The organism is Simplicispira sp. GW247-4R2A (assembly GCF_059424465.1).
This window is the reverse complement of record NZ_JBWKZM010000006.1, coordinates 57672-157868: the sequence shown is the minus strand read 5'-3', so window position 1 is coordinate 157868 and position 100197 is coordinate 57672. Positions and strand designations below refer to the sequence as shown.

Genomic DNA, 100197 nt, shown 5'->3' with positions numbered 1-100197 from the left:
GTTGTCAGGTTCAGGCCAAGGTCCGCTTGCTTCATGCCTCAGATTTTCTCAGCTCATCGGCTCGCCGAGCACATCGGGAGCCGATTTATGCAGACTTTCCCTAGATCCGGAGATCGAAAAGACTAGCGAGCAGTCTGCCCGAAGTAGGCTCCGTTATGGTCACGCCAAGCCGGAGGAATATGGCGGTATTGAACAGTCACGTAACGTCAGGCGATGGGGAAACAAAGACCCTCGCTTCATTCTCGATGACGCTGGCACATTACTCCAAGTTCTCTTTGCTGAACAGGCCAATACTGCTGTGAGGGCGTATAACGCTGCCGCAGACGGCTGTCCGATTGAGAAAGGCGATACGTTCTTGCGCAAGTTGAAGGCGATATTCCATCGAGTACTGCCAACTCGGCGTCTAGAAGTCACGGCAGACAATATTTCCGTCTCTCTCGTTGGGGATGACAAAATATGCGAGCCGTACAGCATTACGCAGATGAGTGATGGTGAAAAGGCAGTCTTTTACCTGATCGGTCAGACGTTGGTCGCCGAATCGAACTCGGTGTTCATCATGGATGAGCCAGAAATTCATGTCCATCGGTCCATCCTTGGTCGGCTATGGGATGAATTAGAAGCTACGCGCCCCGACTGCGCATTTCTCCTTATCACGCATGACCTTGAATTTGCGGCTTCACGAGCCGGGAAGAAATATGTAGTGCGGAACTATGTTCCTGCCAACGGTTGGATAATCGAGGATGTTCCCGAGGCTGAAGGTTTTAGTGAAGAACTTATCACGCTGATCCTTGGCAGCCGCAAGCCGGTCCTTTTCGTCGAAGGCGGTCAAGATAGCCTCGATCTCGCTTTCTACCGCGCCTGCTATCCGGGTTGGACAGTCGTACCTCGCGGCGGATGCGAAGGAGTTATTCACTCGGTTGTGACGATGCGGCACAACGCTGCATTTACCCGGGTCCAATGCGCTGGTTTGGTCGACGCAGACGGCCACAATGAAGATGACCGTGCGACTCTCGGTGATAAGGGTATCCAAATTCTTCCAGTGTCAGAGATCGAAAACCTCCTTTTGCTGCCCAGAGTGTCGCGTGCAATCCTTGAAATGAATGATCTTGATGGAAGTGAGCTAGAAGGAAAACTCGACACGCTGAAGACTGCAATCCTCGCGGATGCGTCGGATGAGAAAAATGTGAACGAGGTCGTCCTGAGCTATTGCCGTCGGCGTATTGACAGAATGTTGAAGCAGATAGATTTTTCGAAGGAGAAATCCGTCGCAGAGCTTGCCGCCGGTTACACTGCGCGAACCAATGAATTAGACGTCACTGCGATTGCCGCCGAGATAAAAGCGAAGATTGATGCCGCCGTTGCCTCAGGTGATCTGGCCGCCCTGCTGACGGTTTATGATCGCAAGAAACCGCTCTTGGCGCTGGCATCCTCCCATTTACGGAACTGGAAAATCGAGGTTTTTAGCGCCTGGGTTACGCGCGCTGTCCAGAGTACGCGGGATGACCGGCTTCGCCAAGCCATTCATGGCGTCCTTCCTGAACTGACGACTTGATGGTCAACAGGGTTTTCGTCCGGATACCTATGTCTGCTTTGGGTCGAAAGCAGTACTACGCCCCATCGGTGTCAAGCAGCTTGACGCCGCCTCGGCCGCTACAACCCCAAACCGCAATTCCCGAGGATTGGCGTTATAACTGCGCACCTCGCGCCCTCCATGGGCGGTCTGCAAGCCATTCCATCCCGCCTGCAAAACTCCCAATTTGATAGCTGCTCGCGCTTATCCCTAAAGCGCTAGAGCCACTTTTGACCAAAATTCCCATGTCTTTCTCTGCTTTCCTGCGCACGCGCTGGGCCGCGCTGCGGCCGGTGTGGGCGCGTGTGCTGCAGCGGCCTGAAAAGCTGCTGTCGCTGCACAGCCTGCTCTGGGCGCTCATCGCCGCCGGGCTGGCGATGGTGCTGTATGTGCTGGTGCTGATTCCGTTCACGCCGGGCATCCGCGACATCCGCAAGGCCAAGACGGAGCAGCCGGCGCAGCTGGTGGCGTTTGACGGCAAGCTGTTGGCCGAATACCGCTGGGTGAACCGCGCCTGGGTGCCGCTCGCCGAGATTGCCCCGCCGGTGGTTTAGCCCGCTGCGCCTGAAACCAGCGGAAATGAGGATGGATTTCGAATGGACTGCACCGATAAGTCGATGTCCAACATCGGCCAGTAAAGATGGTCGGGGGTCGGCCACTGAACTTCGGAAATCTGTTCGATCGTCCCCTTTCGGAACCAGGGGAATTGTTCGAAGGGAACGAGCAGTTCCTCGTCGGCAAGCAGAAGCCAAAAACCGTGCTTCGAAATATGGGTCACTTCAGCTGCCAAAGTGGTGGTTCCAGGCATCTTGGATCTCCTTCAGGTGTGCATTCACAACGGCTTGCGCTTGTCGAAGTTGCGTCTCGGAAAGACCAGTATGGTTGGCCAGAACCACCTGTGGTGTAAGCCAGAATTTCGCTTCACCGTCTACGTGTGAAACATGCACGTGAATGCGTGTCTCCTCCCGCGAAAAAAAGAAGAGACGAAATTGGCCGTCACGAACAATAGTAGGTGCCATTGCGTTACTGTAACCAACACCGATAGCGGCCTGGATGTGCACCAGTTGCATATTACGCATCCCGTGGCAGTCTTCGCAGCTACAACCCCAAACCGCAATTCCCGCCGATTGGCGGTATAACTGCGCACCTCGCGCCCTCCATGGGCGGTCTGCAAGCCAAACCATCCCGCCTGCAAAACTCCCAATTTGATAGCTGCTCGCGCTTATCCCTAAAGCGCTAGAGCCACTTTTTACTAAAATTCCCATGTCTTTCCCTGCTTTCCTGCGCACGCGCTGGGCCGCGCTGCGCCCGGTGTGGGCGCGTGTGCTGCAGCGGCCCGACAAGCTGCTGTCGCTGCACAGCCTGCTCTGGGCGCTGATCGCCGCCGGGCTGGCGATGGTGTTGTATGTGCTGGTGCTGATTCCGTTCACGCCCGCCATCAGCGACATCCGCAAGGCCAAGACGGAGCAGCCGGCGCAGCTCGTCGCGGCCGATGGCAAGCTGCTGGCCGAATACCGCTGGGTGAACCGCGCCTGGGTGCCGCTCAGCGAGATTGCCCCGCCGGTGGTGGATGCGCTGATCGCCACCGAGGACCACCGCTTTTACCAGCACTGGGGCCTGGACTGGCGGCGCACGGCGTCGGCGCTGGTGCGCACGCTGGGGGGCGACAAGCAGGGCGGCTCGACCATCACGCAGCAACTGGCGCGCAACCTGTACCCCGAGGAGATTGGCCGCGCGCCCACGCTCACGCGCAAGATCAAGGAGGCCATCACGGCGCTGAAGATCGAGGCGCTGTACTCCAAGGACGAGATCCTGGAGACCTACCTGAACACGGTGCCCTTCCTCTACAACGCCTACGGCATCGAGATGGCGGCGCGCACCTATTTCGACAAGTCGGCCGACCAGCTCAACGTGCTGGAGAGCGCCACGCTCATCGGCATGCTCAAGGGCACGGCCTACTACAACCCGGTGCTGAACCCCGAGCGTGCTCAAGAAAGGCGCAATACCGTGCTGGCGCAGATGAAGAAGCACGGCAAGCTGACCGAGGCGCAATACGCCGCGCTTACCAAGCGCCCGCTGCGCATCCGCTTCGAGCGCCAGGTGGAGGCGGCCGGCCCCGCGCCGCACCTGGCGCAGCAGTTGCGCAAGCAGCTCATCGACTGGGCCGACCGCAACGGCTACAGCCTGTACGCCGACGGCCTGGTGATCCGCACCACCATCGATTACCGCCTGCAGCAGCTCGCCAACCAGGCTGTCGCGCGCCAGGGCCGGGCGCTGCAGGGCGTGGCCGACTCGGCCTGGGCCGCGCGCAATGCCTGGAACGCCAAGAGCCCGCTGGTGCGGCAACTGGTGCGCGAATCGGCGCGCTACGAAGCAGCCGTGGCCCAGGGCGCGGCGCCCGAGGACGCCCTGAAGGACTTGCTGGGCGACCCGGCCTTCCTGCGCACGCTGCGCCAGGACAAGACGCGTGTGCAGGCCGGCTTCATGGCCATGGACCCGCGCACGGGCGATGTGCGCGCCTGGGTGGGCAGCCGCGACTTCGCGCAAGACCCGTTCGACCACGTGCAGGCCGCGCGCCGCCAGCCAGGCTCCACCTTCAAACCCTTTGTGTACGGCGCCGCGTTCGAGCAGGGCCTGCTGCCCACCGACACGCTGATGGACACCGCCGTGGAAATCCCGCTGGGCAACAAGCAGGTCTGGCGCCCCACGGACGGCAACAAGCCGCCGAGCGAGATGCCGATGACGCTGCGCGACGGCCTGGCGTATTCCAAGAACACCATCACCGCGCAGCTCATGCAAGAGGTGGGCCCGCTGCGCGTGGCGCAACTGGCACGCGCCATGGGCGTGCGCGAATCGAAGCTGGACGTGGTGCCCTCGCTGGCGCTGGGCACCAGCCCGGTCACGCTCAAGGAAATGGTGGCGGCCTACGGCGCCATCGCCAGCGCCGGCCGCTACCGCGCGCCCCGGGTCATCACGCGCATCGAAGACAAGAACGGCAAGGTGCTGGAAGACTTCGCCCCCGCCGCGCCCGAGCGCGTGCTGGGATTGAGGGCCGCCCAGGAACTGCGCGACGCCATGCGCGGCGTGGTGGACAAGGGCACGGGCGTGGCCATCCGCAGCCGCTACGGCATCACCGCCGACGTGGCCGGCAAGACCGGCACCACGCAGGACAACACCGATGGCTGGTTCATCCTGATGCACCCGCAGCTCGTGGCCGGCGCGTGGGTGGGCTTCAACGACGGGCGCATCACCCTGCGCAGCGATTACTGGGGCGAGGGCGCGCACAGCGCGCTGCCCATGGTGGGCGAGGTGTTCCAGCAGGCGTTGCGCGCCAAGGTGATCGACGGCAACCAGCGCTTCATCGACGAGAACGAGTCCAACTGGGTGGGCAGTGCCGTGGCCGGCGTGCGCAACTGGGTGTACGACCTGTTCGGCCGCCGCACCGGCGGGCCGGACGCCCCGGACCGCACCGCAGGCGCCGTGCCGGCGCCCGGCACCACGCCTGCTGCGCCCGCCGCGCCGGCCCCCGCCGAAGCGGATCGGCCCGAGATCACCGAAGCCCCGCTGGTGCCGCTGGAAAACGCGACGCCCCGGGCGCAGCCTCTGCCGCCGGTCACAGACGGCGAGCCGCCGGAGGCCGCGAGCCCGGAGATGGCCCCTGCGCCGCAGCCGGGCATTGTGGTGACAACGCCACCTGCGCCGCAGTCTCAGCCTCAGCCTCAGCCTCAGCCTCAGCCTCAGCCTCAGCCTCAGCCGCAGCCGCAGCCGCAGCCGCAGCCGCAGCCGCAGCCGCAGCCAGGCATGGTGGTCACCATGCAGGTGCAGCGCGGTGTGGTGGTGCCTGCGCCGGCTCCGGCGCAGGGCAACGTGCCGTTTTTCGTGGAAACGCGGCCCTGAGAGATCGCAAACACGCTCTGACTGCAGAGGCTCCCTAGTCGATGTCCACGCAGTGCACACCGTAGTTGCCCGTGCGCCGGTCGGCAAAGAAGCGCACCAGGGTTTCTTTCACCGTGCGAAACGCCAGCTCGTCCCAGGGCACCTCGTCCTCGGTGAAAAAGCGTGCCTCCAGGGTTTCGAAGCCGGGGTCCAGCCGCTCGGACAACAGGTGGGCCCGGTAGAACAAATGCACCTGGCCCACGCGCTGTACGTTGAGCACGGCAAACAGCGGCCCGAGCACGATCTGCGCGCCGGCTTCCTCGTCGGTCTCGCGCGCGGCGCCCTGCGACGTGGTTTCGCCCAGCTCCATGAAGCCAGCCGGCAGCGTCCATTTGCCCCGGCGCGGCTCTATGGCACGCAGGCACAGCAGCACGCGGCCATCGGGCAGCACGGGAACAGTGCCCACCACGTTGAGCGGATTTTCGTAGTGCACGCGCCCACAGTTCGGGCAGATGGCGCGCTCGCGCGTGTCGCCGTCGTCGGGCAGGCGGTAGGCCACGGCCGTGCCGCAATCGCGGCAGTATTGGATGGGGCTGTGCTGGCTCATGCGAAATTCAAGGACAAATTGGCCGGCAGCGCTTATTCCACCTGCGCGTGCAGCTATTGAAAAGTGAGTTGCTTTACGCCACCCGCAGGCGCAGTGGCGCGAGGCCATCGACGCCGCCTTCGAGCAGGTCGCCGCGCTGCACGGCGCCCACGCCAGCCGGGGTGCCGGTGTAGATCAGGTCGCCGGGCGCGAGCTCCCAGGCCTTGGAGAGGTGCTCGATGACCTCGCCAACGTTCCAGATCAGCTGCGCCACGTTGCTGCGCTGGCGGTCCGCGCCATTGACCTGCAGCCAAATGCCGGCCTGCTGCACGTCGCCTGCTTGCACCGCTGGGGTAATGGGGGTGATGGGCGCGCTGGCGTCAAAGCCTTTGCCGATGCACCAGGGGCGGCCCTGCTTTTTCATCTCGCCTTGCAGGTCGCGCCGCGTCATGTCCAGGCCCACGGCGTAGCCAAAGATGTGGCTGGCCGCGTCCGCTGCCGCAATGTTGCGCCCGCCCTTGCCGATGGCGACCACCAGCTCGATCTCGTGGTGCAGGTCGTGCGTCAGGCTGGGGTAGGGCAGCAGGGCGGGCGCGTCGCCGGCCGCCAGCACCAGCGCGTCGGCGGGTTTCATGAAAAAGAAGGGCGGCTCGCGGCCGGTGAAGCCCATTTCCTTGGCGTGCTCTTCATAGTTGCGGCCTACGCAATAGATGCGGTGGACGGGAAAGCGCGCCTCGGTGCCGAGCACCGGAACGCTGCTGGTGGGTGGTGGGGGAAAGACGTAGCTCATGCAGGGCCTTCAACAGGTTGATCGCGGGGCGGCGGCGAGGGGCTGTCGGTACACTCACCGCCAAGATGGACAGCCCGCATTGTCACCCGGCCGACGCGTCCGCGCAGGCCTTGTCTGGTGTGCCAGCCGACTGGTTGCGCCCCGACTGGCCTGCGCCCGCGCACGTGCAAGCCCTGTGCACCACACGCGCGGGCGGCTGCAGCACCGGGGCTTACGCCAGCATGAATTTGGGCCTGCACGTGGGCGACGCCGCGCAGGCGGTGCTCGCCAACCGCGCGCGCCTTGTGGCGGCCCTGCAATCCATCACGCCGGGCGCGCGGCCGGTGTTTCTCGACCAGGTGCATGGAAGCTGCGCAGTGCCGCTTGGTGCCGAGCTGCCCGATGGCACGCCTGCCGATGCCGCCTGGGCGCAGGCGCCGGGCCTGGCCTGCACCATCATGGTGGCCGATTGCCTGCCGGTGCTCTTCACCGACCGTTTGGGGCGCCTGGTCGCTGCCGCGCATGCTGGTTGGCGCGGCCTGGCGGGTGGAGTGCTGGAGTCGGTTTTGGAGTGTTTTCGGCCGCTAGCGCATAGGGAAAATGCGCTGGCAGCTATACATTCAAGAGCAAAGCCTGCCAATGACTTGCTCGCTTGGCTGGGGCCCTGCATAGGTCCGAAAGCCTTTGAAGTGGGCGACGACGTGCGTGCCGCTTTTTGCGCCCTTGATGGCGCGGCCGAACAGCATTTCGCCCCACGGGGCGGTGGCAAATTCCTGGCCAACCTGCCGGCGCGGGCGCGCCAGCGCCTGGCGGCACAGGGTGTCACGCAGGTCTATGGCAACGACGGCAGCGATGCCTGGTGCACCTTCAGCCAGCCGTCACGTTTCTTCTCGCATCGGCGGGACGGCGCCGTGGGCGGCGGCACCGGGCGCATGGCCGCCTGCATCTGGCTCGGCTGAGGTTGGCGCAACTGAGCTTGGCGCGGTCATGGCCTGCGCGGCAGCAGCGCGCTCCTGCATCTCGCGTGCATGGATCTTGCGCCGCCGGCCGGGCGTTCCCAGGATGTAGACCACGATGGAGAGCGGCAGCAGGCCATAAAGCACCAAGGTGATGAGGGCGCCGAGCACGCTGCCGGTTGTGCTCGTCGCCTCGGCCACCGCCATCAGCACCACCACATACAGCCAAGCCATCACTACCAGGTACATACGCACTCCAACGTCAGAAAAGGACAGGGATCGGAGGTTACGATAGCAGCGGTGGGCGCAACCGGGCGCCTGCTCCATCGGGCGGCGCATGCCCAGGAGGAAACTGCATGAGTTCCGATTCGCTCTGGGCCCAAAGCGCCCAGCAATTCCAGGAAATTTTCGGTGAGAGCTGGCAGCGCGTGCTGCACGCTTTCGAGCAAATCGAATTGCCCGCGGTGGCCGGTGCAGAGGTCGCCACCTCGATACACCTGGCGCCCGACAAACTTCAGGCGCTGCAAAAGCAGTATGTGGACGAGGCCGCCAAGCTCTGGGCGGAAGGTTTGCAGGCTTCTCAGCCGCCCGCCGACAAGCGCTTTGCGGGCGAAGGCTGGGCCAGCAACCCGGTAGCGGCATTTTCTGCCGCGGCCTATTTGCTCAATGCGCGCACGCTCATGGGGCTGACGGACGCCATCGAGGGCAACCAGAAAATCCGCGCCAAAGTGCGCTTTGGCGTCGAGCAATGGATTGCCGCCATGGCGCCCAGCAACTTTCTGGCCTTCAACGCCGAAGCGCAGCGCAAGGCCATCGAGACCCAGGGCGAGAGCATTGCCAAGGGCATGGCCAACCTGGTGCACGACCTGCGCCAGGGCCATGTGTCGATGACCGACGAGAGCCTGTTCGAGGTTGGCCGCAACGTCGCCACCACCGAAGGCGCTGTGGTGTACGAGAACGACCTGTTCCAGCTCATCGAGTACAAACCGCTGACCGACAAGGTGTACGAGCGGCCCTTCGTACTGGTGCCGCCGTGCATCAACAAGTTCTACATTCTCGATCTCCAGCCCGAGAACTCGCTCATTCGCTACAGCGTCGCGCAAGGCCACCACACCTTTGTCGTGAGCTGGCGCAATCCCGACGAATCGCTCGCGCACAAGACCTGGGACGATTACGTCGAGCATGGCGTCATGGAAGCCATCGACGTGACGCGCCAGATCACCGGCGCAAGCCAGGTCAATGCTCTGGGCTTCTGTGTGGGCGGCACCATCCTTTCGAATGCGCTGGGGGTGCATGCCGCGCGCGGCGAGCACCCCGTGGCGAGTGCCACCTTCCTGACCACGCTCATTGATTTCACCGACACCGGCATCCTGGACGTCTTCATCAGCGAAGGGTTCGTGCGCATGCGCGAACTGCAAATGGGCAACGGTGGCCTGATGAGCGGGAAAGACCTCGCTTCCACCTTCAGCTTTCTGCGGCCCAACGACCTGGTCTGGAACTACGTGGTGGGCAACTACCTCAAGGGCGAAACGCCACCGCCGTTCGACCTGCTCTACTGGAACAGCGACAGCACCAACCTGCCGGGCCCGTTCTATGCCTGGTACCTGCGCAACACCTATCTCGAAAACAACCTGATCAAGCCTGGCAAGCTGACCGTGTGCGGCGAGAAGCTTGATTTGCGCAAACTCAAGCTCCCGGTCTACATCTACGGCTCGCGCGAAGACCACATCGTGCCCATCAACGCGGCCTATGCCAACACGCAGGTGCTGCCGGGCAAGAAACGTTTCGTCATGGGCGCGTCGGGCCACATCGCGGGCGTCATTAACCCGCCAGCGGCCAACAAGCGCATGCACTGGACGCGTGACGACGGCAAATTTCCCGCTACGCTGGACGCCTGGCTGGAAGGCGCCACCGAACACAAGGGCAGTTGGTGGCAGGATTGGTCCGACTGGCTGGCCGGCCACGCCGGCAAACAGATCGCGGCACCCAAGCGCTATGGCAAGGGTACGAAGTTCAAGGCCATCGAGCCTGCGCCCGGCCGTTACGTCAAGCAAAAAGCCTGAAGTGCAATGGACCACTGAATACCCTTTAGACAGCATTTCAACCCAAGGAAGAACCATGGAAGACATCGTCATCGTTTCTGCCGCCCGCACCGCCGTGGGCAAGTTCGGCGGCTCGCTCGCCAAAATTCCGGCCACGGAGCTGGGCAGCATCGTCATCCGCGAAGCCATTTCCCGCGCCGGCGTTGGCCTGGACCAGATTGGCGAAGTCATCATGGGCCAGGTGCTTGCGGCTGGCGCCGGCCAGAACCCGGCGCGCCAGGCGATGATGAAGGCGGGCGTGGCCAAGGAAACCCCCGGCCTGACCATCAACGCCGTCTGCGGCTCCGGCCTCAAGGCCGTGATGCTGGCGGCCCAGGCGGTTGCCACGGGCAACAGCGAAATCGTCGTCGCTGGCGGCCAGGAAAGCATGAGCCTCTCGCCCCACGTGCTCAACGGTTCGCGCGACGGCCAGCGCATGGGCGACTGGAAGATGGTCGACAGCATGATCGTCGATGGCCTGTGGGACGTGTACAACCAGGTCCACATGGGCATCACCGCAGAAAATGTTGCCAAGCAATACGGCATCACGCGCGAGATGCAGGACGCGCTGGCGCTCGCCAGCCAGCAAAAGGCCGCTGCGGCCCAGGACGCCGGCCGTTTTGTCGATGAAATCGTCGGCGTGAGCATCCCTCAGCGCAAGGGCGACCCGGTGGTGTTCAACGCCGACGAATACCTCAACCGCAAGACCAATGCCGAAGCCCTGGCGGGCCTGCGCCCGGCGTTCGACAAGGCCGGCAGCGTGACGGCAGGCAATGCCTCGGGCCTCAACGACGGCGCCGCTGCCGTGGTGGTCATGAGCGCCAAGAAGGCCGCTGCGCTTGGTCTCAAGCCCTTGGCGCGCATTGCCGCCTACGGCACCAGTGGTCTGGACCCGGCCATCATGGGCATGGGCCCGGTGTCGGCCATGCGCAAGGCCTTGCAGCGTGCTGGCTGGAGCACGGCGGATATCGATCTGTTCGAGCTGAACGAAGCCTTTGCCGCGCAGGCCTGCGCCGTGAACAAGGAACTGGCCATCGACCCCGCCAAGGTCAATGTGAACGGCGGCGCCATTGCCATCGGCCACCCGATTGGTGCGTCCGGCTGTCGCATTCTCGTCACCCTGCTGCACGAAATGCAGCGGCGCGATGCCAAGAAAGGGCTGGCCGCGCTGTGCATCGGCGGTGGCATGGGGGTTGCGCTGGCACTGGAGCGCTGAGCAAGCCCGAGCAACGGTACGTCCTGACATAAAAAAAGCGTGCACCTTGGTGTTTACCTGCACGGCAAAGGCACAGATCGCCACTAGAGTGGTCACAGGCGTACCCGTCGGATATTTACCAAGAGGAGATGAGATATGAGCCAGAAAGTAGCGTACGTCACGGGCGGAATGGGCGGCATTGGAACGGCCATTTGCCAGCGCCTGCACAAGGAAGGTTTCACGGTCATTGCCGGCTGCGGCCCCACGCGCGACCACGCCAAGTGGATTGCCGAGCAGAAAGATCAGGGTTACACGTTCTACGCTTCGGTAGGCAATGTCGGCGACTGGGATTCCACGGTCGAGGCGTTTTCCAAGACCAAGGCCGAGCACGGCAGTATTGACGTTCTGGTGAACAACGCCGGCATCACGCGCGACCGCATGTTCCTCAAAATGTCGCGCGAAGACTGGGATGCGGTGATCGAAACCAACCTCAACAGCATGTTCAACGTCACCAAGCAAGTGGTGGCCGACATGGTGGAAAAGGGTTGGGGCCGCATCATCAATATCAGCAGCGTGAACGGTGAGAAGGGCCAGGCCGGGCAAACCAACTATTCGGCCGCCAAGGCGGGGATGCATGGTTTTTCCATGGCGCTGGCGCAGGAGATGGCAACCAAGGGCGTGACGGTCAATACGGTGAGCCCGGGCTACATCGGTACGGACATGGTCAAGGCCATCCGTCCCGATGTGCTGGAGAAGATTGTCGCGACCGTGCCGGTCAAGCGCCTGGGCGAGCCGAGCGAGATTGCCTCCATCATCGCCTGGCTGGCTTCGGAAGAGGGCGGCTACGCGACGGGCGCTGATTTCTCGGTCAACGGCGGCCTGCACATGGGTTGACGCGCTGCGTGCCCATGAAAAAACCCCGCAATGGCGGGGTTTTTTGTGCCTGAATCGGCAAGCGCCAGGCGGGCTGCAGCGTCTTCGGCTAGGTGGATCAGAAGCGTGCGGGTGCGCGTTTGCGGTCGCGTTCGTCTTCGGGCCAGCAAGATGGGGCAGTGTGGATGGTGGTGTTCATGGGGGGTAACTCCTGAGATGGACCTACAACGCCCCCGCTTCCCGCCCCGTTGACACCCAGATCGCAAAAAAATGCAACTGGGCAAAACCCATGAAAAACCTCGCATGACCGCTATGCAATGCATAGCTTTCCAGGCTTGTGCAGCAAGCGATAGCCCCTGAAACCTCCCGGGCAGTCGATTGCATGCAAGCGCTGGGGCCCTGGATTTCTCGGCTCAACCTCCCTGCGCGGCCCCTTCCAGTTCCGAAGAGAGCTCCAGCCAGCGCTCTTCCAGGCGCTGGGTTTCTTCCAGCACCGCCTTGAGCTGCCTGCCGCATTCGGCCATCTGTGCCGGGGTAGGCTGGCTGGCCAGCCGCGCTTCCAATGCACCGCGCTGGTCCTCCAGTGTGGCGAGGCGCTGGTCGATCTGCTCAAGCTCGCGCTTGAGCGGGCGTACTTGCTGCGCCAACTGCGCCCGGGCCTCTGCCGCCAGGCGGCGCTGCTCGCGTGCGTCGGGCGCCGTGCTGGCCGCCAATTCAATGCCTTTTCTGGCTTCAGCGCTTGCCCCGCTTGCGGGTACAGCTCTCTTTTCTGTAGTGCCGACAGGGGCTTTGGGGGCCATGGCTTCCGTTGCCGCCTCGGTCTTGGCCTGCTCGCGCTGGCGCTTGGCTTCGTCGAGCAGGTAGCGTTGGTAGTCGTCCAGGTCGCCGTCGAACGGCCCCACGGCGCCGCGCCCCACCATCCAGAATTCGTCGCACACGGCACGCAGCAGGGCGCGGTCGTGGCTGACCAGCATCACGGTGCCCTCGAATTCGTTCAGCGCCATGGACAGCGCCTCGCGCGTGGCCAAATCGAGGTGGTTGGTGGGCTCGTCGAGCAGCAGCAGGTTGGGGCGCTGCCAGACGATCATGGCCAGCACCAGGCGGGCCTTTTCGCCGCCGCTCATGCTGCCGACGTTTTGCTTGACCATGTCGCCGGTGAAATTGAAGCTGCCCAGGTAGCTGCGCAGATCCTGCTCGCGGCTGGGTTCGCGGCTGTTGGGGCCGGCTTCCTTGGCCAGGCGGATCATGTGCTCCAGCGGGTTCTCGTGCGGGCGCAGCACGTCCAGCTCCTGTTGGGCGAAGTACCCAATTGCCAGGCCTTTGCCCTCGGTGATGGTGCCGGCCAGCGGGGCCATGGTGCGGGCAATCGTCTTGACCAGCGTCGATTTGCCTTGGCCGTTGGCGCCCAGAATGCCGATGCGCTGGCCGGCCAGCACACTGCGGCTGACCTTGCTCAGAATCGTGGTTTCCACGCCGTCTTCGCCCAGGTAGCCAAACGATGCATCGGTAATCGCCAGCATCGGGTTGGGCAGGTTGACCGGCTCCTTGAATTCAAAGGTGAATTCGGCGTCGGCCAGCACCGGCGCAATTTTCTCCATGCGCTCGAGTGCCTTGACCCGGCTTTGCGCCTGCTTGGCCTTGCTGGCCTTGGCCTTGAAGCGGGCGATGAACTTCTGCAAATGGGCGATTTTGTCCTGCTGCTTGGAAAAGCTGGACTGTTGGAGTTCGAGCTGCTCGGCGCGCAAATCTTCAAATTTGCTGTAGTTGCCGCCGTAGCGCGTCAATTGCGCGTGGTCGATGTGCAGGGTCACATTGGTCACGGCGTCGAGGAACTCGCGGTCGTGGCTGATGACGATCATCGTGCCTTCGTAGCGCTTGAGCCAGGCTTCCAGCCAGACGAGGGCGTCCAGATCCAGGTGGTTGGTGGGCTCATCGAGCAGCAGCAGGTCGCTCGGGCACATCAGCGCGCGGGCGAGTTGCAGGCGCATGCGCCAGCCGCCGGAGAAGCTGTTGACCGGCTTGTCCAGTTCCGACACCTTGAAACCCAGCCCAAGGATCAGCGCCTGCGCACGCGGCACCGAATCGTGCGCACCGGCGTCGTGCAGGTCGGTGTAGGCGTGCGCGATGGCCATGCCGTCGTCCGCGGCTTCGGCGGCGGCGAGCTGCGCCTGCACTTCCATGAGCCGGGTGTCACCAGCGACCACAAAGTCGGTGGCGGGCGCGTCCGTCTCTGGCATGTCTTGTGCCACTTGCGACATGCGCCATTGCGTCGGGATGAAGAAATCGCCCCCATCCTCATGCAGGTTGCCGTTTAACAGGGCAAAAAGACTGGATTTGCCGGCCCCGTTGCGGCCGACAAGGCCGACGTGCTCGCCGGGGTTGATGGTGGCGTTGACGCGGTCCAGCAGAACCTTGGCGCCGCGGCGAAGAATGACGTTTTTGAGAGTGATCATGAAATAGGAAACCTTGGGGCGATTATCCCGCGTGCGTCCGGCAAGGCCGGACGGGCAGGTTGGCGCTCTGTGGGAAACGGCGCACCGCCCTGGCCAGCGCACGGGCTTGGCACTGGGGGCGATGCTGGGCTGAGACAGGGGGGCTGGGGTCGCTAACGCAGGCCTGCGCCGCCGCGCAGCGCGGCCTGGGTGATGAGCAGTACCTGGTCGGCGCCCGCGCTGGTGTCCAGCCAGTACACCGGCAGATGGGGAAAGGCAGCTTCGAAGTGCGCGCGCTCGTTGCCGATTTCTAGCAGCAGCACGCCGTCTTCGGTAAGTTTGTCGGGCAGCTCGCGCAGCAGGCGGCGAATGAAATCCATGCCATCGGCCCCGCCCGCCAGGGCCAGTGCAGGTTCGGCGCGGTACTCAGCGGGCAGCGCCTGCATGCTCTGTGCATTCACGTAGGGCGGGTTGCAGAGGACCAGGTCCCAGGGGCCAGGCAGCGCATCCAGGCCGTCCGACTGCAGCAGTGCAATGCGATCGGCCAGGCCGTGCCGGTCCACGTTGATGCGGGCCACGGCCAGTGCGTCGGCGGAAATGTCGGCGCCAGTGAGGGTGACGTCGGGCCAGGCCATGGCGGCGAGCACGGCCAGGCTGCCGTTGCCGGTGCACAGGTCAAGCACGGCGTGGGTGGTGTCGCTCAGGAACGGATCGATGCTGCCGTCGGCAATCAGCTCGGCGATCAGGCTGCGCGGAACGATGCTGCGCTCGTCCACATAGAACGGCACGCCCTGTAGCCAGGCTTCCTGCGTCAGGTAGGCGGCGGGCTTGCGGCTGGTGATGCGTGCTTTAAAAAGTGTAGCCGCTTGCGCAAGCTCCGCCTGCGTTACAGGCCTATTTTGCTTGGAATCTGGTTCATCTCCCAAGGCCGTATCGAGCGGCAGACCCAAGCGCCAGAGCACCAGCCAGGCGGCCTCGTCGTGGGCGTTGGTGGTGCCGTGGCCAAAGGAGACGCCGGCTGCTTGCAGCAAGGCGGCGCCCGAATCGACCAACGCGCCCAGCGTGGCGCCAGCCAGTGACGGCAGAGTTGGCACGTTCATGGCTGGGCAGCCGCCAGCGTGTTCAAGTGCTCCAGCGTGCGGCGGTAGATGTTCTTGAGCGGTTCGACGTCGGCGAGGGCAATGTGTTCGTCGATCTTGTGGATGCTGGCGTTTGGTGGCCCGACCTCGACCACCTGCGGGCACAGCGTGGCGATGAAGCGCCCGTCGCTGGTGCCGCCGGTGGTGGAGAGTTCGGTGGCGAGGCCCGTCTCGTCGGCAATCGCCCGCTGCACCGCGTCCACCAGTTCGCCGGGCGTGGTCAGGAAGGGCTGGCCGCCCAGCGTCCATTGCAGCTCGTATTCGAGTTCATGGCGGTCGAGCACGGCGTGCACGCGCTGCTTGAGGCTCTCGGCGCTTGATTCGGTGCAGAAGCGGAAGTTGAAATCGACCACCACCTCGCCGGGAATGATGTTGCTCGCGCCCGTGCCGCCGTGGATGTTGCTCATCTGCCAACTGGTAGGCGGGAAGAAGGCGTTGCCACCGTCCCAGCGCATGGCGGCGAGTTCGGCCAGCGCCGGAACCGCCTGGTGGATGGGGTTGCGCGCCAGATGTGGGTAGGCAATGTGGCCCTGAATGCCGCGCACGACCAGCTTGCCGCTGAGCGTGCCGCGGCGGCCGTTCTTGATCATGTCGCCGGTGCACGCCACCGAGGTGGGCTCGCCGACGATGCACCAGTCGATTGGCTCGCCGCGTGCGCGCAGCCGCTCGACCACCACCTTGGTGCCGTCCACGGATGGGCCTTCCTCGTCGCTGGTGAGCAGCAAGGCGATGCTGATATGCGGCGCCGGCGTGGCGGCCAAAAACTCTTCCACCGCGACGACAAACGCCGCAATCGACGTTTTCATGTCGCTTGCGCCGCGCCCATAAAGCTTGCCGTCACGCTGCATGGGCACGAAGGGGTCGCTGCTCCATTGCGCCACGGGGCCTGTGGGGACGACGTCGGTATGGCCGGCAAAAACTATCGTTTTGCTAGCTGCAAGCCCTTTACCATCATGCGCTGAAGGCCGTTTTGACCATAAATTCTGCACCCGGAAGCTCTCCGGGCCGCTGTCCATGGCTTCGCAGGCAAAGCCCAGCGGCGCCAAGCGCGCTGTGAGCAGCGCCAGGCAGCCCGCGTCGTCGGGGGTGACGGAGGGGCGAGCAATCAGTTGTTCGGCCAGTGTGAGGGTGGGGGACATGGAATGCGTCAATCACCGCCCCTGACATCGAGCACGATTTCGGTGAACGACGGAGCTTCGTCCTGGGCCTGCGCCTCGCTGGCTTGCTTGTTGGCCTGCGCCGCTTTGGAGGCGAGCGAAAAGTCGTTTTGCAGGCGCCACATGAGGTTGGTGGGGGAGTCGGCGTAGGCCAGCCCCTCCTTGCGGTCGATGCGGTTTTCGAGGATGAGGCGCGCCAGGTCTTCCTCAAACGTTTGGGAGCCTTCGGCCATGGATTTTTCCATGGCCTCCCGGACGCCAGAAAAATCGCCGCCCTCAATCAGTTCGGCCACGAGTTTGGTGTTGAGCATGACTTCAGCAGCCGGCACGCGTTCGCCGCTCGTGGTGCGCACCAGGCGCTGCGAAATGATGGAACGCAGGGCCGCCGCCAGGTCGCCGAGCATGGTTTCGCGCACTTCCACAGGGTAAAAACTGAGGATGCGGTTGAGCGCCTGGTAGCTGTTGTTGGCGTGCAGCGTTGCCAGGCAAAGGTGGCCCGACTGCGCATAGGCAATGGCCGCCGACATGGTTTCGCGGTCGCGGATTTCACCGATCAGGATCACGTCGGGCGCCTGGCGCAGCGCGTTCTTCAAGGCCACTTGCAGCGACTGTGTGTCCGAGCCCACCTCGCGCTGGTTGACGATGGATTTCTTGTTCCGGAACTGGTACTCGACCGGGTCTTCAATGGTCAGGATGTGGCCGGTCTGCAGGTTGTTGCGCCGGTCGATCATGGCGGCAAGCGTGGTGCTCTTGCCCGAACCGGTCGCGCCCACCACCAGAATCAGGCCGCGTTTCTCCAGGATCAGATCACCCAGGATCGCAGGAAGGCTGAGCGATTCGAGTTCGGGAATCTGCTGGCTGATAAAGCGGATGACCACCGCGTAGCTGCCGCGCTGGCGCATGCCGCTGACGCGAAAGCGCCCGACACCCGAGAGCGGCACGCCCATGTTGAGCTCACCGGTTTCCTCCAGCTCCTCAATGCGGTCGGGTGGGACGATTTCGGACAGCAGGTTGCGCGGTGCTTCAGGCGGCAGGATCTGGTTGTTGATCGGCACGCATTCGCCATTGATCTTGATCAGTGCCGGTGCGTTGGCCGAAAGATAGACGTCGGATGCCTTTTTCTCGGCCATCAGGCGCAGGATTCGCTCCATCGTGCTCATGGTGTACTCCCTCGGGTGGTGTCGTGCGGACCTGCGCCAGTGTTGTTCTTCAGTCGCGCAGCAGGTCGTTCAGGCTGGTGGTCGAGCGGGTCTTGGCGTCCACCTTCTTCACGATGATGGCCGCGTACATGCTGTACTTGCCACCTTCCTTGGGCAGGCTGCCGCTGATGACGACCGAGCCAGCGGGGATGCGGCCATAGCTCACCTCGCCCGTGGCGCGGTCGTAGATGGGGGTGCTCTGGCCGAGGTAAACCCCCATGCTGATGACGGAGTTTTCTTCGACGATCACGCCTTCGACGACTTCGGAGCGTGCGCCGATGAAGCAGTTGTCTTCGATGATGGTGGGGTTCGCCTGCAGCGGTTCGAGCACGCCACCCAGGCCCACGCCGCCCGAGAGGTGCACGTTCTTGCCAACCTGCGCGCAACTGCCGACGGTGGCCCAGGTGTCGACCATGGTGCCTTCATCGACGTAGGCGCCGATGTTCACGTACGACGGCATCAGGATGGCACCCTTGGCGATGAAGCTGCCGCGCCGCGCCACGGCGGGCGGCACCACGCGCACGCCGGTGGCCGCCATCTCCTGCGGCGAGAGGTGCGAGAATTTCGTTGGCACCTTGTCGAAGAAGGCGAGATCGCCGGCCTTCATGATTTCGTTGTCCTTGAGGCGGAAGGAGAGCAGCACCGCCTTCTTGATCCACTGGTGCACCGTCCACTGGCCAACGGCCTCACGCGTCGCAACCCGCAGCTTGCCGATGTTGAGTTCGGCAATCACGTGCTCGACGGCATCCACGATCTCCTTGGGTGCGTTGGCCGGCGAGAGGCTGGCGCGGTCGTCCCACGCGGTGTCGATAAGTCTCTGGAGTTGCTGTGTCATGAGGTCTTTTGCAAGGGTAACGATTGGATGAATTGCACGATGCGCTGCGCGGCCTCCACGCATTCCGCCGTTTCGGCGACCAGGGCCATGCGGATGCGCTGCGCACCCGGATTGGCGCCCTGCGCTTCGCGCGCGAGGTAGCTGCCGGGAAGCACTGTCACATTGTATTGAGCCAGCAGCGCGCGTGCGAACGCCTCGTCCGACAGGCCCAGGGCATCGGGAATGCGCGCCCAGAGGTAGAAGCCGGCGTCTGGCAAGGCAACGTCAAGCACTGGCGCGAGCAGCGGGGTCACGGCGGCGAACTTGGCCCGGTAGAGGGCCCGGTTCTCGATGACATGGGCCTCGTCGCCCCAGGCGGCAATGCTGGCGGCCTGCACCGGCGGCGACATGGCGCCGCCGTGGTAGGTGCGGTAGAGCAGGAAGGATTTCACAAGCGCGGCATCGCCTGCAACAAAGCCGCTGCGCAGGCCGGGCACGTTGCTGCGTTTGGACAGGCTGGTGAAGGCCATGAGGTTGCGAAAATCAGTCCGCCCCAGCCGTGCCGCCGCTTCCAGACCACCCAGTGGCGGCGTATCGCGAAAATAGATTTCGCTGTAGCACTCGTCCGAGGCGATGACGAAGCCATGCCGGTCCGAGAGCGCAAACAGCTTCTCCCACTCGGCCAGCGGCATGACGGCTCCCGTGGGGTTGCCTGGTGAGCAGACGTACAGGAGCTGCGTGCGCTGCCAGACCTCATCTGGCACGCTGTCCCAATCCACCGCGAAATTGCGCGCTGGGTCGCTGGGGGCGTACCAGGGCGTTGCACCTGCCAGCAGGGCGGCGCCTTCGTAGATTTGGTAGAACGGATTGGGGCAGACGACCACGGGGCTTGCCCGCGAAGCGTCAACCACCGTCTGCGCAAAGGCAAACAGCGCCTCGCGCGAGCCGTTGACAGGGAGTACCTGCGTGGCCGGGTTCAGCTGCAAGCCGTAGCGGCGCGCCAGCCAGCCTGTGAATGCTTCGCGCAGCCTCGGCTCGCCTGCCGTGGCCGGGTAACTGGACAGGCCGCCGAGGCCGGCCACGAGCGCTTGGGTGACGAAAGCCGGTGTTGCGTGGCGGGGCTCACCCATACCCAGACTGATGGCGGGCAGATGCCCGGGAGGGACCACCTCGGAAAAAAGCTGGCGCAGGCGCTCAAAAGGGTAGGGTTGGAGCCGATTGAGCAAGGGATTCATCAGGGCATTATCGGTGAAGGCTCCGGCTGCAGTGGTGCCGTAAGCAATTGGAAACTTCGCGGGTCTACACTCAGAAAGGGTGTAATCCGAGGGTAACAAAAAGAAAGAGACCGAGATGTCTGCATCGTTGATCCTGCGGCCGGGCCGCTGGTTGCTCGAACGCCTGGGCGTCGCGCAGCAAATGCTTGCCGTGGCAGCCCTTGCCATCCTGGGTTTGCTTGGGCTCGCGGCTTTTGCCAGTTCAGGCGCGGAGGCGAGCTGGTTATGGGGAATTGCTGCGGCAATTGCCGCGCTCGTCGCCTATGCCGCCGCTGCCGCTGCGACAGGGGTTTCGTCAGACATTGCAGCGCTGACAGGTGCCATGGGCCAGGCCATGCGCGGTGACCTGCGGGCACGCACCGGTCTGCAAGGCAAAGGCGAGCTCGTCCGGTTGGCCGCCATGCTCGACGCCATGGTGGTGACCCTTTCGTCCATGGTGGCCGATGTGCGCAGCAATGCCGCGCTGGTCTCACATGCCGGCGATCAGCTGGCAAGCGACAACCGTGCCCTTGCCGATCGCACCGAGCAGCAAGCGGCCAGCCTGGAAGAGACGGCAGCCAGCGTAGAGCAGCTTTCGGGCACGGTGCAGAACAATGCGCACACCGCACAAGGCGCTGACGCACGCGCCAGCCAGGTGAGCCAGTCGGCGGCTCAAGGGGCCGAAGCCATGGCGCGCGCCGTTGCCTCTGTGGAGGCGATCCAGCAGGGCGCACGGCGCATGAATGAAATTATCGGTGTCATTGACGGCATCGCCTTTCAGACCAACATCCTTGCGCTCAACGCTGCTGTCGAGGCAGCACGGGCAGGTGAGCAGGGCCGAGGCTTTGCCGTGGTGGCGTCGGAGGTGCGCATGCTGGCGGGTCGATCTGGCGATGCGGCGCGCGAAATTCGCCAGCTCATTGGCGCTTCGGTGCAGCAGGTGGAAGAGAGCGCGGGCCTGATTCGAAAAGCTGGCGAGACCATCGTGGGAATGGCGTCGGGCATACGCTCGGTGGCGCTCACCATGTCCGAAATCGCCACAACGGGTGCCGAGCAGAGCACTGGTCTCTCGGAAATCACCGCGGCAGTGCGCCAGTTGGACCAGATCACGCAGCAAAATGCCCAAATGGTCGAGCACGCAGTGGAGCAGTCCGTTGCCCTCGGGGAGCGCGCGGCAACGCTCTCGAGCGCGGTGGCCTCGTTTCAGCTCCAGCAAGGCACGGCGCAGGAAGCGCGGGCGCTGGTGGAAGGCGCCGTGGGGCTGTACAACCGTGGTCTTTCGCGAGAACAGTTCCTGCGTACCCTGACCGATCCGAGCCAACCTTGGCACGACCGCGACATGTATGTATTTGCGCTGGACCGTCTCGGCACGTACCTGGCGTTTGGCGGCAACCCCGCGAAAGTGGGCACTTTGGTGCGTGACATCCCAGGAATTGCCGGCGACCAGTTGGTGGCCGATATCTTGGCGCAGGCGGAGCGCTCGCCGGGCTGGGTGGAATACGACATTGCCAACCCGATCACCGGCAAGGTGCAGACCAAGATGTCCTATGTGTGCTTGGTGGGCGAGCTGTACGTGGGCTGCGGCGTGTACAAGTCGCTGGTGTCCTGATGCGTTCGGGTGCGCGCCCTGGCGCGTGCCAACGCGGCTTCAATCACTGTTTGCCTGCTGCTTGGGCCGGTAGCCGGTGGCTGCTGAACGGCTGCCGTGTGGTCGTCATGCGCAAGGCGCGCCTGCCGCGCTTCGTAGCGTTGTTTGGCATGGTCTGCCTGCACGCTTGACCACGCTTGCCACCCTGTGGCCGCGCCACTGGCGTTGACCATGGCGATGCAGTCGATGGGGCACACCGGCAGGCACAACGCGCAGCCGGTGCAGTGTTCCTCGATGACCGTGTGCATGCGTTTACTGGCGCCGACGATGGCATCGGTAGGACAGGCATCCAGGCACAGCGTGCAGCCTATGCACCAGGCTTCGTCGATGACGGCGATGCTGCGCGGCGCTTCCTCGCCGTGGTCTGCGTTAAGGGGAATCACCGGCCTGCCAGTGATGGCGGAAAGCCGCGCCACGCCGTCGGCACCGCCGGGTGGGCACTGATCAATGCCGGCAGCTCCGTCAGCGATTGCCTGCGCATAGGCTTGGCAATCCGGAAACCCGCAGCGGGTGCACTGCGTTTGTGGCAAGGCGACGGCAATGCGCGCCGCCAGGCCGCCTGGCGCTGGCGGCACAGGCATGGTCAGACCTTCTTGCGCGATGCCGGCTTGGGCGTTTCAGACGATGGCGGTGCGTCCGTCACGACCGTGGCTTTCGCGTCGACCTCTGGCTCTGGTGCAGGAGCGGCCGCGCCGGTAGGGCGTTCGGCGGGTGCCGGGTCTACCCAGCGTGTGGCAAGCGTCGGCGCCACGGCAGTGGTGCGTGCAGGTTTTACTGGCAAAGGAAGAGCCTGGGCTGGCTCAGAAGCGACGGCTGCGGTGGCCTTCTTGCTGGCCGTCGCACGGGTAGCGGCAGATGCGACCCCCCGCTTGCTGGCAGGTTTGCGCGGTGCAAGTGCTGGCGCCACTGCGACGGCTTTCTTGGCAGTTGCGGCTTGGGTCACGGCCACTTTGGGTGCTTCAGGCGCAGGCACAGGGGCGCTGGACACCCCGAGCTGGTGCTCGGCAATGAAGTTGCGCACCTGAGGGTAGACCGTCTCGCGCCAACGTCGGCCGCTGAAGATGCCGTAGTGCCCTGCGCCCTTGACTTCGAGGTGCCGCTCCTCCTTGGCCGGAAGGCCGCTGCACAACGCGTGCGCGGCACGGGTCTGGCCTGAGCCGGAGATGTCGTCCAGCTCGCCTTCCACGGTCAGCAAAGCAGAGTGTTTGATGTCTTGGGGGCGCACGCGCTCAAGGCTGCCATCGGGTGCGCGCACATCCCAGGTGCCGTTCACCAACTCGTACTTCTGGAACACGGTCGCAATGGTTTCCAGATAGTAATCCGCGTCCATGTCGAGCACGGCGTTGTACTCGTCGTAGAAGGCGCGGTGTGCATCGGCGCTGGCGTCGTCGCCTTTGATGAGGTTCTTGAAGTAGTCGTAGTGGTTGCCCGCATGGCGGTCGGGGTTCATGGCGACAAAGCCCGTGTGCTGCAGGAAGCCAGGGTACACGCGCCGGCCTTTGCCCGGAAAACTGTCGGGGACTCGGTAGATGACATTGCTTTCAAACCACTCGTAACCGCGCTTGACCGCCAAATCGTTCACACTGGTAGGGGATTTGCGCGCATCGATGGGGCCGCCCATCATGGTCATGGACAGCGGCACCTGTTCACCCCGGCTGGCCATCAGCGAGACGGCTGCGAGGACGGGCACCGTGGGCTGGCAGACGCTCATGACGTGGCAGTTGCCGTATTTGCCTTGCAGGTGGCGAATGAAGTCTTCCACGTAGTTGACGTAATCGTCCAGATGGAAAGCGCCTTCCGAAAGCGGCACCAGCCGGGCGTTCTTCCAGTCGGTGATGTACACCTTATGCCCCTGCAGCATGGTGCGCACCGTGTCGCGCAAGAGCGTGGCGTAGTGGCCGGAGAGGGGGGCGACAATGAGCACTGCGGGCTGGTTTTTGAGCTTGGTCAGCGTGGCCGAGTCGTCCGAAAAGCGTTTGAAGCGGCGCAATTCGCAAAAAGGCTTGTCGATCTCTATACGCTCGTGAACGGCAATTTCTACGCCATCGACCTGTACGGTGTTGAGGTTGAACGCGGGCTTTTCGTAGTCCTTGTAGAGGCGGTACAACAAGTCGTAACCCGCAGACATGCGCTGTGCGAGTGCCGATTTCTGAAAAGGCAGTACCGGGTTGCTGTAGAGCTTGGACGCGGCGAGGGCGAAGTCGGCAAACGGCTCCATGAACGAGCGCTGGGTTTCGTAAATCTGGTAGAGCATGGGCGAATCCGTTTATGTTGCAGTGCAATATAGCAGCGATCTGTTACGACTGCAGCCCCGTACTAGTACGCATAAGAAGTCGCGTGAGGGACAGCGTGCAGACCTGTAATGGGAGAATTTGCCAAAGATAGCTATCTTAAAGAGAGCCAACAATTCAATATAGATAAGCGGTCTGGCCCATTTTATTGATTTTTATCTCGCCCTGCATTTGACTGAAGCCAGGTATCAAATCTTGTTCTGGCCACCTTGCGCAAGGCTGCAGTGAAGACCTGTTTGTTACCAAGGTACAGGCAATGGCGCATCACGGTGTAGGGGTTGAACGACCCCCCGCCATCCTTCTCCTCCAGGAACAGCCGGTAGCGTTTGACGGTTCCGATGTGGCTGCGCACCAGGTGATTGAAACGTGCGCGGTTGATATCCGGAGCCCAGCCGTGGATGTCTTCCACGAAGCCATCGACCTTGTGCGGCTCGAACTCGAAATCCTTGAAGAAGTGCGTCGCAATCTTCAGGAATGTGAAAGCATTGAGTTGGCTGTTGGCAACATCGCGCTGTGTGGCAGGGGCATCGCTTGGGCGCTCGTCCTCGCTCTCGTCTGGCGCTGCGCGCAATTCGAGCTCGGTCTCGTCGCGGATTTGCCTGAATTCCCGATCAGCCAGTTCAAACAGGGCTGCCAGCACATTGATACGGCGCTTGAGCGGACTGGGAATGGCTTTCTTGTACTTGATCTTGTGGTCCAGGATGGCCCAGGAGTCTTGTATGACGGTGCGGATTTGCAATTCAAAGGCATCCCTGGGCCCGGTTACCGCGTCCGCTGCGTGTGTGGGTATCGGGCGCAGGTCTAAGTGCAGGCCTTTGTAGCCGAAAGACGCTTCCGTAGCCTCGACCGCGCTGACCTTATCGGTCATGTCGATCACTTCAAAATGGCCCCGCACGGTGGTGGCCACCTTCTCCAGTTCGTCTTCGTACAGGCAGACCACGCGCAGGCCGATCATGTCGCTCAGGTAGTGGCTAATTTCGTAAGGAGTTCCACTTTCTTCCAGGCTCGCGCGGTACTTGCGCGAGAACTTGCGTAGTGCCTCGTGCGGGTCCTTGATGCGCCAGTCCACCTTGCATCCAGGAACTGGCCCCGCCAGGATGCCCTGCAGCTGCGTTGCATAGGCGGCCGCTGCAGCGTGCCACTGCGCAGCATGCAGCGTATGAAATTCGAGGAATCGTGCTCGCTCGCGTTCAAATTCGGATGTGGGCATGGTGTCGTTGCGAAGGAGGGGCATTGTGGCTGGTTTGGCATTCGCGCGCAGCCAGACGGGTTCGCTTGCAACGCCAGTCGTGTCTGCACTGCGATGGCGATATTGACCCGGCCGCGCACCCAGTGCCGGCAACTGCATCAATAATGCACCACGGCACCTCTTTCGGGTGCATTGACTTGCCCTTGCATGTTTGCGCCGCATTTCTTCTTTCGACGCTTTCGGACCCAACAAGGCCATTGGCGCCTGCCGACCCTGATGGGGCCGGTGATCAGCCTTGTCTTGCTGCTGGCCACTGCGCTGTACTGGTCGGGCGAAGGCCGGCAGGTCGAGGCCAAGCGAAATGCGGCGTACAGCAGGGCACTGGAGCGCATTGTGGATGCGCTTGAGGACCGTGTGGCAGCTCACGAGATTGTGCTGCGTGGACTAAAGGGGTACTACGAGGCGTCTGAATCCATTGACCGTATGGAATTCCACGCTTATGTTTCCCAGCTCAAGCTGCAGCATGTTTTGCCTGGCCTGCAGGCAGTGGCCTACATCGTGCGCGTCACGGGCGGGGAGGCCGCAGCCCATGTATCGCGTATGCGTGCCATTGGTGTTCTGGACTATCGACTGCGAGCTCCGGCTGGTCGCGATGAGTACCGTCCGTTGACGCTGATCGAACCGCAATCGGAAGACAACCTGCGCGTGATCGGTGTGGATACCGCGACCGTGCCTGAAGCACTGGAGGCGCAGAACCAGGCGCGTGACTCGGGTCTTCCCGCCATGACCCGCAGCTTGCTTTTGCGCCAAGATGTAGGCCTGCGTACCGACCGCAGCGCGGTCATGTACCTGCCGATGTACGCTGCTGGCCAGCCACTTGGGTCGGTTGAAGAGCGAAGGGCTGCATTGACGGGATGGGTCTCGGGCCCGTTTCGCATCAAGGACTTTGTCGAAGGCATAGGACAACTGGTTGGCGATGAGGTTGCCATCGCAATCTTCGACGGGCCGATGAATCAACCGGCCTCCCTTATCTACCAAGCGCCAGGGTTCGTGACAGGTGCTCCGCTAAAGCGGCAATCCGTGCGTTCGTTGCCGGTGGCGGGGCGTACCTGGACCGTGGCGGCTCAGCCCCTGCCGATTATTGCCAAGCGATTTGACTCGGGCGAGCGCAACCTGGTCGCGCTATTGGCCACGGTACTGAGCCTGACGGTGGGGTGGTTTACCTGGTTCCTGTCCACTCGGCGCGATCACGCCGTGGCGCTGGCCGAACGCATGACACGGGAGTTGCGCCAGACGCGTGACGATTTGCAGGCCACGCTGGACGCTACGCCGGACTGGATGTTCGAACTCGATGCACAGGGATGCGTGCTGCATTGCCACAATGCCCCTGGGTCTGCGCTGCATGCTCAGGCAGTGCAACTGCTGGGCAAAAGCCTGCTTGACGCGGCCTCGAGCAAAACGGCATTCGGTTGCCGCGCGGCCTTGGAGACTGCAACTGCGCGCGGCTATTCGTCCGGGCATGAATTGCAGCTCATGGTGGACGGTCAGAGCCGCTGGTTTGAGCTGTCGGTGGCGCGCAAACATGGCGCGGGACTGGGCACAGAGACGCACTTCATTGCACTGCTGAGGGATATATCCGAGCGCAAGCAGGCAGCAGAACGAACGTACCGTCTGGCGTATTTCGATTCGCTTACGGGAATGCCCAATCGCAGGATGTTGCTCGATCGACTGGCTCAGGCGCTGAGCGCCGCAACGCATGCGGGCCGCGTGGGTGCTCTGATGTTTTTGGATCTGGACCATTTCAAGCATATCAACGACGCGCATGGACATTCTGCTGGCGATGCCTTGCTGGTGCAGGTCGCGCAGCGTTTGACACAGGCCGTGCCTGCTACCGACACTGTGGCCCATATTGGGGGGGGACGAATTTGTGGTGCTGGCCATTGATTTGTCAGACCAGCTCGATACGGCAAGCCTGCTGGCGTTGCGGCTTGCAGAGAGCCTGCGCGGAGCTCTGGATGCTCCGTTCAGCATTGGCGGATACGGCTTTGCAAGCAGCGTCAGCATTGGCCTGACCCTGTTTCCCAAACAAGGCGAAGCCGTGGAAGATCTTTTACGTGAAGCCGATACCGCCATGTACCGGGCGAAAGATCTGGGACGCAACCGCATTTGCTTCTTTGAAGCTGCCATGCAGGCGGACGTGCAGCGGCGTTTGGCGCTGGAGCAGGATTTGAAAGTGGGTTTTGCCACCGCCCAGCTCAGCGCCTTTGTACAGCCCCAGGTGGAACTGGGTGGTGCGGTGGTCGGTGCCGAGTTGCTGATGCGCTGGCAGCATCCGCAGCGCGGCGCCATTTCACCTGTCGAATTCATCCCTGTGGCCGAGGCATCGGACCTGATCGTGCATATGGGTGACTGGATGGTCGAGCAGGCCTGCACCGCGCTGGCGCAACTGCAGGCGGCTGGTGTGCTGGTGCCCTTGTCGGTCAACGTGAGCCAGCGCCAGTTTCGCCATGAGGGCTTTGTCACCAGGGTTCAATCCTTGCTTGCGCAGAGCGGTGCCCGTGCCGACCATCTGGTGTTGGAAGTGACCGAGAGCCTGCTGGCTGAGCAGATGGAGCAGACCATCGCGCGCATGGGAGAGCTGGTTGCGCTTGGGGTGCGCTTTTCCATCGATGACTTCGGCACCGGTTACTCGAGCCTGGCCTATCTCAAGCGCATGCCGCTCTATGAACTCAAGATAGACCGGAGTTTCGTGCAGGACACACCCATAGACCCCAGCGACACCGCCATCGTGCAGACCATTCTTGCCATGGCACGCAACCTCGGTTTGCGCGTCGTGGCCGAAGGCGTCGAAACGCAGGCACAGGCAGATTTTCTGGCGGCCAACCGCTGCGACGTGTTCCAGGGGTATTTTTTTGGCCGCCCGGAACCGCTTGCTGGGTGGGTTGCACGGCGTGTGGCTCAGGCGGGTTGATCGGCACGATCCTGCACGGCGTTTTGCGCGGCCCGGGCGCGAACCATGACCGCGTGCGCTGGCCATTCCTTGAGGTGGTGGTCACTCCATACCTGGCGCCACAGGCGTGCACCGCGCAGGCCGTGGCGCAGTCCCAGCATATGGCGCGCAACCGAGGGCCAAGGTGTACCGTAGCGTGTTTGTTCGCGTGCCATGTAGTCCACCATGGCCTCCTCAATGGCTTCGCGCTCAAGCGCCTGGGGCGCGGCACCGAAATACAGCGCATCCCAGCGTGCCAGCCACCAGGGGTTGTGGTACGCCTCACGCCCGATCATCACGCCATCGAGTCCGGCCAGCTGTGCGGTGACTGCGTCGTCACTCGCCAAGCCGCCGTTGAGGGCGAAGGTTAGAGCCGGAAAGTCGGCCTTGAGCCGGTGCACCACCTCGTAGCGCAGTGGTGGAATCTCGCGATTTTGCTTGGGCGAGAGCCCCTCCAGCCAGGCGTTGCGCGCATGCACGATGAAGACTTCGCAACCCGCATCGGCCACCTGGCCGACAAAATCGCGCACGAAGCCGTAGCTTTCATCGCGGCCTATGCCAACGCGGTGCTTGACCGTCACGGGAACTTGAACGGCATCGCGCATGGCCTTGACGCAATCGGCCACAAGCTGCGGCTCCTTCATGAGGCTGGCGCCAAAGGCGCCGCGCTGCACGCGCTCGCTGGGACAGCCGCAGTTGAGGTTGATCTCCTGGTATCCCCATGCCTCGCCCTGCCGCGCGGCGAGCGCGAGGTCTGTCGGTTCGCATCCACCCAGTTGCAGGGCCACTGGGTCCTCCTCTTCATTGCGCCGCAAATGTCTTTCCGTGCCACCGTGCAGAACGGCCCCCGCGTTCACCATTTCGGTATACAGCAGCGCATGGCGGCTGAGCAACCGGTGAAAGTAGCGGCAGTGGCGGTCAGTCCAGTCCATCATCGGTGCAACGGAGAGGCGCCAGGGCGAAAACGGAGGGGTAGGTGTGCAGGCGTTCACAGTAAAGATGCAATCCCCATGGGGCTATAAAAATGCCTTGCTGGCCGCATGATTGCTGGCCTTTCAAGTATGGGCAATCAGAAAATTCCGGCGACAGTAGCATCCTTTTTCAAGGGATGTCCTGCATCAGGCGTCGCGAGGCGTAATGCTGGGCATCCCAAGGCACCGGTCAGGTGCAAGGCAGTGCGCCATCCCATCCTGTCCCGCTCGGCGGAATGCATGGGTTGGCTCCATCGGGTGGCGAGCCAGGATCAAGCGTTCGCTGCGCCGGACAGATGCCGACGGTACGTAGGTGTCGCATCCCGGACGATCACGATCTAAAAAGCCGATGAAGTGGCGATGCTGGACACATCCGGATCTGTTTGAATGAAGCAAAGCGAGCGGACTGCTGGCGTTGACCGGAACTATTGAATCAGGCATTGATTGGCAATGCCGCCATTCTTTATCTTACATATACCTGACGGGCGCTGGCGTTTGCGGGGGTTCCATTTCAGGGTTTTCCAGTCTTTGAAGCCGTTTCTTGTAGTGCTAAATTGGTGCTGTTTCAGATATGAAACAACAAGCCATTATATATCTTACATATGCCTTACGAAAGACGGCATTTGTGGAGATTTCATTTCAGGGTTTTCCAGTCTTTCAAGACGCTTCCTGTGGTGCTAAATTGGTATTGTTTCGGATGTGAAACGACGAGCTATTATTTTAATGGCGTGTTTTTGTGGTTTTGATCGATGTCGGCGTGGCCCGATGGTCGGCAGATTTTCATCGCCGCAAATATTTGCAAACTATCGGGTCCAATCTGGGTTTATTCGGATTGAAATAATCAACGAGGAAACACATGTCAGATTTTAAATCTCAAAAGGAGATGACGGCTGTCATTTCACGTCGTGATGCTCTGCAGCTGAGTGCGGGCACTTTGTTGACGACTTTTGGCGGCGTGCAATGGGCCTATGCGGCCGACAAGCCCGCCATGGGTACGTGGCCTGAAGGGTCCAAGGGCGATACGGTGTATCTGGGGGCGGCTGTTCCCTTGACCGGTGCTTATGCGGTGCAGGGCGCAGACGAGCTCAAGGGCTGGGAGCTTGCGGTCGAGCACATGAATACCAACCACCCCCTGATGAAGAAGCTCGCGCCCAAAGTGAACAATGGCGTGCTCGGGAAGAAAGTGGGTCTTGTGTCTGCGGATTCGGCTGCCAAGCCCAACCAGGCGCTGCAGTCGGAGCAGACCTTCATCAACAACAACAAGGTTGTTCTGATGACTGGCTCCACCTCGTCGGCGGTGGCGGTGGCGCTGAACAAGTTTGCCCAGCGCGAAAAAATCCTCTACATGCCAGGAATTTCCGGTTCGAACGACACCACCGGCAAGGATTGTGTGCGTTACGGGTTCCGGCAGGGGTTTTTCGGGGAAATGGCGGCCAACGCGATCGGCCCGGTGTTGGTGAAGAATTTCGGCAAGAACCGCAAGGCCGCCTTCATGACGCCTGACTATACCTATGGCCATACCACGACCCAATCGGTCGCGGATTATCTGACCAAGGAAGCCGGATGGACGGTGGTGACCAATCAGGTTTCCCCGTTGGGTACGCAGGATTTCAGCCAATACCTGACCAACATCGCCAATTCTGGCGCCGATTTCCTCATTAACGTCAATTGGGGTCGGGATGCCGTGCTGTCAAGCCAACAGGCCAAGCAGTTCGGTCTGTTGCCCAAGATGACCTTGGTCCTTCCTTACCAAATCCCATTCTTTGCCAAGGAAGCCGGGGTGGATATCAGTGCTGGGGTGTTTGCGGCGACCGACTTCTGGTGGACGCTGGAAGACAAATACCCCCTCGCCAAGATGTTTGTCGAGGCCTTTTCCAAAAAATACGGCTATCGCCCAGAGTGGGGCGCAGAAAACGCCTACGTGAGCTTCGCCCACTGGGCTCGCATGGTGACCGAGGCGGGCAGCTTCTATCCGCCCGATGTCATCAAGCAGTGGGAAAAGGGCGAAGTCATCCCTTCATTGCTGGGTGATTTTGCCTACCGGCCGCAGGACCACCAGTACCTGCACCCCGTGGTCATTGTTCGTGGCAAGGCCAAGAAAGACATGAAGAATCCGGAAGATTTCTGGGAGGTTATCGAAGTCGTTGCTGGCGACAAGGTGATCCAGCAGCCGGACGCCTTCGGTTGCAAACTGGGTGACTACGCCTGACAGAAATGCTGGCGCACCGACAGCCTAGGCGCTGTCGGTGCGCCAGCAGCATGATTTTTCCCGTCTGAAGGCGGGATTTGGATCTCCTGATTGGTTCAGGGGTGAGTGGCTGTTGTCTCAATCTTTGAATCCATTTGCGATGAGGGCAGGTCAGCGTGATTAATTGGGCTAATTTCATCTCGCAATGTTTCAACGGACTGGTGTTGGGGGCGCTACTGGCGCTGATCTCCTCCGGTCTGACGATCATTTATGGCACGCTGGGCGTGCTCAATCTTGCGCATGGCGCGATGTTCATGCTGGGGGGGTATGCGGGCTGGGTGGCTTTTACCTACACCGGCTCCTTCGTCGTCGCTGTAGTAGCCGGCTCGCTGTTCGTAGCGCTTGTCGGTATCGTGATGGAGCGGCTGATCATTCGCCACTTCTACACCAGACCTGCAGAGGATCAGCTTCTTGTCACATTCGGCCTGGGGATCGTTTTTGTTGAGTTGGTGCGCTTTGCCTATGGCAGCTTGTCAAAGTCCGTGCCTCCGCCAGCGCCTCTGATGGGTATCACGAACCTGGGGTTCATGCTCTATCCGACCTACCGACTGGCATTGCTGGGCATCATTACCGTGGCGCTGCTTGCGCTCTACTTTGTGCTGTACCGCACCCGTATCGGCATGATCGTGCGCGCCGGTATCGAGGATTCGGTCATGGTCGATTCGTTAGGCATCAACGTCTACAAAATATTCATGCTGGTGTTCGGCATTGGGGCTATGGCGGCAGGCTTTGCCGGTATCGTCAATGCGCCGGTGGTGTCTCTCGCGCCAGATGTGGGGGAAGCCATTCTGGTGCAGACCTTCGTGGTCGTGGTCATTGGAGGGGTGGGGTCGTTCCCTGGAGCTGTGCTTGGTGGCTTGGTGGCCGGCGAGCTGATCAGCTTGACGTCCATGGTCAATCCCGCCTACTCCTACGTGATGCTCTTCGTGGTGATGACACTTGTGCTGGTCTTCCGTCCGCGCGGATTGCTTGGCGCTGTAGGTCGCGAATAAACAGGATCTTCAGTAATGCGCAGACAAATTCCTTTCTTGGTCGAGGCTCTGACGATTTTGGGCCTGGTGGCCGCACCCTTCGTGTTGCCACACCTGGGTTTCAACCCGACCACCATTAACCGCATCCTGGTGTGGGGCTTGGTGGGCATAGGCTTCGACCTGCTCTTTGGCTACACCGGGTTGTTGTCGTTTGGACAATCGGCTTTCTTTGGCAGTGGTGGCATGTTCGCCGCCTATCTGCTGACGCAAACTTCGATGCACAACACCGTTGCTGCCTTGCTGATCGGCACGGTGGTGGCGGGTGTCATCGGCTTCTTCATTGGCCTGATCGCACTGCGACGCACTGGCATCTATTTCGCCATGATCACGGTGGCCATTGCCGAAGTGTTCTTTTTTATCGAGTTCAACCCATTGTCGGCATTCACGGGTGGTGAAAATGGTTTGCCCGGCGTGCCTACACCCAACCTGAGCTTGGGTTTTACGACCATTGAGTTCAGCAGCAACATGGGGATGTATGGGTTCCTGGCATTCTGCTATTTCGTCGGCCTGATGATCGCACTGCGCCTCGTGCGTTCGCCCTTTGGACTGGTGCTGCGGGCTATCCGGGAAAACCCCTTGCGCGCCCAGGCACTTGGCCACAACATTCAGCGCTACAAGTTGGCGGTGTTCGTGGTAGCCGCCATGTACGCGGGTTTTGCTGGTGGCTTGCTTGCGTTGATGCAGGGGTTCATGCCGCCAGACGCGTTCATGTTCTCCACCTCGGGCGAGATCGTCATGCAGACGGCCATCGGTGGCGCGGGCACCTTGTTTGGCCCTTTGCTGGGCGCGGCAGTATGGCTCTATCTGAGTGATTTCTTCCAGACCGTGCTGAATTTGGGTGCGACCTGGAGACTCATACTCGGCATTGTGTTTGTGCTGCTGGTGGTTTTTTTGCGGCATGGTTTGGCCGGCGCGATTTCGGACACCTATCGCTGGATGCGTCGAGGCAGGCAAGGAGCTCAGCCGCAATCTGGCGCTCCTGTAGCTGGCCGCACGCCGGGAACTGCCAGCCACGCAAAGGTTGGACGCAAGCCCACGAAGAGCAAGGACGGTGTGTTGCTGTCAGCTACCGGGCTGACCAAGCACTATGGTGGCCTGGCGGCCAATAGCGATATCGATTTCAGTGTCATGCATGGCGAGATACGCGGCATCATCGGCCCCAACGGCGCTGGCAAAAGCACGTTCTTCAAAATGCTCACCTGTGAGGTCGAGCCTACGGCAGGCAAGATCGTCTTCGACGGCCGTGACATCACCAAAATGGGCGTCATTGATGCCTGCCAGATGGGCTTGACCAAGAGCTACCAGATCAATCAGCTCTTTGAGAAGCTGACGGTGCGCCAGAACCTAGAGATCGCCGTGCTTGGTGAGGTGCGCGGCAAGTTCAAGCTCGACATGTTCAGGAACCTGCACAAAGTCCGCAAGCTTGATCACCATGTGGAGGGCACAGCCGCCCTCGTGCACCTGTCCGACCGTTTGGATGCACCGGTATCGGAACTGGCTTATGGCGAAAAGCGCCGCCTTGAGATAGGGCTGGCGTTGGCAACCTCGCCTAGCCTGCTGTTGCTCGACGAGCCGCTGGCCGGCATGAGTACCCAGGAGCGCGTCGAAACCGTGGCGCTCCTCAAGGCGATTGCTGAGGGCCGTACGCTGATCGTCATCGACCACGATATGGATTCCCTGTTTGAGCTGGCCGGCAAAGTCACCGTGCTACAGGAGGGGCGTGTGCTGGTCGAGGGCACGCCTGAGGAAATCAAGAACAACCCCCTGGTGCAAGAAGCCTATCTGGGTGGTGTTCACGAGGAGATGGTATGAGCCTGCTCGAAGTCAACGGTCTCAACAGCTACTACGGCGACAGCCATATCCTGTTCGATGTTTCGCTGCGCGTAGAAAAGAATGAAGTTGTGGCGCTACTGGGTCGCAATGGCGCTGGAAAATCCACCACTTTCAAGAGCCTAATGGGCGTGGTCAAGCCCCGCACTGGCAGCGTCAAAATGGACGGCGTGGAGTTGGCTGGAAAAAAGGCGCATTCCATTGCACAGTTAGGGATGCAGCTTGTCCATGAAGAGCGGCGTATTTTCGGCAGTCTCACGGTGGAAGAGAACATCATTCTCGCCGGGCTGACAGCCCCAAAAAAATGGCCGCTTGAGCGCATTTATGAAATGTTCCCGCGGCTCAAGGAGCGGTGTTTTAGCCGCGGAACGGACCTGTCAGGCGGTGAGCAGCAAATGCTGGCGATTGCCCGAGCATTGGTGCGCGATCCAAAGATCATCTTGCTCGACGAGCCCTTTGAGGGGTTGGCGCCAGTCATTGTGCAGGACATCATGCGCATTTGCCGTGATCTGGCGCAGTCAGGTCAGACCATCTTCCTGATCGAGCAGAACTTGGCGGCCACGCTGGCTTTGGCCAACCGCATTTACATCCTGAACAACGGCCATATGGCGCACGAAAGCACGGCGGCGGAGCTCAAGGGCCAGCCCGAAATCGTGCAGCGCTATCTGGGCGTTTAATTGCGGCCTGCCGACTCTGTTTTTCTAAACCTTTATTTGGTTGCTATGTCTGCAGCTTACGTGGTGGGCCATATCACCGTCAGAGATCCAGATCGGTGGGACGAGTACCGGACCAGGGTGCCACAGACGCTGGAGCCATGGAGTGGTGAATTGGTGTTTCGTGGTACGCAAGTGGCAGTCCTTGCGGGCGAATGCACGCATCCGGACATTGTCGTGATCCGTTTTCCTACGGTGGCCGCGGCAGAAGGCTGGTTCTCCTCCGCGGCTTATCAGGCGCTTATTCCGATCCGGCATCAGGCTGCAGATGTGACGCTGGTGTCCTACGAAGTCTGAGGGTGCTGCTGCTACCATTCTGAGTGCGATCTGACGCTGCCCGATCCGGGTAAGGACTGCGCCACAAGCTACGCAGGTCCACCATTCAAAACATTTAAGGAGATACCGCACATGACCATCCTCGTCGCCTACGTTTCACGCCCCGAAGGCCGGGCCGCACTCGACAAGGCCATCGAACTTTCAAAGGAGCGCCAAGAGCGGATGCTGATCGTTAACGCTGGCCCCGGTGGTCAGCAGGAGGATGCATCCCTGGTACCCGCGTTTGAAGTCGAACAGATCGAGGAGCAGATCGCCGCACAAGGCATCCAGGGCGAGTTCAAGCAGTTTGTCCGTGGCAAGAATGCCGTGGAGGAAATCAACGACCTCGTCGAAATGGGCGATATTTCTATTCTGATCATCGGCCTGCGCAAGCGCACTGCCGTAGGCAAGCTCATTTTGGGCAGTGTTGCCCAGGAGATCTTGATGACGGTTCCGTGTCCCGTGCTGTGCGTGAAGGCTGCAGGCGTCTGACGGCAGCATTTTCTTTTTCACGCCGAAGGAGCATTTGTCAAGGTCGCGCGAGATGTGAAACGGTGTGACACGTTTTACCTGCCAATAGGGCGGCCAGACGGTGCGGGCTGTCACTGACGGCGGCCAGCGTCGTCCGCGTTTGGCCTTCGTGTTGGCGTTTGATTTGGCAGCGTAGCGAAACACGAAAAAGTGCCTTGCACCGAAGCAGGTTCCGAGAGGAGCCTGACCCCCTGATCTCTTGAGCCACAGTTTTGCCGGGGAGTGTGGATTGGCCAGCCAGGAGGGACTCGAACCCCCTACCCATGTCTTAGAAGGACATTGCTCTATCCGGATGAGCTACTGGCTGTCAAACTTGATTCTAAGCGGGCACACCGGGCTTGAAATGGCTCAGTTCGATTCTTCAAAGACCAGCGAGGGCGTGGAGACGATCCGCGCCACCTCGCTGACGTCTTCAATCACCTGGCGTGCAATGTAGCCCGCTGGGCTGTCGGGTTCCAGTGCAGCTACGGCAAGGTTGGCCAGCGGTTGGTTCAGGGGCACGTAGTAACTCCCGACGGGCACATCGATCGCATTGCGTCGCAGTTGCACTTGTGGCGCTTGGTCTGTGGCGCTGGCGCCTGTCTGATCGTAGCTGTCGGCGAGTATGGAGCCGGGCTCGGCCACGCGCATGACTTGCACGCCCAGCAGCTTGAGCCTGTCCACGACATTGTCCGCACGTGCTGCCAACCAGTACCCGCAGGGGCGTGGCCGTGCAGTCGTGGTGCGAAGCTTCAGAGGGCTGTCCCAGCTTACGTGTTCCGTGCGCTCAACGCCGGATTGCGCGTCCAGCAACTCGATATCGCGTTGCGCTGGCGTGGGCACCGCTTGCACCACCACCTGGCCGTGGCAGGCAAGCGCACGGGTATCGCGTGCCACAAAGCTGCGCACCTGATCCAGATTTGATGACCGCTCTGCAGTGCTGCGCAATGCGCTGGAGATGGCTGTGACCAGGGTATGAACCCGGCGCTGGATATGCTCGCGCCCCAGGCCTACGCCGCGGCTGGCAACGACGAAGCCCACGGCGTCCTTCAGTCCACTGGCATTGCGCACGCTCTCTGGCAGCACACTGCCACCCGCGACGCGGTCGCGCCCAGCACCAGCAACAGGCTCGAAATACCAGTCGTTGCGCAGGCGCTCGGTGTTGAGGGAGGCCGCCATGGGCTCGTAGTACCACTCGCGTGCGGCCTTGCTGAGAAATTCTGGAACATTGGCCGCCGTGGCGTACTGCAAGAGCGCGTCGTCGCTCTGCACCGCCCCAAATTGCTCGGTCAGTGCCCCTGCGGCCTGGAATTCGCGTGCGTCCAGCACCAGGATCGGCCGGTAGTCGCGGGTCAGCGTCGCAATGGCGCGCGCTTCTGGGGTGGACAGGGTCAGGTGGTCTTTGGCCATATCCACGCCGGAAGCGGTTGCGCTGGTGCCGGTTTCTGCTCCGTCCGGATTGGCGCGTGGCACCAGCACCACGTTGATGCGGTCCAGCAAAGGCTCCAGCAAGCCACCGGCCAACTCCTGGGCCAGTACCAGCAAGGCCTCCGCGCCGGCGGGTTCGTCGCCATGCTGCTGGGCCAGGAGCAGCACAGTCGGTCGGTGCGACGCCTCAAGGGCGTCCGGCGTTGTGCCATTGGCGCGTGTGATCACCAGCCCCAGGATGGGCTCGCCCTGCTGTGAAGGGCCGAGGTGCAGCAATTCGGTTCGGGTGCCAGCCCCTTGTTGCGCCGAGGCGATCGCCCCCAACCAATCAGCGAGCTCTGCGTTGGTGGTAAACGCACGGCGACCGTCGGCCAGGCCTGGGGTGCGGTAGCGCACCATGGGATCAGGAAAATGCGCTGTCACGGCACTCGGCTCGCCCGATGTGGGCACGGGAGGTGTTGCCGACGGTGCCTGCTCAGGCCACGCTGCTGGAACCGGTAAGGCGATTGCAGGCGATGCAGGTTGCGTGGCAAGTGGCGCCGTGGGGGTGACCACGCGACCCTGTTCAACAGGGGGCAGGGGAGCCTTGACTGGCCATGGCGGCAGTGGGGTGCTGCCGCAGCCGGCGAGCAGGGTGAGCATCAGGGCCAAAGGCAGTGCCCGGCTGGGGGCGGCTACACGAGTGCTGCGGAAACGGTGAAGCAAATGCATGGTGCGATCGGCGAAAGAACAGGGATTTGCCGGGCAACGTGGGCCGGCGCGTAGCCAGAATGGTAAACGCCGCCGCAAGCAGCGGGATGTCGGCGCGCACGCCGTCTGCAGGTGTTTGTTTGCGACAGTATCGCGGATGGAATCGATGCTACGAAAAAAATAGCTTCTAGCGCTTATGTAGTAAGCGCTAGAAGCTTATTTGATGAAATTTCTTTAAGTTTGCAGCTGGCGGTCAGTACCCGCCACGACGGCCACCGCCACCACTGCGTCCACCACCGCCGCCGCTGCGACCGCCGCCGAAGCCACCGCTGCGGTAGCCGCCGCCGCCACGGCGACCTGCGGACATGCTGTCAACGCTGGTGCGCATTGGGTCGGGCTGGGCTGCTCCGTGGCCGGGCACACGGGGCGGCGCCATGCTGTTCCCCGCTTGGGTTCCCAGATGCGCGTTCTCGCGGGCGGGTTGCCAATCGTCCGAATGGCGCGGTGGATTGGCGCCGCCACGTGGGTTGGGACGGCCGCCGCCGTTGCCTGTGGGGGCGCTACGGGGTGCGTTGCGAGGCGCATTGCGGCCACCGCCGCCGCCACCACCGCTGCGGCCTGGGTTGTTGCCATTGCCTTCGCCGCCCGAGGGTCGGGCGCCACGGGTACCCTGGCCCGCGGTTTTGCCAGCGCGCATGCGCTCCATCATCTCGCTGCGGGCGGCTTTGGCAGCGGCCTGCATCACGTCGCGGCTGGGTGGACGGCCTGCGCCGCCCCAGATGGTCTGTCGGCCCATGGCGATGGGTTCGGCTTTTTCACCCTCATCAGGCCCAAAGCCTTCAATGAGCTGCACGGGAATCGTTTGCTTGGTGAAGCGCTCGATCTCCATCATGAAGCCTTCCTCGTCCATGCACACCAGGCTCACGGCTTCACCGCTGGCGCCTGCGCGGCCGGTGCGGCCGATACGGTGCACGTAGTCTTCTGGGACGTTAGGGATTTCATAGTTCACTACGTGCGGCAGATCGTCGATATCGATGCCGCGCGCAGCAATATCGGTGGCTACCAGCGCGCGAATGTCGCCGCTCTTGAATCCAGCGAGTGCCTGGGTGCGGGCGCTCTGGCTCTTGTTGCCGTGCAGCGCCATGGCGTTGATGCCATGTTTGGTGAGAAATTCGGCCACGTTGTTGGCGCCGAATTTCGTGCGGGTGAACACCAGCACCTGGCTCCAGTTGTGCTCGTTGATGATGTGTACCAGCACTTGCTTCTTCTTGCCGCGGCCCACCGGGTGGATCACCTGCGAGATGCGCTGCACCGTGGTGTTGCTCGGCGTCACCTGGATGCTCAGCGGATCTTTCAGCAACGTGGCGGCCAGTTCGCGGATCTCGTCGCTGAAGGTTGCCGAAAACAGCAGGCTTTGCTTGTCCTTGGGGACCAGCGCCAGGATCTTCTTCACGTCGTGGATGAAGCCCATGTCCAGCATGCGGTCGGCTTCATCAAGAACCAGCACCTGCACCGTGGAGAGATCAAGAAACCCTTGCTGCTGCAGGTCGAGCAGGCGGCCAGGCGTGGCCACCAGTACGTCAACGCCGCGTTTGATGCGGTCAATTTGCGGGTTCATGCCGACGCCGCCAAAGACCACGGTGGAGTTCAGATCGAGGTGTTTGCCGTACTGGCGCACCGATTCCTCGACTTGTGCGGCAAGCTCGCGTGTTGGGGTCAGCACCAGGGCACGCACACCTTTGCCGCCGAATTTGCTTTTCGGCGCTTCTTCGCGTGAGAGGCGGTCGAGCAGCGGCAGCACAAAAGCGGCCGTTTTTCCCGTGCCGGTCTGCGCGCCAGCGAGCAGATCGTGCCCGGCCAGCACGGCCGGAATGGCCTGTGCCTGGATGGGCGTGGGGGTTTCATAGCCTTGCTCGCGCACGGCTTTCATGATGGCCGGAGCCAGATTCAGATCGTCAAAAGTCATTGAAGTGATGCGCCCATCCGGGCGCCGGGTATCGGCCTGTCGAGGCGCCCTGCGATGGGTGCCGAGCCAGTGTTAGGCTGATAAGGTTCAACAGTGGGCGCCAGCAAGCGGTGTTGCTTCGTCCCCAGCAGTTTGCTGATATCGCGCACAGCTGGAGTGCACGACAGCCGCTATTGTCGCATGGGTCGATAATTGAGCTTGTTCGCCGGGCACAACGCCCGCTCTTTTTTTGCACAGCAGGACCGACCTTCTACCGATGGCCCAATACGTTTACTCCATGAACCGCGTCAGCAAGACGGTGCCCCCGAAGCGCCAGCTCTTGAAGGACATTTCGCTCTCATTTTTCCCAGGCGCCAAAATTGGCGTGCTGGGCCTCAATGGCTCGGGCAAGTCCACCTTGCTCAAGATCATGGCCGGCGTGGACAAGGAGTTCGAAGGCGAAGCCCTGCCCATGCCAGGCTTGTCTATCGGCTACCTGGAGCAGGAACCCAAACTCAACCCCGAGCACACGGTGCGCGAATCGGTCGAGGAATCGATGGGTGCGGTATTTGCCGCCAAGGCCCGTCTGGAAGAGGTCTATATCGCGTATGGCGCCGAAGACGCCGATTTTGACGCGCTGGCCGCCGAGCAGGCCCAGCTTGAAGCCGTCATTGCCACCGCCGGGACCGACTCCGAGCACCAGCTTGAGATTGCCGCCGACGCACTGCGCCTGCCGCCCTGGGACGCCAAGATTGGCCTGCTCTCCGGTGGCGAAAAGCGCCGCGTGGCCCTGTGCCGCCTGCTTCTGTCCAAGCCCGACATGCTGCTGCTCGACGAGCCGACCAACCACCTGGACGCCGAGTCGGTGGATTGGCTGGAGCAGTTCCTGCAGCGCTTTCCCGGCACCGTGGTGGCCATCACCCACGACCGCTACTTCCTGGACAACGCCGCCGAATGGATTCTGGAAATGGACCGCGGCCGCGGCATTCCCTGGAAGGGCAACTACAGCACCTGGCTGGAACAGAAGGGCGAGCGCCTGGCGCAAGAGCAAAAGAGCGAAGAAGCCCACGCCAAGGCTTTGAAGAAAGAGCTGGAATGGTCGCGCCAGAACCCCAAGGCCCGCCAGGCCAAGAGCAAATCGCGCCTCGCCCGCTTTGAAGAGCTGAGCGACATGGAATACCAGAAGCGCAACGAGACACAGGAGATTTTCATTCCTGTGGCCGACCGTCTCGGTCAGCAGGTCTTCGAGTTCCACAACGTCAGCAAGTCGTTTGGCGATCGCCTCTTGATCGACAACCTGAGCTTCACCGTGCCGCCTGGCGCCATCGTCGGCATCATCGGCCCCAACGGCGCGGGCAAATCCACGCTGTTCAAGCTGCTGGCGGGCAAAGAGCAGCCCGACAGCGGCACCGTGGTGGTCGGCTCGACCGTGAAGATGGCGTTTGTGGACCAGCACCGCGATGTGCTGGCCAACGACAAAACCGTCTGGGAAGACGTCTCGGGCGGCCTGGACATCCTGACCGTGGGCAAGTTCCAGATGGCCAGCCGTGCCTATTGCGGCCGCTTCAACTTCAACGGCGCTGACCAGCAAAAGAAGGTGGGCATGCTCTCGGGCGGTGAGCGTGGACGCCTGCACCTGGCCAAGACGCTGATTGCGGGCGGCAACGTGCTGCTGCTGGACGAGCCCTCGAACGACCTCGACGTGGAAACCCTGCGCGCCCTGGAAGACGCCCTGCTGGAATATGCGGGCAGCGTGCTGGTCATCAGCCACGACCGCTGGTTCCTCGACCGCATTGCCACGCACATTCTGGCCGCCGAGGGCGACAGCCAATGGACGTTCTTCGACGGCAACTACCAGGAGTACGAGGCCGACAAGAAGAAACGCCTGGGTGAAGAGGGTGCGCGCCCGCACCGCATGCGTTTCAAGGCGCTGAAGTAGTATTCAAGCAGTTCATTGACTTTTTAGTTTCTGCCAACATGACTCTGTCTGCGGTTCGTTCCAGAGCGGTACTTCGGGCTTGTGTGGTCACGGCCGTGCGGGAAGGCGAGACGTTGATGGACCAGCTCGTCAAGTTCACGCTGGACGAGCTGGCCAAGCAGGAATCCGAAACCCGGGCCATCGCCAAGCGCGATCTCGCGCATGAGGCGCAGAAGCTGCTGCGCGAGCACCACGCGGGCCTGAACAAGGCGTACCCGATGGTGCTTCTGGAGCTGTTTGCCGATGGCTCGGGGGCGCCTGCTTCCAAGCCCGCAGCGTCCAGCGCACTGGATTTCGGTGAACTCACCTTGGTGGACGACGATGAAGTCCAGGCCCAGGTCGAACTCTCCCGGGCGCAGCAGATGGCGCTGCACACCACGGACGCCATCTTGTCGGAGCTCAATGGCCTGGTCAGCGCGGCCCAGGGTTTGCCACGCGTGCAGCCGGAGCGCAACCCGCTGCGGCCTGAGAACTACATTCGCGCGCTGCAGCGCGCCATCGCCGACACGCAAGTCATCGCGCCGATGCGCGAGGCGTGGATGCAGCATATGCGGCCCTACCTGAGCCAACAGTTGGTGGGGGTATACGAGCGCGCGGTGAAAGGTTTGCGCGAACATGGCGTTGAGCAGGTGGGTTGGGGCGCGCGCGTACCGCAGCAGCCCGCTTACCCGCAGGGCGCGCCTGGCAGTGGCTGGTACGGACCGGGCGCGGGGGAGGGGCGCTCGGGCTGGGCGACCGCTTCTGCCTGGGCCGGCAGCCAGGCGGCACCTGTGGGCTACCAGGAGGCGGGGGCTTCGGGCTATGCGCCCAGTGGCCAGGAGGCATTGCTGACGGTCAGCATTCTTCGCCAAATGCTGGCCGGCGCAGGCGACCCGTACCAGGAGCTCTATGCGCCAACGGGATCTGCGGGTTCCGTTTACGCGGGTGGGCAGCAGGCGCCTTCTCCGCAGGGATTCGACCGCTACGCGCCGGCCGGCGCGTCGGAGGCGATCGAAGACATCGCGCAGCTTGAGCGCCTGGTAGGGCGCCTGGCGAACAGCCAGTCAGCCTACCTGCACAGCGGGCAAGGCGCGCCGCGTACCGGCCAGGCCTCTTTGTATGGCGCTGCCGAGGCGGCGCCCAGGGGCGCGGAGGTTGTCGCACGCATGGTGGAAAATATCTCGCAGGATGCGCGCCTGTTGCCGCCGGTGCAGCAGGCGGTGCAAAACCTCGAACCAGCCATTCGCAAGCTGATCCGCCACGATTCGCGCTTTTTCAGCGATGCCAACCACCCAGCCCGCCGTTTGCTGGATGAGATCACCCAGCGCAGCCTCGCGTACACGCATGTGGAGGCGCCGGGCTTTAGCCGCTTCATGCGGTTGATCGATCAGGCCGTTGCCCACCTGAGCAAGTCAGAGATCACCAGTGCCGCTCCGTTTGAAACCGTGCGGCGTGCCTTGCAGGCGGCATGGGAGGCGCAGCAAAAGAAGCTTGAGGCCCGCCAGGAGCGCGAGAAGCAGGCCCTGCTGCTGGCGGAAGAGCGTGAGATGCGCGCTGAGCGCGTGGCCGCAGAAATCGGTGCGCTGCCTGAGTTTCCAGGTGCGCCCCAGGACATCACCGATTTTGTGCTGGGCCCTTGGGTGGAAGTGGTGGCTGCCGCGCCGCTGGACGCACAGGGCAAGCGCAGCCCACAGGCCGCAAGTGCACTGGCTTTGGTCCCCTTGCTGCTCTGGAGTGTGCAGCCGGACCTCGCATGCGAGCACCCCGACCGATTGGACGAAGCCACCATGCTGCTGCCGGTACGCTTGCGCACCGAGCTCGAAAACATTGGCCACCCACGCGAAGAGATCGACGCGTTTTTGGCGCGCCTCGCGCAATTGCACCGCCTCTCCTTGGCCGCCAGGCCGCCAGATTTCGAGTTGCCGCAAGCGTCTGTATCGGAGGACGGAGGTCCGGGTGACCCGGAGCAGGACGCGGCAAACGATGGCGACAGCGTGACGTCCCTGTACGGGCCCGAGCCGATGGCAGAGCCCGAGGTGCAGCAGGAGGACGCGCCGGCCCCTCGGCCACCCGAGAGCGACGGCTTTGTCATGGGCGCCTGGGTGGAATTGGTCACCTCGGGCAAATTGATGCGCACCCAGCTCACATGGTGCAGCCCGCACAACACGCTGTTTCTGTTTACCGCGCCAGATGGCAGCACGCAGTCCATGACGCGGCGCATGCGCGACAAACTGGTGGCTGGTGGCGCTCTGCGGCTGATGGACGCGCTGCCCGCGACTGAGCAAGCCTTGCGCAGCGCGGCCAAGCCGCAAGGCAACGAGCCGCCGCCTTTGGCCTGACGAGCGACTCAAGCGTGCGGCAACTTTTGCCTGATCAGGTGAATATGGTTGCGCAGCGCGTACAGTTCGTCGGCGTACGACAGCGGCACGTTGACCTTTTCGACCTGCGCCTCCAGCCGGTTCAGTTCCTGGGTGATCGATGCGGGTGTTGTGTGCCCGGCTTCCATCTCGTTTTCAATTTCGCGCAGCCGGCCATACCAGCGAAAGACGCGTGAGCGCACCCGAAACTGGTAGAGCGGTGGCACGATGCGCGAGAGCGGCAGCAGTGCCGCCAACAAGATGCCCAGCACCAGCCACATGCGCTCGATCAGATTGGCCAGCCAGAACGGCAGGTAGCGTTGCAGCAGCGGCACGGGCTCGTTGATGGCGCGGTCGGCTTCAGCGGCAATGGGCAGCTCGCTGTGCCGGGTGTTGGGAAATTCTCGCGCCCGGTTGAACCAGCCGGCCCCGCTGTGCAAACGCTGCCCGGCCTGCGCAAACAGTTGCAGCAGGGCCGGATGCGTGCCCGTGCGCGCGAGCAGCGCGGTCGTGGGCGCGAGCAGCCGCACGTCGGTTGGTGGCACGTCGCGCGCCAGGTCCACGACACCGCGGGGCAGAGTGACGGGGCTCAAAAACGCAAAACGCCGGCTGTAGGCTTCGTTCTGCGGAAAATCCATCAGCGCCACGCCCGGTGTCTGCAGCAGCATCTGCACCATCAGCGACTCAGGCGCCGAGGCAAACACCAGCACGTCGAGCTTGCCCGCAAGAAATTTCACGGTGGCGTCGGTCTGTCCGAGTTGCGAGAGCTTCAGATCGCCGGGTTCCACGCCGTTGGCTGCCAGCAGTTTCTCCATCAGCGTGGGAACGCCGCTGCCTGCCGTGCCCACATTCACGCGCAGGCCGCGCAGTTGGCGCAAGCTGTCCAGCGGCCTGGGGCGGCGGCCCTGGTGGCGCTCCAAGGCAGGTCGGTAGAACAGCCACAGCGGTTCAACGAACAGGCTGCCCAGCGACGTGAGATCTTCTCGATCGCTCTCCTGCAGATCCGCAGTGCCACCTTGCACGAACGCCAGGTCGGCGCGGCCGCTGCGCAGCAGCTCCAGGTTGGCCGACGAGCCTTCGCTTGGCAGCAGCACGACCTTGATCCCCTCGACCGCGAGTGCCTGCTGGTAGCGTTTGCCAAAGGTCTCGTAGGCGCTTTGCGCGGGTCCGGTGGCCAGCGTGACCTGCTTTGGAGGCGTGGGGTTGAGCCACCAGTACGCCAGCGCCAGAAGACCGATGGCCAAAAAGACCAAGGGCCCGGCGGATGCGAGCAGGTCGCGCAGCGAGAGCAGGGTGTTGCGGAAAACCTGGGGCATGGCTCGGGCTTTCATGCGCTGTGTGGCTGCCAGTCGGCCATCGCTGGTAGGTAAAGCCCTTGGGGGGTGGTCAGCGACCGCGCGGCTTGCACGGCGCGCAGCGTGGCGCGCGCCGTTGCCTCGGCGGCCATGGCGGCCAGCAGCAGCATGCCGGGGTGCTTGCCCGACCTGCCGGTGCCCAGTGCAAAGAGCGTGTCGCCATCGAGCTGGGTGTGGGCCGGGAAGATGCTGCGCGCCAGGCCGTCGTGCGCGGCCAGCGCCAGACGCTGCGCCTGTGCCTTGTCGGCGAGCATGGCATCGGTCGCGACCACGCCAATGGTGGTGTTGGTGCCCGGCAGCAGCGACTGCGGCAGTTCGCCGCCGAGCAACGCGCGGCGGCTGTCCAGCAAGGCCAGGCCGTCCTCGGTGCGTGCGCCCGCGACGACCTTGCCGGTGTTGGCGTCGAGCACGTCGCCCACGGCGTTGCAGGCAATCAGTGCGCCTACGGTCACGCCATCGACGGTGACCGAGGCGCTGCCAATGCCCCCCTTCATGGCGCGCGCCATGCCGAAAAGCTTGCCCACGGCGGCGCCCGCGCCGGCGCCCACGTTGCCTTCGGCGGGCGCTTGGCTGGAGGCGGCGGCACAGGCCGCGTAGCCTGCGGCGGCGTCGGGGCGGATGCTGGCGTCACCCACCATCAAGTCAAACAATACGGCCGCCGGCACGATGGGCACGCGCGCCACGCCGACATCCAGGCCCACACCGCGCGCTTCCAGCCAGCGCGCGGCGCCGCTTGCGGCATCGAGGCCGAAGGCGCTGCCGCCCGACAGCACGATGGCGTGGACCTCATTCACCAGGTTGCCCGGTGCGAGCAAATCGGTCTCCCGCGTGCCGGGCGCCGCGCCGCGCACGTCCACCCCGGCGATTGCACCCGCGCGGGCCAGCACCACAGTGCAGCCGGTGGGGCGGCGGGTGTCGGTGAAGTGGCCGACCTCAATGCCGGCGACGCGGGTAATGCTGCCGGGGTCGATGTGCTGGGAATTCATGCGCGCCGATTATGGGCGGCGTTGGTGTCGTGAGTTGAGGGTGCGCTAAAAAAGGCAAGGCGTCGAAATCGTCGTCAGGCAAGGCGCAAACCACAGCGATAGCCGTAGCTATCGCGAGGATTTGCAACGCGGCATAGCGGCAATTCTTGGCGTCTTTCTGAGGCGAACCTTCAATTCACGACACTTGGTTCAGGCGAACGTATCGAGTTGTGTGCCCAGCGGTCCGAGATTGGGCGCTGGGGGCTGCGGCAGAGCGTCGAGCAGCGTAGCGGCCGCAGTCGCCTGCACGTCAAGGGCCTTCTTGAGCACCGCTACATTGGCGGCTTGCGCGGTCTGGGCCTGGGTGTTGGCGCTGGCAATCTGCAGCAGCGAATGGGTCAAGGCGATATCCATGTTGGTATATCGGCAGAACGCACAAGGACTGTAGCGCCGGTGATTGCCTTCCAACGCCGCCGCGCCAGGCGCAGCGCAGCGGACGCAAGTCGTTCCCTATGGGCTGGCGTGGGCGATGGGGAAAGGGTCGGTGCAGCAAAAAAATTATTGAAAAGTGCCTCTAGCGCTTATGGAGTGTGCGCTAGTAGCTATCGAATCAATAGTCTTCGTGCTTCAACCCATGCTGTTGTCTTCCACGGTGCTGCAGACAATGGCCCCGTGCGAAAGGTCTGCCAGGCGCTGGATCAGCGCCGCAGCATCGCCTTCGGGCAGCGTGAACGCGAGGCGCACCACGCTGGCGTGCTCGGCGGCCAGCAGGCTGGCACTGGCGCTGGCCAGCTCGCGCCGTACCGCGCCTTCCAGGGCATACGGCAGGCTGCATTCCAGGCAGGCCATGCGCTGCAGTGTGATTTTTTCTGCGCCCAGCAGGGCCTGGGCCACGCAGTCGGTGTAGGCGCGCACCAGCCCGCCGGCGCCCAGCTTGACACCGCCGAAATAGCGCACCACGGTGGCCAGAACGCCCTCCAGATCCTGGTGGCGCAGCACCTCCAGCATGGGACGGCCGGCCGTGCCGCCGGGCTCGCCGTCGTCCACCGCGGCCGATTGGCCGCCTGCCAGCAAGGCCCAGCAAATATGCGTGGCGCCAGGATGCTGCTTCCAGAGCGCATCCACGGCGGCCTGGGCGCTGGCGCGGTCCTGCATGGGTTGCACGCAACCGATGAAACGGCTTTTCCGGATGGTCAGGTCGCTGTGGACGGCAGCAGCCAGCGTCTGCGCCATGCTTACTTGCGCACCCCGTTGGAGAGCATGCTGCGCACCAGCGCCCGGCTGTGGGTGCCGAAATGGCCCAGCAGCTCGGCGAGGGTGGTGTCCAGATGGGCGCGGCGCGCGGGGTCGATGGCCGAGAGTTCCTTGATCAGGTCGATCTGTGCGGAGTGCACGCCAAAGTCGAAGCTGGGGTCCGAGACATAGCGTTCCGGCAGCGTATCGACCAAGGCGCGGTCGGTCGCCGTGCCAGCGTCGTAGGCTTCTTTGCTGACCACGTCGCGCACGTAGCGCCCAGACCAGACGGGGTAGTGGGCGTCTGCGCTGGTGTCGTGCAGCTCGGCACCGAGGGCGCCCGGCTGGCGTGCCTTGGCAGCGCTGCGAATCAGCGCGCTTTCGTAGTTCTCCAACGCCAGATGCCGGTTGGAGAGCAGCACGATCATCTCGTTTTTCCACTTCGGCAGCCCTGCCATGGCCAGGGCGTTGATGCCGATCAGCTTCAAGGCGCTGGTGCCGGGCGCGACGCTGGCGTGGTAGGGCTGGGTCAGGTCCTGCACGTAGTGCATGGCCAGGCCCGTGAAGCGCCAGCCCCAGTAGGGGTGGCCGCTGTCGAAGGCCAGGCGCGCCAGGCTGGTGTACTGGTGCACGCGCAGCAGCGGGTAAGTGCGCTTGAGGAAGGGTGCCGCCAGGTAAATGAGGGCATCTTCATGGAAGAACCCCATGTGGAACGGGGCCTGGGTGCTAAAGCTCAGCGTGGGGTTGCCAAAGGGCAGGGCGCCGAAACCGTAGGTCCGGCCGGCCTCTGAAGGGCTGTCGCTCCAGAGGTTCAGGTCCATGCCGTAGTCGGGTTCGTCGCTGGCCGACGCCACCACGGCGAGGGCCGGGACCAGTTCACCCGGGTCGATACGCACAAAGACGTGGCTCGTCTCTTCGGGTTTTTCAAGGGCGTTGACGGCCGTAGGCGCCAGCAGCCGCGCCGGGTTGGGCGCTGGGCCCCAGGGGTCGGGCTGGACGTACAGCGCCAGCCGGCTCTCGGGCGAAATGCGCAGCGCGGCGAGGAAAGCCTTGCGGCGCTCGGCATCGCTGCGCGCCGGGTCGGCCTTGAAGGCGAGCGCTTCGGGGCGTGGTGGGTAAGTGTCGAGCGTCTGGCGCGCCCAGGCTTCATCGGTCACCATCAGATCGGCAATGGCCCTTTCCTCATTCTTCAGAAAGCCTTCCAAGGGCTCGGCCGGCACTTGTACGCTGGCCGCCAATTCAGGCATGCGTTCCAGCGCCCGGTAGGTCACCATGGCGTGGTTGCTCCAGGCGAAGGCGGTGCCGGCGAAACCGGTCAGCGCAGCAACAATCAGGACATAACGGGTGGTACGCATGGACTTGCTGTAGGTCGAAGTGGGCGGGAGCGCCAACGCCATTGTCAATCCTGTGAAGGGTAGCCGGTAATCGCGCGGATCTCCTGGTACAGCGGCTGCAGGCGCCGGTACATGCGGCAATACACGCGCCGGTAGAGCTGATCGTAAGTGTGTGCGTGCTGCGGCTCAGGCTCGAATCGGTCGCCCATGCGTGCCATCGCGGCCACGGCGGCGGCGTAGTCGGCGTGCAGGCCCAGGCCCACGGCGGCGATCATGGCGGCGCCCAGGCCGCTGGTTTCGTACAAATGCGGGCGCTCGCAGGGCAGGTTGAAGATGTTGGCGGTGATCTGCATGGCCGCATTGCTTTGCGAGCCGCCACCCGAGACGCGCACCAGGGTGATGGGCGCGCCGCCGCGCTTCTCAATCCGCTCCTTGGCTTCCCGCAGCGCGTAGGCCAGGCCTTCGAGGATGGCGCGGTACAGGTGGGCGCGGGTGTGCACGTCGCCAAAGCCAATCACCGCGCCCTTGGCTTCGGGGCCGGGCACCTTGATGCCGGGGTTCCAGAAGGGCTGCAGCATGAGGCCCTGGGCGCCGGGCGGTACGCGGCCGACCAGGGCGTCGAACAGGCTCTCGGGCGTCACGCCCTCGGCCATGGCTTGCTGCTGCTCGTGCAGGCCAAACTGCTCCTTGAACCAGTTGACCATCCAGAAACCGCGCGTGATCTGCACCTCGGTGTTGTAGTGGCCGGGCACTGCTGCCTGGTAGGGCGGGATGAAAGGCGTGGCTTCGAGGTAGCGCGGCGTGGTGGTGTTGATGGTGGCGGCGGTGCCGTAGGAGAGGCAGGCAATCTCGGGCGTCAAGCACCCAGCGCCCAGCACCTCGCAGGCCTTGTCGGCGGCGCCCGCCAGCACTCTCAGTCCGGCGGGAATGCCGGTGTCCTGCGCGGCCTGCGTGCTCACCTGGCCGATGACCGTGCCTGCGGGCACCAGCTCGGGCAGCATGGTGGGCGTGATGGGCAGGGCCTGCCATTTCCAGTCGTGCGGCGGCGCCCAGTGGCCCTTTTTGTAGTCGAAGGGCACGTAGCCCACTTGCGCGGCCACCGTATCGACAAACCGGCCAGTGAAGCGGTAGTTGAGGTAGCCCGAAAGCAGCAGGTATTTGGCGGTGCGCGCCCACAGCTCGGGCTGGTGCTGGGCAATCCAGTTGGCTTCGGCTTCCTTCTGGAAGTGGCGCACGGTGCCGCGCATGCCGATGGCGCGAAACGCCGCCTCCCACCACCAGGCGAGGCGCGGGGCATGCTCCGCACGGCGCTGGTCGAGCCAGACCATGGCCGGGCGCAGTGGCCGCCCTTCGGCGTCCAGCGCCAGCGTGGTGCCGCGCTGCGTGGTGATGACCAGGCCGGCGATGTCGTTTTTGTCGATGGTGGTGGTGTGCCACAGCTGCTGGCAGGCCTGGCACAGCGCCTGCCAGAATACTTCGGCCTCGGCCTCCATCCAGCCCGGCTCGGGCGACTGGTAGGCGATCGCCACCTGGGCCTTGTCCACCAGGTTGCCGTGCAGATCGAACAGCAGGGCGCGCACGCTTTGGGTGCCGTTGTCGATGGTGAGCAGGTAGGGGGCGGGCATGGTGTCTCCTGTTTGCTTTTGGTTTGATAGCTGCTTACGCTTTATGGATAAGCGCTAGAGGCTAATTTCATTCATATTTTTCCGTGCTTGACGGCTGGTAGTGCGCCACGTTTCACGGCAGGTGCGGAGCGCCGCGCCCACCGCTCCGGGATTGGGGTCGGAGCACGAGTTTCGCTGCGCGAAATCGTGATCCGACCCCAATGCCTGCGCCGCGCCCATGCCATGGCCGAGCGCAGCGATGGCCCGAAGGGCTGTTGGTCTCCCCATCCCCTCTGTCCGTGCCGAGAAGCACAGCGCCGGGCGGAAAAAGGGCCGCGCGTGTTTGAGCGAAACGCAGTGCAGCGAGTTTGCGCGGACCCCGCCCGGTGCGAGCATCGCAGGTTGCCCCGAAGCGCAGCGCAGGGGACACGGACAGCGGGGTCGCCTTCTCTTTGGTGACTTTCTCTTGGCGACGCAAGAGAAAGTTACTGCGCCGCCGGGCGCACATCCCGGCACCCGTCCTCTGCCAAGGCATGCGGCCAGAACAGAAAATGCGGCTCCAGTTAGCGCGTCGCATGCTGCGCAGTCGCTCCGGGATCGGGGCCCGTTCCGGCATTTGGGTCAGAGCACGAGTTTCGCTGCGCGAAATCGTGATCCGACCCCAATGCCTGCGCCGTGCCGGGCGGCTGGTAGTGCGCAGCGATGAGGGCGCGGTAACGCTCCACCTCCAGCTCCCAGCGGGCTTCGTCCCACGCCAGGTGCGGGGCGCAGAGCTGGTGGATGCGCGGCAGGTGGTCCAGCCCGCCACGCGGCAACAGAATGCCCAGCCGCGTGCGGCGCAGCAGCAGGTCGTCGAGGTGCTGCACGGATTCACACCGGGCGGCGATGGCCAGCTCCAGCCACAGGGTCTGGGTGCCGGGGATGGTGTGCAGGTCGTCGCAGGCGCCCGTGCTCCATTCGGCCGCGTACGCGCCGTAGCGCGCGGTGAGGCGCTGGCGCACGGCGGGGCTCCAGCGCGGGTTCAGCGGGGGTGCGGGGGTGAACAGCGGGGCGTCGCTCCTCTCAAACGCCTTGCCTGCATGCGGCGCCGCCAGTGCCAGCGCGTCCTGCGCCATCAGCCGAAAGGTGGTGAGCTTGCCGCCGGCCAGTGTGACCATGCCCGATTCGTCGCGCACCACATGGTCGCGCGTGGCTTTGGACGCATCCTGCTGGCCGTCGTCAATGACAGGCCGTACGCCGGCATAGCAGGCGCTGATGTCGGTGGACGTGATGTGTGCGGCAGGGAACTGGTCGTTCACAGCATCCAGCAAATAGGCCACTTCCGAAGCGGTGATGCTGGCCTCGGCATCCAGGTCGGCGCGGTGGTCCAGGTCGGTGGTGCCCACCAGCGTCGCGCCCTCCCAGGGGTAGAAAAAGACCGGACGGCCATCCTGGGGGTGCATGAAGCTGATGCTTTGCGCCACCGGCAGGCGCCAGAACGGCAGCACCAGGTGGCTGCCGCGCAGCGGGCGCAAGAGCGGCGCGGCGCCCACGCCCGCGCGCAGGCGGTCGGCCCAGGCGCCGGTGGCGTTGACCACGGCGCGGGCCTGCACGGCTTGGGTTTGGCCGGTGAGGCTGTCTTTGGCCACCAGGCCGGTGACTTTTCCGTTCGCGGTTGTCAGGCTTTCAACGGCCACGTAGTTAAGCAGCACGGCGCCGTCGCGCCGGGCTTCGAGCAGCACGCGCCAGACCAGGCGGGCGTCGTCCGTCTTGGCGTCCTGGAACACCAGGGCACCGCGCAGGCCCGGCGGCGCCAGGCCCGGCGCCAGCGCCTGCGCGGTGGCGAGGTCGGCGTAGTAGTGGCTGCGCTGCCCAGCCATCAGGTCGTACACCACCAGGCCGGTCTGCATCAGCCAGCGGCCGGGCTTGCGGCCTGGGCAGTCGGCAAACAGAAAGCTCTGCGGCTCCACCAGGCCCGGCGCTTCACGCAGCAGGCGCTGGCGTTCGCGCACCGAGTGCAGGGTGGTCTTGAGGTCGCCTTCCTTGAGGTAGCGCAGCCCGCCGTGTACCAGTTTGGAGGATCGGCTCGACGTGCCCCAGGCAAAGTCGCGTTGCTCCAGCAGCAGCACGCTCCAGCCGCGCCGCACGGCCTGCTGCGCCACGCCCGCGCCGCTGATGCCGCCGCCGATGACGACGAGGTCCCAGGTCTGCGCGGGCAGGCGTGCAAGCGCGTCAGCGCGCGTCGGGAAGAGGTTCACACGGTTTTGCATTCGGTCGGTTCACTAGGCCCAAGCCCAAGACAGTGCTGTTGCACGACGAGGCGCACCAACGACGTTAGACGATCGAAGGCAATGCCGTGTTCGCCCATGGCCCGCCGTCCTGTAATAGTTTTCCAGGATTCATGATGCCCTGCGGGTCGAAGTGGCGGCACAGCCCGGCCAGGGTGGCCATGCCCAGCGGGCCCTTCTCATCCACCAGATGCGCCGCGTGGTCGCGCCCCACGCCGTGCTGGTGGCTGACGGTGCCGCCATGCGCGGCAATCGCGTCGGCCACGGCGGCCTTGAACTTTTGCCAGCGCTCGAAGTTGGGCGCAAAGCCGCCCGGTGCAATGGGCCACACGTACTGCGAATAAATGCTGCTGCCCTGCGGGTACAGGTGCGAGAGGTGGGTGAAGGCGTGCACCCGCTGGCCATAGCCCTCAAACACATCGCGCGCGGCCTGCTCCATCGCCAGCATCAGCGGTTTCACCTGGGGCCAGTCAACCGCTGTTTCGATGGTGTCGGCCGCGTAACCCAGCTCCCACAGCGTGTTGCGCAGGTAGGGGCCTTTGAAGCGGTTGGCCGCCCATTTGCTGCCCATGGCGGGGCCGATGTGCACAGCGCCGTAGTGCGCCAGCAGGCGCCGGGCCTCGCGCAGGGTGTGGCGGGCGGTGTGCTTGTCGCTGCTGACGCCCAGCATCAGCATGCATTTGCCTGCGCTGCAGCCGCGCCAGGCCAGGTACTTTTCCATGGCGCCCACCAGCCGCTCGTGCCCGGCCAGCGTGAGGTTGGTTTCGGTCTCGATGCCGTTGGACAGCCGCAGCATCGACAGCGGTAACTTGCGCTGCACCAGCGCACGCACGGCGGCTTCGGCGCGGTCCCAATCGGGCAGGAAGAGGGCGTGAAAGCTCTCGTGCTCTGGCAGCGGTGTGATGCGCACCGTGGCTTCGGTGAGGATGCCAAAGCGCCCCTCGGAGCCCAGCACCAGCTCACGCAGGTCCGGTCCGGCGCTGGCAGCAGGAAACGTTGGCAGGGTGAGCGGCCCTATCGGCGTTTCCATGCGGCCCCCGGCAAACAAGGCTTCGATGCGTCCGTAGCGCAGCGACTGCTGGCCGCTTGAGCGCGTGACCACCCAGCCGCCCACGGTCGAGTATTCAAACGACTGTGGAAAATGGCCCAGCGTGTAGCCGTGCGCACGCAGTTGCGCCTCTACCAGCGGTCCCGGCGTGCCCGCGCCAAAGGTGGCGAGTTGGCTGGCGGTGTCCAGGTGCTGCAACTGGTTCATGCGCGTGAGGTTCACTGACAGGATGGGGCGTTCGCTGACCGGGCAATCGAGGTGCCCGGCGACGCTGGTGCCGCCCGCAAAGGGGATGACCATCCAACGGTTCGCGTGCGCCAAGTCCAACAGTTCGCGCACCTGCTCGCCCGATTCGGGATACGCCACGCCATCGGGTACCGGGGGCAGGGCCCCAAAGCGCTTCCTGATCCAGTCGGCGTAGCTTTCGCCGAGCGCCATGGCAAAGCGCTCCGAAGGTTCGCGCGAAATCAGAGAGTGCTCGGGCAGGCGCGACGGCGGGATGCACGCCAGCAGGTGTTCGCGCCGCGCGTCCTGCCCCGGCAGACCCGGGCCCAGGCGCCCGGCCAGCATGGCGCGGGCGCTTTCGGTCAGGTTCATCGAAGTGGCGTCGTCGCCCCAGCCGTTCCAGCGTCGCATGACATACTCCCTTGCACATTTTTCAGGCTCTGGCCGCGCGCCGCGCCTGGATGCTGCCGAATGTAGACCCGCGCACGCCCTTTGCCATTCCGCAATGCCGCCACCCACTTGTTCTATCGCGCCAAACCGCTTCCCGGGCCGCGTCGTCGCGCCGTATGCGCACACGCTCATTGAACTGGCGCGTGCTGAAGGCGTTTCGCAGGATGGAGGTGCAGCAGCCGATGCGGATATGCCGGTGGCGCAGTACCTTGATCTCCTGGCGCGCGCCTGCGAACACGCCGGGCCCGCCTTCGGCTGGCGCCTGGGGCAAAGCGTGAAACCTACTACCTATGGCGTCAATGGCATCCTGCTGCTGGCCTGTGCGACGTTGGGCGAGGCGCTGGCGCAGGTGCTGCGCTTTGAATCGCTGGTGCACGACCTGGGCCGCTCGCAGTTTGCTCTGGAGGGCGGCCATGCGGTGTACGCCTGGCGCAATGATTGCGCGGGCCACGCGGCGGCATCTGCCCTGAGCGAGTCGGTGTTCTCGGGCATCCTGACCTGCGCGCAGTGGCTGCTGGGCCGGCCAGTCGAGAGCTTTGCACTCGAATTCACGCATGCGGCCAACGCGCAGAGCGCTTCCTATATCGCGCAGGCCTGCGCCGCGCAAGTGCGCTGGGGCGCGGACGCCAACCGCGCCATCTTCCCCTCCGCACTGCTCGATTGGCCCTTGCCCCAAGCCCAGCAGGGCGTGCTGGCGCTGCTGCAGCGCCATGCGGACGCGCTGCTGCAGGCACGCCACCCGCGCGATGCGGGCATTGCGGCGCAGGTACGCCAAAGCCTTTCGGGCCGACTGGGCCGGGGCACGGTGAAGTTGGCGGACGTGGCGCAAGACTTGCACCTCTCCACCCGCACGCTGCAGCGCCGCCTGGCAGACGAAGGCCTTGCCTACCAGACGTTGCTCGACGCCACGCGCCACGAGCTGGCCTGCCACTACCTGAGCGGCTCGGCCCTGCCGATTGCCGAGGTGGCCTACCTGCTCGGATTTCAGGATGCGCCGGCCTTTACCCACGCCTTCAAGCACTGGCAAGGGCAGGGGCCGGGGCAGTACCGGGCAGGGACATCCCGGAAAAGTTTGCGTCCGCTTGCGGATGCTGAGAATCGCACCCGCCGGGGACTTACAGCTTGAGTGACCAGGTTTCGCCCACCAGGCTTTTCCCAAACCCGTCATAGGGCTCGGATTTCACCAGCCGGAAGCCCCGTTTGGCATAAATGGCGCGGGCCGCCACCAGGCAGCTATTGGTCCACAGCACCATCTTTCGGTAGCCCTTGGCGCGTGCGAAGGCGAGGCACTCGTCGGTCAGGCGTCCGCCCAGGCCCAGGCCGCGGGCCGAAGGCGAGAGAATGAGCATGCGCAACTGCGCCGTGGAGGCCGACTTGCGCACCACGAACACGGCGCCGACACGCTCGCCGTCCAGCTCGGCAATCCAGCAGCGCTCCCAAGCTGGCTGGAACTTGCGCACGAAGCGCGCGGCGATGTCGGCCACCAGCGCCTCGAAGCGGGCGTCCCAGCCGTACTCGCGCCAGTAGGTTTCGCCGTGCTGCTGCACCACCCAGCCCATGTCGCCGGGAAGCGGTTCGCGCAGCATGGCCATGCGAGGGACAACGGGCGCGCCGGTTCCGGGTGTCAACAAGGTTTCGATGCGTTCCATCGCGCTCACCAGTTCCCGTTGGCGCGCCGGGGGCAGAGGCGCCAGCAGTGCGGCGGCCTCGTCCCGGGAGCGTTGCTGCAGCGGCTCGAAGGTTTCGCGTCCCAAGGGGGTCAGGCCGAGCACTTGTTGGCGCGCGTCCTTGGCGCTGGCGCTGCGCTGCATCCAGCCCGCGGCTTCAAAGCGGCGCAGCACGCGGCTGAGGTAGCCGCCATCCAGTCCCAGATCGCGCCCAAGCTCGCTCGCCACGGGCGCATCGCGGTGCGCCAGTTCGTAGAGTACGCGCACGTCGGTCAGCGACAGTTCGCTGCCCAGATAGGGGTCGAGCACGCCGACGCGCCGGGTGATGAAGCGGTTGAACTGCCGCACGGCTTTGACGGCGGCGGCAGGGACGGGTGCAGCAGCGGGTGCAGCATCGACTCGCGGTTTCATTGTTGCCTTTGTCATATTATTAATTGACAAAGGCAAGTATATGCTCTGTAGCGTTATGTCGATTTGACGACTCGGGTCGCTGCGAGCCAGTTGCTCGCGGCGATGTCAGGCCTCGTCGCCTCCGCGCGTCTTGGTCACGCGTAGGCACCCTGGCGACGGTAAAAAGGCATGTAGCCTTAAAATTGCGGGTTACCCATTAATGCGCCGGACGCTGCCCTCTAGGGGCATCGTGGGAGCGCGCACCACTTTTGCATGAACGCCCCCGTCGACGTTTCCTTTTTCGCGCGCGCCGCCAAGCCGCTGACCAGCTACCGCCCGTACTGGGCCAAGCGCTTCGGCACGGCCCCCTTCCTGCCCATGAGCCGCGCCGAGATGGAGCAGCTCGGCTGGGACAGTTGCGACATCGTGCTCGTCACCGGCGACGCCTACATCGACCACCCCAGCTTCGGCATGGCCGTGATTGGCCGCACGCTTGAAGCCCAGGGCTTTCGCGTCGGCATCATTGCCCAGCCCGACTGGCAAAGCGCCGAGCCCTTCAAGGCGCTGGGCAAACCCAATCTGTTCTGGGGCGTGACGGCGGGGAACATGGATTCCATGATCAACCGCTACACGGCCGATCGCAAGATCCGCAGCGACGACGCCTACACGCCCGGCGCCGAAGGCAACCGCCGCCCCGACCGCGCGGCCATCGTCTACAGCCAGCGCTGCCGCGAGGCGTACAAGGACGTGCCCATCGTGCTCGGCGGCATCGAAGGGAGCCTGCGTCGCATTGCCCACTACGACTACTGGAGCGACAAGGTGCGCCGCTCCATCGTGGTGGATGCCAAGTGCGACCTGCTGCTCTACGGCAACGCCGAGCGCGCCCTGGTCGAAGTGGCGCACCGCCTGGCGGCGCGCGAGCCGGTGGGCAACATCACTGACGTGCGCGGCACCGCCTTTGTGCGCCGCAGTTCGCCCGAGGGCTGGTTTGAGATCGACTCCACCGACGTGGACCAGCCGGGCCGGGTGGAAGACCACACCAACCCCTACCAGACCACCAGCGAGCAGGCGGCGGAGCAGGGCGGCACATGCAGTTCGCAAGATACTACGGTTTCGATAGCTTCTAGCGTACAACCAGTAAGCGCTAGAGGCCAAAAACAGTCTGAAAATGGCACCACCACCCACACGCTGAACTTCGTGCCCAACCCCGCTCTTGCGGGCAAGCGCAAGGCGCCGCCGCAAGACCGCACCGTCATTCGCCTGCCCAGCTACGAGCAGGTCAAAAGCGACCCCGTGCTCTACGCCCACGCCAACCGCGTGATGCACCTGGAAACCAACCCCGGCAACGCCCGGGCCATGGTGCAGGCGCACGGCGAGGGCACCACGGCCCGCGACGTGTGGCTCAACCCGCCGCCCATCCCGCTGACCACGGCCGAGATGGACCACATCTTCGACCTGCCCTACGCACGCAGCCCGCACCCGCAGTACCAGGATGAGCGCGGCCGGCACGACGGCGCAACCAAGATTCCGGCGTGGGAGGTGATCCGCTTTTCCATCAACATCATGCGCGGCTGCTTCGGTGGCTGCACCTTTTGCTCGATCACCGAGCACGAGGGGCGCATCATCCAGAGCCGCTCGGAGGAATCCATCCTGCGCGAAATCGAGGACGTGCGCGACAAGGTCCAGGGCTTCACCGGCACCATCTCCGACCTGGGCGGCCCGACGGCCAACATGTACCGCCTGGGCTGCCGCACGCCCGAAATCGAGGCCGCCTGCCGCAAACCGAGCTGCGTCTACCCCGGCATCTGCCAGAACCTGACCACCAACCACGATCCGCTGATTTCCATTTACAGGAAGGGCCGGGCCATCAAGGGCATCAAGAAGATCCTCATCGGCTCGGGCCTGCGCTACGACCTGGCCATCCAGTCGCCGGAATACGTCAAGGAGTTGGTGCAGCACCACGTGGGCGGCTACCTGAAGATTGCGCCCGAGCACACCGAGGCCGGCCCGCTGACCAAGATGATGAAGCCGGGCATTGGCAACTACGACAAGTTCAAGCAGTTGTTCGAGAAGTACACGCAGGAGGCCGGCAAGAAGCAGTTCCTCATCCCGTATTTCATCGCCGCCCACCCCGGCACCAGCGACGAGGACATGATGCACTTGGCCATCTGGCTCAAGAAGAACGGCTTTCGCGCCGACCAGGTGCAGACCTTCTACCCCAGCACCATGGCCACGGCCACGGCCATGTACCACACCGGCATCAACACCCTCAAGGGCGTGCACCGCGATGAACGGGGCGAAAAGGTGGACGTGGTGCGCGGCGAAAAACGGCGCCGCCTCCACAAAGCCTTCCTGCGCTACCACGACCCCAAGAACTGGCCGCTGCTGCGCGACGCGCTCAAGGCCATGGGCCGCGCCGACCTGATTGGCAACGGCAAGCACCATTTGATTCCGACCTACCAGCCGATGGCGGGAAGTTGCAGCGGCAACAGCAAGGAAAAGTTCCTGACGATTCCCTCGATGGTGATGGAAAAAAACAGCCCAAAGCCCGGCCAGACGTTGACACAGCACACTGGGCTTCCACCGCGCCCGGGAACTGGGCCCAAAAAGCCGAGCTACCGCCCAGTGGGCAAACGCGGGCCGGCGTAATCCGCCTGCGGCCCCGCAGTGCTGCTGGCCGCATGCCCCTTTGCCTGGGCGGATGTGGGCGCCGGGCCTGCCTGCACGTCTGCTGCCCAATGGCGCAGTGTGCCGCATTCTGAACGGCACTGTGTCGGCCGAGAAATAGCCTTGCTTGTGCCCACAATTACCCTGTTCAAAGCCTCAGTGAGGTGCTACAAAGGGCCGAGCCGCTAGCATTTTTCCATTGCAATTCGGTGGCACCGCCGGGCTTGCCAGGGGTGCTGCCACAGGAGGCCGTATGGATGCCATCAGCAACTTCGCTGCCCGCTATGCCCGATCGCGCGAAGAGGAGATGTCGGTCGACGAGTACCTCGCCGAGTGCCAACGCGAACCCATGGTCTACGCCACTGCTGCGCAGCGCATGCTGGCCGCCATCGGCGAGCCTGAGATGGTGGATACGCGCGACGACCCACAGCTCTCGCGCATCTTTGCCAACAAGGTCATTCGGCGCTACCCCACTTTTGCCGAGTTCTATGGCATGGAAGACGCCATCGAGCAGGTGGTGAGCTTCTTCCGCCACGCGGCGCAGGGGCTCGAAGAGCGCAAGCAGATCCTGTACCTGCTGGGCCCCGTGGGCGGAGGCAAAAGCTCCATCGCCGAGCGGCTCAAGTACCTGATGCAGACGGTGCCCTTCTATGCGCTCAAGGGCTCACCGGTCAACGAATCGCCTCTGGGTCTTTTCGACCCCTTGGAGGACGGTCCGGTACTCGAAGAGCAGTTCGGCATTCCCAGGCGCTATCTGCAGCGCGTGCTCTCGCCCTGGGCCGTCAAGCGTCTGGAGGAATTTGGCGGTGATATCCGGCAGTTCCGCGTCGTCAAGCGCTACCCCAGCATCCTCAAGCAGGTGGCGCTGGCCAAGACCGAGCCGGGCGACGAGAACAACCAGGACATCTCAAGCCTCGTGGGCAAGGTGGATATCCGCAAGCTGGAGAATTTTGCCCAGGACGACACCGACGCCTACAGCTACTCAGGGGGCTTGTGCCTGGCCAACCAGGGCTTGCTCGAATTTGTCGAGATGTTCAAGGCGCCCATCAAGGTGCTGCATCCGCTGCTCACCGCTACGCAAGAGGGCAACTACAAGGGAACCGAGGGCTTTGGTGCCATCCCTTTTGATGGCATCGTGTTGGCGCACAGCAACGAGAGCGAGTGGAAGGCGTTTCGCAACAACAAGAACAACGAGGCCTTCCTGGATCGCATCTATATCGTCAAGGTGCCTTATTGCCTGCGGGTGAGCCAGGAAATCAAGATCTACGAAAAGCTGATCCGGGAGTCGTCGCTGGGCCATGCCATGTGCGCGCCGGGCACGCTCAAGATGATGGCGCAGTTCGCAGTCCTCACACGCCTTAAGGAGCCGGAAAACTCCAGCATCTTCAGCAAGATGCAGGTCTACGACGGCAAGAACCTCAAGGACACCGACCCGCGTGCCAAGAGCTACCAGGAGTACCGTGACTATGCCGGCGTGGATGAGGGTATGACGGGCATTTCCACCCGCTTTGCCTTCAAGATACTGTCCAAGGTGTTCAATTACGACAGTACCGAAGTGGCCGCCAACCCGGTGCATTTGATGCATGTGCTGGAGCAGCAGATCCAGCGTGAGCAGTTTCCCGCCGAGCTGGAGACCAAATACACCAGCTACATCAAGGAATACCTAGCCCCGCGCTATGCCGAGTTCATCGGCAAGGAAATCCAGACAGCCTACCTGGAGAGCTACAGCGAGTACGGGCAGAATATTTTTGACCGCTACGTCACCTACGCCGACTACTGGATCCAGGACAGCGAGTACCGCGATACCGACACTGGCGAGGTGTTCGACCGCAACGCGCTCAATGCCGAGTTGGAAAAAATAGAAAAACCCGCTGGCATTGCCAACCCCAAGGATTTTCGCAACGAGATCGTCAACTTCGTGCTGCGCGCGCGCGCCAACAACCAGGGCAAGAACCCGAGTTGGACCAGCTACGAAAAGTTGCGCTTGGTGATCGAGAAGAAGATGTTCTCCAACACCGAGGAACTGCTGCCTGTCATCAGCTTCAATGCCAAGGCCAGCGCCGAGGACGCGCGCAAGCACGAGGATTTCGTCACCCGCATGGTGGACAAGGGCTACACCGCCAAGCAGGTGCGGCTGCTGTGCGAATGGTATTTGCGCGTACGCAAGAGCAGTTGACACACTACGGGCGCTTCCAGCGGGAACGTTCGTGCATGCGTGAAGGCAAGCAGATGGCATTCCAAATCATCGATCGCAGGCTCGCCGGCAAGAACAAGTCGGTGGGCAACCGTGAGCGCTTTGTCCGCCGCTACAAGCAGCAAATTGTTGAAGCGGTGCGCCGTGCGGTGTCCGAGCGTGACATTCGCCACATCGAGCAGGGGGAAAACATCACCATTCCCAGGAAAGACATCAGCGAGCCGGTGTTTCGCCACGGTCAGGGGGGTATTCGGGATGCGGTGCACCCCGGCAACACCGAGTATGTGAGCGGTGACCGCATTGCACGGCCCCAGGGGGGTGAAGGCGGCCGAGGCTCGCAGGCCAGTGACAGCGAGGGCGGTGAGGACGACTTCACCTTCACCCTGTCCAAGGAAGAGTTCATGCAGCTCTTTTTTGAGGACTTGGCCTTGCCGCGTCTTCTGCGTACGCACATCGGCGAGACGCCGCAGTGGAAGTGGCGCCGTGCCGGTTACAGCCAGGATGGCACGCCCCATAACCTGGCCGTGGTGCGCACCATGCGTGGCGCCCTTGGGCGGCGCATTGCATTGACCAAAGCACCGCACCGAGAACTGCAAGCGCTGCAGGCGCAGCTCGAAGGCTTGCTCGCACAGGACGATGGCACCAGCGAGGCTTTGGCCGAGCTGCAGCGGCGCATGGAGCGGCTCAAACAGCGCATCGCCAAAACGCCTTTTCTTGATCCCATCGACCTGCGCTTTCGGGCACGCACAAAAGTACCGGTGCCCATCAGCCGGGCGGTGATGTTCTGTCTGATGGACGTATCCGGATCCATGGACCAGGAGCGCAAGGATCTGGCCAAACGGTTCTTCATTCTGCTGTACCTGTTCCTGACACGGCACTACGAGAAAATTGACATCGTTTTCATCCGCCACCATACGCAGGCAGGCGAGGTGAGCGAAGACGAATTTTTTCACTCCACTGAAAGCGGAGGCACGGTGGTCAGCAGCGCCCTGGTGTTGCTGGACCAGATCATCCAGGATCGCTATCCTGCGGGCGACTGGAATATCTACGTGGCGCAGGCCAGCGATGGCGACAACTTCCCCGCGGATAGCGGCAACTGCCGCAAGCTTCTGGCAGAAAGCATCCTGCCATTGGTGCGCTATTTTGCGTACGTGCAGGTGGCCCAGGAAGAGCAAAACCTTTGGCACGAATACAGTCAGCTTCTGCCCTTGTTTGGCAACTTTGCCATGCGAAAGGTCTCTGAATCCGGCGAGATATACCCGGTATTTCGCGACCTGTTCAAGAAAGAAGGGGTGCCGGCATGAACATGGTGCAGTACCCGGTCCTCGAACGGCGCAGCAGCGACAACCCCTGGAAAGCCGCCCAGGTAGGCGAACGCCGCCATAGCGGGGTTCCCAAGGAGCCACTGCCAGCAGGTGCACGCCCGGCGCAGACGCTGCCCGATCCCAGCGACTGGACCTTCGAGCTGATAGAGCGCTACCACAGCGCCATTGCGGCCACGGCAGAACGCTTTGGCCTCGATACCTACCCCAATCAGCTGGAAATCATCACTGCCGAGCAGATGATGGACGCCTACTCCAGCGTAGGCATGCCGGTGAACTACCGCCATTGGAGCTATGGCAAGGAATTCCTGGCCACCGAGCGGCGTTACCGGCGCGGCCACATGGGGCTGGCGTACGAGATGGTGATCAACGCCAACCCCTGCATCAGCTACCTGATGGAGGAGAACACCACGGCGATGCAGGCCCTGGTCATCGCCCACGCCGCCTACGGACACAACAGTTTCTTCAAGGGCAACTACCTGTTTCGCATGTGGACGGACGCCTCCAGCATCATCGACTACCTGGTGTATGCCAAGGACTATGTGGCCAAGTGCGAGGAGCGCTACGGCCTGGATGCCGTGGAACAGTTGCTCGACTCCTCGCACGCCCTGGCCAACTATGGCGTGGATCGCTACCGCAGGCCTTCAAAAAAGAACCTGGCACACGAACGGCTGGAGCGCGAGCGGCGCGAAGCCTACGCGCAGCAGCAGGTCAACGAACTCTGGCGCACCTTGCCCACCCCCGCTGGCAAGGACACTGCGGCCCAGGAGCTTGATCGCTTCCCCAAAGAGCCGCAGGAAAACATCCTGTACTTCATTGAAAAGAACGCGCCGTTATTGGAGCCCTGGCAGCGTGAGATTGTGCGTATCGTGCGCAAGATAGCGCAGTATTTCTACCCCCAGCGCCAGACGCAGGTCATGAACGAAGGCTGGGCCACTTTCTGGCACTACACCATCCTCAACACCTTGTACGACGATGGGTACTTGAGCGATGGCGTGATGATCGAGTGGCTGGGCTCACACACCAACGTCATCTACCAGCCCCCCGTGGGCCACCGTGCCTATAGCGGCATCAACCCCTATGCGCTGGGTTTTGCCATGTACCGCGATATCCAGCGCATTTGCCAGAACCCTACCGAGGAAGACCGGCGCTGGTTCCCCGACCTTGCCGGAACCCCCTGGCTACCCGCCCTGGATGGCGCCATGCGCAACTTCAAGGACGAGAGCTTCGTGGGCCAATTTTTAAGCCCCCACCTGATGCGCGAGATGCGCCTGTTCGCTCTGCACGACGATGCCAGCGCGCCCGACCTGGTGGTCAGTGCCATCCACGATGAAGCGGGCTACCACACCTTGCGCCAGACGCTGTCGCAGCAGTATGACCTGGGAACGCGCGAGCCCGATATCCAGGTCTGGAACGTCAATCTGCGCGGCGACCGAAGCCTGACGCTGCGCCACACGCAGTACCACGGCCGTCCTCTGGCCGACGACACCGCAGAAGTCCTCAAGCACGTGGCGCGGCTGTGGGGCTTCGGTGTGCAGATCGAGAGCATGGGCAGCGATGGCAAAATTTCTGCCCTGTCGCAGGCTATCGCCCAGTAGGAAAGCGCTGGCAGCTATTGGTTCGATAGCGTCCTGCCCCTGGCATTGGTTAATGCGGGTCGCCGAGCAGCGTCTCCTTCCAAGGGGGGGCTGGTTGTGGTGCCACGGCGTGCGTACCCACCCCATTTGCCAGGGCATCTTGCACAAGCAGCTCAGGCGCTCGCGGGCGCTGTCTGGCGCCGTGATCTGCGCCGGAACTGGCCTGCGCTTGGCCTTCCGCTGGGCGACAATTCGGGCCTCGCATCCTTCAACGCGCCCCTGACGGGGCCCCACAACCCATGGCCCGTGCCCCGCAGCTGCTGATGCACCTGCCCACCTACCTGCTCAACGGCGCGCTGGTCGCCGCGGGGGTGGCGATGGTGCATGGTACGGTGGGCGCAGCCGCGGGCGCCGGTGCCGCCGGTCTGGCCCTGACCGGTGCGGTGTGCACCAGCCTGGCCGACGCGCCGGTGCCCATGGTCAGGGCTTGGCGCCAGCTGCTGGCTGGCGCGCTGGCCGCACTGGCCGGCACCGCCCTGGTGCTCCTGGCCCAGCCATCACCGGTGGTGCTGGGCCTGGCGCTGGCACTGGGCGGTGCACTGGCGATGATGGTGATGTCCTGGGGTCTGCGGGCCGGCGCCGTGGCTTTTGCGCCGGTGCTGGCGATGGTCTTCACGCTGGCCTCACCGGCGGGCAGCGTACCGCCGGTAAGGATGCTGGGCTGGCAAGCCGTGGGCGCGGCGCTGTACGGGCTGTGGGCTGTCGCGACGGGTTGGCTGATGCAGCCGCGCTGGCGCACGCTGGCGGTGGCATCGGCGCTGCAGGCCTCGGCCGCTTTGCTGCAGGCCCGGGCCGAAGTCTGGCGCGCCAGCGCAGCCGCCCCGGCCCAGCCGGGCGCCGACGACCCGGCCCGCGCAGCCTGGCGATGGGTCCAGCAGGAAGCCGAGCTGGCCGACCTGTTGCAGGCGGCGCGCGACCTGGTGTTTGCCGCACCCAGGGCAGCGCACCACCAGCGCCTGTCCGCCGTGCTGGTGTACACCATCGAGCTGCGTGACATGCTGCTGGCGGTGCGCCTGGACCTCGACCTGATCGGCCACGACGCACCCGGTCGCCAGACCATGGCCGAGATGGCCCAAGCCCTGGGCCGGCTGGCCGACCAGCTGTCGCAAGCCGCCAGCACTCTGCGCCTGGGCCAGCTCGGCTCTGCACCAGCCACGGGCGCGGACCCAGCCGCGCGGGACGCGCTGCAGGCGCCAGGCAGCAGCGTGGCCTGGCCCGAGCATGACCCACGGGCGCGCCTGGTGCCCGTGCTGCAGCTGCGGCTGCAGGCCCTGCGCCGCGTTGTGCAACAGGTGCACGACGCTCTGCAGGGACCGCCTCCATCCGCGGTGCTGTCGGCTGAGCAGTTGCGCCGCTTCGTGGCCCCCAGCGACTGGCCGCTGTCTGCGCTGAAGGCCCAGTTCAGTGGCCATTCGCCGGTGCTGCGGCATGCGCTGCGCACCGGCCTGGCGTTTGGCTGTGCCTATGCGCTGGCGCAGGTGCTGCCCTGGTCTGCCCACCCGCATTGGCTGGTGCTGAGTGTGGCGGTGGTGCTGCGCGGCAACCTGGCGCAAACCCTGGCACGGCGCAACCAGCGGGTCGGCGGCACGCTGCTGGGCTGCCTGCTGGTGGTGGGCCTGGCCCGCCTTCCCGCAGAGCCGTGGCAGACGCTGGTGTTTTTACTGGCTGTGGGCACTGCCCATGCCTTCGTGGTGCGCCGCTACTTGGTTACCGCCATTGCCGCCACCGTGATGGCGCTGTTGCAGGCCCACCTGATGTACCCGGCCGGCGGCCTGGCCGTGACCGAACGGGTGGCCGATACGGTGCTGGGGGCGGCCTTGGCCTGGCTGTTCAGCTATGTATTGCCGTCCTGGGAGCGGCGCCAACTGCCGCGCCTGGTCAACCAGGCACGGCAGGCGCTGTTCCACTACGCGCTGGCGGTGCTGGGCGCGGCAGGGCCGGATCAAGTGGACCAGCGCCTGGCGCGCCGGCGCGCCTACGACGCGCTGGGTGCGCTGGCCGCCGCCGCCCAGCGCAGCGCCGCCGAGCCCCGCAGCGAGCGCCTGCCCACGGCTCAGGTGCTGAGCCTGCTCGACCGCGGCCAGCGGCTGATGGCGCACCTGTCGCTGGTGCGGCTGAGCCTGGCCGGGCCCTGGGTGGCCGGTGCCGGATCGGCGTTGACCGACAGTCTGGCCCAAACCCGTCGCGCCTTGGCCCGTCTGTTGGCTGACCCGGCGGTGGCCCACACCGAGGTGGCCGGCGGCAGCGCGGCAGCACCCGTTTCCTACTCCTGGTCAGACGGTCTGGATACGCTGCCGTTGGCAGCGCCCGATCAGGACAGGCTGTCCTGGCTGCAGCGCCGCCTGGGCGTGTTGCAAAACGACGCGCAGGCGGTGCAGCAGGCCGCGTGGGCACTGAGCCACGCACGCACCTGAGGCGGCGTGTGGGCCGTGAGGTGAGATGCCAGGAACCTGCCTTTCGCCAGTGGCGGCAGTGGCAGCAAACGGTCGAGTGACGTTTCCGTGAAGCCCGTTGCCAAGGACGTGAAGAGCACACCTCCTCTCGACGTTTTGTTCGGCTTCATTTAATGCAAAACTGATAGCAGCTAACGTACGTCCATCAAGCGCCATGGCCCTATTCGTCGTCTTGTATTGGTGTCATCAGGGATATCTGCTCATTGGCTACAGCGGCGGTGCCCATCACGGCGTGGTGCAGTTGGCGGGCGGTGCAACGAAGGCAACCCTGGGAATCGCGGCCTATCCATTCTTGCGCCCAGGCAGTTCCCGAAGTGCGCACGGTTGTAGTTTGTCCGGGTTCCGCTGGAAATACACGCCGCGCACCCGACCTGTCGTGTCGAACGCAAGTGCCACCACCTGCTCCATGCGTCCCTGCGCATCAAACAGCACAGCGCCTGGCATACCGTTGATAGATGCTGGACGCGGAGCTTGCGGCGCCCCTCCGTGTGTTTGCCAGGTGGTTGCAAAGCCTATCAAAACCTGCGCTACCCGCGCCAAGCCGCCCAGTGGCCGCGGCACGGCGCACACCACGCCGCCACCGTCGCTGTACAGGTACACGTCGTCCGCCAGCAAGGCCATGAGCGCCTCCAAGTCGCCCTGCGTGACCGCTGTGGCGAACGCAGCAAGCAGGCGGGCGGTATGTGCATCGTCCATGGGCCGACCGGGCGTTGCTCTTGTTTCAGAACGCATGCGCTGGCGTGCGCGTGAGGCAAGCTGGCGGCAAGCGCTGGAGCTGCGTTGAAACACTGCGGCAAGCTCCTCAAAGGGGATATCAAATACGTCATGCAACAAGAAAACGGCGCATTCCAAAGGGCTCAGTCGCTGCAAGGCAAGCATGAACGCAAAAGACACATCCTGTGCGCGCCCCAAGGCGACCTCTGGACCTTCGCAGTAGGCCCCCAGTTCGCTGTCAATCAGGGGCTCTGGCAGCCACAAACCCACGTACTGCTCGCGCCGCGCACGTGCCGACCGCAAGCGGTCGAGGCACAAATATGTGGCGATACGGGTCAAGTAGGCGCCTGACTCCTCAACGGCCTGGGTATCGGCGCCCTGCCAGCGCAACCAGGTGTCCTGCACCACATCTTCGGCCTCTGACCGGGAGCCCAGCATGCGGTAGGCCAATCCCCGCAGGCGACGGCGATGCGATTCAAAAAGTGCAGCCATTGAGCAGTAGCCGTTGTGTTACCGGGATCCGTGATTCTCGCTGCCAAGGGCCCCTGGCGTCAGCATCGCAATGGCACGCGACCGCACTACACGAATGGCCTCAATCACGGCCTGCGGTTGATCCACATGGAGGTAATGCCCGCTCCCTGCTATGGCTTGCACCGAAACCCCGCCTTCAGAAGCCAACTCCTGTTGGCGCTGCGCCCACAGTGCCCGAAGTGCTGGCGTCTGCATGCCGGGCGGAAAATCGCGTGCCTCCGTGCTGCTCAGTACTACCATAGGCAATGGGGGCAACGCAGGAAGTGTGCGTGAATGCGCCAACCATGCGTCAAATTGGGCGTTTTCATCTCGCAAAGCATGGTAGCTGGATGTGCGCCAAGCTTGGGCTACGGCCGAGCTTCTGGCGGGTTCTGGCAGGCGTTCTGCCACCAAATTGGCCGGCTGGTTGGTCACGCGCAATATGCCCAAGGGAGCAACGGCAGCGGCCAGATTCAGCAACCGCGCCAGGCTACGGCGCTGCGTAGCATAGGCACCGCTGGTCACGGCGGGAGCGTCGGTGAGGTCCTGGGTGCGGTTGACAGCATCCACCAGCACCAAACCCGCTACCTGCTGCGGATGGGTTCGCGCATAGTCCGCCACCAACAGTCCGCCCATCGAATGCCCCACCAATATCAGCGGGCCCGCCAAGTCGGCAGCCTTGATGAGTTGTTCAAGGTCTGCATGCGGCGTGCGCATGGCACCTTCTGGCATAAGGTCGGACCAGCCATAGCCAGCTCGGTCGTATGCGCACACTCGCCCGTCGCGTGCCAAGGCCGGTTGCACTGCCGCCCAGTCGCTCGACCAACCGCTCATGCCCGCTTCCAGCAATATGGTGGGCACACCGCTACCCAAGCAATACAGATGCAAACGCCGCGCCCCTTCTATGGCAACGAGCTGGCCTGGTGGCGCCAGCGCACCACCGGCGTCGGCGCTCCGCAGGTGGTGACATGCACTCGCGCCGAGCACCGACAACAGAAGGACGAACTTCCCACCAATTCTGCTAAGGAGCCTCTGCACGAATCGTCGCGCCGTGTGCATCTGCGGCCTCGGGCGATCTGCAGCGTTGCAAATCCTCGCGATAGCTACGGCTATCGCTGCGGTTTGCGCCTTGCAGATCATCCCGATCCGCAGCGCCCACTTGCCACGCGATTCGTGCAGAGGCTCCCTAAGAACGATTTGCAACCCCGCAAATGCCGCCTTTGCGGGGCAATGGGCTCCATGAAAAGATCGTAAACACGTTCTCAGCAATCTGCGCTTCGGCGCAGTCGAACTCTCACGCAGGTTGGCACTAGGGCGAGAAAAATAGGTCATCACGTGCTTCTCATTCTGGGTTGGTACCCATATGACGACGTAGCCCGTGCTGATGTGACATCGGTGCAGCGCTTGCTCAGCTTTGATCGACCGCTTGTGGTCGCAAACCGTCCTGGGGCGTTGCTATGAAGAACGGCGGATAGAAGCATGCACCAGCGGCCTGCGCGCGCTGCGTTCTTGTTGGTGGTGTACATCCACAGCATGACGGCATTCAAGGTCGCCAGGGCAGCCAGCGTCCAGAGCGAGAGGCGCTGCGTCCACACGCCCCAGGCCAGCAGAGCGGCCCATACCAGCATCAGGCCAAAAGCCAAGGGGGCGTCGGTAGCGGGCGATGGCGCTTTGCTTTCGCGCTGGGGCGTAGCGCCGCCGCAGTCGCGCAGGCAGAAGAACACGTCACCAGCGGAATCGGCGCTGCGAATCAAACCAAACGCGCGCGTGGCGTCCCAGCGGACGATGGAGCCGCGCTTGGTCATGCGGTGTCGCTTATTCAGGGGGTGGGCGTTTGTGCAATCGGGATCGCAATAGCGACAAGTTACTATTCAAATAATAGCTGCCTGCGCTTACTGGTAAAGCGCTAGAGGCCAAAAACACCAAAACTTTTCAACAAAAAACCGCCCGTAGGCGGCTGGCAATGCCCAGGGTGCTGCGCACCCCCGGAAGGCATTACATGACCTTGGCGATCGACGCGCAGACGTAGTCGATGTTTTGGCTGTTGAGCGCCGCCACGCACATGCGGCCAGTATCCGTGCCATACACGCCAAACTCGTTGCGCAGGCGCACCATCTGGTCTTTGGACAGGCCCGAGTAGCTGAACATGCCAATCTGGCTGGTGATGAAGGACATGTCCTGTTTCACGCCGGCAGCCTTCAGGCCGTCAACCAGCTTCTGGCGCATGGCTTTGATGCGCACGCGCATCTCGCCCAGTTCCTTTTCCCACAGCGCACGCAGTTCCGGGTCGCTCAGAACGGCGGCCACCACGGCACCGCCGTGGGTGGGTGGGTTGCTGTAGTTGGTGCGGATGACGATTTTGAGCTGGCTCAGCACGCGGCCAGCTTCTTCCTTGTCCTGGCACAGCACCGAGAGGCCGCCCACGCGCTCGCCGTACAGGCTGAAGCTCTTGGAGAACGAGGTGGAGACAAAGAAGTTCATGCCAGACGCCACGAATTTGCCGATCACCGCGCCGTCCTCGGCAATGCCGTGGCCAAAGCCCTGGTAGGCCATGTCGAGGAAGGGCGTGAGTTTGCCGGCCTTGAGCACTTCGATGACCTGGTCCCACTGCGTGGCGGTGATGTCGTAGCCCGTGGGGTTGTGGCAGCAGGCGTGCAGCACCACGATGGTGCCGGGTGCGGCGGCCTTCAGGCTGGCGAGCATGCCGCCAAAGTTCACGCCGCGTTTTTCCGCGTCGTAGTAGGCGTAGGTGCCGACTTCGAAACCGGCGTTGGTGAACAATGCGCGGTGGTTTTCCCAGCTCGGGTCCGAGATGAGCACCTTGGCATTCGGGCTGAGCTTCTTCAGGAAGTCGGCGCCGATCTTCAGACCGCCAGTGCCGCCAATGGCTTGCACGGTGGCGACGCGGCCGCTTTTCACGGGCTCGCTGTCTGCCCCGAACACCAGCGCCTTGACGGCATTGTCGTATGCCACGATGCCGTCGATGGGCAGATAGCCGCGCGCCGTGGGCTTGGCCATCATCTTCTGCTCGGCCGTTTGCACGCATTGCAGGAGCGGAAGTTTGCCGTTGTCGTCGAAGTACACGCCGACGCCCAGATTGACCTTTTTGGGGTTGGTATCGGCGTTGAATTGTTCGTTCAGACCCAGAATGGGGTCGCGGGGCGCCATTTCGACAGCGGAAAACAGAGACATGAAAAGTCCTCGAAGGGTGGAAATTGGGCTGCCCGACCTCAGATGGGCGACTCGGCTACGCTTTGTGGCTTCGGGCAAACCCGAATTTTAGAACCTGTTCTTGCTCCAGTGGCCCATCCCCTACGCTCACCCTATGCACGAAGTCACTTCTGAGCCCGCCACGGGCGAATTTCTGCGTTTCCCTGGCTCGCCGTTCGAGCTGTACCAGCCGTACCCGCCGGCGGGCGACCAGCCCGAGGCCATTGACCAGCTCGTCGAAGGCGTGCGCGACGGCGAGGTGTTCCAGACCCTGCTGGGCGTGACCGGCTCGGGCAAGACTTTCACCATGGCCAACGTCATCGCCCGCCTCGGCCGGCCGGCCATCGTGTTCGCGCCCAACAAGACGCTGGCGGCGCAGCTGTATTCGGAGTTCCGCGAATTCTTCCCGCACAACGCGGTGGAGTATTTCGTCAGTTACTACGACTACTACCAGCCCGAGGCCTACGTGCCGCAGCGCGACCTGTTCATCGAAAAGGACAGCGCCATCAACGAGCACATCGAGCAGATGCGGCTCTCGTGCACCAAAAGCATCCTGGAGCGGCGCGACGTGGTCATCGTCGCCACGGTCTCGGCCATCTACGGCATCGGCAACCCCGAGAGCTACCACCGCATGGTGATGACGCTGCGCACGGGCGACAAGCTGGGCCAGCGCGACGCCATCGCCCAACTGGTGCGCATGCAGTACCAGCGCAACGATACCGATTTCGCGCGCGGCACGTTTCGGGTGCGCGGCGACACCATCGACGTGTTTCCGGCCGAGCATTCCGAGCTGGCGATTCGCATCGAGCTGTTCGACGACGAGGTGGAAAGCCTGCAGCTTTTCGACCCGCTGACCGGCCGCGTGCGCCAGAACATTCCGCGCTTCACCGTCTACCCCAGCAGCCACTACGTCACGCCGCGCGACCAGGTGCTGTTGGCTGTTGACGCGATCAAGCTGGAACTGGCGGAGCGCCTGAAGCAGCTGGTGGGCGACGGCAAGCTGGTGGAAGCCCAGCGGCTGGAGCAGCGCACCCGCTTTGATCTGGAAATGCTCAGCGAAGTCGGGCACTGCAAAGGCATCGAGAACTACTCGCGCCATCTCTCGGGATCAAAACCGGGCGACCCGCCGAGTACGCTGACCGACTACCTGCCGCCCGACGCGCTGATGTTCCTCGACGAGAGCCACCAGATGATCGGCCAGCTCAACGCCATGTACAACGGCGACCGCTCGCGCAAGACGACGCTGGTGGAATACGGCTTTCGCCTGCCCAGCGCGCTCGACAACCGGCCGCTGAAGTTCGAGGAATTCGAGCGGCGCATGCGCCAGGCCATTTTCGTTTCGGCCACGCCGGCCGACTACGAAAAGCAGCACGCCGGCCAGGTGGTCGAGCAGTTGGTTCGGCCCACCGGGCTGGTGGACCCCGAGGTGCAGGTGCGCTCGGCCACCAACCAGGTGGACGATGTGCTGCAGGAAATTCACATCCGCGTGCAAAAGAACGAGCGTGTGCTCATCACGACGCTCACCAAGCGCATGGCCGAGCAACTGACCGACTATTTAAGCGACAACGGCGTGAAGGTGCGCTACCTGCATTCCGACGTGGACACGGTGGAGCGGGTCGAGATCATTCGCGACCTGCGCCTGGGCGCGTTTGATGTGCTGGTGGGCATCAACCTGTTGCGCGAGGGGTTGGACATCCCCGAGGTCTCTCTGGTGGCCATTCTGGACGCGGACAAGGAGGGCTTTTTGCGATCCGAGCGCAGCCTTATCCAGACCATTGGCCGCGCCGCACGCAATGTGGCTGGGACGGCCATTTTGTACGCCGACCGGGTGACCGATTCCATGGAGCGTGCCATGGGCGAAACCCAGCGCCGGCGCGAGAAGCAGGTGGCGCACAACCTGGAGCGCGGCATTACGCCGCGCAGCATCGTCAAGCAGGTGCGCGACCTGATCGATGGCGTGTACAGCGAAAAATCCGGCAAGGAAGCCGAGCGTCTGGAGCAGGGCGCGGTCGAGAAAGCGCGCATTGAGGACATGAGCGAGAAGGACATTGCGCGCGAGATCAAGCGCCTGGAAAAGCAGATGCTGGAGCACGCCCGCAATCTCGAGTTCGAGCAGGCGGCACGCGTGCGTGACCAGTTGGCAACGCTCAAGGATGCGGCCTTTGGCGCGCACGGTGGTGACCACCTCGTGCCTTTCCCCGCATCATGAAAGGCGTATTCATACGCAAACGGCTGTCTTGTGACTGTTCGTTCGAATATCCGACAAATTTGATCTGACTTTGTGCTATACTCACACAACTTAGTCGGGTTTTCTCTGTTCCCGAAAAAGGGTGCCTTTTCCCAGGCAGACAAGACGGAGAACGGGTGGCGGCCTCGCACTGTGTGCGGCCTGTCACATAGAACCCAAAGCACAAGGAGCTTGCGATGCGTCTTACCACCAAGGGCCGGTTTGCTGTAACCGCCATGATCGATCTGGCCCTGCGCCAGGGCAATGGTCCCGTTACCCTCGCCGCCATCAGCCAGCGCCAGCGCATTTCGCTGTCCTATCTGGAGCAACTGTTTGGCAAACTGCGCCGCCACGAGCTTGTCGAATCGACGCGTGGTCCCGGCGGCGGCTACACCCTGGCGCGCACGGCTGGCGACATCACGGTGGCCGACATCATTGTGTCCGTGGACGAACCCATGGATGCGACCCAGTGCGGTGGCAAGGAAAACTGTCTGGGTGAGGCCGGCCGCTGCATGACGCACGATCTGTGGGCCACGCTGAACCAGCGCATGGTCGATTTCCTGGCTTCGGTCAGCCTGCAAAAGCTGGTCGATGAGCAGCTCGCCAAAGGTTTGCAGATTGAAGACAAGCCTGTTTTGCGCCGCGCCATCTCCACCCAGCCGGTGATCAAGCCGATTCGCGTGAACGCGCCCAATTCGGTATTTGCCCTGGGCAACGTGTTCGCCAAATCCTGAAGACCCTGATGCGGCATGGGTGGCAGCGCGTTGCAAGGCGCGCGCCAGCTTTTTGCTGCAAGCTCGCAACGTCGCACTACCCGCCAGCCCGCCTTATTGAACGAGCCAGCCATGGACATGACCCCGCACTTCCCGATATACCTTGACTACGGTGCCACCACGCCGGTGGACCCGCGCGTGGTCGACGCCATGATCCCGTGGCTGCGCGAGCATTTTGGCAATGCTGCCTCTCGCAGCCACGCCTGGGGCTGGGAAGCCGAAGAAGCGGTGGAGCGTGCCCGCGGCCAGGTGGCCGACCTGATCGGTGCCGACCCGCGCGAAATCGTTTGGACCAGCGGCGCCACCGAATCCATCAACTTGGCCCTCAAGGGCGCGGCCCAGTTCTACAAAGGCAAGGGCAAGCACCTCATCACCTGGAAAACCGAGCACAAGGCCGTGCTCGACACCATGCGCGAGCTGGAACGCCAGGGCTTTGAGGTCACTTACCTCGACGTGCAGGAAGACGGCCTCGTCAATCTTGATGCGTTCAAGGCCGCGCTGCGGCCCGACACGGTGCTGGTGAGCGTGCTGTTCGTCAACAATGAAATCGGTGTCATTCAGGACGTGGCCGCCATAGGCGCCATCTGCCGCGAGAACGGAACCCTGCTGCATGTCGATGCCGCGCAGGCCACGGGACGGGTCGAAATCGACGTGAAAACCCTGCCCATCGATCTGATGAGCATGACGGCGCACAAAACCTACGGCCCCAAGGGTGTAGGTGCGCTCTACGTGCGCCGCAAGCCCCGGGTGCGCCTTGAAGCGCAGATTCACGGCGGCGGTCACGAGCGCGGCATGCGCTCGGGCACCTTGCCCACGCACCAGATCGTCGGCATGGGCGAAGCGTTTCGCATCATCAAGCTCGAAATGGACGAGGTGAACGCCAAGGCGCAGGTGCTGCAAAAGCGCCTGCTCGATGGCCTGAAAGATATTGAACAGGTCTTCATCAACGGCAGTCTCGAACGCCGCGTGCCGCAGAACCTGAACATCAGTTTCAATTTTGTCGAAGGTGAATCGCTGATCATGGGCATCAAGGGCCTGGCCGTGTCGTCCGGTTCGGCTTGCACCTCGGCCAGCCTGGAGCCTAGCTACGTGCTGCGGGCCTTGGGCCGCAGCGACGAATTGGCGCACAGCAGCCTGCGCATGACCATCGGGCGCTTCACCACCGAAGAAGAGATCGACTACGCGATCTCGACCATTCGCGAAAACGTGGCGCGCCTGCGTGAACTCAGCCCGCTCTGGGAGATGTACCAGGACGGCATCGACATCAGCACCATCCAGTGGGCTGCCCACTGAAACCGGACTTTGCAAGGAGCACACCATGGCTTATTCAGAAAAAGTAATCGACCATTACGAAAACCCGCGCAACGTGGGCTCGTTCGACAAGGGCGACGAATCGGTGGGTACCGGCATGGTTGGCGCCCCGGCCTGCGGCGACGTGATGAAGCTGCAGATCAAAGTGAACGCCGACACCGGCGTGATCGAAGACGCACGCTTCAAGACCTATGGCTGTGGCTCCGCCATTGCTTCGTCGTCGCTGGTGACCGAGTGGGTCAAGGGCAAGACGCTGGACGAAGCGGCGGCCCTCAAGAACAGCGAAATCGCGCAGGAACTGGCTTTGCCACCGGTGAAGATCCATTGCTCCATCCTGGCGGAAGATGCCATCAAGGCCGCCGTCAGCGACTACAAGGCCAAGCACGGCGTGGCCGCTGCCGCAAATGCCTGAGAACGCCATGGCCATCACCCTGACCGAAGCAGCGGCCCGCCACGTGAGCCGCTATATGGAGCGACGCGGCAAGGGGCTGGGCGTTCGCCTGGGCGTGAAGACCAGCGGCTGCTCGGGCCTGGCCTACCAGCTCGAATACGTCGACGAAGCAGCGCCCGAAGACCTGGTGTTTGAAAACCATGGCGTCAAGCTGCTGATCGACCCCAAGAGCCTGGCCTACCTGGACGGCACCGAACTCGATTTTGTCCGCGAAGGCCTGAACGAAGGTTTTAAATTCAGCAACCCCAACGAGCGCGACCGCTGCGGCTGCGGCGAGAGCTTCAGGGTTTGATTCGGACAACCCCCTGAGCGGCTTTGCCGCTTCCCCCTTCTCTCGGCTTCGCTGGGAAGGGGGACACCACCGGCGCTGCGGGGCGGCCCTTGCGCGGTGGTCGCTGGTTGGGGATCACGTCCCAGGTGTTGGCCAGCGACCCATACGAACACAGCAATACGCGGGCATGAACCTCCAATCCGACGATTTCGAACTGTTTGGCGTGGAGCGCCGCTTCGCCCAGGAGCGGGCGCAACTCGACGCGCGCTGGAAGGAACTGCAGCGCCAGGCCCACCCAGACCGCTTTGCGTCCGAGGGCGCCGCCGCGCAGCGCGTGGCCATGCAGTGGTCGGTGCGCATCAACGAGGCGTACCAGCGGCTCAAGGATCCGCTCGCCCGCGCCGCCTATCTGTGCGAACTCGGTGGGGCGCCGGTGCGGGCCGAAGACAACACGTCCATGCCGACACAATTCCTGATGCAGCAGATGGAGTGGCGCGAGGCACTGGACGACGCCCACGACGCGCAGCAGATCGATGCCCTGGGCCTGGTGGTCAAGAACGCCGAGCGCGATGCGCTGGCACGGTGCGCCGCCTTGCTCGACGAAGCGCACGACCATGCCGGGGCCGCGCAGCAGGTCAGAGCCCTCATGTTCCTTGCACGTTTTGCGCGCAGCGTGGAGCAACGCGCCGATCAACTGGGACAATAGGCGGTTGCCCGGCAGGCCGCTTCGTATGCGGTGGCCCCGGCGTTTTCGATCACGACAGGATTCCATGGCGCTGCTGCAGATCTCCGAACCCGGCCAATCCCCCAAGCCCCACCAGCGGCGCTTGGCGGTAGGCATTGACTTGGGCACCACGTATTCCCTGGTGGCGGCGGTGCGCAATGGCGTGGCCGATTGCCTGCCCGACGCGCAGGGCAGGGTGCTGCTCCCCTCTGTCGTGCGCTACCCTGAAGCCGGCGGGCGCCAGATCGGCTATGACGCTGTCCCTTTTTTGCAGCAGGATGCCGCCAACACCATTGCCTCGGTCAAGCGCTTCATGGGGCGCGGCCGGGGCGATATTGCGGTAGCCGATAAATTGCCTTATGCGCTGGAGCACGGCGAAGAAGCCGACGCCGCCAGCGGCGGGCCTTCGGCTGGCATGCTGCGCATTGCCACCGCGCAGGGCGCCAAGTCGCCCGTCGAAGTGAGCGCGGAAATCCTCGCCACACTGCGCCAGCGTGCCGAAGACAGCTTTGACGACGAGCTGTACGGCGCAGTCATCACCGTACCGGCCTATTTCGACGACGCGCAGCGCCAGGCCACCAAGGATGCAGCGCGCCTGGCCGGCATCGACGTGCTGCGCCTCATCAACGAACCCACGGCGGCAGCCATTGCCTACGGCCTCGACAACGCCAGCGAAGGCGTCTACGCCGTGTACGACCTGGGCGGCGGCACTTTCGACATTTCCATTCTTCGCCTCGCGCAAGGCGTGTTCGAAGTGTTGGCCACGGGCGGTGATTCGGCCCTGGGCGGCGACGATTACGACGCCGCCCTGGCCGATTGGGTGCTGGCGCAGACCGGCACCTTGCTGGCCAGCCCTTCCGACAAAGGTGCTGCTCGCGTGGCCGCCAGACAGTGCAAAGAGGCCTTGACTGCTAGCAATATTGGAGCATTCAACGCAGACCTATCAAGCGCTAGCGTGCATTTTGACGTCAAACTTTCAGAGTTTGACGCAGCCACTGCGCCGCTCACCGCCCGCAGCCTGGCCGTGGTCCGCCGCGTGCTGCGCGACGCGCGGCTCACTCCCGCCGACGTCAAGGGCGTCGTCATGGTCGGCGGCGCCACGCGCATGCCCCAGGTGCAGCGCGCGGTGGCCGATTTCTTTGGCCAGCAGCCGCTCACCAACCTGAACCCCGACGAAGTCGTGGCCCTGGGCGCCGCTGTGCAGGCGAACCAGTTGGCCGGAAACGCGGGCGCCGAAGACCTGCTGCTGCTCGACGTGATTCCGCTCTCCCTGGGCCTGGAGACCATGGGCGGCCTGGTCGAGCGCATCATTTCGCGCAACGAAACCATTCCCACCGCCAAGGCGCAGGACTTCACCACCTTCAAGGATGGGCAGACCGCGCTGGCGATCCACGTCGTGCAGGGCGAGCGCGACCTGGTGCAGGATTGCCGCAGCCTGGCGCGCTTTGAACTGCGCGGTATTCCGCCCATGACGGCCGGCGCGGCGCGCATCCGCGTTACCTTCACCGTGGACGCCGACGGCCTGCTGAGCGTGAACGCACGCGAACAGACCAGCGGGGTTGAAGCGCGCATCGACGTGAAGCCCTCGTACGGTCTCAGCGACGAAGAAATCACCCGCATGCTGCAAGAAGGTTTTGCCACGGCGTCCGAGGACATGCGCGCCCGTGCCGTCGCCGAGGCGCGGGTGGACGCCGAGCGCCTGCTGGCGGCCACGGCCAGCGCGCTCGCTGTGGACGGCGATCTGCTGGAGCCGCCCGAGCGCGCCAACATCGACGCCTGTAGGCGCCAGCTCGACACCGCCCGCGCAGGCAGCGATGCTGCGGCCATCGAAGCCGCCACCCAGGCCCTGGCCGCAAGCACCGAGGCCTTTGCCGCCGAGCGCATGAACCGCAGCATCCACGATGCGCTGGCCGGCAAGCGCATCGACACCCTTTGACCACCGAGACCCGATTCATGCCCGTCATCAAAGTCCTGCCGCACCCGGAATACTGCCCGAACGGAGCCGAGATCACGGCGCCCGCCGGCACCACCATCTGCGAGGCCCTGCTGGAGAACCATATCAACATCGAGCATGCCTGCGACATGAGTTGCGCCTGCACCACCTGCCATGTGGTGGTGCGCGCCGGCTACAGCTCGCTCAACGATGCCGAGGAAGAAGAAGAAGACCTGCTCGACCGCGCCTGGGGGCTGGAGCCGCAGTCGCGTCTCTCGTGCCAGGCCATTCTGGCGGCAAGCGACGTGACGGTGGAGATTCCCAAATACTCCATCAACCACGCCAAGGAAAACCACTGATGGACCAGGCGAGGGCGCAACCATGAGCCGGCAAATCATCCTCGACACCGAAACCACGGGCCTCTCGGCCGAGGCGGGCGACCGCGTCATCGAGATCGGCTGCGTCGAGCTGTTCAACCGCAAGCTCACCGGGCGCCATTTCCACTATTACCTGAACCCCGGCCGCGACAGCCACGAAGACGCACTCAAGGTCCACGGCATCAGCAACGAGTTTCTGCGCGACAAGCCGCGCTTTGAGGCCGTGGCTGCGGAATTCCTCGACTACGTGCGCGGTGCAGAAGTCATCATCCACAACGCGGCGTTCGACGTCAGCTTCCTGAACAAGGAACTCGAACTCGCCGGCCTGCCGCCTTTTGCGGCCCATGTCGAGAGCGTCACCGACACCCTCGCCATGGCCAAGGAGCTGTACCCCGGCAAACGCAACTCGCTCGACGCCCTGTGCGACCGCCTCGGCGTGGACAACTCCAGCCGCACCCTGCACGGTGCGCTGCTTGATGCCGAGCTGCTGGCCGACGTGTACATCAACCTGACGCGTGGCCAAGAGGCCTTGCTGATCGCCGAAGACAGCGCGCCAGGCAGCGAGTTCCACGTGGCCGCGTTCGACCTGCGCACGCTCAGCTTGCGCGTGGTTCCCGCGAGCGAGGGCGAGCTCACGGCGCATCAGGCGGTGCTGGCCGAGATTGACAAAGCCAGTGGTGGAAAAACAGTCTGGAAAATGGATTTAGCCACCTAAAGCTGTGCCATAATAGCGGGCTGATAGCAAACGCAATCAGGGCGATTAGCTCAGGGGTAGAGCACTGCATTCACACTGCAGGGGTCGCAAGTTCGAAACTTGCATCGCCCACCAGAAAACCCATTAAAAGCGCCGTGAGGAAACTCCCGGTGCTTTTTTTTTGGCGCACGCACGCGGCGAATGCGGGCCCACTGGGCAGCCGCCTGTGGCCGCGCCACAATGTGCCCATGATTGCCTACTGGAACCCCCTGCACACCGGACACGCGCCCGCGCACGAATTTTTTCGTGGCGACAAGGTGGCGTGCTTCGAAACCCCGGCGCGCGCCGACTTTGTGCTCTCTGCCTTGCAAGGCGCTGGCCACGAGCTGCGCAAGCCTGACCAGGACGGCGCCAGCGCGCTGGCGCAGATTCACGGTGACCGCTACCTCGATTTCCTGCGCACCGCCTGGTCGCAGTGGCTCTCGCTGGACCCTCAGAATGAGCAGCGCCAGCCTTTCCCTTCGGTCTGGCCGGTGCGCAGCCTGCGCAGCGATATCGAGCCGGTGAACTTCGTTGCGCGGCTCGGCCTGTACTCGATGGACAACGGCTCGCCGCTGGCGCACGGCACCTGGGCGGCCGCGCGTGAGGGGGTGGATGTGGCGGCCAGCGCGGCGCATGCCGTGGCGCAAGGTGCGCGCGCCGCATTCTGTGTGTCGCGCCCGCCGGGCCACCATGCCGGGCGTGACTTCATGGGGGGCTACTGCTTTCTCAACAATGCCGCCATCGCTGCGCAGACGTTGCGCAACCTTGAGTTTGAGCGCGTGGCGGTGCTGGACGTGGACTACCACCACGGCAATGGCACGCAAAGCATCTTCTACGAGCGCTCGGACGTATTTTTTGCCAGCATCCACGGCGATCCGCTGACCGAATACCCGTTTTACCTGGGCTATGCGGATGAGACGGGGGAAGGCGAGGGCGCTGGCTGCAACCTCAACCTGCCGCTGCCGGCAGGCAGCAGCGTTGCCGCCTGGTTCGAGGCGCTGGAGATTGCCTGCAAACGCCTCGGCAAATGGGGGGCCACTGCGCTCGTGGTGTCGCTCGGGCTCGATACCTTTGAAGGCGATCCGATTTCGCACTTTGCTCTGGCAGCGGGCGATTTCGTGCGGCTTGGCGAGCGGCTGGCGCGCTTGGGGCTGCCCACCGTCTTTGTGCTCGAAGGCGGTTATGCCGCTGCCGAACTTGGTCACAACGCCCTGTGCGTGGTGAATGGGTTTGAAGCGGTTGCCGGCACCGCATGAGTCGCTCGGACGGGAAATGAGCGACACGGAGGTTTCCGAGTGAGGGAACAGGTGGAGTGCGTGGTCGTGGGGGCGGGCGTCGTGGGCCTGGCGGTGGCGCGTGCGCTGGCCATGCAGGGGCGTGAGGTGCTGGTGCTGGAGGCCGCGCAGGCCATTGGCACCGGCACCAGTTCGCGCAGCAGCGAGGTAATTCATGCGGGCATCTATTACCCCACCGGCTCGCTCAAGGCGCGGCTGTGCGTGCGCGGGCGCGCGTTGCTGGTGGCCTTTTGCGACCGCCACGGCGTAGAGCACCGCCGGACTGGCAAATTCATTGTTGCCACGTCGGCCAGTCAATTGCCCGCCCTCGAAGCGGCCAACTTGCAGGCGCAGGCCAATGGCGTGCGCGATCTGCAATGGCTCGATGCCGCGCAGGCGCGTGCACTCGAGCCCGCGCTGGTCTGCGAAGCGGCGCTGCTCTCGCCTTCCACGGGCATTGTGGACAGCCATGCTCTGATGCTGGCGCTGCAGGGCGACGTGGAGCGTCACGGTGGATTTTTAGTGAAAAATACGGCTCTAACGCATGTTCAGCAAGCGGGGAGTGCTGTTTTTATGAGAGCATCAGACGACACGGAGTTTGAGACGCGCATGCTGGTGAATGCGGCCGGTTTGTCGGCGCCGTGGCTAGCCCAGCACTTTGAAGGCTTGGCGCCAGAGCACATCCCTACGCCGCAGTACGCCAAGGGCAACTATTTTTCCTTGAGCGGCCAGGCGCCGTTTTCTCGCCTGATCTACCCGGTGCCGGAAGCAGCAGGGTTGGGCGTGCACCTTACCCTGGACCTGGGTGGACAGGCCAGGTTCGGGCCGGACGTGCAATGGGTGGACGCGCCGGACGACCTGGCAGTGGATGTGCAGCGTGGCGATGCTTTTTACGCCGAAATTCGCAAATACTGGCCGGCACTTCCCGACAACAGCCTGGCGCCTGCGTACGCCGGCATACGGCCGAAAATTGCATTCGGCGCTTCGGTGTGCAGCGACTTCGTTATTCAGGGGCCCCAGGTGCATGGTGTCGCGGGGCTCGTCAACCTCTTTGGGATCGAGTCGCCTGGCTTGACCAGTGCCCTGGCGATTGGCGAGCATGTCGCGGTTTTGTGTAAGAGCTGGTAGGCCTCACCTGTCAGACAGTGACGCAATCGGCTGGCGCTGCGCCCATTCGTCGCTAAGATGGGACGACAAGCATCGGTGAGGGCCATAAGGCCCATCAGCACGGTTTTTATTCAAGAAAGGGCACACCATGGCACATTCCGCATCCGACACACTCTCCAGCACCCAGCACGAGCTTGAAAAACTCGTGTCCGACCTGCGCGGTCTGATTTCCAACCGCGACCTCGACAGCGTGCCCGAGATTCGCGCGCTGCGCCAACGCCTGGACGATGGCATGCAGATGGTGCGTGACTCGACCGTGCGCGCGGCGCAGGAAGCAGCGCGTCAGGCCAAGGACGCTGCCCTTGCAGCCGATCGCTACGCGCACGACGAGCCTTGGCAAGTCGCAGGCGCCGCGCTGGCGGTAGGTGCTGTGATCGGCTTTCTGCTCTCGCGCCGCTAAGCGCTGCACCGCTTGCAGGAAAACCCATGGATTGGTTAGCGCTTTTAGGCCTTGGTGCCTTCGTGGACCGCTGGCGCGCCCACGCCATTGAGGCGGCGATTGCGGTAGAGGACAGAACCACGCTGTTCCGGCTGGAGTTGCGCGACTACAGGCGCAGCCTGGCCCTGATCGTGGGGCTGACCATTGCGGCTGCCGCTTTGACGGTGGTGGCGCTGACCGTGCTCTCTGGGGCCATCATGGTGCATTTTTGGGAGACATCCGAACGCATTACCGCCGCTTGGTCAGTGGCTGGGCTTTGGGTGCTGCTGTGGGCTGTAGCGGTTGCGGCACTATGGTCTACGGCGCGCAAGGCAGGCAATGGTTTTGCGCTGACGCGCCAGGAACTGGGCCGAGACTGGCAAGACATCAAGGAACGCCTATGACCGCCGCCAGCACCCCCCCTGCCGTGGCGGCCAATGCGGAGCAGCAGCAGGTGCTCGATCGCATTGCCGCGCAGCGCCTGCGCCTGCGTGAGCGCAGAGCCCGACGCGCCCAAGCGGTAGCGGCAGCGCGCGAGGCCCAGCAGATGGCAGGCTTGGGGCCAGACGCTTCCCTCGTTTCACGCTTGGCCGTTTTTGCACGCCTGCATCCGGTTGCGGTGACCGTAGCTGCCGCCACTGCGGTGGCGGTGGGCCCCAAACGCGTGCTGCGCTGGGTGGGTGTCGCCATGCCCATGCTGATGCGGCTTCGCAGCCGATAAGTCGCCAGAGGCTTGCCGCGAAACTTACCGCGGCATGGCTTTGATGGCCTGGGCGGCGCGGCCCACCAGTGCTGGGCCTTGGTAGATCAAGCCGGTATAAATCTGCACCACATCCGCCCCGGCGCGGATTTTTTCGACCGCGTCGTCCGCGCTCAGGATGCCGCCCACGCCAATGATGGGAAAGGCTGCGCCCAGTTCCGCGCGCAGCAGGCGGATGACGCGGTTGCTGGCCTCCCGCACCGGCGCACCACTCAGGCCGCCCATCTCTTGCGCGTGTGGCAAGCCCTTGACCGCCTCGCGCGAGACGGTGGTGTTGGTGGCAATGACGCCATCCATGCCATGCTGCAGGAGGCTGTTGGCGATAGAGCGCACCTGGGCTTCGTCCAGGTCGGGCGCAATCTTGATGAATATCGGAACACGTTTCGCGCCTGGGCGCGCAGCGAGCATTTCGCGCCGCTCGGCCAGCGCCAGCAACAGGCCGTCGAGTGCTGCGTCGGACTGCAGCGCGCGCAGGTTCTGGGTGTTGGGGGAACTGATGTTCACCGCCACGTAGTCAGCGTGCGGGTACACACCTTCGAGCCCGATAAGGTAGTCTGCCGTGGCGTCTTCGATCGGCGTGCTGGCATTCTTGCCAATATTGAGGCCAAGGCGCATGGCACTGTGCTGGCCGCTTTTGCGGCAGCGGGCACGCTGCACGTTGTCAAGGAATGCGGCCAGACCGTCGTTGTTGAAACCCAGCCGGTTGATGAGGGCCTGGGCCTGGGGCAGGCGAAACATGCGCGGTTTAGGGTTGCCAGGCTGGGGGCGGGGGGTCACCGTGCCCACTTCGACAAAGCCGAAGCCCATGGCTGCGAGCGCATCGATGCAGCGCGCATTTTTGTCCAGTCCAGCGGCCAGGCCCACACGGTTCGGGAACGTGAGCCCTGCGAGGGTGATAGGGTCGTCGACAGTGCTGGCGCACCAGCCCAATTGCAAGGGCGTTCCCTGGCCGCGCGCCAGGGCGCTCAGAGTGAGGTCGTGGGCGGCTTCGGGGTCGAGGCCAAACAAAAAGGGGCGTGCGAGGGAATAGGGAATCAGGGGCATGGCGATAATTCAGGCTTCAACCCCCGATTCTCCGCCATGACACCTTCTCCTACTCCGACCCAAGACGAACTCAAAACCCAGGTGGCACAAGCCGCACTGGCCTATTTGGTGCCGGGCGACATCATCGGCGTGGGCACGGGCTCGACGGTCAACAAGTTCATTGAAGCGCTGGCCGGCATCAAGCAGAACGTACGGGCCGCCGTATCGAGCTCGGAGGCCAGCACCGAGCGCCTGCGCGCGCTGGGCATCACGGTGCTGGACGCGAACGATGTCGAGCGTTTGTCGGTCTACGTGGACGGCGCAGACGAGATCGACGGCAGCGGCTGCATGGTCAAGGGCGGCGGTGCGGCGCTGACGCGCGAGAAGATTGTCGCAGCGCTTGCCGATCGCTTTATTTGCATTGCCGACGAATCCAAGCTGGTGGCCAGGCTTGGCGCATTTCCCCTGCCGGTGGAAGTCGTCCCCATGGCCACGGCGCATGTGGTGCGGCGGTTTCGCGCCATGGGCGGCACGGCCAGCCTGCGCATGCGGGGAAGCGCACCGCTCGTGACCGACAACGGCCAGCACATTCTCGATGTGCGCGGGTTGACGATTGAGGATCCGTTGGCAATGGAGTCGGCCATTAACCAGTGGCCAGGCGTCGTCACCGTGGGCATTTTTGCCCACCAGCGTGCCCAGGTGTGCTTGCTTGGCACGCCCTCAGGCGTGCGCACCATTCAATATTGAGGTCAGAACTGGATGCCTGCCGGATTGGAGGGCGTAGGCCCAGAAGGTGCTGCAGTGGGTGGACGCTGCCGGGGGCGTGCGGTGGTGGCGGCGGCTGCCGGTTTGGATGCTGCCTGCGCGGGTGTGACCGCGACCAGGGGCATTGGCGCGGCGCGGCGGTAGTTGGCAGGCAACTGCGATTGCTTGGGGTAGCCGGCAGCATCCAGGTACTGTGCCCATTCGGTGGCTGAGTAACCCGAAAGCTGCTGCCCGCCGATGGTGGCAAAAGGCAGATTGGTGTTGCCGCTCAGGCGCTGCAGGGCTTCCACATCCTCATTGGTATTCACGGTGCGCTCGGAAAAGGGAATGCCGCGCGTGGACAGCATGCTGCGTGCACTGTCGCACGGTGCGCATTTGTCGCCGGAATACAGCGTGACGGGAAAACGCTGTGCCACCTGGCGCAGATCGAAGGGCAGGGTGGACGTGCTGGTTGCAGACTCGGTTGGCGTGACCGTGCTGGTGTGCGCACCGGGCTGGGCCACCTCGGGTGCGCGATCGGAAAAGGTCACTTTGCCGTCAGGCCCGACGATGCGGTACACCGGCTGGGCCTGCACGCTTGCAGCAACGACCAGTGCGGCTAGCGCCAGGATCGAGGGAATCCAGACCGTGCGTGAAACTGTCATCAAGCGTCTCCTGATTGCCAAAACCAATAGGGGGATTCTTGCACCGAAATTCGGCCCTGGGCGCGAATGCCTCAGGCCATGCCCTGGTGGCGCAGCAAGGCGTCCAGGCTGGGCTCACGGCCGCGGAACGCCTTGAACGACTCCATCGCCGGGCGGCTGCCGCCTGATTCCAGAATGGCCTCGCGGTAGCGGCGGCCGGTTTCCGGGTTGGGCAGGCCGTCGGCGCCGGTGGTTTCCTCGAAGGCTGCATAGGCGTCGGCGGAGAGGACTTCGGCCCACTTGTAGCTGTAATAGCCTGCGGCATAGCCGCCGGCGAAGATATGGCTGAAGGTGTGCGCCGTGCGGCTGAAGGCCGGCGGCTGCAACACGGCCACCTCGGCACGCACCAGGTCGAGCAGCGGCATGAAATCCTGCGCCGGGTCGTGTTCTGTGTGCAGCAGCATGTCAAACAGGGCGAACTCGATTTGCCGGAGCGTTTGCATGCCGCTCTGGAAATTCTTCGCGGCAATCATCTTGTCGAACAGACTGCGGGGCAGCGGCGCGCCCGTGTCGGCGTGGGCTGTCATGTGGCGCAGCACGTCCCATTCCCAGCAGAAGTTCTCCATGAACTGGCTGGGGAGTTCGACCGCATCCCATTCGACTCCGGCAATGCCGGAAACGTCGCGTTCGTTCACCTGCGTGAGCATGTGCTGCAGGCCGTGGCCAAACTCGTGGAACAGGGTGATGACGTCGTCGTGCGTGAGCAGTGCAGGCTTGCCTTCGCTGCCAGCGGAGAAGTTGCACACCAGGTAGGCGACGGGTGTTTGCAGCGCGCCGGTATCGGGCCGCAGCCAGCGGGTGCGTGCGTCGTCCATCCAGGCGCCACCCCGCTTGCCATTGCGCGCGGGCATGTCGAGGTAGAACTGGCCCACCAGACTGCCGGCGCGTTCGATGCGGTAGAACTGTACAGCCGGGTTCCAGACGGGCGCCTGGTCGGGGCGAATCGCCACCTCGAACAGGGTTTCGACAATCTTGAACAGCCCGGCAAGTACCGTGGGGGCCGGGAAATACTGGCGCAGCTCTTGCTCGCTGAAGGCGTAGCGCGCTTCCTTGAGTTGTTCAGAGATATAGGGCCAATCCCAGGGTTGCGGATCGGCAAGCGAGAGCTGCTCAGCGGCAAAAGCACGCAAATCCGATACGTCTTTCTCCGCGTACGGGCGAGCGCGTTGCCCCAGGTCGCGCAGAAAACTCACCACCTCGGCCGTCGATTGGGCCATCTTGGGGGTCACCGACACCTCGCCAAAATTGGCGTAGCCAAGCAAATGCGCTTCTTCCTGCCGCAGGGCGAGAATCTCACGGATCAGGGCGCTGTTATCAAAGCGCTGGGCTTCGCCCTCGGCCTGGTCAGAGGCGCGCGTGGCGTAGGCGCGGTACAGGACCTGGCGCAGGGCGCTGCTGCGGGCGAACTGCATGATGGGCAGGTACACCGGCATTTTGAGGCTGAGCTTGCAGCCGGCCTTGTCCTCGGCCTTCGCCGCGTCGCGGCAGGCCTGGATGACGTCTGCGGGGACGCCATCGAGTTCCTCCTCGGGTACGTAGTAGGCGAAGGAGTCGGTCGCATCGAGCGCGTTCTCGCTGAACTTCTGCTGCAGCTCGGCCATGCGCTCCTGGATCTGCGCGAAGCGCTCTTTCGCCGCTCCTGTGAGCTCGGCGCCCGACAGCACGAAATTGCGCACGGCGTTTTTCCAGGCCTGCAGTTGCTCGGCATTGAGGCTGGCAGGCGTGATGGCCTTGTACTTGGCGTACAGATGCTCATCGGCACCCAGGCGCGTCCAGAAGTCCGTCACGCGGGGCAGGGCAGCGTTGTAGGCGCCCCGCAGCTCGGGCGTGTCGGCGACGCTGTTCAGGTGGCTGACGACGCCCCAGGCGCGGCCCAGTTCTTCGGTGGCCACGTCCAGCACGCGGGCGATGGCGTTCCAGTTGGCGGGAAATTCGGGTGCCGTGACCGTTTGCAGCGCGGCATCGGCGCGCGCCAGCAGGGTGTCCATGGCGGGCGCGACATCCGTGGGCGCGATGCGGTCGAAGGCCGGCAGGCCGGAAAAGTCGAGAAGGGGATTGCTCATGCGGGTATAGATGGTGCCCGCAGGCGCGGGTTCAAGGAATATGAGGCGCTTGCAACACGTCACGCGGCCGCGCGTTCGGCGGCTTGCAGTGTGTTGACCAGCAGCATGGTCACGGTCATGGGGCCGACACCACCAGGCACGGGCGTGATCCAGCCGGCGACCTGCTTGACACCTTCGAAATCCACGTCGCCGCAGAGCTTTCCGGCGGCGTTGCGGTTCATGCCGATGTCGATGACCACCGCGCCAGGCTTGACCATGTCGGCCGTGACGGTGTTTTGCCGCCCGACTGCCGCGACGATGACGTCGGCCTGCAGCGTGTGGTGCTTGAGGTTGGCCGTGGCGCTGTGGCACACGGTGACGGTGGCGTTCTTTTGCAGCAGCATCAGCGCCATGGGCTTGCCGACGTTGTTGCTGCGCCCGATGACCACGGCATGCTTGCCGCGCAGGTCGATGCCCGTGCTCTCGATCAGCTTCATGCAGCCGTAAGGCGTGCACGACCAGAAACCGGGCGTGCCGGTGAGCAAAGCGCCGGCGCTGGCGACATGGAAGCCGTCCACGTCTTTCTCTGGCGCAATGGCTGCAATGACCTTTTGCGCGTCAATGTGCTTGGGCAATGGCAGTTGCACCAGAATGCCATGAATACGCGGGTCGGCGTTGAGCGCTGCAATGCGACTGAGCAGGTCGGCCTCGGTCAGGTCGGCGCCATAACGCTCCAGCACCGAATGAAAGCCTGCATCGGCGCAGGCCTGTACCTTTTTGCCCACGTACACCTGGCTTGCCGGGTCTTCGCCCACGAGCACCACGGCCAGGCCGGGTTGCGTACCGCGTGCAGTGAGTTCGGCGGTGCGGCGTGCCACATCGGCGCGCAGTTGCGCTGCGAGCGCGTTTCCATCAATGATCGTCGCCGTCATAAAAATATCAATCAAATTGGCCTCTAGCGCTTATTCTATATGCGCTGGCAGCTATATAAAAAGGAGCAATCAAGGGCGCGGAGCAGCCTGACCCAGTGCGATCTTGAGCAGGTCTGCCACGGTGTTGGCGCCGAGCTTTTCCATGATGTTGGCGCGGTGCGCCTCCACCGTCTTGATGCTGATACCCAGGTCGTCGGCGATCTGCTTGTTCAGCCGCCCGGCGACGATGCGCTCAAGCACCTGCGCTTCGCGCGTGGTGAGCTTGGAGAGCAAAGCCTCGCGGCTGGCCGCTTGCTGGTAGTCGGCGAAGGACTCGCGTGCACGCTCAAGCATACGGTCCACCAGAGTGAGCAGCGCTTCTTCATCAAAGGGCTTTTGAATGAAGTCGAGCGCGCCTTTCTTCATGGTGTCCACCGCCATGGGCACGTCGCCGTGGCCGGTGATGAACACGATGGGCAAGGGAGATTTGCGCTCAATGAGGCGTTCCTGCAACTCGAGCCCCGTCATGCCGCCCATGCGGATGTCGACGATCAGGCAGGCGACTTCACGCGGGTCGTAGCGCGCCAGAAAGGACTCGGCGGAATCAAAACATCGAACCCGGTAGTCTTTCCCTTCGAGCAGCCATTGCAGCGAATCACGCACCGCTTCGTCGTCGTCGACAACATAGACGGTACCTTTTTTGGGAATCAAACTCATGCAATTGTCCTTGGGGAGTCGGTGTTTGCTACAACATTTGTAGTGTCAATGGCAGGCGCAGCGAGCGGCAACCAGAAGGTGAAGCGGCAACCCGTAACCTCTGGGCCATTGTAAATGTTCTCTGCCCGCATCCTGCCCTGGTGCGACTCGACAATGCTGCGGCACAAGTTGAGCCCCATGCCCATGCCTTGCGTCTTGGTCGAGAAGAAGGCTTCAAACAGGCGCTCCAGCACTTCGGGGGCGAGGCCGCGTCCGCTGTCCTGTACGGAAAATTCGAGCCCTTCCACGCCATTCATCTGGCGCGGCACTACGCGCAGTTCCACGCTGCGCTGTGCCGGTGGGCGAGCGGCGTTGGCGATGGATTCGGCGCCGTTCTTCATCAAGTTGACCAGCACTTGCTCGATCAGGATGGAATCGGCCATGACAGGAGGCAGTCGTGCGGCAAGGTACTGCGTCAGGCGCACGTTGTTGCGGCGCAGTTCAATACCGGCCAGTTCGACAGCTTCGGCCACCATTTGCTCGGCGTTGGCGAGCTGGCGCTTGGGCTCGCTTTTCTTCACGAATTCGCGGATGCGCTGGATGATCTGGCCGGCGCGCTGCGCCTGGTGCGCTGTCTTCTCCAGCGCGGCCAGCAAGGCAGGCTCGGTGATTTGCCCGCTTTTGACGCGCGAGATGATGCCGCTGCAGTAGTTGCTGATGGCGGTGAGCGGCTGGTTGAGCTCATGCGCCACGCTGGATGCCATCTCGCCCATGGTGATCAGGCCGCTGACGGATTGGGCGCGCTCGGTCTGGCGCGCAGCCTGCGCTTCGGCCAGGCGGCGCGGCGTGATGTCGGTGGCAATCACCATTTGCGCCAGGCGCCCATCCACCCAACTCAAATAGCGAGAGCGCACTTCCAGCCACTTGCCCAGATCGGGCAGGAAGATTTCTGCGTTTTCGGTGTTGGCGCTGGTCAGGCTGTCGGTGGGCAGGCCCATCAGCGGGTCTTCGTCCGAGGGGTGGCCGGCATCACCGGCTGGCAATACGCCAGCCTGCGCCACGAGTTGCAAATGGCCGTCGGTCTGGGAGCCAAACCATTGGCGGTACAGCTTGTTGGCAAACAACAGCTCGGCACTGCCCAGCGGCGCGACCGAAACCGAGGCGTCCAGCGCTTCGAGCACGATCGTGAAGCGCTCGTGCGAGGCGGTGAGTTGCTCGCGGATGCGGTTGGGCTCGGTGATGTCGGTCATCGAAGTCATCCAGCCGGTCTGGCGGCCGCGCGCATCGATCAAGGGCGAGACGTAGAGCCGAGCGTCGAACACGGAGCCACTCTTGCGCCGCACCCGCACTTGGAAGCCGCCAGCGATGCTCTTGCCACTGAGCTCGTCCTGTAGCCGGGCGCGCAGCGTTTCGTGGTCGGAGTCGGGCCAGTAGGGAAAAGGGGGCATCTGGCCGACGAGTTCCTCTTCGGTCCAACCCGTCATTTGGCAAAAGGCGGCGTTGACGTAGGTGATTTGGCCGTTCAGGTCCAGCGCGCGCATGCCGGTGAGGACGGAATTTTCCATCGCACGGCGGAAATTCGTTTCCTGCACCAGTGCCTCCTGGGCCTGCATGCGCCGGCGCGTATGGCGCCAGGTGGCGATCAGCATCCAGGCCGTCATGGCGCTCAGCGCGCCTACCAGCCAGAACAGGCCGCTGCCCACCAACCCGAGCGAGGTGCGATAGGCCTGGGCGCGCAGCACCAGGCTATCGCCCACGGGCGAGACCGGCACCTGGTAGGCCGTGGTGCGGCGGTCACCCGGCATCCATTCGGGGGGCTCGCGTGGTGCCAGGGGCACGCCGGCGAGGACCTTGCCCTTGGCGTCAAGCAGCGTCATGGCATAACGGGCCAGCAGCTCGGTGGGCGTGCCATAGCGCAGCAGGTTGTCCACGGAATACTCCCCCAACACCACGCCAGCGAAATTGCCCTGCGCATTGATGGGGACCTGCAACTGTAGCAAGGGGACCGATTCGTCATCTGCCAGTGCAGGCTGGGAGTACACCGGCTGCTGCGTTGAACGTGACAGCGCGAACACGGTTTGCGTTTCGCCCTTGTGCAACACCTCGCCGGCCACGCGCACTTGGGCGCTTGTGATGGTCGGTGTCGCATGGCTCGCGAGGATGCGGCCGGTTTCGTCGATCCAGGTGATGGCCTGGAGCTCGGGGTATTGACCGATCAGAGCCTCGGCACGCTGGTGGAACTGGGGCAGCTCGATGTCCTTGTTGGACAGATCGCGCGCAATCCGCATCAACTGCTCCTGGCGCTCCAGCAAACGCAGCCGGATGCGCTGCTGCGCATATTCAACGTCGCGGCGCACCGCCTCCTGCTCGCGGTAGGCCTCTTCGACGCGCAAGTACCAAAAGGCCGCGACGATGGCCGCAAGAAACAACAGAACGGCCGCCAGCGGCGCCAGCGCAGCAAATCGGTCTTGCCGGTTGGGGGACAGGCTGCGCCACCAGGTGGCCCACCAGCGCGCCACCGCACTGCGCTGCGAGGGCGCACGGATCGGGGCCGGAGCTTGGGAAGTCTTCAAGGACATGGAGCGAGTGTAGAGGGGAGCGCGCTTCGTTTCTGGTAGTGGAAGTGGCTGATTGATTTCAAAATATCACAATATGAAATGAAAATGCACTATTTGAAATTTTGGAAAAATGTGCGAAACTAGAGGAACCGTACTAAATTGTGGTCAAACACATAGGAGACAGAGCATGGCAGACGCGTCCCAGACCCCCGCCCCCCTTGCGGCAGCAGGCATTACAGATACCGACCAACAGGAAACGCGCGAGTGGACAGATGCCTTGTCCGCCGTGATCGAAAGCGAAGGCCTGGAGCGTGCGCACTTCCTTCTTGAGCAACTGCTGGAACATGCGCGCCAGAACAGCCTGGACATGCCGTTTTCCGCCAATACCGGCTACGTGAACACGCTCGAGCCCGACCAGGAAGCGCGCTGCCCGGGCAACATCTCGATTGAAAAGCGCCTGCGCGCCTACATGCGCTGGAACGCCATGGCCATGGTGGTGCGTGCCAACCGCCTGCACCCGGCCGACGGCGGCGATCTGGGTGGGCATATCGGCTCCTTTGCCTCGCTGGCCAGCATGTGGGGTGCCGGTTTCAACCATTTCTGGCACGCCGAGAGCGAAACCCACGGCGGCGACTGCATCTACTTTCAGGGCCACAGCGCACCGGGCATCTACGCGCGCGCCTACCTGGAAGGGCGCATTTCCGAAGACCAACTGGAGAATTTCCGCCAGGAAGTCGGCGGCAAGGGCCTGTCGAGCTACCCGCACCCCAAGCTGATGCCGGGCTTCTGGCAGTTCCCCACCGTCAGCATGGGCCTGGGGCCCATGATGGCGATCTACCAGGCGCGCTTTCTTAAATATTTGCACGCGCGCGGGATTGCCGACACGGCCAACCGCAAGGTCTGGGTGTTCCTGGGCGACGGCGAAATGGACGAACCCGAGAGCAAGGGTGCCATCAGCTTGGCGGCGCGTGAGCAGCTCGACAACCTGATTTTCGTTATCAATTGCAACCTGCAGCGGCTCGACGGCCCGGTGCGCGGCAACGGCAAGATCATTCAAGAGTTGGAAGGCGACTTCCGCGGCGCGGGCTGGCACGTCATCAAGCTCTTGTGGGGCAAGGGCTGGGACGACCTGCTGGCGCGCGACAAGAGCGGCAAGCTGCGGCAGGTGATGATGGAGACGGTGGATGGCGACTACCAGACCTACCGCGCCATGGACGGCGCCTATATCCGCAAGCATTTCTTCGGCAAGTACCCGGAAACGTTGAAACTGGTCGAACACCTGAGCGACGACGACATCTGGGAACTGCGCCGGGGTGGCCACGACCCGGAGAAAGTCTTCGCGGCCTTCCATGCTGCCAACGCGCACAAGGGCGACCCCACCGTGCTGCTCGTCAAGACCGTCAAGGGCTACGGCATGGGCAAGGCCGGCGAGGGCAAGAACACGGTGCACCAGACCAAGAAACTGGCCGACGAGGACATCCGCTACATCCGCGACCGCTTCGCCATCCCCATCCCCGACAGCGAGCTTGAAAAGCTGCCGTACTACAAACCGGCCGACGACACGCCGGAAATGCGCTACCTGCACGAGCGGCGCAAGGCGCTGGGCGGCTACCTGCCCAAGCGCCGGGAGAAGGCCGACGAGCATTTCACCGTGCCGTCGCTGGAGACCTTCAAGGCCATCCTGGAGCCCACGGCCGAAGGCCGCGAGATCAGCACCACCCAGGCCTATGTGCGCTTTTTGACGCAGTTGCTGCGCGACAAGGCGCTGGGTCCGCGCGTCGTGCCCATCCTGGTCGATGAGGCGCGCACCTTCGGCATGGAAGGCATGTTCCGCCAGATCGGCATCTACAACCCCAAGGGCCAGCTCTATACCCCGGTGGACCGCGAGCAGGTGATGTACTACAAGGAGCAGGCCAACGGCCAGATCCTGCAGGAAGGCATCAACGAAGCCGGCGGCATGTGTTCGTGGATTGCCGCGGCGACGTCGTATTCGACGAACAACCGCATCATGATTCCGTTCTACGTGTACTACTCGATGTTCGGGTTCCAGCGCTTTGGTGACTTTGCCTGGGCGGCCGGCGACATGCAGGCGCGCGGCTTCATCCTGGGGGGTACCTCCGGGCGCACCACGCTCAACGGCGAAGGCTTGCAGCACGAAGACGGCCACAGCCACATTCTGGCCAGCGTGATCCCCAACTGCGTCGGTTACGACCCGACCTTTGCGCACGAGGTGGCTGTCATCATGCAAGAAGGCTTGAAGCGCATGGTTGAGCGCCAGGAGAATGTGTACTACTACATCACCCTGCTGAACGAAAACTACGCCATGCCTGGCCTGACGGCGGGCACCGAAGAGCAGATTCTCAAGGGCATGTACCTGTGCAAGCAAGGCGCCGAGGGCGACAAACGCGTGCAGTTGCTGGGCTCGGGCTCCATCCTGCGGGAATCCCTTGAAGCGCAAAAACTGCTGGCCGCCGAGTGGGGCGTGCAGGCCGATGTCTGGAGCTGCACCAGCTTCAATGAGCTAACCCGTGAGGGCCAGGATGCCGAGCGCTGGAACCTGCTGCACCCATTGGAGACAGCGCGCGTGCCTTTTGTCACACAGCAACTGTCAGGCCGCAGCGGCCCGATCGTGGCGTCGACCGACTACATCAAGGCCTACGCCGAGCAGATTCGTCCGTACATTCCTGCCGGGCGCAGCTACAAGGTGCTGGGCACGGATGGCTTTGGCCGCAGCGATTTCCGCTACAAGCTGCGCGAGCATTTCGAGATCAACTGCCACTACATCACGGTGGCCGCGCTCAAATCTCTGGCGGATGAGGGCAAGCTGCCGCAAGCCAAGGTGGCCGAGGCCATCCAGAAGTACGGCATCCAGACCGAGAAGGTGAACCCTCTTTACGCATAAGCGCACATCGAGACCCACTTTTCAGCCAGGACACCGCCCCGCCAGCGCAGGGCGGTGTCCCAGTTGCAAGTCGTCTCCCGAAAAGAAAGCGAGACAAACATGGCATTGGTAAACATTCAGGTTCCCGACATTGGCGACTTTGACGAAGTCGGCGTCATCGAACTGCTGGTCAAGGTGGGCGATACGGTGCAGGCAGAGCAGTCGCTGATCACCGTCGAATCGGACAAAGCGTCGATGGAAATTCCGTCGAGCCACGCAGGCGTGCTCAAAGAGCTGAAGGTGGCTCTGGGCGACAAGGTCAAGCAAGGCTCTGTGATCGCCGTGGTTGAAGCGGCGGACACCGGAAATTCAGACCAAGAAGTGGCTCCAGCGCAGGCTGCACAAGCGCCAGCAGCTAGCAAATCAGAAGCGCCCGTGGCCGCACCCGCAGCGTCTGCGGCAGCAACTGCGCCTGCGCAGGCTGCAGCACCGTCCGGCCTGCTGGAAGTGCGCGTGCCCGATATTGGCGATTTCAAGGACGTGGCCGTCATTGAAATCCTCGCCAAGGTGGGCGATGCGGTGAAGCTTGAACAATCGCTGTTCACCGTCGAGTCGGACAAAGCGTCCATGGAAATTCCTTCGCCCGCCGCTGGCGTGCTCAAGGAGCTCAAGGTCAAGGTCGGCGACAAGATCAATATTGGCGATTTCGTCGCCGTGCTCGAAGGGGCCGCCCCCGCAGCAGCGGCGGCTCCCGCAGCACCGGCCGCTGCCGCTCCTGCCCCGGCAACTGCGCCGGCACCGGCAGCGCAGGCCGCTGTGGCCCCAGTACCCGCTGGCGCGCAAGCCTCAGTGCCCGCGCCCGTGGTGGCCGCGGCCGCCCACCAGCCGGGCGCGGCCGTGCTGGGCCTGCCGCACGCATCGCCCTCGGTGCGCAAGTTTGCGCGCGAGCTGGGCGTACCGCTGGCCGAAGTCAAGGGCAGCGGCGCCAAGGGCCGCATCACGCAGGAAGACGTGCAGAACTTCACCCGTGCCGTCATGGCCGGCAGCCAGCGCACGCAAGCGCAGGGCGCTGCGCCCGTCGCCGCGTCCGGTGGCGGCGAGCTGGGCCTGATCGCCTGGCCCAAGGTGGACTTTGCCAAGTTCGGCCCCATCGAACGCAAGGAGATGGGCCGCATCAAGAAGATCAGCGGCGCCAACCTGCTGCGCAACGCCGTGATGATCCCGGCCGTCACCAACCACGACGACGCCGACATCACCGAGCTCGAAGCCTTCCGCGTGCAGCTCAACAAGGAAGCGGAGAAGAGCAAGAGCGGTGTCAAGGTCACCATGCTGGCCTTCCTCATCAAGGCCTGCGTCGCGGCGCTCAAGAAGTTCCCCGACTTCAACAGCAGCCTGGACGGCGATGCGCTGGTGATGAAGAACTTCTGGCACATCGGCTTTGCCGCCGACACGCCCAATGGGCTGATGGTGCCGGTGCTCAAGGATGCCGACAAGAAAGGCATCTTCCAGATCAGCCAGGAAATGGGCGAGCTGGCCAAGAAGGCGCGCGAGGGCAAGTTGAGCCCGGCCGAGATGAGCGGCGCCAGCTTCACCATCTCCAGCCTGGGCGGCATTGGCGGGCGCTATTTCACGCCCATCATCAACGCGCCTGAGGTGGCCATTTTGGGCGTGTGCAAGAGCCAGATGGAGCCGGTGTGGAACGGCAGCGCCTTCCAGCCGCGCCTGATGCTGCCGCTCTCGCTCACCTGGGACCACCGCGTGATCGACGGCGCCTCTGCGGCGCGCTTCAACGTCTATCTGGGCGAAATCCTGAGCGACTTCCGCCGCGTGCTTCTTTAACTCCTGGGGGTCGGACCACGGCGCAGCCGTGCTCTGACCCACACACTTCAAGGCACCACGGCGCCGTGCTCTGACCCCCACACTTCGAGGCCTCCCAATGGCAATCATCGACATCAAAGTACCCGACATCGGCGACTTCGCCGAAGTGGCCATCATCGAAGTGATGGTCCAGCCCGGCGACACCATCAAGGCCGAGCAAAGTTTGATCACCGTGGAGTCCGACAAGGCCTCAATGGAAATCCCGTCGAGCCACGCTGGCGTGGTCAAGGAATTGAAGGTCAAACTCGGCGATAAGATCCATGAGGGCAGCGTAGTGCTCACGCTGGAGACGCCGGGCGCAGGCATGGCGCCAGCACCCGTTGCCGCCCCGGCATCTGCCCCCGCTCCTGCACAGAATTCAGAGCCAAAACAGGCTCTAGCGCAGGCGCCACAAGCGCAAGCAGCTACGAATCCAATAGCATTCGCCTTCTCGGGAAATACCGATCTGGACTGCGACCTGCTGGTGCTCGGCGGTGGCCCCGGCGGCTACTCGGCCGCCTTCCGCGCGGCCGACCTGGGCCTCAAGGTGGTACTGGTCGAGCGCTACGCGACATTGGGCGGCGTCTGCCTGAACGTCGGCTGCATTCCGTCCAAGGCGCTGCTGCACGTCGCGGCCGTCATGGACGAAGTGGGCCACCTGGCCGCCGCAGGCATCGAATTCGGCGCGCCCAAGGTCAGCGTCGACGGCTTGCGTGGCCACAAGGAAAAAGTCGTCGGCAAGCTCACCGGCGGCCTCGCTGCCATGGCCAAGATGCGCAAGGTCACCACCGTGCGCGGCTACGGCAGCTTCGTCGGCGCCAACCATCTGGAGGTTGAGGAAACCACCGGTACGGCGCAGGAAAAAACCGGCAGCAAGAAGACCATCGCCTTCAAGCGCGCCATCATCGCCGCCGGCAGCCAGGCCGTGCGCCTGCCCTTCATGCCCGAAGACCCGCGCGTGGTGGACAGCACAGGTGCCCTGGCGCTGCAAGGCGTTCCCAAGCGCATGCTCATCCTGGGCGGCGGCATCATCGGCCTGGAGATGGGCACCGTCTACAGCACGCTGGGCGCGCGCCTGGACGTGGTCGAAATGATGGACGGCCTGATGCAGGGCGCCGACCGCGACCTGGTCAAGATCTGGCAGAAGATGAATGCCAAGCGCTTCGACAACATCATGCTCAAGACCAAGACGGTGGGGGCTGAAGCCACGCCGGAGGGCATCAAGGTGACGTTTGCCGCAGCGGAAGAGGGCGGCACCGCCCCCGAACCCCAGGTGTACGACCTGGTCTTGCAGGCCGTGGGCCGCACGCCCAATGGCAAGAAGATCGCCGCCGACAAGGCCGGCGTGGCTGTCACGGACCGCGGCTTCATCAACGTCGACATCCAGATGCGCACCAACGTGCCGCACATCTTCGCCATCGGCGACATCGTGGGCCAGCCCATGCTGGCGCACAAGGCGGTGCACGAGGCACACGTGGCCGCGGAAGTCATCGCGGGCGAGCTGCAGGGCAACAAGGAGCTGGCATCCGCCGCCTTTAACGCCCGTGTGATTCCGTCGGTCGCGTACACCGACCCCGAAGTGGCCTGGGTGGGCTTGACCGAGGACCAGGCCAAGGCCCAGGGCATCAAGGTCAAGAAGGGCCTGTTCCCTTGGACGGCCTCCGGCCGTGCCATCGCCAATGGCCGCGACGAGGGCGTCACCAAACTGCTGTTCGACGACTCGCCCGAGGCGCATGGCCACGGCAAGATTCTCGGCGGCGGCATCGTCGGCACCCATGCGGGCGACATGATCGGCGAGATCGCCCTGGCCATCGAGATGGGCGCCGACGCGGTGGACATCGGCAAGACCATCCACCCGCACCCCACGCTGGGCGAGAGCATCGGCATGGCGGCTGAGGTGGCGCACGGCAGCTGCACGGACGTGCCGCCGGCACGCAAGTAGGCGGGAGCGCACCCCCTCATCGAGCGCAGCCGTGGCAGCCAAGAAGTTCCCCAAGGCCCCCGCGCACCCCGAACGGGTGTGCTGGGGCTGCGACCTGTACTGCCCTGTGGGCGACATGCGCTGCGGCAACGGCTCGGACCGCACGCCGCACCCGGCGGAGTTGTTCGGGGAAGACTGGGCCGAGTGGGGCTCGGAGAACGACGGCGAAACCCAGGCGCCCACAACCACCTGCCATCCTGGCGCTGAACGCCCCACGCATTGACCGCGCCGCTCCTGCGCATCATTGCCCGAACAGGCCGGCTAGATCGTGCCCATCGTCACGCTGAGCTCCGACATCCTAGCCCGGTGATGTAGAACCTGCCTTAAGGCGATGCTGAACAAGTCCCCGCGATGACGCGCGCCGTGCATCGGGATGGGAGGCAAGGCGCAAATCCTCGCCATAGCCGCAGCTATGGCGAGGATTGGCAACGCCGCAGACCGCCCGAGGGACGGATACGCGGCGCGTGAGGGACTTGTTCAGCATTGCCTGAAGGTCGGTTCATCTCCCGCGGGGCGGCCCTCCTGGTGCCAACAGGCCACTGGGCGTGCTGCGGCAGCACAAGCACGCCTTTGCCGTCCGATGGCCAGGCCCGAACCTTCATGGGGGTTCGGGCTTTTTTGTTTTCCGGGTTCGAATAGCCAAGGGTTTTCACCAGATCGTATTTCGGGATGACCGTCCTATTATTCGGGACGTTATCCCGATTTATGAGCAAGTCCATGTCCACTCCCAGCCCCCTTGCGCGCTACCACCAGGTGCTGTTGGCGGTGTCCAAAAGTTCCGTGGGACTCACCCTCGGTGAACTGACCCGCGATACACGGTTGCCCCGCAGCAGTGCGCACCGCATTGCCACGGCGCTGTCCGGAGTGGGGTACCTGCAAACCGATGCCGCAGGGTCGTACCTGCTCGGGCCGGCGTTCAAGGAGCTGCTGCGGCGCAGTCTCACGGCGGACAACCGGACCAAGGCCTTTCAGCCTGCCCTGCAGTTCCTGGTTGCGGAACTGAAGGAGACCGCCTTTTTTGCGCGCTTTGTCAACGGTGCGGTCACCCTTGTCCACGCCGTCACCCCGGCGCAGGCCGAGCGTTCGTACATCCATCCCGGCACTGGCGAGCGCCCGCTGGA

79 protein-coding genes, 2 tRNA genes and 1 pseudogene (1 of these 82 cut by a window edge) are annotated in these 100197 nt (G+C 63.6%); 45 read left to right on the top strand and 37 right to left on the bottom strand.

Going from position 1 to position 100197, the window contains the following annotated elements:
- Positions 1-1552, top strand: a 1552-nt coding sequence (locus AC07ZH_RS06635) for an AAA family ATPase (RefSeq protein WP_495199058.1), incomplete at its 5' end; no start/stop codon positions are given.
- 263 nt (positions 1553-1815) lie between these two features.
- Positions 1816-2121: pseudogene (locus tag AC07ZH_RS06630) on the top strand (penicillin-binding protein); the annotation flags it as partial.
- Here AC07ZH_RS06630 and AC07ZH_RS06625 read toward each other — a convergent pair.
- Together AC07ZH_RS06625 and AC07ZH_RS06620 are read right to left on the bottom strand one after the other, a co-directional pair.
- Positions 2121-2378 carry a DUF2442 domain-containing protein gene (locus tag AC07ZH_RS06625; protein WP_495199057.1) on the bottom strand — a complete coding sequence of 86 codons (258 nt, stop codon included), beginning with the start codon at positions 2376-2378 and terminating at the stop codon, positions 2121-2123. The pseudogene AC07ZH_RS06630 and the gene AC07ZH_RS06625 sit on opposite strands and share 1 nt — an antisense overlap.
- The gene (locus AC07ZH_RS06620) at positions 2350-2640 is read right to left on the bottom strand and encodes a DUF4160 domain-containing protein (protein ID WP_495199056.1); all 291 of its coding nucleotides are present in this window, start codon (positions 2638-2640) and stop codon (positions 2350-2352) included. Before AC07ZH_RS06620 ends, AC07ZH_RS06625 begins: the two co-directional genes overlap by 29 nt.
- A 193-nt stretch (positions 2641-2833) precedes the next feature.
- On the opposite strand from AC07ZH_RS06620, the gene AC07ZH_RS06615 reads away from it, so the two are divergent.
- A complete protein-coding gene (locus tag AC07ZH_RS06615; protein WP_495199055.1) occupies positions 2834-5467 on the top strand; it encodes a penicillin-binding protein 1A in 2634 nt (877 codons plus the stop codon).
- 34 nt (positions 5468-5501) lie between these two features.
- Here AC07ZH_RS06615 and AC07ZH_RS06610 read toward each other — a convergent pair whose 3' ends face one another.
- Together AC07ZH_RS06610 and AC07ZH_RS06605 are read right to left on the bottom strand one after the other, a co-directional pair.
- On the bottom strand, positions 5502-6053 hold the full coding sequence (locus AC07ZH_RS06610; protein ID WP_495199054.1) for an NUDIX hydrolase: 552 nt from the start codon (positions 6051-6053) through the stop codon (positions 5502-5504).
- A 73-nt stretch (positions 6054-6126) separates the two neighbouring features.
- Entirely contained in the window at positions 6127-6822 is a 696-nt protein-coding gene (locus AC07ZH_RS06605) for a fumarylacetoacetate hydrolase family protein (protein ID WP_495199053.1), read from the bottom strand.
- 65 nt (positions 6823-6887) lie between these two features.
- Here AC07ZH_RS06605 and pgeF point away from each other — a divergent pair, with 65 nt between their 5' ends.
- On the top strand, positions 6888-7760 hold the full coding sequence (gene pgeF, locus AC07ZH_RS06600; RefSeq protein WP_495199052.1) for a peptidoglycan editing factor PgeF: 873 nt from the start codon (positions 6888-6890) through the stop codon (positions 7758-7760).
- Here pgeF and AC07ZH_RS06595 read toward each other — a convergent pair.
- A complete protein-coding gene (locus AC07ZH_RS06595) occupies positions 7680-8006 on the bottom strand; it encodes a hypothetical protein (protein WP_119107745.1) in 327 nt (108 codons plus the stop codon). The two genes, pgeF and AC07ZH_RS06595, sit on opposite strands and share 81 nt — an antisense overlap.
- A gap of 107 nt (positions 8007-8113) precedes the next feature.
- Here AC07ZH_RS06595 and phaC point away from each other — a divergent pair, with 107 nt between their 5' ends.
- From phaC to phbB, 3 genes are all read left to right on the top strand, one after another.
- A complete protein-coding gene (gene phaC / locus AC07ZH_RS06590; protein ID WP_495199051.1) occupies positions 8114-9820 on the top strand; it encodes a class I poly(R)-hydroxyalkanoic acid synthase in 1707 nt (568 codons plus the stop codon).
- Positions 9821-9875: 55 nt separating this feature from the next.
- Positions 9876-11054: an acetyl-CoA C-acetyltransferase gene (locus tag AC07ZH_RS06585; RefSeq protein WP_495199050.1), complete on the top strand. Its 1179-nt coding sequence runs from the start codon at positions 9876-9878 to the stop codon at positions 11052-11054.
- A 135-nt stretch (positions 11055-11189) separates the two neighbouring features.
- Complete coding sequence (phbB, locus tag AC07ZH_RS06580; RefSeq protein WP_495199049.1) at positions 11190-11927, top strand: acetoacetyl-CoA reductase; 738 nt, start codon at positions 11190-11192, stop codon at positions 11925-11927.
- Positions 11928-12319: 392 nt separating this feature from the next.
- Here the strand turns inward: phbB and AC07ZH_RS06575 are convergent, their stop codons facing one another.
- The 6 genes from AC07ZH_RS06575 to dapC form a co-directional block, all read right to left on the bottom strand.
- Positions 12320-14359: an ABC-F family ATP-binding cassette domain-containing protein gene (locus AC07ZH_RS06575; protein WP_495199048.1), complete on the bottom strand. Its 2040-nt coding sequence runs from the start codon at positions 14357-14359 to the stop codon at positions 12320-12322.
- 152 nt (positions 14360-14511) lie between these two features.
- The gene (gene prmB / locus AC07ZH_RS06570) at positions 14512-15438 is read right to left on the bottom strand and encodes a 50S ribosomal protein L3 N(5)-glutamine methyltransferase (RefSeq protein ID WP_495199047.1); all 927 of its coding nucleotides are present in this window, start codon (positions 15436-15438) and stop codon (positions 14512-14514) included.
- Positions 15435-16616 (bottom strand): succinyl-diaminopimelate desuccinylase, encoded by a 1182-nt coding sequence (gene dapE, locus AC07ZH_RS06565; protein ID WP_495199046.1) that lies wholly within the window; start codon positions 16614-16616, stop codon positions 15435-15437. The genes prmB and dapE overlap by 4 nt, the downstream gene beginning before the upstream one ends.
- Before the next feature lie 8 nt (positions 16617-16624).
- Positions 16625-17794 carry a PilT/PilU family type 4a pilus ATPase gene (locus tag AC07ZH_RS06560; protein WP_495199045.1) on the bottom strand — a complete coding sequence of 390 codons (1170 nt, stop codon included), beginning with the start codon at positions 17792-17794 and terminating at the stop codon, positions 16625-16627.
- A 49-nt stretch (positions 17795-17843) separates the two neighbouring features.
- A complete protein-coding gene (dapD, locus tag AC07ZH_RS06555) occupies positions 17844-18668 on the bottom strand; it encodes a 2,3,4,5-tetrahydropyridine-2,6-dicarboxylate N-succinyltransferase (RefSeq protein ID WP_119107737.1) in 825 nt (274 codons plus the stop codon).
- Entirely contained in the window at positions 18665-19882 is a 1218-nt protein-coding gene (gene dapC, locus AC07ZH_RS06550; protein ID WP_119107736.1) for a succinyldiaminopimelate transaminase, read from the bottom strand. Before dapC ends, dapD begins: the two co-directional genes overlap by 4 nt.
- A gap of 115 nt (positions 19883-19997) precedes the next feature.
- Here dapC and AC07ZH_RS06545 point away from each other — a divergent pair, with 115 nt between their 5' ends.
- A complete protein-coding gene (locus tag AC07ZH_RS06545; RefSeq protein ID WP_495199044.1) occupies positions 19998-21509 on the top strand; it encodes a methyl-accepting chemotaxis protein in 1512 nt (503 codons plus the stop codon).
- On the opposite strand, the gene AC07ZH_RS06540 is transcribed toward AC07ZH_RS06545, so the two are convergent.
- The 3 genes from AC07ZH_RS06540 to AC07ZH_RS06530 form a co-directional block, all read right to left on the bottom strand.
- On the bottom strand, positions 21446-22129 hold the full coding sequence (locus tag AC07ZH_RS06540; protein ID WP_495199043.1) for an RnfABCDGE type electron transport complex subunit B: 684 nt from the start codon (positions 22127-22129) through the stop codon (positions 21446-21448). The genes AC07ZH_RS06545 and AC07ZH_RS06540 overlap by 64 nt on opposite strands.
- 2 nt (positions 22130-22131) lie before the next feature.
- Complete coding sequence (locus AC07ZH_RS06535; RefSeq protein WP_495199042.1) at positions 22132-23802, bottom strand: polyhydroxyalkanoate depolymerase; 1671 nt, start codon at positions 23800-23802, stop codon at positions 22132-22134.
- 182 nt (positions 23803-23984) lie between these two features.
- Positions 23985-25049 (bottom strand): GTP pyrophosphokinase, encoded by a 1065-nt coding sequence (locus AC07ZH_RS06530; RefSeq protein ID WP_119108519.1) that lies wholly within the window; start codon positions 25047-25049, stop codon positions 23985-23987.
- Between the two features lie 186 nt (positions 25050-25235).
- On the opposite strand from AC07ZH_RS06530, the gene AC07ZH_RS06525 reads away from it, so the two are divergent.
- Together AC07ZH_RS06525 and AC07ZH_RS06520 are read left to right on the top strand one after the other, a co-directional pair.
- A complete protein-coding gene (locus AC07ZH_RS06525) occupies positions 25236-26972 on the top strand; it encodes a CHASE domain-containing protein (RefSeq protein ID WP_495199041.1) in 1737 nt (578 codons plus the stop codon).
- On the top strand, positions 26959-27999 hold the full coding sequence (locus AC07ZH_RS06520; RefSeq protein WP_495199040.1) for a putative bifunctional diguanylate cyclase/phosphodiesterase: 1041 nt from the start codon (positions 26959-26961) through the stop codon (positions 27997-27999). The genes AC07ZH_RS06525 and AC07ZH_RS06520 overlap by 14 nt, the downstream gene beginning before the upstream one ends.
- On the opposite strand, the gene dusA is transcribed toward AC07ZH_RS06520, so the two are convergent.
- Positions 27987-29009, bottom strand: a complete 1023-nt coding sequence (dusA, locus tag AC07ZH_RS06515; protein ID WP_495199039.1) for a tRNA dihydrouridine(20/20a) synthase DusA — start codon at positions 29007-29009, stop codon at positions 27987-27989. The two genes, AC07ZH_RS06520 and dusA, sit on opposite strands and share 13 nt — an antisense overlap.
- 835 nt (positions 29010-29844) lie before the next feature.
- Between dusA and AC07ZH_RS06510 the strand changes: the two genes are divergently transcribed.
- From AC07ZH_RS06510 to AC07ZH_RS06485, 6 genes are all read left to right on the top strand, one after another.
- Positions 29845-31197 (top strand): substrate-binding protein, encoded by a 1353-nt coding sequence (locus AC07ZH_RS06510; RefSeq protein WP_495199038.1) that lies wholly within the window; start codon positions 29845-29847, stop codon positions 31195-31197.
- A 155-nt stretch (positions 31198-31352) separates the two neighbouring features.
- Positions 31353-32228, top strand: coding sequence for a branched-chain amino acid ABC transporter permease (locus AC07ZH_RS06505; protein WP_495199037.1), 876 nt, complete (start codon positions 31353-31355; stop codon positions 32226-32228).
- Positions 32229-32243: 15 nt separating this feature from the next.
- Positions 32244-34079: a branched-chain amino acid ABC transporter ATP-binding protein/permease gene (locus tag AC07ZH_RS06500; protein WP_495199036.1), complete on the top strand. Its 1836-nt coding sequence runs from the start codon at positions 32244-32246 to the stop codon at positions 34077-34079.
- A complete protein-coding gene (locus AC07ZH_RS06495) occupies positions 34076-34774 on the top strand; it encodes an ABC transporter ATP-binding protein (RefSeq protein ID WP_119107727.1) in 699 nt (232 codons plus the stop codon). Before AC07ZH_RS06500 ends, AC07ZH_RS06495 begins: the two co-directional genes overlap by 4 nt.
- Positions 34775-34819: 45 nt before the next feature.
- On the top strand, positions 34820-35107 hold the full coding sequence (locus tag AC07ZH_RS06490; protein ID WP_119107726.1) for a DUF1330 domain-containing protein: 288 nt from the start codon (positions 34820-34822) through the stop codon (positions 35105-35107).
- A 111-nt stretch (positions 35108-35218) separates the two neighbouring features.
- Positions 35219-35617, top strand: a complete 399-nt coding sequence (locus tag AC07ZH_RS06485; protein ID WP_495199035.1) for a universal stress protein — start codon at positions 35219-35221, stop codon at positions 35615-35617.
- Between the two features lie 269 nt (positions 35618-35886).
- Here the strand turns inward: AC07ZH_RS06485 and AC07ZH_RS06480 are convergent.
- The 3 genes from AC07ZH_RS06480 to AC07ZH_RS06470 all read right to left on the bottom strand — a co-directional run bounded on the left by AC07ZH_RS06480 (position 35887) and on the right by AC07ZH_RS06470 (position 39719).
- Positions 35887-35963, bottom strand: a tRNA-Arg gene (locus tag AC07ZH_RS06480).
- Positions 35964-36004: 41 nt separating this feature from the next.
- The gene (locus AC07ZH_RS06475) at positions 36005-37486 is read right to left on the bottom strand and encodes a M14 family zinc carboxypeptidase (protein ID WP_495199034.1); all 1482 of its coding nucleotides are present in this window, start codon (positions 37484-37486) and stop codon (positions 36005-36007) included.
- 520 nt (positions 37487-38006) lie between these two features.
- Entirely contained in the window at positions 38007-39719 is a 1713-nt protein-coding gene (locus tag AC07ZH_RS06470) for a DEAD/DEAH box helicase (protein ID WP_495199033.1), read from the bottom strand.
- A gap of 256 nt (positions 39720-39975) precedes the next feature.
- On the opposite strand from AC07ZH_RS06470, the gene ettA reads away from it, so the two are divergent.
- Positions 39976-41637, top strand: coding sequence for an energy-dependent translational throttle protein EttA (ettA, locus tag AC07ZH_RS06465; RefSeq protein WP_119107722.1), 1662 nt, complete (start codon positions 39976-39978; stop codon positions 41635-41637).
- Between the two features lie 38 nt (positions 41638-41675).
- A complete protein-coding gene (locus AC07ZH_RS06460) occupies positions 41676-43994 on the top strand; it encodes a DUF1631 family protein (RefSeq protein ID WP_495199032.1) in 2319 nt (772 codons plus the stop codon).
- 8 nt (positions 43995-44002) lie between these two features.
- Here the strand turns inward: AC07ZH_RS06460 and AC07ZH_RS06455 are convergent, their stop codons facing one another.
- The 8 genes from AC07ZH_RS06455 to AC07ZH_RS06420 form a co-directional block, all read right to left on the bottom strand.
- A complete protein-coding gene (locus tag AC07ZH_RS06455) occupies positions 44003-45328 on the bottom strand; it encodes a TAXI family TRAP transporter solute-binding subunit (protein WP_495199031.1) in 1326 nt (441 codons plus the stop codon).
- 11 nt (positions 45329-45339) lie between these two features.
- Positions 45340-46353, bottom strand: a complete 1014-nt coding sequence (locus AC07ZH_RS06450) for a P1 family peptidase (protein ID WP_495199030.1) — start codon at positions 46351-46353, stop codon at positions 45340-45342.
- Positions 46354-46542: 189 nt separating this feature from the next.
- A complete protein-coding gene (locus AC07ZH_RS06445) occupies positions 46543-46746 on the bottom strand; it encodes a YjfB family protein (protein ID WP_119107718.1) in 204 nt (67 codons plus the stop codon).
- A 213-nt stretch (positions 46747-46959) separates the two neighbouring features.
- Positions 46960-47565, bottom strand: a complete 606-nt coding sequence (locus tag AC07ZH_RS06440; protein WP_495199029.1) for an IMPACT family protein — start codon at positions 47563-47565, stop codon at positions 46960-46962.
- Positions 47566-47567: 2 nt separating this feature from the next.
- Positions 47568-48962, bottom strand: coding sequence for a hypothetical protein (locus AC07ZH_RS06435; RefSeq protein ID WP_495199028.1), 1395 nt, complete (start codon positions 48960-48962; stop codon positions 47568-47570).
- Between the two features lie 2 nt (positions 48963-48964).
- A complete protein-coding gene (locus AC07ZH_RS06430; RefSeq protein WP_495199027.1) occupies positions 48965-50524 on the bottom strand; it encodes an FGGY-family carbohydrate kinase in 1560 nt (519 codons plus the stop codon).
- Between the two features lie 542 nt (positions 50525-51066).
- Positions 51067-52740 carry a glycerol-3-phosphate dehydrogenase/oxidase gene (locus AC07ZH_RS06425; RefSeq protein ID WP_495199026.1) on the bottom strand — a complete coding sequence of 558 codons (1674 nt, stop codon included), beginning with the start codon at positions 52738-52740 and terminating at the stop codon, positions 51067-51069.
- Between the two features lie 76 nt (positions 52741-52816).
- On the bottom strand, positions 52817-54454 hold the full coding sequence (locus AC07ZH_RS06420) for an FAD-binding oxidoreductase (protein ID WP_495199025.1): 1638 nt from the start codon (positions 54452-54454) through the stop codon (positions 52817-52819).
- A 94-nt stretch (positions 54455-54548) separates the two neighbouring features.
- Between AC07ZH_RS06420 and AC07ZH_RS06415 the strand changes: the two genes are divergently transcribed.
- Positions 54549-55619 carry an AraC family transcriptional regulator gene (locus AC07ZH_RS06415; protein WP_495199024.1) on the top strand — a complete coding sequence of 357 codons (1071 nt, stop codon included), beginning with the start codon at positions 54549-54551 and terminating at the stop codon, positions 55617-55619.
- Here the strand turns inward: AC07ZH_RS06415 and AC07ZH_RS06410 are convergent.
- Positions 55609-56571 carry a bifunctional helix-turn-helix transcriptional regulator/GNAT family N-acetyltransferase gene (locus tag AC07ZH_RS06410; protein ID WP_495199023.1) on the bottom strand — a complete coding sequence of 321 codons (963 nt, stop codon included), beginning with the start codon at positions 56569-56571 and terminating at the stop codon, positions 55609-55611. The two genes, AC07ZH_RS06415 and AC07ZH_RS06410, sit on opposite strands and share 11 nt — an antisense overlap.
- A gap of 252 nt (positions 56572-56823) precedes the next feature.
- On the opposite strand from AC07ZH_RS06410, the gene AC07ZH_RS06405 reads away from it, so the two are divergent.
- The 5 genes from AC07ZH_RS06405 (at position 56824) to AC07ZH_RS06385 (ending at position 66784) form a co-directional block, all read left to right on the top strand.
- Complete coding sequence (locus AC07ZH_RS06405) at positions 56824-59199, top strand: YgiQ family radical SAM protein (RefSeq protein ID WP_495199022.1); 2376 nt, start codon at positions 56824-56826, stop codon at positions 59197-59199.
- 271 nt (positions 59200-59470) lie between these two features.
- Positions 59471-61393, top strand: coding sequence for a PrkA family serine protein kinase (locus tag AC07ZH_RS06400; protein WP_495199021.1), 1923 nt, complete (start codon positions 59471-59473; stop codon positions 61391-61393).
- Between the two features lie 53 nt (positions 61394-61446).
- Positions 61447-62715, top strand: coding sequence for a YeaH/YhbH family protein (locus tag AC07ZH_RS06395; RefSeq protein ID WP_495199020.1), 1269 nt, complete (start codon positions 61447-61449; stop codon positions 62713-62715).
- On the top strand, positions 62712-64331 hold the full coding sequence (locus AC07ZH_RS06390) for a SpoVR family protein (protein WP_495199019.1): 1620 nt from the start codon (positions 62712-62714) through the stop codon (positions 64329-64331). The genes AC07ZH_RS06395 and AC07ZH_RS06390 overlap by 4 nt, the downstream gene beginning before the upstream one ends.
- 278 nt (positions 64332-64609) lie before the next feature.
- Positions 64610-66784: an FUSC family protein gene (locus tag AC07ZH_RS06385; protein WP_495199018.1), complete on the top strand. Its 2175-nt coding sequence runs from the start codon at positions 64610-64612 to the stop codon at positions 66782-66784.
- Positions 66785-67105: 321 nt separating this feature from the next.
- On the opposite strand, the gene sigJ is transcribed toward AC07ZH_RS06385, so the two are convergent.
- From sigJ to AC07ZH_RS06365, 4 genes are all read right to left on the bottom strand, one after another.
- On the bottom strand, positions 67106-68029 hold the full coding sequence (gene sigJ / locus AC07ZH_RS06380) for an RNA polymerase sigma factor SigJ (protein WP_495199017.1): 924 nt from the start codon (positions 68027-68029) through the stop codon (positions 67106-67108).
- Between the two features lie 18 nt (positions 68030-68047).
- On the bottom strand, positions 68048-69379 hold the full coding sequence (locus AC07ZH_RS06375; RefSeq protein ID WP_495199016.1) for an alpha/beta fold hydrolase: 1332 nt from the start codon (positions 69377-69379) through the stop codon (positions 68048-68050).
- Complete coding sequence (locus AC07ZH_RS06370) at positions 69379-69852, bottom strand: hypothetical protein (RefSeq protein WP_495199015.1); 474 nt, start codon at positions 69850-69852, stop codon at positions 69379-69381. The genes AC07ZH_RS06375 and AC07ZH_RS06370 overlap by 1 nt, the downstream gene beginning before the upstream one ends.
- A gap of 190 nt (positions 69853-70042) precedes the next feature.
- Complete coding sequence (locus tag AC07ZH_RS06365) at positions 70043-71239, bottom strand: amino acid aminotransferase (protein ID WP_495199014.1); 1197 nt, start codon at positions 71237-71239, stop codon at positions 70043-70045.
- A gap of 133 nt (positions 71240-71372) precedes the next feature.
- Between AC07ZH_RS06365 and uvrB the strand changes: the two genes are divergently transcribed.
- The 15 genes from uvrB (at position 71373) to AC07ZH_RS06290 (ending at position 83640) form a co-directional block, all read left to right on the top strand.
- Positions 71373-73466: an excinuclease ABC subunit UvrB gene (gene uvrB, locus AC07ZH_RS06360; RefSeq protein WP_119107704.1), complete on the top strand. Its 2094-nt coding sequence runs from the start codon at positions 71373-71375 to the stop codon at positions 73464-73466.
- 215 nt (positions 73467-73681) lie between these two features.
- Complete coding sequence (locus tag AC07ZH_RS06355; RefSeq protein ID WP_119107703.1) at positions 73682-74218, top strand: Fe-S cluster assembly transcription factor; 537 nt, start codon at positions 73682-73684, stop codon at positions 74216-74218.
- Between the two features lie 111 nt (positions 74219-74329).
- Complete coding sequence (locus AC07ZH_RS06350; RefSeq protein ID WP_495199013.1) at positions 74330-75550, top strand: IscS subfamily cysteine desulfurase; 1221 nt, start codon at positions 74330-74332, stop codon at positions 75548-75550.
- Positions 75551-75575: 25 nt separating this feature from the next.
- Positions 75576-75980 (top strand): Fe-S cluster assembly scaffold IscU, encoded by a 405-nt coding sequence (iscU, locus tag AC07ZH_RS06345; RefSeq protein WP_119107701.1) that lies wholly within the window; start codon positions 75576-75578, stop codon positions 75978-75980.
- Positions 75981-75987: 7 nt separating this feature from the next.
- Positions 75988-76311: an iron-sulfur cluster assembly protein IscA gene (gene iscA / locus AC07ZH_RS06340; protein WP_495199012.1), complete on the top strand. Its 324-nt coding sequence runs from the start codon at positions 75988-75990 to the stop codon at positions 76309-76311.
- 166 nt (positions 76312-76477) lie between these two features.
- Positions 76478-76996, top strand: a complete 519-nt coding sequence (gene hscB, locus AC07ZH_RS06335) for a Fe-S protein assembly co-chaperone HscB (protein ID WP_495199011.1) — start codon at positions 76478-76480, stop codon at positions 76994-76996.
- 64 nt (positions 76997-77060) lie between these two features.
- Positions 77061-78950 carry a Fe-S protein assembly chaperone HscA gene (gene hscA / locus AC07ZH_RS06330; protein ID WP_495199010.1) on the top strand — a complete coding sequence of 630 codons (1890 nt, stop codon included), beginning with the start codon at positions 77061-77063 and terminating at the stop codon, positions 78948-78950.
- A 17-nt stretch (positions 78951-78967) separates the two neighbouring features.
- Positions 78968-79306, top strand: a complete 339-nt coding sequence (fdx, locus tag AC07ZH_RS06325) for an ISC system 2Fe-2S type ferredoxin (RefSeq protein ID WP_495199009.1) — start codon at positions 78968-78970, stop codon at positions 79304-79306.
- 22 nt (positions 79307-79328) lie between these two features.
- Positions 79329-80039: a DNA polymerase III subunit epsilon gene (gene dnaQ, locus AC07ZH_RS06320; RefSeq protein ID WP_495199008.1), complete on the top strand. Its 711-nt coding sequence runs from the start codon at positions 79329-79331 to the stop codon at positions 80037-80039.
- A 39-nt stretch (positions 80040-80078) separates the two neighbouring features.
- Positions 80079-80153: transfer RNA gene (locus AC07ZH_RS06315), tRNA-Val, on the top strand.
- 113 nt (positions 80154-80266) lie between these two features.
- The gene (locus AC07ZH_RS06310; protein ID WP_495199007.1) at positions 80267-81316 is read left to right on the top strand and encodes a histone deacetylase family protein; all 1050 of its coding nucleotides are present in this window, start codon (positions 80267-80269) and stop codon (positions 81314-81316) included.
- A 39-nt stretch (positions 81317-81355) separates the two neighbouring features.
- Positions 81356-82462, top strand: a complete 1107-nt coding sequence (locus AC07ZH_RS06305; RefSeq protein ID WP_495199006.1) for an NAD(P)/FAD-dependent oxidoreductase — start codon at positions 81356-81358, stop codon at positions 82460-82462.
- 127 nt (positions 82463-82589) lie between these two features.
- On the top strand, positions 82590-82901 hold the full coding sequence (locus AC07ZH_RS06300; protein WP_119107695.1) for a DUF883 family protein: 312 nt from the start codon (positions 82590-82592) through the stop codon (positions 82899-82901).
- Positions 82902-82927: 26 nt separating this feature from the next.
- A complete protein-coding gene (locus AC07ZH_RS06295) occupies positions 82928-83323 on the top strand; it encodes a phage holin family protein (RefSeq protein WP_495199005.1) in 396 nt (131 codons plus the stop codon).
- Positions 83320-83640: a hypothetical protein gene (locus AC07ZH_RS06290; RefSeq protein WP_495199004.1), complete on the top strand. Its 321-nt coding sequence runs from the start codon at positions 83320-83322 to the stop codon at positions 83638-83640. The genes AC07ZH_RS06295 and AC07ZH_RS06290 overlap by 4 nt, the downstream gene beginning before the upstream one ends.
- Before the next feature lie 24 nt (positions 83641-83664).
- Here AC07ZH_RS06290 and AC07ZH_RS06285 read toward each other — a convergent pair whose 3' ends face one another.
- Positions 83665-84723: a quinone-dependent dihydroorotate dehydrogenase gene (locus tag AC07ZH_RS06285; RefSeq protein ID WP_495199003.1), complete on the bottom strand. Its 1059-nt coding sequence runs from the start codon at positions 84721-84723 to the stop codon at positions 83665-83667.
- A gap of 36 nt (positions 84724-84759) precedes the next feature.
- Between AC07ZH_RS06285 and rpiA the strand changes: the two genes are divergently transcribed.
- The gene (gene rpiA, locus AC07ZH_RS06280) at positions 84760-85449 is read left to right on the top strand and encodes a ribose-5-phosphate isomerase RpiA (RefSeq protein WP_119107691.1); all 690 of its coding nucleotides are present in this window, start codon (positions 84760-84762) and stop codon (positions 85447-85449) included.
- A 2-nt stretch (positions 85450-85451) separates the two neighbouring features.
- Here rpiA and AC07ZH_RS06275 read toward each other — a convergent pair whose 3' ends face one another.
- The 5 genes from AC07ZH_RS06275 to AC07ZH_RS06255 all read right to left on the bottom strand — a co-directional run bounded on the left by AC07ZH_RS06275 (position 85452) and on the right by AC07ZH_RS06255 (position 92378).
- On the bottom strand, positions 85452-86111 hold the full coding sequence (locus AC07ZH_RS06275; protein WP_495199002.1) for a glutaredoxin family protein: 660 nt from the start codon (positions 86109-86111) through the stop codon (positions 85452-85454).
- Between the two features lie 71 nt (positions 86112-86182).
- Positions 86183-88213 (bottom strand): M3 family metallopeptidase, encoded by a 2031-nt coding sequence (locus tag AC07ZH_RS06270; protein WP_495199001.1) that lies wholly within the window; start codon positions 88211-88213, stop codon positions 86183-86185.
- Positions 88214-88272: 59 nt separating this feature from the next.
- Positions 88273-89124 carry a bifunctional methylenetetrahydrofolate dehydrogenase/methenyltetrahydrofolate cyclohydrolase FolD gene (gene folD, locus AC07ZH_RS06265; RefSeq protein WP_495199060.1) on the bottom strand — a complete coding sequence of 284 codons (852 nt, stop codon included), beginning with the start codon at positions 89122-89124 and terminating at the stop codon, positions 88273-88275.
- A 69-nt stretch (positions 89125-89193) separates the two neighbouring features.
- Complete coding sequence (locus AC07ZH_RS06260; RefSeq protein ID WP_119107687.1) at positions 89194-89820, bottom strand: response regulator transcription factor; 627 nt, start codon at positions 89818-89820, stop codon at positions 89194-89196.
- The gene (locus AC07ZH_RS06255) at positions 89817-92378 is read right to left on the bottom strand and encodes a PAS domain-containing sensor histidine kinase (protein ID WP_495199000.1); all 2562 of its coding nucleotides are present in this window, start codon (positions 92376-92378) and stop codon (positions 89817-89819) included. The genes AC07ZH_RS06260 and AC07ZH_RS06255 overlap by 4 nt, the downstream gene beginning before the upstream one ends.
- A gap of 166 nt (positions 92379-92544) precedes the next feature.
- On the opposite strand from AC07ZH_RS06255, the gene aceE reads away from it, so the two are divergent.
- From aceE to AC07ZH_RS06230, 5 genes are all read left to right on the top strand, one after another.
- Positions 92545-95259, top strand: a complete 2715-nt coding sequence (gene aceE, locus AC07ZH_RS06250) for a pyruvate dehydrogenase (acetyl-transferring), homodimeric type (protein WP_495198999.1) — start codon at positions 92545-92547, stop codon at positions 95257-95259.
- Between the two features lie 99 nt (positions 95260-95358).
- On the top strand, positions 95359-97077 hold the full coding sequence (aceF, locus tag AC07ZH_RS06245; protein WP_495198998.1) for a dihydrolipoyllysine-residue acetyltransferase: 1719 nt from the start codon (positions 95359-95361) through the stop codon (positions 97075-97077).
- A 97-nt stretch (positions 97078-97174) separates the two neighbouring features.
- Positions 97175-99037 (top strand): dihydrolipoyl dehydrogenase, encoded by a 1863-nt coding sequence (gene lpdA, locus AC07ZH_RS06240; RefSeq protein ID WP_495198997.1) that lies wholly within the window; start codon positions 97175-97177, stop codon positions 99035-99037.
- A gap of 31 nt (positions 99038-99068) precedes the next feature.
- On the top strand, positions 99069-99299 hold the full coding sequence (locus tag AC07ZH_RS06235; protein WP_119107682.1) for a DUF3079 domain-containing protein: 231 nt from the start codon (positions 99069-99071) through the stop codon (positions 99297-99299).
- A 494-nt stretch (positions 99300-99793) separates the two neighbouring features.
- A protein-coding gene (locus AC07ZH_RS06230) for an IclR family transcriptional regulator (protein WP_158606123.1) crosses the window boundary here: on the top strand, positions 99794-100197 show its 5' portion. 358 nt of this gene lie beyond the right edge of the window; 404 of the gene's 762 nt are visible here — the first part of the coding sequence; it begins with the start codon at positions 99794-99796; its stop codon lies off the right edge, out of view.

Excerpts from the sequence above, each read along its gene's own strand:
- AC07ZH_RS06625 (WP_495199057.1), bottom strand. The coding sequence starts at position 2,378 with ATGCCTGGAACCACCACTTTGGCAGCTGAAGTGACCCATATTTCGAAG.
- AC07ZH_RS06620 (WP_495199056.1), bottom strand. The coding sequence starts at position 2,640 with ATGCAACTGGTGCACATCCAGGCCGCTATCGGTGTTGGTTACAGTAAC.
- AC07ZH_RS06615 (WP_495199055.1), top strand. The coding sequence starts at position 2,834 with ATGTCTTTCCCTGCTTTCCTGCGCACGCGCTGGGCCGCGCTGCGCCCG.
- AC07ZH_RS06610 (WP_495199054.1), bottom strand. The coding sequence starts at position 6,053 with ATGAGCCAGCACAGCCCCATCCAATACTGCCGCGATTGCGGCACGGCC.
- AC07ZH_RS06605 (WP_495199053.1), bottom strand. The coding sequence starts at position 6,822 with ATGAGCTACGTCTTTCCCCCACCACCCACCAGCAGCGTTCCGGTGCTC.
- pgeF (WP_495199052.1), top strand. The coding sequence starts at position 6,888 with ATGGACAGCCCGCATTGTCACCCGGCCGACGCGTCCGCGCAGGCCTTG.
- AC07ZH_RS06595 (WP_119107745.1), bottom strand. The coding sequence starts at position 8,006 with ATGTACCTGGTAGTGATGGCTTGGCTGTATGTGGTGGTGCTGATGGCG.
- phaC (WP_495199051.1), top strand. The coding sequence starts at position 8,114 with ATGAGTTCCGATTCGCTCTGGGCCCAAAGCGCCCAGCAATTCCAGGAA.
- AC07ZH_RS06585 (WP_495199050.1), top strand. The coding sequence starts at position 9,876 with ATGGAAGACATCGTCATCGTTTCTGCCGCCCGCACCGCCGTGGGCAAG.
- phbB (WP_495199049.1), top strand. The coding sequence starts at position 11,190 with ATGAGCCAGAAAGTAGCGTACGTCACGGGCGGAATGGGCGGCATTGGA.
- AC07ZH_RS06575 (WP_495199048.1), bottom strand. The coding sequence starts at position 14,359 with ATGATCACTCTCAAAAACGTCATTCTTCGCCGCGGCGCCAAGGTTCTG.
- prmB (WP_495199047.1), bottom strand. The coding sequence starts at position 15,438 with ATGAACGTGCCAACTCTGCCGTCACTGGCTGGCGCCACGCTGGGCGCG.
- dapE (WP_495199046.1), bottom strand. The coding sequence starts at position 16,616 with ATGTCCCCCACCCTCACACTGGCCGAACAACTGATTGCTCGCCCCTCC.
- AC07ZH_RS06560 (WP_495199045.1), bottom strand. The coding sequence starts at position 17,794 with ATGAGCACGATGGAGCGAATCCTGCGCCTGATGGCCGAGAAAAAGGCA.
- dapD (WP_119107737.1), bottom strand. The coding sequence starts at position 18,668 with ATGACACAGCAACTCCAGAGACTTATCGACACCGCGTGGGACGACCGC.
- dapC (WP_119107736.1), bottom strand. The coding sequence starts at position 19,882 with ATGAATCCCTTGCTCAATCGGCTCCAACCCTACCCTTTTGAGCGCCTG.
- AC07ZH_RS06545 (WP_495199044.1), top strand. The coding sequence starts at position 19,998 with ATGTCTGCATCGTTGATCCTGCGGCCGGGCCGCTGGTTGCTCGAACGC.
- AC07ZH_RS06540 (WP_495199043.1), bottom strand. The coding sequence starts at position 22,129 with ATGCCTGTGCCGCCAGCGCCAGGCGGCCTGGCGGCGCGCATTGCCGTC.
- AC07ZH_RS06535 (WP_495199042.1), bottom strand. The coding sequence starts at position 23,802 with ATGCTCTACCAGATTTACGAAACCCAGCGCTCGTTCATGGAGCCGTTT.
- AC07ZH_RS06530 (WP_119108519.1), bottom strand. The coding sequence starts at position 25,049 with ATGCCCACATCCGAATTTGAACGCGAGCGAGCACGATTCCTCGAATTT.
- AC07ZH_RS06525 (WP_495199041.1), top strand. The coding sequence starts at position 25,236 with ATGTTTGCGCCGCATTTCTTCTTTCGACGCTTTCGGACCCAACAAGGC.
- AC07ZH_RS06510 (WP_495199038.1), top strand. The coding sequence starts at position 29,845 with ATGTCAGATTTTAAATCTCAAAAGGAGATGACGGCTGTCATTTCACGT.
- AC07ZH_RS06500 (WP_495199036.1), top strand. The coding sequence starts at position 32,244 with ATGCGCAGACAAATTCCTTTCTTGGTCGAGGCTCTGACGATTTTGGGC.
- AC07ZH_RS06495 (WP_119107727.1), top strand. The coding sequence starts at position 34,076 with ATGAGCCTGCTCGAAGTCAACGGTCTCAACAGCTACTACGGCGACAGC.
- AC07ZH_RS06490 (WP_119107726.1), top strand. The coding sequence starts at position 34,820 with ATGTCTGCAGCTTACGTGGTGGGCCATATCACCGTCAGAGATCCAGAT.
- AC07ZH_RS06485 (WP_495199035.1), top strand. The coding sequence starts at position 35,219 with ATGACCATCCTCGTCGCCTACGTTTCACGCCCCGAAGGCCGGGCCGCA.
- AC07ZH_RS06470 (WP_495199033.1), bottom strand. The coding sequence starts at position 39,719 with ATGACTTTTGACGATCTGAATCTGGCTCCGGCCATCATGAAAGCCGTG.
- ettA (WP_119107722.1), top strand. The coding sequence starts at position 39,976 with ATGGCCCAATACGTTTACTCCATGAACCGCGTCAGCAAGACGGTGCCC.
- AC07ZH_RS06460 (WP_495199032.1), top strand. The coding sequence starts at position 41,676 with ATGACTCTGTCTGCGGTTCGTTCCAGAGCGGTACTTCGGGCTTGTGTG.
- AC07ZH_RS06455 (WP_495199031.1), bottom strand. The coding sequence starts at position 45,328 with ATGCCCCAGGTTTTCCGCAACACCCTGCTCTCGCTGCGCGACCTGCTC.
- AC07ZH_RS06450 (WP_495199030.1), bottom strand. The coding sequence starts at position 46,353 with ATGAATTCCCAGCACATCGACCCCGGCAGCATTACCCGCGTCGCCGGC.
- AC07ZH_RS06445 (WP_119107718.1), bottom strand. The coding sequence starts at position 46,746 with ATGGATATCGCCTTGACCCATTCGCTGCTGCAGATTGCCAGCGCCAAC.
- AC07ZH_RS06440 (WP_495199029.1), bottom strand. The coding sequence starts at position 47,565 with ATGGCGCAGACGCTGGCTGCTGCCGTCCACAGCGACCTGACCATCCGG.
- AC07ZH_RS06435 (WP_495199028.1), bottom strand. The coding sequence starts at position 48,962 with ATGGCGTTGGCGCTCCCGCCCACTTCGACCTACAGCAAGTCCATGCGT.
- AC07ZH_RS06430 (WP_495199027.1), bottom strand. The coding sequence starts at position 50,524 with ATGCCCGCCCCCTACCTGCTCACCATCGACAACGGCACCCAAAGCGTG.
- AC07ZH_RS06420 (WP_495199025.1), bottom strand. The coding sequence starts at position 54,454 with ATGCGACGCTGGAACGGCTGGGGCGACGACGCCACTTCGATGAACCTG.
- AC07ZH_RS06415 (WP_495199024.1), top strand. The coding sequence starts at position 54,549 with ATGCCGCCACCCACTTGTTCTATCGCGCCAAACCGCTTCCCGGGCCGC.
- AC07ZH_RS06410 (WP_495199023.1), bottom strand. The coding sequence starts at position 56,571 with ATGAAACCGCGAGTCGATGCTGCACCCGCTGCTGCACCCGTCCCTGCC.
- AC07ZH_RS06405 (WP_495199022.1), top strand. The coding sequence starts at position 56,824 with ATGAACGCCCCCGTCGACGTTTCCTTTTTCGCGCGCGCCGCCAAGCCG.
- AC07ZH_RS06400 (WP_495199021.1), top strand. The coding sequence starts at position 59,471 with ATGGATGCCATCAGCAACTTCGCTGCCCGCTATGCCCGATCGCGCGAA.
- AC07ZH_RS06395 (WP_495199020.1), top strand. The coding sequence starts at position 61,447 with ATGGCATTCCAAATCATCGATCGCAGGCTCGCCGGCAAGAACAAGTCG.
- AC07ZH_RS06390 (WP_495199019.1), top strand. The coding sequence starts at position 62,712 with ATGAACATGGTGCAGTACCCGGTCCTCGAACGGCGCAGCAGCGACAAC.
- AC07ZH_RS06385 (WP_495199018.1), top strand. The coding sequence starts at position 64,610 with ATGGCCCGTGCCCCGCAGCTGCTGATGCACCTGCCCACCTACCTGCTC.
- sigJ (WP_495199017.1), bottom strand. The coding sequence starts at position 68,029 with ATGGCTGCACTTTTTGAATCGCATCGCCGTCGCCTGCGGGGATTGGCC.
- AC07ZH_RS06375 (WP_495199016.1), bottom strand. The coding sequence starts at position 69,379 with ATGACCTATTTTTCTCGCCCTAGTGCCAACCTGCGTGAGAGTTCGACT.
- AC07ZH_RS06370 (WP_495199015.1), bottom strand. The coding sequence starts at position 69,852 with ATGACCAAGCGCGGCTCCATCGTCCGCTGGGACGCCACGCGCGCGTTT.
- AC07ZH_RS06365 (WP_495199014.1), bottom strand. The coding sequence starts at position 71,239 with ATGTCTCTGTTTTCCGCTGTCGAAATGGCGCCCCGCGACCCCATTCTG.
- uvrB (WP_119107704.1), top strand. The coding sequence starts at position 71,373 with ATGCACGAAGTCACTTCTGAGCCCGCCACGGGCGAATTTCTGCGTTTC.
- AC07ZH_RS06355 (WP_119107703.1), top strand. The coding sequence starts at position 73,682 with ATGCGTCTTACCACCAAGGGCCGGTTTGCTGTAACCGCCATGATCGAT.
- AC07ZH_RS06350 (WP_495199013.1), top strand. The coding sequence starts at position 74,330 with ATGGACATGACCCCGCACTTCCCGATATACCTTGACTACGGTGCCACC.
- iscU (WP_119107701.1), top strand. The coding sequence starts at position 75,576 with ATGGCTTATTCAGAAAAAGTAATCGACCATTACGAAAACCCGCGCAAC.
- iscA (WP_495199012.1), top strand. The coding sequence starts at position 75,988 with ATGGCCATCACCCTGACCGAAGCAGCGGCCCGCCACGTGAGCCGCTAT.
- hscB (WP_495199011.1), top strand. The coding sequence starts at position 76,478 with ATGAACCTCCAATCCGACGATTTCGAACTGTTTGGCGTGGAGCGCCGC.
- hscA (WP_495199010.1), top strand. The coding sequence starts at position 77,061 with ATGGCGCTGCTGCAGATCTCCGAACCCGGCCAATCCCCCAAGCCCCAC.
- fdx (WP_495199009.1), top strand. The coding sequence starts at position 78,968 with ATGCCCGTCATCAAAGTCCTGCCGCACCCGGAATACTGCCCGAACGGA.
- dnaQ (WP_495199008.1), top strand. The coding sequence starts at position 79,329 with ATGAGCCGGCAAATCATCCTCGACACCGAAACCACGGGCCTCTCGGCC.
- AC07ZH_RS06310 (WP_495199007.1), top strand. The coding sequence starts at position 80,267 with ATGATTGCCTACTGGAACCCCCTGCACACCGGACACGCGCCCGCGCAC.
- AC07ZH_RS06300 (WP_119107695.1), top strand. The coding sequence starts at position 82,590 with ATGGCACATTCCGCATCCGACACACTCTCCAGCACCCAGCACGAGCTT.
- AC07ZH_RS06295 (WP_495199005.1), top strand. The coding sequence starts at position 82,928 with ATGGATTGGTTAGCGCTTTTAGGCCTTGGTGCCTTCGTGGACCGCTGG.
- AC07ZH_RS06290 (WP_495199004.1), top strand. The coding sequence starts at position 83,320 with ATGACCGCCGCCAGCACCCCCCCTGCCGTGGCGGCCAATGCGGAGCAG.
- AC07ZH_RS06285 (WP_495199003.1), bottom strand. The coding sequence starts at position 84,723 with ATGCCCCTGATTCCCTATTCCCTCGCACGCCCCTTTTTGTTTGGCCTC.
- rpiA (WP_119107691.1), top strand. The coding sequence starts at position 84,760 with ATGACACCTTCTCCTACTCCGACCCAAGACGAACTCAAAACCCAGGTG.
- AC07ZH_RS06275 (WP_495199002.1), bottom strand. The coding sequence starts at position 86,111 with ATGACAGTTTCACGCACGGTCTGGATTCCCTCGATCCTGGCGCTAGCC.
- AC07ZH_RS06270 (WP_495199001.1), bottom strand. The coding sequence starts at position 88,213 with ATGAGCAATCCCCTTCTCGACTTTTCCGGCCTGCCGGCCTTCGACCGC.
- folD (WP_495199060.1), bottom strand. The coding sequence starts at position 89,124 with ATGACGGCGACGATCATTGATGGAAACGCGCTCGCAGCGCAACTGCGC.
- AC07ZH_RS06260 (WP_119107687.1), bottom strand. The coding sequence starts at position 89,820 with ATGAGTTTGATTCCCAAAAAAGGTACCGTCTATGTTGTCGACGACGAC.
- AC07ZH_RS06255 (WP_495199000.1), bottom strand. The coding sequence starts at position 92,378 with ATGTCCTTGAAGACTTCCCAAGCTCCGGCCCCGATCCGTGCGCCCTCG.
- aceE (WP_495198999.1), top strand. The coding sequence starts at position 92,545 with ATGGCAGACGCGTCCCAGACCCCCGCCCCCCTTGCGGCAGCAGGCATT.
- aceF (WP_495198998.1), top strand. The coding sequence starts at position 95,359 with ATGGCATTGGTAAACATTCAGGTTCCCGACATTGGCGACTTTGACGAA.
- lpdA (WP_495198997.1), top strand. The coding sequence starts at position 97,175 with ATGGCAATCATCGACATCAAAGTACCCGACATCGGCGACTTCGCCGAA.